Consider the following 113584-nt stretch of genomic DNA (forward strand, 5'->3'; position numbering starts at 1 on the left):
GAGGACTTCGCCCACTCGATCTCCCCGAGCAGGTCGGACAGGGTCGTCTTGTCGGTCGCCACACCGTTGGCCCGGCAGGCCCGGGCGACGAAGGGGAACTTCGAGTCCAGCAGCTGCCAGGGAGTGTCCCCGACGAACCGGGGCCAGAAGTAGTGCAGCTGGCCACGGGCGGCGGCGTGGAAGGTCTTGGCCTGCACCCGGGCGACACCCATCATCGTCAGCCGCTCGCGCAGTTCCGCGGCGGCACGGGTGGTGAAGGTGACCGCCAGGACATGGTCCGGGTTCACGAAACCACCGGCGACCAGGTGCGCGATCCGGTGGGTGATGGTGCGGGTCTTACCGGTGCCGGCACCGGCGATGATCGCCACCGGACCACGCGGTGCCGTCGCCGCACGCAGCTGTTCCGGGTCCAGGGCGTCCAGGTTGAGCTGTCCGAGCCGGGAGTGGGCGCCGTTCACTCCACTCACTTCCGTTCAGGTTCGGCGTCGTCGGTGATCCGCCGGATGTAGAGGATCCGGTCGCCGGGTTCCACGGTCTCCGCCTCCACCGAGTCGATGCGGTAGAGCTCACCGGAACGCACCACGCCCAGCACGATGTCCTCGAGGTTGCGCGGGCTGCCGCCGACCTCGTCCTCGGCGACGAGACGCTCGGCGATAGAGAAGCCCTCGTCGGGGCTGAGCAGGTCCTCCATCATGCCGGTGACCGACGGGCTGACGGTCGCCAGACCGAGCATCCGGCCGGCGGTCTCCGAGGAGATCACCACCGAATCCGCGCCGGACTGCCGCACCAGGTGGGAGTTCTCCGACTCGCGCACACTGGCCACGATCGTCGCCGAGGGGGCGATCTCCCGGACCGACAGGGTGATCAGCACGGCCGTGTCATCGAGGTTCGGGGCGACGACGACCGCCCGGGCACGGGTCACGCCGGCGAGTTTGAGCACGTCGGACTTCGTCGCCGTGCCCTGCACGGTCACCAGACCGCGGGAGGACGCATGGGCCAGTGCCTCCGGATCCGAGTCAACCACCACGATGCGGTCGGCGGGGACGCCGTCGGCGAGCAGCGCGGTGGTCGCCGCGCGGCCCTTCGTGCCGTAGCCGATGACGACGGTGTGGTTACGCATTCTTCTCCTCCAGCGGCGGATCTTCAGTGCCTTCCGTGACTCCTCGGTGAGCACGGAGAGCGTCGTGCCGACGAGGAGGACCAGGAAGATGACGCGCATCGGGGTGATGAGCAGCACGTTGAGCAGGCGGGCCTCCTGCGTCACCGGGGTGATGTCCCCGTAGCCCGTGGTCGACAGCGACACCGCCGAGTAGTACACGGCGTCCAGGAACGTGTGGACGCCCTTGTATCCGTCCCGGTCGAGGTAGACCACGGTCGATGACAGGATGATGAGGATCAGGGCGTATGCCATCCGACGCGCGATCAACCACCAGGGGCTGGCCTGTGCCGGCTCCGGGATGCTGATGACTTTTATCAGAGCATGCGGCGGGAGGGCGTCGATGTCCTTGTCCGCGCCGAGACGGTCACGCAACCTGTCACGCATCCTCTAGCCCTCCGTCCGGTCCGGCCAGCCATCCGGCCAGGTCTTCTGCAGACGGCAGTGTACCCGGTTCCCAGGTCTCGTTCGAGACCACGTAGTGGAAGGCGGCACGCACGTTCGCCGGGTCGACCGGTCGTCCGTGCCGGGCACTGAGCAGTTCCGCCCAGGCGAGCCGGTAGACGGCCAGTTGCAGGGACGCGTCGGCCAGGTCCCGACCGGTCGGCCTGCGCCCCGTCTTCCAGTCCACGACCGTCCAGCCGGTCAGCGGATCGTCGCCGTCATGGAAGACGGCGTCGATGCGCCCCTCGAAAAGGTGCCCGGCCAGGGTCACCGAGTAGGAGCCCTCCACGCTCACCGGGGTACGGTCCGCCCACTCACTGTCGAGGAACCTCTGCTTCAGGGTGGCGAGGACCGGGTCGGCGAGGGTGGCGTCCGCCGCACCCGGCAACTCGTCCTCGTCGAACAGGCCGACCGCACCGTAGTGCTGTTCGACCCAGTTGTGGAATGCCGTGCCGCGTTTGGTGTACGGCCGTGGTTCCAGCGGCACCGGGCGGCGCCGCCGACGGGCGAACTCCTCCGGGTCACGGGACAGGGCCACCGCCTCGGTCGCCGTCAGCCGGGAGCCCAGCGGAACAACGACCTCGGGCACAGTCTGCTCCCGGTGTTCGCGGGCCAGAAGTGCGGTCTCACGCGCCCACTCGTCGGCCAGGGTCCCGGCGTCCGGGGCCTTGTCTTCCTGGTCCGGGTCTGCCGCGTCACGCGCCGCCATCGCGGCGCGCACCAGGTCCGCCCCGTCGGCCACGCCGGGCAATCGCTCGGTGATGGTGGGACGCGGCCACTGTGCCGGTGGCGTCTCGGGTAGTTCACGGATGTAGGCCTCGACCAGGTCATTGCGGGCCGCCGGGTTCTCCGGCACCATCACCGCGTCCTCCCGGTGCTGCAGTGCGCCGTCCTCACGGGCCTTCGCCAGCCGTTTCAGTTCATCCTTCGAGTAGACCATGCCGAGGTCCGACCAGGTCGCCACGCATTCCGGGGCGGACGTGGCGAGCCGGTCACGGATGAGGGTGAGCGCGACAGACGGGTCCACCGGCTTCTTGTCGTCCTTGTTGAACGCCGCGCCGGATACCAGCAGGGTCTCCTCGGCGCGGGTCACGGCGACATAGAACAGCCGGTCGTCCTCCTTGGCGGCGTGGACACCGAGGGCGACCTTGAAGGCGTCCTCCGCCTCGACGACGCCCTTGCGGTCGACGACGTCGGAGAGGTCGAGCACCGGCATGCCGGTGATGTCGGCCGGGTCCTCGGTGGCGTCGCCGCGCAGACCGGAGGGCAGGATACGGGCGTTGGTGGTCCAGGACCCGACGGTCGGGCGTTTCACGGCATCCGCGTAGGTCTTGCGTGTCGCGTGCGGTACCGCGACGATCTCCCACTCCAGGCCTTTGGCCTTGTGCACGGTGAGTAGTTGGACACAGTCGCTGCGCTTCTCCACCTCACCGGCGTCGAGCCCCTTCTCGCGGGCCTCGGCGGCGCGCAGGTAGTCCACCAGCGCCCCTGGGGACGCGCCGGAGAGGTCGGCGAAGGACCGGACGACCTCGGCGAAGCGGTCGAGGTGGCTGGCACCGATGGAACGACGCCGGTCGCGGTGGTAGCGGGTGAGCACCTCGGTGCGCACCCCGAGCATCTGCTCGATGTCGGCGACGAGGTCGTTGAGCGGTTTGCCGAGCGACTGCAGGCGCAGGAAGCGGAGTTCCCGGCCCAGGTCGCTGAGACGTTGCTGGCCTTCCCCGGACATGCCGAACTCCTCCATGCCACGCAGATCGGCCAGCGCCTCCGCCAGGCCGACGGGGACGCGGGAGGAGTCGCGGTCGATGTCGGCGAGGCGCTCACGGACCGTGGCCATCGCCGGGGAGTCACCAGGATGCGGGGTCACCAGGGCGGTGAGACCCGTGGGTTCGTCGGCGTCATCGTCGTCGGCGGCTTCACCGTCAGTGCCCTCGGCTCCACCGTCGACCCGGCGGTCCCGCAGCGACAGCTGGTCGACCCGTCGCGCCAGAGCCTGCAGGTCAGCGGCACCGATGTTCCACCGCACGCCGGTTAGCAGGCGGAGCAGGGCGATGTCGTCGGAGGGGTCCACGAGGACGCGCAGCGTAGCGTACACGTCGGCGACCTCGGGTACCTCGAGCAGGCCGGGTCCGTCGGACATCTCCACCGGTACCTCCCGCTCGACGAGGAGGTCGTGGATCGGTGTCGCCTCGGCATTCTTGCGCAGCAGTACCGCCGCAGAGAACGGTCGGGAGGTGTCGCGTCCGTGGTATCGGGCGGCGAGTTCGTCGGCCAGCCAGACGAGTTCCTCCTCGCGGGTGTCGAACCACGCGGCCTTCACGTCACCGCTACCGGCACCGGGCCGGGAGACCAGCGGGGACACCGCGGCCGGTGACCCGGTGCCGGAGGCATCCAGTGACCACCGGGACACGGTGTTCGCCAGATCGAGGACGCGTGCCGGGTTGCGCCAGGAGGTGGTCAGTTCCCGCCTGCGGGCCGGGGTGGCATCCTGACCGGTCCCGGTCGGGAAATCGGTGCGGAAGTGGGTGAGGTTCGCCGCCGTCGCGCCTCGGAAACCGTAGATGGACTGCATGGGGTCGCCGACGGCGGTCACGGTGAGATCCGGGTCGACCCCACCGCCGAACAGTCCTCGCAGCAGGACGCGCTGGGCATGCCCGGTGTCCTGGTACTCGTCGAGCATGACGACGCGGAACCGGCGACGTTGTGCAGCCCCGATCACGGGGTGCGCGTCGACGAGCTGAGCCGCCTTCGACATCTGCGCGCCGAAGGTCATGAGGTTCCGCTCGGCGAGCCGTGCCCGGTAGTCCGTGACCACGTCGAGGAGTTCCTGCCGGTACACCAGGGCGTCCCCGATCTTCCGCAGGGTGGTGTCCACCCCTTTGAGCGCCTTGCCGTCGCGGTCGGGCAGGCCGTCGATCTCCGCGGCGGTCGCCCGGCACTCCTCCGCCACATCGGTGACGGTGGCGAGGTGGTTGTCCATGCCGTCGTTGAGTTCCAGCATGTCGTCGATGATGGTGGGCACCGAACGGTGGGTGGTGAACCCGGTGGGGCGTTCCAGCACCACGTCGCGGGCGATCATCCAGCGCTCGGTGTCGGTGATGACGCGGCCGGTGGGTTCGGTGGGCAGCAGCAGGCCGTACTCGCGGACGATATCGCCGGCGAAGGAGTCGTAGGTGGAGATGGTCGGGGTGATCGCCGGCATGGACTCCACCAGCCCGGAGGACGCCAGGGACTGCAGCCGGGCACGGATGCGCTCCCCGAGTTCGCGGGCCGCTTTCCGGGTGAAGGTGAGGCCGAGGACCTGTTCGGGCAGCACCAGACCGTTGGCGACGAGCCAGACGACACGGGCGGCCATCGTCTCGGTCTTTCCGGCTCCTGCTCCGGCGACGACCAGCATGGGTCCGGCGGGCGCACCGATGACGGCGGCCTGCTGGTCGGTGGGTGGGAAAGCCTGGCGCAGCCACTGCTGCGACAGTTCGACGGGGTCGACAGTATCGACGGGGGGTCTCGTGTCAGCCATCTAGATCACCTGCTCCCCGGCGCGGCAGGCGGGGCACAGGCACGCGTACTCTGTGCCGCCGCAGGCTTCGGTGGCACTGAATCCCGGACCTGCGACACGTGCCGCGGTGGCCAGGGCGAGGGCGCGGAACTCCGCCAGGTCCTCCTCGCTGAGCTGGCCCTGCTGCAGGACCTTGACCTTCGCGTTCTCCACCCGCGGGTAGACGAGCATCGCCCCGTCGGCGCGGCGGCCCTCCTCGAGGGAGACCAGGAGCTGGTAGGCCGACAGCTGCGGGCTCTCGGCTGCCTCCTTGACGGTCTTCGCGTTCTTCCCGGTCTTGAAGTCGATGACGGTGGACGCGCCGTCTGCGGTGGTCTCCAGCCGGTCGGTGCGGCCGGCGAGGATGACCGGCAGGCCGGTGTCGGTGTGTCCGATCATGTGCTCCAGTTTCTTCTCGACCTCGACAGTGCGGCCGCTCCCGGAACGCTGGATCAGCCAGCCGTGGAGCCGGTCGACGGCCTCGAGACAGCTCTCGGTCAGCGGTCGCGCGGTCCACGCGGGACCGTCGACGAGCCAGGGCACGACCTCGCGGACGATGTCGGCGGCGTCCTCCGGGGTGAGCCCGGCGGCGAAGCCCTCGGCGAGGGCGTGGATGAGCGTTCCGACCTTCATCGGTTCGGTGGTCGGGGTGCTGCGCAGGGTGTCGAGGAACGACGCCAGGTCGCAGGCCGGACCGGTGGCTCGCCCGAGGTTCTCCAGGGTGGTGGGGCTGATCCGCAGAGTCGGTTCACTGTCTCCGCGGCGGTGGGCGACGGCGGGGCCCGTGGAGGAGGGTCCGGCGGTCCCCCACCAGTCGGCGGGGTCGGCACCGTAGACGCCGGCCTCGGCGAGGGTCGCGAGATTCTCGGCGGCGGCGCGGCGCTCATGGCCTGGCCGGTCGGGATCGCAGACGGCGTCGCGCAGTTCGGCGACGAGGGGCTCCATCGCCAGGACCCGCGGCAGGGAGTCTGCCACGGTGTCGACGGGGTGGGGGCGGGGTTCGCTCTCCGGGTCGTCTCCCGCGGCAGCATCTCCGGCACCTCCACTGCCGTCGTCACCGGTGATGTCGTCGAGGAACCGCGACGGGACCGAGGCGTCGTCGCCGGTGGACTCCACGGCCGTGACCAGGGTGTACCTGCTGGCCCGGGACACGGCGAGAAGGAACAGTCGCCGCTCCTCGGCCAGTGCACTGCTGGCCCGGGAGACGATGGTGGACGGTTCAATACCCCGGTCCAGCAGGTCGACCAGTTCCTGCTGGCCGAACAATCCGCCGACGGTCGGGCCGGCCGGCCAGCTGTCCTCCTGCACCCCGGAGACGATGACGACCTCCCATTCCCTCCCGGCGGCGGCGTGGGCGGGCAGGATCTCCACGGCATCGGGGCGTACCCCACGGCGGTCACGGGCACCGGTGGGCAGTTCCTGGGCACGGACACCGTCGAGGAAGGTCTCGAGCGTGATCGCTGGGGTCCGTTCGACCAGGTCACCGGCCAGGTCGAAGAGGCTCATGACCGCGTCGAGGTCGCGGTCGGCCTGGGAGCCGAGGGTGCCGCCGCGCAGCGCCCGGGTCTGCAGCCGGGTCGACAGACCGGTCGCCTGCCACACCGCCCACAGCACGGCCTCGACCGAACCACCGTCCTCCGCCGCGTCCTGTCCGGCGCCGATGACGGCGCGGACCTGGTCGAGCAGACCGAGTTCGCGAGGGCCGAAGCGCCGACGCCACGCCTCGGCCGCCTGCTCGTCGGCACGGCCGGTGACCATGAGACCGACCGCCTCCATGGCGCGCAGTCCCGTCCCGACCAGGACCGGAGCGAGGGAGCGTTCCATCCGGCGCAGCATCACCGGATCCGCCCCACCGACCGGACTCTCGACGAGCTGCTGCAGTTCAACGACAGTCAGTGGTCGCACGAGGGCGTCGAGGGCAAGCAGCAGGGAGGAGACGAGGGGTTGCTCGGCCAGCACCACGCTCGTCGGGTCGACCTTCACCGGCACACCGTGACTGAGCAGGGTGCGGCGTAGCGGGTGGATTTCCCCGGCGGTACGCACGACCACGGCGATCCGGTCCCAGTCGACGCCGTCGGTGACATGGGCGCGACGCACCGCATCGGCGACACTGAGCCGTTCGGAGGTGACCGACGGTGCACGGCGGACCACGAGGTCAGCGGCGGGATCAGGCACTGACGCTGCGGCGGTACGCACCGGCACCCGCATCCGTGACGGCGGCAGCAGCCGCCCCAGCCGGTTCACCGCGGTGACCGCCGCGGTTCCCAGCCGGTACGACCGGGAGAGGACGACCCGGTGGTCGGCGTCCTCCGCCAGGCCGGTGAGGTAGTCCTCGTCGGCGCCACGGAAATGGAAGACGCACTGGTCGGCGTCCCCGGCGACGAGGACGCGGGCCCCGGGCGTGGTGAGCATCTCCAGGAAACGGGCGGACGCCGGGTCGAGGTTATGTGCGTCATCGACGAGCAGCAGTTTCACCGTGTCCCGCTGCCGGTCGAGGATCCGGCGACCTTCCGGTGTGTTCTCGAGTTCATCGAGGACACGGTGCAGCAGCTCGGAGACGTTGAGCGCATGGGAGCCGGAGAGTTTCACGACCCGGCGGCTCTCGCGCAGGAAGTCCCCGGCACCGACCCACATGTCGAAGTCGTGTTCCCGTCCGAGGTCGGCGAGGGCGTCGGGTCCTACCCCCCGCTCCTCGGCACGCAGCAGCAGGTCACGGAGCTGCCGGGCGAAACCGACGAGTGGCAGGGCCGGGCGGATGCGCTCGGGCCAGGACCCGGTGCCGTCCTCGGCGTTTCCCTGCAGCAGCGACCGGATGAGCAGGTCGTGGTCGGCACCGGTCATCAGCCGGGGCAGGGGTTCCTCCCGCAGTTGTGCGACGGCGCGCAGCAGAGCGAAGGCCCATGAGTGCACGGAACGCACAGGGGTACCGGTGGCGGCGTACCCGGAGGCACCGGCACCGCCGGGAAGACTGCAGAGCAGGTCGGTGAGCCGGCCACGCAGGTCCGCGGCCGCTTCCTTGGAGGGGGTGACGACCATGACGCCGGCCGGGTCTCCCCCGTTGCCCAGATAGGTCACCAGGGCATCGAGCAGCAGCGAGGTCTTGCCGGTACCCGGGCCGCCGAGCACGGCGTAGGGCAGGTCCCGGGGCGCGCGGTCGTCGTCCGCGACCAGAGCACCGGCCAGACCGCTCCACTGCCGCGAGTGCGTGGCGGAGGGTTCGGCTCCGACACCGGTGTCGAGGCGCACCCGGACGCTGTCCGCCGAGCCGATCCGTCGGCGCAGCCGGGCATCGGCGCGGGCGTTCTCACGGGCCCGCGCGGTACGCTCCTGTGCCGCCCGGTCCGCTGCGTCGTCCACCGCGTCCTGCGCAGCGCCGGGGTCAGTCCTGTCCGGCCTGCCTGTCCTGTCCACCACGGGTGTTCTCCGTCCCCTGCTCGCCTGTCGCGTCGTCCGAGAGATCGTCACCGATCATGTCATCCCGGCCGGTCCGGCCGGTGATCCGCACCCCTACAATATCGCTCACCCGTTCGAGTCCAGGCCAGGCCTCCAACTGACTGTCCGGCAGCACCGCATGGACGAACATCCGGTAGATCACCGCTCTGAGCAGCAACTGGTTGAAGTCCGGAAGATGGGACCACCGGTCGATGAGGTCATCCTCCGCGCTCGCCCACGCCACGGCGTCCACCACGAGCAACGCCACCGACCACACCGCCGGACGCCACGCCGGCACCAGGTCGACGACCGCCGGATCGGAGAGCCCGTCGAAAACGGTGCACCCCAGCATGTCACCGTGGACCAGCTGGTCAGGGGCGGTGACCTCGTCGCGCAACGGCAGCAGCTTCGCCGCCTTCGCCATCGCCGCGGCCACGTCCTCACGCGGCACGGCCCCGGGATCCATCACCGGGGCCAGCAGGTCGGTCGGATCATCCGCCCAGGCCGCAGCCTCGGCAGCAGCGAAGAGGTCGACGTCCCCGACGCTGTCCCGGGAGGACGCCGGGGCCCGACCGGAACCTCCCCCGGTCAGGAAGGACGGACGCCGCTCCCCGGCCAGTGCCCTGTTCAGGCTCAGTGCGGCGGCGGCCACCTCGTCGAACCGGGGTGCCCGGTGCCCGGACACGAACGCCCGGGCCGTCCAACCGCCGACCGAGTAGCGTCCGTCGGTGGACCGCAGCGGCCGGGGCACAGTCACACCCGAAGGGCGGATCCGGTCCATGACCTGAGCGGTCCAGGTGCCGCGTGCCGGATCGGAGACCGGGACGAGCACGACATGGTCACACCGCCACCCGTCGCCCCAGGCGTCCCCCAGCAGGGCCGGGGTGGCGTAGCCGATCTGGAAGGCGCCACGGACGCCCTCCGTCGGGGCGGTGTTGCGGGTCGAATCAGACATGGGTACCACTCTAACTACTCAGTCCCCCTCGGGATGTGGCCAGGCGTTCGCCCGGCACACCGCATTCCCGGCGTCCTTGTCGTCACCCATGTACTCCGCACCGGCGTCGAGCTCGATGAGGTCCTTGTTCGCGAGACTGAGGGTCTGCTGCATCATGACCGGCGCGAGCGTCCCGTCCTCCGGGCACGGCTGGTGGGCGGAATGGCCGATCCCGTGCCCGATCTCGTGGTTGAGCACGTACTGGCGGTAGGAACCGAGATCACCGGCGAAGGGCAGGGCACCGCGGACCCAGCGGGCCAGGTTGATGATGACGCGGCCGTCGCCGGCGGCGCCACTGCTGCTGCCGCTGTTGTCCCCGCCACTGACGAAACAGCTGGTCTCCAGCTCGATCTCGCCACCGCACAGCTTCCTGGTCGTCTCCGGACTGGTCAGCCGGATCCGGAGGTCCGGGGTGTCGGAACTGGTGACGCTGATATGCCGGAAGGCGATCCCGTCATCACCACCGCCCTTGTTCCCGATCCAGGACCGTGGGTCGGCCAGGGTGGCGTCCACCATCGAGGCGAAGCTGTCCCCGCCGCCGAAGGACGCCGTGTCGATCCCCTGCTCGGTCTCGACGACATAGGTTACCGTACGGGTGCCTGCGGCGTCCGGGTCGCCGGCGACCGCGCCGGCGGTACCGACACCACGCCAGGTACCACGCCCCGTGGTGGTCACCTCTCCCCCGGGCGGCAGCTCACCGACCTCGTCGGAGGTCGGCACACCGGGCACGGGGCCGGGTGTGGCCTCCCGGGAGCCGGTGACCGAGGCCGTCGCCGCGGCGTCATTGTCCGGGGACGCCGACACGTCCCCGGAATCGCCGGAGCCCCCGGCCACAGCGCGGACCAGCACCACAAGGGTCACGAGGATCACCACGAGGACGCCCACGGCGGCCCAGCGGCGACGGCGGTAGACCGCGGGTACGGGCTGTCGACCGTAGCTTCCCGCCCCACCACGGACCGGGCGGTCCCGGTAATGGTCGGGGACGTCGTCGAACGGGTCCGGGAATCTGTGGGTCACGGTCTAAGAGACTGTCACACCCGGTTCCCCGGAGGGGAGCCGGGTGTGGACAGCCGGATCAGCTGCAGATCAGATGAAGCCGACGGTGCGTGCGGCGGACGCGCCGACCTCGATGAAGGCGACCTGGTCGCGGACCAGGAGGGTCACGGCCCCCTTGGCGTCCTCCAGCTTGAGGGTGCCGGTGTCCGCGGCGAGGAACTCCTCGACACGGGCGAGCAGCGCGTCCCGGTCCTCCTTGGAGTTGATGACGATGTCACGGGGAGAGGCGACGAAACCGACCTTGATATCCATGTGGGAAGTCCACACACCTTTCAGACGAAAATACTGCTCAGTGGTTGGGTAACCGTTGAGCACTGTAACCTTGACCATCATAGCGACTTGAAGACGACATCAACGGACTCACAGATGAGGATGGTGGCAGTGGAGAGCAGCCGACCGACGTTCCGGAGCCTCGGCGTCGCCGCCGAAATCGTGGATGCCCTGACCGACCAGGGGATCGACCGGGCGTTCGCGATCCAGGAACGCACCCTCCCACTGGCGTTGACCGGCAAGGACCTCATCGGACAGGCCCGTACCGGCATGGGCAAGACCCTCGGTTTCGGCGTCCCGATGCTCGACCGGCTCTTCGACGACGCCGACGTCACCGAACTCGACGGGACCGTGCGCGGCCTCGTCGTCGTCCCGACCCGCGAGCTGTGCCTCCAGGTCGCCGAGGACCTCACTGGAGCGTCCACCCGGCTGACCGCACCCGATGACTCGGCCGCCGGGGGCAGCCGCCCGTTCCGCGTCACCGCGATCTACGGCGGCGTGCCTTTCGAGAAGCAGACCGCCGCGCTGGATGCCGGCACCGACGTCGTCGTGGGGACGCCCGGCCGCCTGCTCGACCTGTCACGGCAGAATCTCCTGGACCTGGCCCACGTCGAGGTCCTCGTCCTCGACGAGGCCGACGAGATGCTCGACCAGGGCTTCCTCGACGACGTCAAGGCGATCATGGCCCAGACCTCCCCGAACCGGCAGACCATGCTCTTCTCCGCGACGATGCCGGGGCCGATCGTCGCCCTGACCCGTAGTTTCATGCACCGGCCCGTGCGCGTGCGGGCAGACAACTCCTCCTCCCGGGCCACCCACGCCACCACCACGCAGATCGTCTTCCAGTCCCACCGCCTCGACCGGGTCAGTGTCCTCGCCCGGATCCTCCAGACCCCCGGCCGTGGCCGCACGATCGTCTTCGCCCGCACCAAGCGCTCCGCCGCCATGGTCGCCGAAGACCTGGCCGGGCTCGGTTTCCGGGTCGGCGCGGTGCACGGTGACATGCGGCAGAATGACCGTGAGAGGTCGCTGGACGCCTTCCGCGACGGCTCCGTGGACATCATGGTCGCCACCGACGTCGCCGCCCGTGGCATCGACGTCGAGGACGTCACCCACGTCATCAACTACCAGGTGCCGGAGGACGAGAAAACCTACGTCCACCGCATCGGACGTACCGGTCGGGCCGGGCACTCCGGCGTCGCGGTCACCCTCGTCGACTGGGACGACCTGACCCGGTGGCAGGCCATCGACGACACCCTCAACCTCGGTCACCCCGCCCCACCGCGCTGGTTCTCGACCTCCCCGGAGTTCCTCGCCGAGTTCGACCTGCCCGAGGACGTCACCGACCGGGTCGGACGCGCCGTGCGGGTCCAGGGCTCCGCCGCCGCCACCGCCCCGGCCCGCAGGGACCGCGACAACCGTGGTGGCCGGAGGGACCGGAAGGCTGCCCGCCGTTGACCCGACGGACCACCTCTCCCCGGCCGGAACGCCGTACCCGCACCGACCTGGCGGTCACCGCCGGACTCACCGTCGCAGCCCTGGCCTTTGTCGGCGGCGGCTGGCTGTTCTCCGACACCCGCGGCACCAACCACACCACCGCCGCACCGGGGGACGCCATCGCCCCCTCGACCGCCGATGACGTCCCGGTGCCGGATGCCCTGCGTGAGGCGTGGCGCACCACCACCGACCCGGACACCGCCCCCGAACCCCTGACCATGGACGGTGCCGTGGTCCGGACCGACGGGTCCACGGTCTCCGTGCTCGACGCGTCCGACGGCCACGAAGTGTGGTCCTACTCCCGTGACCGCGACCTGTGCGGTGTCACCGGCGGCTGGACCCGCCTGGTCACCGTCTACCGCGGGCCGAAAGGCTGCGGGGAGGCCACCAGCTTCAACATCGCCACCGGACAGTACGTCGACACCCGCTCCGCCCTCGCCTCCGACGACGTGAGCACCTTCCGTTCCCTCGACCACGTCGGGATCCTCGGTGAGGACCGGGTGGAACTGTGGCGCTCCGACCTGGTCCGCACCGTCGAGGTGGGCCACCAGGAAGTCACGGTCAACGCCGGGGCCCAGCCGACCGACGGTTGCCGGTTCAGCTCGGCGCTGACCCGCAAGAAGGTCCTGGCCGTGACCATGGAGTGTCCCGGGGACACCGACGGCGACCGCACCGTCAGCCTGCTCAACGCCGACCCGGATGATTCCGGTTCCCCGGAGGTCACCCACGACTTCACGGTGCCGGAAGGCTCCGAGCTCGTCGCCGTCGGCCAGGAGGCCGCACTGATCTACGTGCCCGGCAACGGCATCCGGGCAAAGGACCCCGAGGACGAGGAGGGATCCCGCTTCCAGGTGCTGCGTACCGACGGGAGTTTCGACCAGTATCCTGCGGACCCGGCCGACCCGGCGTTCGCCACCGCCGCGCAGACCGCCGACCTCCCCCACCACATGACCTGGTTCGACGGTCAGCGACTCGTCGCCTTCGGTCCGACGGACCTGGACCCGAGGTTCTCGGTGCCCGCCCTGGGCACCGGAGCAGCGATGGGGGAACGCCTCCTGCTGCCGGTCACCGGCGGAATCGCCGTCGTCGACTGGGCCGACGGGAAGACGGAGAAGGTCATCCCTGTCGACCGTGGTGACTGGACCGGGCCGGTGACCCTGCGAGTGCAGGGCAGCACCGTCATTGAACAGCGTGGTGACACGATCGTGGGACTGACGGCGTCCTGACGGCGTCCTGCCTCTCAGCTGTCGTAGCGGCGTGCGGCCCAGTCCACGGCGTCCGCGTTGAACAGCATGGCCAGCCCGGCGATGCCGACCAACGCGGTGGGCAGGCCGAGGTCGATACGTCCCGACGAGAACATGTAGACGGAGACCAGCACGAGGATCATGTTGGTCATCGCCACCGGGCCACGTCCCCACCGGCGCCCGTCCTTGAGGAACCAGCCGGCGAGGGCGACGATGCCGCCGAAGATGATGAACCAGGCCGCGGTGCCGTAGCCGCTCACAGCATCATTGTGGACGCCGCTGGCCTCCCGCACGATGAGAACCACTGCGATGACCAGGCCGATCCCGCCCTCGACCAGACCGAGCCAGCCGGCGAAGCGGACGCTCCGGGGAAGAACGAGGGAAAGGTCGCTGTCATCAGGGCGGGGGCTGGCAATCATGGCCACCGATCCTAGCGGCGTCCTGCGGCAGCTGTGAAACCGACGGTTACCGCAGAGACACGGGAGACCGAACTGTCTGTTAACCCACCCTTACCAGATCGACCAAATCGAAGTACTGTGATATGGCACACTCTTTTCCTTTCAGCCCTAGCGAAGGTCGGAGATCCGTGCCATGATCTAACACGTAACAGCGAGAGGGCCTGCAGGTTACACCCCGGTTAACCGGAGGATCTGCCCCCTATCCACACGGCGACGCACCCCGGCGCACAGCCCACCGCTGCCGGCACCGTCACACCACTGTTCACAACCCCCGACGACCCGGACCCCGGTCTCTGACGCCCGGACACGCTCCACGCGCCCGAAACCTGACCGCGTCCGCACCACACCTGCACTGCACCGCTAAGACCCGTAAGTCCTGTAGGACACTGACTAACCACATCCAAGGAGAAGATCATCATGGACTGGCGCCACGAAGCAATCTGCCGCAGCGAAGACCCCGAGCTGTTCTTCCCTGTCGGTAACTCCGGCCCGGCCCTGGCCCAGATCGCCAAGGCCAAGCTCGTCTGCAACAAGTGCCCCGTCACCCACGACTGCCTCGCCTGGGCCATCTCCTCCGGTCAGGACGCCGGCGTCTGGGGCGGCATGAGCGAGGACGAGCGCCGCGCCCTCAAGCGCCGCAACAACCGCGGCCGCACCCGCACCCGCACCACCGTCTAGAACCGGTTCCGGTTTAGGCCTTCGCAGGACTCACCGTTAGACTGGTGCAGTTGTAGACCCCGGGAGTGTTCTTTCGGGGACATCCCGTCAGAGCACATAAGGAGTGACCATGAGCAAGCGTGGCCGTAAGCGTAAGGACCGTCGCAAGAAGGGCGCGAACCACGGTAAGCGTCCGAACAGCTGATACGCGTTCGAACCTGACAGAGGCCCGGCCCGGAGATATTCTCCGGACCGGGCCTCTGTCATTCGCTGTGTCTGTACACCGGGTGTGTGCACGATCATGACGGATCCGGTCTCCCGGAACAACGGAAAGGACCGTTCCGTCACGATCATGTACGGCAACGGCGTCCTCGCAGGGAAGCTGTGAGGACGCCGCGAGGGGGATCATCAACCTCGTCGGATGCGCACCTGCATCGACGAGACCTCGGTAACGGTGCCGTCGGTGGTCCGCAGCACGGACGAGGTGTGCAGCGCGGTGACGATGCGTCCACGCAGGTCCGTCGGGGCGGAGTCGCAGCACCGCACCCGGAGAAGCTCCCGGACCTGCTGCTCGATGCCCAGCTGCTCGAGACACGAGGGGCAGTTCTCGGCATGCTCGGCCAGTCTGTCCCGGAGGTTCTCGTCACAGCCGCCGTCGACGTACTCGTAGAGAACGTCCACGAGATCATCGCAGTCGGACGGGAGGTTCGTCTGCTTGTCAGTCATCGTCATCACGCTTTCGTCGTTGCTGCGGTCGCCGAAGATGTCGCCGAGGATTTCGCAGTCTTCGCCGCCGCCGTGGCATCGAGTCCGATCCCCCGCTCGGCGGCGACATCCTTGAGTTTCGTGCGCAGCTGCTTGCGTCCGCGGTGCAGCCGGCTCATCACCGTGCCGATCGGCGTCCCCATGATCTCGGCGATCTCCTTGTACGGGAGGTCCTCGACGTCCGCGTAGTACACGACCATGCGGTAGTCGTCGGAGAGTTCCATGAGTGCGTCGCGGATCCGGGAGTCCGGGATCCGCTGCAGCGCCTCAATCTCGGCGGAGCGCAGCCCCGTCGAGTCGTGCGACGCCACATCCGCCAGCTGCCAGTCGGTGACCGCCTCATCGGAGGTCTCCTTGGGCCGGCGCTGCGCCTTGCGGTACTGGTTGATGTAGGTGTTGGTGAGGATGCGGTACATCCACGCCTTCAGGTTCGTCCCCGGCTTGTACGAGCCGAACGCCTGGTAGGCCTTCATGTACGCGTCCTGGACCAGGTCCTGGGCGTCCGCCGGATTCCGGGTCATCCCGAGGGCGGCGCCGTAGAGCTGGTCCAGCAGGGGCAGCGCGTCAGCCTCGAAGCGGGCGAGCAGTTGCTCGTCGCTGTCACTGGTGCGCTTCACGGTGTTGGTCATGGCTCCTCTGGGTCGGTCGGCGCTCTGCCGCTCCGTCCGGCACAACAGTCCGGACGTGCGACGTTATTCCCCCATCGTAGCCTCTGCATCCCCTGTGCCCCTGATGAGTTCAGGTCTGTTGACCGCGACGTTGCCCACCCGACGGTCGACCGGACAGGTGGTGAGTTCCTCGCGGACCTGCGCACCGGGGACGCGGGACGCCGTCTCGCGCAGCTCCTCTCCCCCGTCCAGCCAGACCGCCGCCTCATCATCGGCGAGCACCCGGGGCATCCGGTCGTGGAGCCACTCCACCGGGTCCGCCGAGGCCGTGGTCACCACGGTCGCCCGCAGTTCACCCTCCTCGTCTCGTGTGACCAGCCCGGCGACGACCAGTGGGCCGTCCCCGGTCACCAGGTAGGGCGTCTTCGTCCCGGACACCGCGTTCCACTCGTACCAGCCGTCCATGACGACCAGTGCGGGTTCAGCGTTCCGGAAGGACGCCTTGTCGAAGGCCGTCTCGCCACGCGCGTTGAACAGCACGGTCCCCGGTTTCCACGGGGCGGGGAAGCCCCAGACCGCCGGGCCGAGCACGAAGCGTCCTCCAAAACGACGCACCACGGCGACGCGATGGGTGGGCGCGATATTCCAGCTGGGCCGCAACCAGTCCCCGGGTAGTGCCGTGACCTGTTCACCGAGCCTCTCTGACAGGCCGGTGAGCAGGGTTTCCATGGCAGTGAACAGGATGTAGCGACCGCACATGGAATCCAGCCTAGGCCAAACTACACTGGAGCCCATGACCCCTACTCCATGGGCCGCGCCGGTCGCCCCGTCCCCCGTCACCGCCACCGTCTCTGTTCCGGGATCGAAGTCGATCACCAACCGGGCGCTGCTGTTGTCCGCACTCGCCGACGGCCCCTCCGAGATCACCGGAGCACTGCAGAGCCGCGACACGCAGCTGATGGCGGACGCCCTGCGGACCATGGGGACCACCGTCGTCACCGACGGAGACACCATCACCGTGACGCCGCGTGCACTGCACGGCGGTGAGGTCCAGTGCGGTCTCGCCGGAACGGTACTGCGCTTCCTGCCCGCCGTCGCCGCCCTGGCCGACGGTGACGTGTGGTTCCACGGCGACCGGGAGGCCCAGGCTCGTCCGATGGGCACCACCCTGGAGTCGCTCGAGGCCCTGGGCGCGACGGTCAAGGCCTCGGACGACCCGAGGAACCCGCTCCCCTTCGCTGTCACGGGCAACGGCGGGATCCGTGGTGGCGAGGTGCGCATCGACGCCTCGGCGTCCTCCCAGTTCGTCTCGGGACTACTGCTCGCCGGTGCGCGCTTCGACGAGGGTGTCACCGTCGTCCATGTCGGGGGCGCCGTGCCCAGCCAGCCGCACATCGAGATGACCGTGGAGATGCTGCGCGACGCCGGTGTCACCGTGGACGTCAGCTTCAACCGTTGGACGGTCCACCCCGGCCCGGTCCGCGGACGCCACTGGGCCGTCGAGCCCGACCTGTCGAATGCCACCCCGTTCCTCTCCGCGGCTGCTGTCACCGGCGGCGAGGTGCGGGTGCGTGACTGGCCGGCGCAGACCACCCAGCCCGGCGACCAGTTCCGCGCGGTGCTGGAGGACATGGGGGCGGCAGTCGACCTCGCCACGCACACCGGTGAGCTCATCGTCCGAGGCGCCGAGGGGGGTGCTATCACCGGCATCACCTGGGACATGCACGATATCGGCGAGCTGACCCCCACCGTGGCCGCGCTGTGCGCCCTGGCGAAGGGACGCAGCCACCTCTACGGCATCGCCCACCTGCGCGGTCACGAGACCGACCGGCTCGCCGCCCTGGAGGCGGAGCTGACCGGCCTGGGCTGCGGCGTCTCGCAGACCGCCGACGGTCTGGTGATCGACCCGGCTCCGTTGCACGGGGGGCTGTGGCGCACCTACGCCGACCACCGGATGGCGACCGCCGGGGCGATCCTCGGCCTGGTCGTCGAGGGGGTACAGGTCGAGGACATCACCACCACGACGAAGACGCTGCCCGGGTTCGAGACGCGCTGGGCACAGATGGTGGGAGCGTAGCGGATATGGGCCGGCGCCGTTACGACGAGTCCGATGTGAAGGTGCGTCCGGGGAAGGGGTCCCGACCGCGGACGAAGGACCGACCGTCCCACAAGGACGCCGAGACCGGCATGGTCGTGACGAAGGACCGGGGACGCTGGGGCGTCGTCATCGACGGTGCGTCCCCGGACACTCCCCCGGCGATCTGCATGCGTGCCCGGGAGATGGGACGCACCGCCGTCGTCGTCGGCGACCGGGTCGCCGTAGTCGGAGACACCTCCGGTGCCGACGGGACCCTGGCCCGCATCGTGCGGTTGGAGGACCGGAAGACCGTGCTGCGCCGCACCGCCGATGACACGGACTCCTATGAGCGCGTCGTGGTCGCCAACGCCGACCAGCTGCTCATCGTCACCGCGGTCGCTGATCCACCGCCGCGCTCCGGGTTCGTCGAACGGGCACTGATCGCCGCCTTCGCCGGGGGCCTGACCCCGGTGATCTGCCTGACGAAGTCTGACCTGGCGGATCCGTCGGAGTTCGCCGCCGAGTTCGCCGACCTGGACGTACAGGTCGTGGTCTGCGGCCGGGACGATCCTCTGACCCCGGTCACCGATCTGGTGCGCGGTCACCTCACCGCACTGATCGGACACTCCGGTGTGGGCAAGTCCACCCTGGTCAACCGGCTGGTGCCGGACGCCGACCGGGCGACCGGCGTGGTCTCCGGGGTCGGCAAGGGACGTCACACCTCGACGCAGTCCGTCGCATTGCGGCTGCCCGGCAGGGACGGTGCCGACGGCGAGGACGCAACGCACGCCGGCTGGATCGTCGACACGCCAGGCATCCGGAGCTTCGGGCTGGCACATGTCGATCCGGAGACGGTCATCGGAGTCTTCGAGGACCTCCGTGACGTGGTGGAGGACTGCCCACGCGGCTGTACCCACGCCGGCCCGCCGGCTGATCCGGAATGTGCCCTCGACCAGCTCACCGGTGCGAGCGCCCGGCGCGTCACAGCGGTGCGCGTCCTGCTGGAGGCACTGCGGTCCAACAACGAGTGGGAGGTGTAGCGGCGTCCTTCGTGATCAGCGGGAGAGCTGTCGGAACTGCCGCACCGACAGCGGAACGGAAATGACGATGGTCAGTGCGGGCCAGATCAGTGCACCGGCCATCGCATGGCCGTCGATCCGGTAACCGGACCCGAGGACCTCCGCCCCCCGGCGAGTGGAAGAGTTCCCGGATCGCCGTCGCGGTGGATGACACAGGATTCCAGGCGGCGATCGCTCCGAGCCGGCCCGGCATCATCTCCGGCGGAGTGAACACCGAGAAAATGAACACGAGCGGAAAAGCGACGGCGAAGAGCATTCCGGCGGTCTCCGTGTTGCTGATACACAGCCCCGGGAAGATTCCGACGAGGATCAGCGCCAGCCGGACCCAGAGCAGCAGAACGAACGCGAGAAGCGTCCCCCCACAGTTCACCGCCCGGTCGCCAACCGATGAGCGGGGCCACGATGGTGATGACCAGCAGATCCAGTGCCGCGCGGAGGATATCGGACATCGGCATGGACCGGAACCGGTCCATGAAACCGAGGGCCATGGTCATCGCGGACATTCCGGGCATCGCGAAATCGACGTATCCCTCCCCCGCGCCCTGTACCTGACCCACCCCTGGACCATCCGGACCAACTGGAACCGCCCTGTACTCGGCCCCTCACGCATGGATGACCTCGAACTGTTCATCGAGGGGCCCTGCACCTCCCCCCTGAGCGACCGGGAGATCATGAACCTGGCGACCTCCATCGACTCATATGTCCGACTCATATGTCCTGGGTGCGGTCCGTCAGCAACTCCAGTGGACCGGTGCCGCGGTCGAGTCCGGGATGCCCGACGAGGAGTTCCGGGAGACCCAGAGCGACTTCCTCGGGACGCAGCTGACGTCCGGACGGTTCCCCCACCAGGCATCACTGGATGCCGATGCCTTAGACGCCACATGGGACGCCGGTTTCGACTTCGGACTGCAACTCATCATCCAGCACGGCGTCGAGGGAATCATCTCCTCCCGAGCCGGAGCTCAGCAGCCTCCGGCGCCATGCCGCCCCACGGCATATCCCCAGCAGATCCGGTCCGCCACCATATTTGATTAGGTCAATATTGCAGAATCTCAAAAGTGAGTGCATAATGGGTCCCATGCGCACAGAACCGACTGACACCTGGGCCGACCGCGTGCGGAATGCGGGACTTCGGGCGACCCCGGGACGCCTCGCCGCCCTGGGCTACATCGACGCCCACCCGCACAGCTCCGCCGCCGAGGTGCACGCCGGTATCTGTACGGAGCTTCCGTCGATCTCCATGCAGTCCGTCCACAATGTCGTGAACGATCTGAGCGCACACGGCGTCCTCCGCCGTATCGACCTGCCCGGCGCCACCGGCGCACGCTACGAGACAGACACCGACGACAACCACCACCACATCCAGTGCGTGGTCTGCGGTCGTCTGGAGGATGTCGAGTGCGTCATCGGTGAGGCCCCGTGCCTCACCCCCAGTGACACGCACGGCATGAGCACCATCCTCTCCGCGGAAATCACGTTCCGGGCCGTCTGCGACGACTGTGCCGCCCGCGAAGGGATCCGACCGCCGGCCGACCACCGGCATTCAACACACCACGCAACACCCACTTCCCGTTGAACCACTCTGCGGTAACAGACCAGGAGAAACACCATGACTGACACGACCACCGGCTGCCCCGTCATCCACGGGGGCTCCGGCGAGCCCGCACCGGGCCCGACCAACGACCGCCTCGTCCTCCCCACCGAGGGAAACCCCAACCAACAGTGGTGGCCGAAGCGCCTCAACCTGCACCTGCTCGCGCACAACCCGCAGGAGATCCGGCCCACCGACCCTGACTTCGACTACGTCGCCGCCTTCGAGCAGCTCGATCTCCCCGAGGTCAAGAAGGACATCGAAGAGGTCCTCACCACCTCGAAGCCCTGGTGGCCCGCCGACTTCGGCAACTACGGTCCACTGATCATCCGTATGGCCTGGCACGCCGCCGGCACCTACCGCGCCTCCGACGGCCGCGGTGGCGCCGGCACCGGTCAGCAGCGCTTCGCCCCGCTCAACAGCTGGCCCGACAACGGCGGCCTCGACAAGGCCCGCCGCGTCCTCTGGCCCGTCAAGAAGAAGTACGGCAAGTCCCTGTCCTGGGGAGACCTCATGGTGCTCGCCGGCAACGTCGCCCTGGAGAACATGGGCTTCGAGACCTTCGGCTACAGCGGTGGCCGCGAGGATGTCTGGGAGCCGGAGAACGTGTTCTGGGGTACGGAGTCCGACTGGCTCGGCACGGACGCCCGCTACAGCGGCACCAACGAGACCACCCGTGAGCTGCAGAAGCCGTTCGGCGCGACCACCATGGGCCTGATCTACGTCAACCCGGAGGGCCCGGAGGGCAACCCGGACCCGGCCGCCGCCGCCCACGACATCCGTGAGACCTTCCACCGGATGAACATGGACGACGAAGAGACCGTCGCCCTGATCGCCGGTGGCCACACCTTCGGCAAGACCCACGGTGCCGCCCCCGACACCGAGGAGAACGTCGGCCCGGATCCCGAGGGCGCCCCGCTGCACCGCCAGGGTCTCGGCTGGCAGAACTTCCACGGTACCGGCAAGGGTGACGACCAGATCACCTCCGGCCTGGAGGTCACCTGGACCTACCACCCGACCCGTTGGGACAACGAGTTCTTCCACATCCTCTTCGCCTACGAGTGGGAGCCGGTCCGCGGCGAGGGCGGTCACTGGCACTACCGTCCGAAGGACAACGGCGGTGCCGACATGGTGCCGATGGCGCACTCCGACGGACGCCGTGAGCCCCGCATGCTCACCACCGACATCTCGCTGCGCGTCGACCCGGCCTACGAGAAGATCTCCCGGAAGTTCAAGGATGACCAGGCTGCCTTCAGCGCCGCCTTCGCCCGCGCATGGTTCAAGCTGACCCACCGCGACATGGGCCCGGTCTCCCGCTACGTCGGCCCCGAGGTCCCCTCGGAGACCTTCGTCTGGCAGGATCCGCTGCCCGAGGCCACCGGTGAACAGATCACCGCCACGGACGTCGCCGAGCTCAAACAGGCCGCTCTGGACTCCGGTCTGTCGGCCGCCCGCCTGGTGTCCACCGCGTGGTCCTCCGCCTCGAGCTTCCGCTCCACCGACAAGCGCGGTGGCGCCAACGGTGCACGTATCCGCCTGGAGCCGCAGCGCAGCTGGGAAGTCAATGAGCCTGCCGAGCTGGCGAAGGCGCTCGACATCCTCGAGTCCGTGCGCGCCGAGTTCAACGAGAACCACGCCCCGCGCGAGGTCTCGCTGGCCGACCTCATCATCATCGCCGGCAACGCCGCAGTCGAGAAAGCGGCCGCCGAGGCAGGGCGCACGGTCGAGGTGCCGTTCACCCCGGGGCGTGTCGACGCTAGCCAGGAACAGACCGACGTGGACTCCTTCGGCTTCCTCGAGCCCGAGGCCGACGGCTTCCGCAACTGGCAGAGCGCGTCCCTGGACTACCCGGCCGAGCACCTGCTGGTCGACAAGGCTGCGCTGCTGGGCCTCACCGCCCCGCAGATGACCGCCCTGGTCGGCGGCCTGCGTGTCCTCGGCGCGAACCACGGCGGTTCCACCGACGGTGTCCTCACCGACCGTCCCGGTGTGCTGAGCAACGACTTCTTCGTCAACCTGCTCACCCTGGGTAACGAGTGGACCCCGAAGGACACCGACCCCGGCCACTACACCTGCACCGACGGTGAGACCGGCGAGGAACTCTGGACCGGTACCCGTGCCGACCTGGTGTTCTCCTCGAACTCCGAGCTGCGTGCACTGGCCGAGGTCTACGCCTCCGACGACGCCGCCGACAAGTTCGTCGACGACTTCGTCACCGCCTGGGCGCAGGTCACTGAAGCTGACCGCTTCGACCTGCACCGCTAGAAGGGCTGACCGGGCCCGACCACCCGGTCACACTGAACCCCCGCCGGCAGGATCTTCTCCTGGACCGGCAGGGGTTCTGCTGTGTCGGCAGAGGACCCGGCGTCAAGCGACTAGAGCAGGTCCACCAGGACGCCGAGTTCCTTCGAGTCGTACCAGCTCATGAGGTTGTCCTCGCAGTCACCGAGCGTGATTTCGGCGTCCTCGTCCCCCAGATCGGCGGCGTCGACGACCTCGATGGCCGCAGCCGTCGCCGGCTCATTGCCCTCGTCGTCGACATGGATCGCCACGAGCTGTGAGGTCTCCAGCAGCGCCGGGAACACGTCCACGACCGCCTCCCCCTTCTCCGCGTTCGCCGTCACCGACTCCTCGGGCAGGTCAGCGGAGATCACCACACGTCGGTGCGGGAACTTCTCCTCCCCACCGGCAGTCAGCAGGCGCAGTGAGGCCCGCGACGCCTCCAGGAACGCGTGGTACTCGATCTCCTCGTCGTCACCGGCGGTGAAGAACTCCCGCAGCGCCGGGGTCAGGGAGAAGCCGACACCGGAGCGCACCGGCATCTTCCCCTCTTTGGCGAGGGTTCCGAGCATGTCGAAGGTGGCAGGCAGGTAGACGCGCACGCTCATGGTCAGAAGGTCCCTTCGAGACCGAGCAGGCCGGTGATCTCGACGATCGCCCGGTCGAACTGCTGGTAGTACACGCCGATGAGGCCGGACTCGACAGCACCCTTGATGTTGAGGATCGAGTCGTCGATGAGGATGCAGTCTTTGACTGCCACGTCCAGACGCTCGGCGGTGATCCGGAAGATCCGCGGGTCCGGCTTGTCCACCCCGACCTCGCCGGAGAGGACGACCGTGTCCACGTAACCGGCCTCCTGCCAGCTGCGGATCGGGTCGGCGGCGGGACCCCCCGGATCGTTGGAGAGGATGGCAGTGCCGTAGCCGGCGTCCTTGGCGGCGGTGAGGACCTTGCGCCAGCGTCGCCGGTCCTCCTCCGCCCCGTCGAGGACGCCACAGTAGTCCACAATCAGTGCTCGCATACCCGTCATTGTGCCACGTCCCCTCCCCCTGCCGCCCGTCACGGTCTAGGATGTGGCCATGGGGACCTCGGGGAAGACATCCACGGAAGTGACCGCCGCACACACCGCACCGTTGCCGGGTATGGTGTACCTGCGCCGCCCCGCCGGTGCCGCGACCGTCCGGACTGCCCGGGCCGACCGGGCCGACCGGGCCGACATGCCGGGTGCCGATGCCGCGACACCGTCGCGGGGCACCCGGCCGACCGAGGCTGACGGCGTGCTCTCAGGAACGGACGGGACCACTCCGGCGAGGGCCGCGGCGACCGCGGAGATCACCCGGCTGCTGCGCCTGTGGCTGGAGGCCTTCGACGGACGGCGTCCGGTCACCGCCCTGCGCCGTGGCCCCTTCTCCCCCGCTGTCCTGGACGACCTCCGGGCCCTGATCCGGGAGTCGCTGGACGCCACCAGGACAGATACAGCGCCAGGATCCACCCCGTCCCGGCTACTGCGTGTGCACCTTCCCCCGTCGCACCACCGCCGGCTGTCCTTCACCGCCAGTGTGGCGGTCAGTGGGCGGGTACGCGCTCTCGTCGGTCATCTGGGCCGCCACGACTCGCGTTGGCGGGTCGAGAGCGTCACCCTGGTCTGACCACCGGGGACTAGGCCCCGGCCTCGGCCTGCTTCTTCGCGGCCGACTCCTGGAACTGCTTACGGACCAGGAATAGCTGACGGATCGTCTCCTCCTTGATGCCGTCATTCATGCGGCGGAACATGTCGCCGCCCTCGCGCTGGTACTCGACCAGGGGATCACGCTGGGCCATGGCGCGCAGGCCGATGCCCTCCTTGAGGTAGTCCATCTCGTAGAGGTGCTCGCGCCACTTCTGGTCGACCACGTTGAGCAGGACGCCGCGTTCCATCTGCCGGATCTGCTCCTCACCACCGACGGCGGTGACGGCGGTCTCGAGCTCGTCGTACTGGGCGTGGGCGTCCTCCTGCAGTGCCTTGAGCAGCTGCGAGGCGGAGAGCTCACCGGAGCGGCCGAACTCGTCGCCGTCGATGAGGTCCTGCGCCTTCACGCCGGGGCCGTAGAGCGCATCGAGGGCGTTCCACAGCTCCTCGAGGTCCCAGTCCTCCACGTAGCCCTCGGCGGTGGCACCGTCGACGTAGGCGGCGATGGTGTCGTCCATCATGGCGCGGACCTGACCACCGACGTTCTCACCCTCGAGGATCTGCCGACGCTCGCTGTAGATCACCTTGCGCTGCTCATTGAGGACCTCGTCGTACTTCAGGACGTTCTTGCGCATCTCGAAGTTGGAGTTCTCGACCTGCGACTGGGCACCCTTGATGGCGTTGGAGACCATCTTCGAGTCGATCGGCATGTCGTCGGGGACATTGAGGCGGGTCATGAGCGCCTCCATCGTCTGTCCGACGAAGCGGGTCATCAGGTCGTCACGCATCGACAGGTAGAAGCGGGTCTCACCCGGGTCACCCTGACGCGCGGAGCGACCACGCAGCTGGTTGTCGATGCGACGGGACTCGTGCCGCTCGGTACCGAGGACGTACAGACCACCGACCTCGCGAACCTTCTCCGCCTCTTCCTCGGACTTGGCACGGGCCTTGACGATCTCCTCGTCCCAGGCCGTCTCGTAGGCCTCCGGGTTCTCGACCGGGTCGAAGCCGCGCTCACGCAGGGTGATATCGCAGATGATGTCAGGGTTGCCGCCGAGCACGATGTCGGTACCACGGCCGGCCATGTTCGTCGCGACGGTGACGGCCTTGAGGCGTCCTGCCTGGGCGATGATCTCCGCCTCCTGCGAGTGGTACTTCGCGTTGAGGACGCTGTGCCTGATGTGCTGCGCCTGCAGCAGCTTAGACAGGTACTCGGAGCGCTCGACCGAGGTGGTACCGACGAGGACCGGCTGCCCCTTCTCCACACGCTCGACGATGTCCTCGGCCACGGCCGCGAACTTCGCCTCCTGGGTCTTGTAGACCAGGTCGATGTCGTCGGTGCGTTGGTTGGCCTTGTTCGTCGGGATCTGGGCGACGTCGAGCTTGTAGATGGACTTCAGCTCGGCGGCCTCGGTCTCGGCGGTACCGGTCATACCCGCGAGCTTGTCGTAGAGGCGGAAGTAGTTCTGCAGCGTGACCGTGGCGAGAGTCTGGTTCTCGTTCTTGATCTCGACATTCTCCTTGGCCTCGATGGCCTGGTGCATGCCCTCGTTGTAGCGGCGGCCCTGGAGGATACGTCCGGTGAATTCGTCGACGATCATGACTTCGCCGTTGCGGACGATGTAGTCCTTGTCCTTGGTGAACAGCTCCTTTGCCTTGATGGCGTTGTTGAGGTAGCTGACGAGCTGGGAGTGCTCCGGGGAGTAGAGGTTGTCGATGCCGAGCTGGTCCTCGACGAACTCCACTCCCTCCTCACGCACACCGATGGTCTTCTTGCGACGGTCGACCTCGTAGTCGATGTCGAGGGTCATCTTCGGGACGATGCGGGAGAAGGCGGTGAACCACTCGGAGGAGCCGCCGACCGGACCGGAGATGATCAGCGGGGTGCGGGCCTCATCGATGAGGATCGAGTCGACCTCATCGACGATGGCGAAGTTGTGGCTGTGTTCCTTACGCTGCACCAGGTCGTCGAGGGAGTGCGCCATGTTGTCGCGCAGGTAGTCGAAGCCGAACTCGTTGTTCGTGCCGTAGGTGATGTCGGCATTGTAGGCGTCGCGGCGCTCCGCCGGCTTCTTGCCGGAGAGGATCACGTCGGTGCCCAGACCGAGGAAGCGGTGGACACGGCCCATCCACTCCGAGTCACGCTTGGCGAGGTAGTCGTTGACGGTGACTACGTGGACGCCCCTGCCCGACAGGGCGTTGAGGTAGGCGGGGAGCACACAGGTCAGGGTCTTTCCCTCACCGGTCTTCATCTCGGCGACATATCCCCAGTGCAGGGCGGCACCGCCCATGATCTGCACCTTGTAGTGCTTCTGGCCGAGGACGCGCCAGGACGCCTCACGGGCGGTGGCGAAGGCGTCGAGCAGGATGTCGTCGAGAGTCTCCCCGGCCTCGAGACGCTCCTTGAGTTCCTCCGTCTTCGCCTGCAGCTCAGCATCACTGAGAGCGGTGTACTCGTCATCCTTGGCGATGACCTGGTCTGCGACGGCGGACAGCCGCTTGACGGCCCGTCCCTCGCCGAGTCGGAGAATCTTCGAAAGTCCTAGCACGTGCTGCCTGTCCTTCTGTTGCCGGTTGAGCGGGATGAAGCGCTGTAGAGCGTAGTCAAACCGTCAGTATAGCGGCCACCGTCCCTCCCGCGCCCGTGCCGTGACAGTTTCACCCCGCCTCGTCCCCCTGACACACGGAAGTCCCGGCTGACGCGGGTGCGTCAACCGGGACAGTCAGGTCAGTGAGCTACTCGCCGGGGCCGGTGACAGGTGCCTTCAGGGCGATGAGACCGTAGTCGTAGCCGTGGCGGCGGTAGACCACGGAGGGCTTCCCGGTCTCCTCGTTGACGAAGAGGAAGAAGTCGTGCCCGACGAGCTCCATCTCGCTCAGCGCCTCGTCGACGCTGATCGGGGTGGCGGGGTGTTCCTTCTCACGGACGACCTGACCGGGGAGGAACTGGTCGGCGTAGGGGTCGACGTCGAAGGGCCCCGGGGTCTCCTGGGCCTTCTCCGCCTCCTGGACGAGCTCCGCGGTGGCTTCGCCGACGGACACCGGCGCACGGTGACCGGACAGCGAGATCTTGCGACGGGCCTTGACCTTGCGCAGGGAGCGCTCCATCTTCGCGACAGCGGCCTCGAGGGCGGCGTAGAAGGAGTCCTCCTTCGCCTCGGCGCGGGCGATGTGGCCCTTACCGCTGGCGGTGATCTGGATGCGGTCGGACTCGTCGGCACGACGCGGGTTGCGTTCGTGCTGGAGCTCGACGTGGAAGTAGGTGAGGGTCGGGTCGAGTCGCTCCACCTTGGCGAGCTTCTGGTTCACCCGTTCGGCGAAGTGCTCGGGAATCTCGACGTTCCGACCTGTGATCTCGACCTGGGTCTCCGGGGCGACAGTGCCCTCAGCTGCGGTGGTCTGCTCGTTGACAGCCATGCTCAACCTCCCGAATCCTGGCCACCCGGGGCCGGAACCTGGTGTCCCGCTTCCCGTGTACCGGTGACCTGTTCTGTGCCAGCCACAGTACCTGTGTAACGGACCGGGTGGGGGCCGCGCCCACCCCTGTTCATCACCCCGAAGCACCCCCGCTAGCAAACCAGATGCCCGTTTCCACCCGTCAGGCCCCCGCCACCACCACCCCCACGGTCGGCACCACCCCCCGCGCCGCCAGTGCTGTGGTGAGACCTCCCAGCGTCGCCCCGGTCGTGCACACGTCATCCACCACGCAGGCCACCGCTCCCGGCACCCGCAACAGCTGCCGTGCCCGGTGCAGTTCCGTCCGGTCCACCACCAGCCCCTGGGACAGGTTCACCGCCCGGGCGGCCCGCGACAGCCCCACCGAATCGGGTGTCCCCTCGGCCAGTGACGCCACCGCCGCCGCGTCCGCGTGTCCACCCAGACTGCGCGCCGCCACCCTTGCGGCCCGGGCCACGACACACCCGCCCCTCGCCCGTGCCGCAGAGGGACGCGTCGGAGCGGCGAGCAGCACCACCGGCGACAACCTGGGGTCGGGCAGCTCCCCGGCCTCCACCAGATGACGCACCACCCCGGCGATCACCTCACCCAGCACAGCCACCGCGTCCGGCCGGTGATGGTCCTTGGCGGCGAGGATGATCGCCCGGTGCACCCCGCCGTAGGGACCGGCGCAGTACACCCGGGGTGAAGCAGGACCGTCTACCGGTGACGGTGGATGCCGTAGCGCCACCGCGCAGTCCCGGCACAGCCCCACCCCCTGTCCCACCGGGACCGGTTCCACGCGTCCGCAGCCCGGACAGTCGTGCCGCCAGACCAGCTCGGCGGCGTCCGCGATACCGGAGAGGATCCCCATCGCCGGTCAGCGCACCGTCACCGGTACCGCACGGGCGCCCTGCAGGGCCGGCACCTCACGCCAGAAATCACTGCTGGTGTCGGTGTTCCCGGAGGTACCGGCACCGTAGCCGATCTCCAGCAGTGCCCGGCCGTCGAGGATGTACTCGGTCGTGCCGGTGGACGCCACAGCGACGACGGGCGCAGTGACGTTCCGCGAGGTCAGCTGGGTCTGGGTGGAGCCGTCGACCGCGACGACCCACACCGGCGTGTCATTGGCACGGGTGCCGACGAGTAGTTCCCCGTCCGGACGCCACCCCACCGACACCGCGGTGTCGCCGAGGTTCGTCGCGACCTGGACCGGGGTTCCCAGTCGCACCCCCGAGGAAGCCGAGGAAGCCGGGGAGGCCGAGGAGTCGTCGGTGCCGTCGGTGTCAGCGGTACCGGCGGTACCGGCGGTGCTCTCCAGGACGCTGACGAACAGCCGGCCGTTGATGATCATCGCCGCCCGTGTCCCGTCCCGCGACACCGAGAACTCACTGATCGTGGGGTTGTCGAGGCCGAGACTGTTCAGCGAAGGGAAGTCCACTGTGGCCTCCGACATCCGCCCGGACGCCGCCCTGGACCACCGGCGCACCTGCTCACCGTCGGTGACCGCGTACAGCCACTGGCCGTCGGAGGTCCAGGTGGGACGTGATATCTGGTCGGAGGTGTTCACGGTCACCGGGGATCCCGCCGGGTCACCGACCTTGAGACTGCGTGGGTCATCCCCGTGACCGGTCACCGCGGCGACGGAGCCGTCGGAGGAGTATGCGGCCGACTCCAGCTCCCCGGACGCGGTCCAGCCGTCGACCGTGGTGGCACCGTCGTCCGTGACATCGACGAGGGCGCCGTCGCGCAGTGCACGCAGCGACTCGTCCGGCACGGCATGGGGGTCGAAATCGCGGGCGCTGTCGATGCTCCAGGTGTCCCCTGCTCCCGACTGTCCGTTACCCACGGGGACGCCGTCGGCGAGGATCCGGTAGGGCCCACGCACATCGGAGTCAGCCAGCGTCCAGATGATCTGTGCGGCCAGGGTGCGGACGCCCTCGGCGTCCATTGCCGACAGCCCCTGCAGGTCCACGGTGAAACCACCGGACTCCCCCTCCCTGGCCTGCACGACGAGGTCGGAAGACAGGGACGAGACGACACCGTCGGCGAGACTGTCCCGGGGGCCCGCGGCGAGCAGGGAGACCAGTGAGGAGCCGATGTTCTCCTGCCGTGAGTACGTCCAGCGGCGGTCCGGGACGAGGAAACGGCGCGTCGGATCGAGGAAGTAGATGTCCCTGGCCTGGTAGGCGGAGGTGAAGTCGTTGCGGTCCATGATCACGCCCGACGGCAGACGGTCGATCCGCCAGTCGCCGTCGACGAGCACCATGTCGATGGTGTCCTCGTAGGAGCGGTAGCCCGCCTTGAATGCGCCACCGGTGCCGAGCGACCCGGTCACTGTGCCGCGGACGGTGTAGCTCATCCGGTTGCCGGATGCCGCGCCGTCGGCATTGAGGTCGATGCGCGACAGGATAAGTGTGCCCGTGGCGTCCTGCCAGCTGTCGGCGGCGTCGGAGGTGAGGAACTCGCGGGCCGCCTGGTGGTTGTTCAGCGGGTGGGCGGAGGCGGAGAAGAACGACCGCAGCAGAAGGTCGGGTGCCTGTCCAGGCTGCGGGACCGGCACATTGTCCAGGCTGGGGGACGCCGCATAAGAACTGATGACCTCCGGAGAGGAACTGCCCGGGATCGTGGCGCAGCCGGTGACGGAGGCCAGCGCGGCCACGGTGAGCAGAGCGCCGGCGGTGCGGATCTGACGGTCACTCATCGCGGTCCTCCCTGTTGTCGTCATCCGGATCGTAGGCCGTGTCGTAGTCGTCGACGTGGACGTCCGCCCCGACATCGGTGGGGTGGTACTCGTCCATGTCCGCCGCCTCCTCGAGAGCCTTGCGCACCTCTTCCTCGGTGAAACCCTCGAATCCGCCGAAGGCGTCCACCACGTTCATGGGGCCCATCGCCTCGAAGGCCTCGGCGGCTTCCTCAGCGTCCACGTGATCGGACACGTCGAAGGCACCGCTGTCCCCGGTGTCTCCGGTGTCCCCGGTGTCCCCGGTGTCTCCGGTGTCTCCGGCACCGGAAGATACCAGGTGCTGTGGCAGCTCCGGCACCACCGGGGCGTCCTCCACGGCGGGCACCGCCGACCCGGGGTGGACCTCCAGGGGCAGCGGCGAGGAGCGGACCTCTTCACCCGGTTCCAGCGGCAGAGTCAGCCGGAAGCAGGCGCCCACCCCGGGCTCGCCCGTGGCCTCCAGACGACCGCCGTGGAGCAGGGCGTCCTCCTTGGCGATCGCCAGGCCCAGACCGGTTCCGCCGGTGCGTCGCTCGCGGGACGGGTCGGCGCGCCAGAAACGGTTGAACACCAGCTCCGCCTCACCAGGGGTCAGACCCACACCGTGGTCCACCACTGTCACCGCCAGCGAACCGTCACCGGTGCGCATCGTGACGTCGACGGGGCGTCCCTCACTGTGGTCGATGGCGTTGGCCAGCAGGTTGCGCAGGATGCGCTCGACGCGTCGGGAATCGACCGGGACACTCACGGGCTCGTCCGGCAGGTCGAGGATGATCGGACACCCGACCTCCTCGGCGATCGCACGGACCTGTTCCAGTGTGGACTTCACCACGCCGCGCACGTCGATCGTCTCCAGCGACAGATTCGCCACACCCGCGTCGTGCCGTGAGATCTCGAGCAGGTCACCGAGCAGCATCTCGAAACGGTCGAGCTCGGAGAGCATCAGCTCCGAGGCACGGCGCGTCATCGGGTCGAGGTCCTCGGCGTTGTCGTGGATCAGATCGGCGGCCATGCGGACCGTGGTCAGCGGAGTGCGCAGCTCGTGGGAGACGTCCGAGGTGAACTGCTGCTGCAGCGAGCCGAAGTCCTCCAGCTGACGGATCTGGTGGGACAGGTTCTCCGCCAGATCGTTGAAGCTCATCGCCAGGCGGGCGACCTCGTCCTGCCCGTCGACGGCCATACGTTCACGCAGATGGCCGGCGGCGAAACGCTCCGCGATGCGGGACGCCGTGCGTACCGGCACCGTGAGCTGCTGGGAGAACACCCAGGCGATGACGACCAGGAGCACCAGCAGCGTCACACCACCGGCGAGGAGCAGACCCCGCATCAGGCCCAGGGTCGACTCCTCATTGTCCAGCGGCAGCACCAGGTAGAGCTCGAGTCCCTGGATATCCGAGGCCACCGGGGTACCGATGATCAGGGCCTTGTACTTCCCGGACGCACGTTCCACTGTCGCGTACTGGTCGGCGACCCTGCCCTGGCGGACGAAGGTGCGCAGACTCTCCGGGATCTGCTGCTGGTCCGGGCTCGAGACGTCCCGACCGTTGATGTCCGGGGCGATGACCACCGGTTCGAAGACCGTGCTGGACCCGCTGGTGGACTCGTCGTTGCCGCTGCTGCGTTCCGTCAACGACGCACGGGCGGCGTTGATCCGCAGCTGCAGGGAGTTCGAGTTGTCCGAGGATCTGAGCTGCTCCTCGACGGTGACGCGGGCCCGGTCGATGGAGGAGGCCGCGACATCGTGCTTCTCGTCGAGCAGCTGCTGGCTGACGAAACTGGTGAGCACGAATCCGAGCGCCATGATCACGACGAACGAGGACAGGAAGACACTGCCGATGACGCGGGTCTGGATCGAAGTCCGCCAGCGCTGCGAGAGCAGTACCCGGGACCGGTGCAGGAATGTCCGCGGCCGGCTCAGCAGCAGGCTCAGGGCGTCGCGGAAACCGACATCCTTGAGTTCACCGCGCGGCGCGCTGCGGGGATCCTCAGTGTCCCGGCCGTTCCCGTGGCCGTTCCCGTGACCGTTGCCGGGACGGTGCCCGCGGCCCCGGGAAAACGGCAGGATCGACCGGCCGAGGGCGCCACGCACATGGTGCGTGCCAGCGGACGGATCGGTCTCAGGATCCGTGGACGCGGCGGCGCCCACGGCGCTGTCAGGGCCGGTCGGTCCGGTGGCGTCCGAGGTTCCGGAGGTGCCGGACAGGGCGTCGTCCTCCTCCGGATCCGGAGCGGAGGCCGCTGATGCGGGTGTCTCGCTGTTCACGGGGAGACGCCCTTACTCGCCCGTCTTGTAGCCCACGCCACGGACGGTCTGGATGATCACCGGGTTGTCCGGGTCCTTCTCCACCTTGGAACGCAGACGCTGGATGTGCACGTTGACCAGGCGGGTATCGGAGTTCTTGCGGTAGCCCCAGACGCGCTCCAGCAGCTCCTCGCGGGAGAAGACCTGGCGGGGACGGGAGGCGAGGGTGGCCAGCAGCTCGAACTCGATGGGGGTGAGCTGGATGACAACGCCGTCACGGGTGACCTGGTGGCCGCCGAAATCGATGGTGACGTCGCCGATGGTGGCGGTGTCCGGGGTCTCCTCCGGGATACGGCGCAGCCGGGCGCGGACACGGGCCACGAGCTCCTTGGGCTTGAAGGGCTTCGGAACGTAGTCGTCCGCGCCGGACTCGAGGCCCAGGACGACGTCGACGGTGTCGGTCTTCGCGGTGAGCATGACGATCGGGACCGCGGAGAAGTCACGGACGGCCCGGCACACGTCGACGCCGTTCATCCCCGGGAGCATGAGGTCGAGGAGGATGAGGTCCGGGTGCTGGGTCCGGGCGGCCTCGACCGCCTCCGCACCGTCGCCGACAGTGACCGTACTGAACCCCTCTCCCTGCAGAACCATCGTCAGCATCTCGGAGATAGCGGGGTCGTCGTCGACGACGAGAATCTTGGCAGCCATGGTGAACAGTCTGTCACACGCTGCGGTTCCGGGGTGTCTCAGCCCTCGGAGACCGCCTCCGCCACGGCATCGGCGAGCTCGGCGAGCTGCTCATCCAGAGCCGACCGGTCGCCGCTGTTGTCCAGCACCAGCCACGGAGAGCTCCACTGCGCACCGGCCAGGGCCCGGTAGGCCGCCAGCGTCCGGGCCTGGAGCCCGCCGTCGGCCTCATAGGCGTCCACCCCGCGGTCGGAGTTCTCCTCGGCGCGGACGGCGACGCGTTCCGCCGACACCTCGTCCGGGACGTCGACAAGGACCTGCAGGTCGGGCACCGGGATGCCGAGCTGCGTGAACTCCAGGTCATCGACCCAGGCGACGACCTCGGAAGGCTCACTGCCCGGCCCCGCCCCGGACACGGCGTCCTGGGACAGCCGCGCCGCGGAGTACGCCGCATTCGAGGCGACCCAGCGGTCCAGCAGCACCACGTAGCCGTCCTCGTCGAAGCCGCTCAGCTCGGCGGCGACCTCCGCCCGGTCGAGGGCGAACAGGGTCGCCATGCCGTAGGCGGAGTCGACGAGGTCACCCATGTCACCGTGCAGCGCCGCCGAGGCGAGCTGCGCGTGGACCGAGGTCTCGTAGCGGGGGAAGGACAGCCGGGCGACCGGGATCTCCCGGGCGATGAGCTCGGCCTCCAGTGCGGTGACGACGGTGTTCTTACCGGCGCCGTCGATGCCTTCGAACGCGATGATCATCAGTAGCGGTAGTGCTCGGGCTTGAACGGGCCCTCGACGTCGACGCCGATGTACTCGGCCTGCTCCTTGGTCAGCTTCGTGAGCTTTCCACCAAGCGCCTCGACGTGGATACGGGCGACCTTCTCGTCGAGGATCTTCGGCAGGCGGTAGACCTCGTTGTCGTACTTGTCACCGTTGGTGAACAGCTCGATCTGGGCGATGGTCTGGTCGGCGAAGGAGTTCGACATGACGAAGCTCGGGTGGCCGGTGGCGTTGCCGAGGTTGAGCAGACGACCCTCGGACAGCACGACGATGCTCAGCGGGTCACCGTCGGCGTCCGGGAAGGTGAACTCGTCGACCTGCGGCTTGATGTTCACCCGGGTGACGTCGGTGCGGTGGTTCAGCGAGGCCATGTCGATCTCGTTGTCGAAGTGGCCGATGTTGCCCAGCACGGCGTGGTTCTTCATCTGCTGCATCTGCTCGAAGGAGATGATGCCCAGGTTGCCGGTGGAGGTGATGACGATGTCGGCCTCGCCGATGGCGTCGTCGATGGTGACGACCGGGAAGCCGTCCATGAGGGCCTGGAGGGCGTTGATCGGGTCGGCCTCGGTGACCTTGACCCGGGCACCCTGACCCTTGAGCGCCTCGGCGACACCCTTGCCCACGTCACCGTAGCCGGCGACCAGGGCGGCCTTGCCACCGATGAGCATGTCGGTACCGCGGTTGATGCCGTCGATGACGGAGTGGCGGGTGCCATAGCGGTTGTCGAACTTGGACTTGGTGACGGCGTCGTTGACGTTCATCGCCGGGAACGGCAGGGTGCCCTGCTCAGCGAAGTGGTAAAGGCGGTGGACGCCGGTGGTGGTCTCCTCGGTGACACCCTTGACGGCCTTGCCGGTCTCGGTCCAGCGGGTGGCGTCCTTACCGTGGACGCGGGCGAGCATCCGCAGGAAGGCCTGGTACTCGTCGACGTCCTCGACGGACGGCTCCGGGACGATGCCGTTGCCTTCGAACGTGGTGCCCTCGATGACCGCGTTGGTGGCGTCGCCACCGTCGTCGAGGATCATGTTCGGCTTGTCGTCGCCCCAGTCGAAGACCTGCTCCAGGCACCACCAGTACTCATCGAGGGTCTCGCCCTTCCACGCGAAGATCGGGACGCCGGTCGGGGCCTCGGGGGTGCCGTCGCCGACGACGACGGCCGCGGCGGCCTCGTCCTGGGTGGAGAAGATGTTGCATGACGCCCAGCGGACCTCGGCACCGAGGGCGGTGAGGGTCTCGATGAGGACCGCGGTCTGGACGGTCATGTGGATCGATCCGGCGATCTTCGCGCCGGCCAGCGGCTGCTCGTCGGCGTACTCGCGACGCAGCTCCATCAGGCCGGGCATCTCGTACTCAGCAAGGCGGATCTGGTGACGGCCGGACTCCGCGAGGGAAAGGTCCCGGACCTTGTACTGGAGGTCACCGGCGGCATCGACGGTGAGGTCGGCCAGCGGATCGAAGGTGAGGTCGGCGGAGGATCCTGCGGATTCAGCCATGGGTGGAGTGCTCCTTCATAGGGCGGGGTTTATCAGACAACTCCATCCACCCTAGCGCGGCCCGACCACGGTGTTGCCCGTAGGTCGCCGCCTGCGGCCGCCGCGACGTCAGCTCAGTGCCTCGACACAGGTCTCCAGGCCGTCCGGGGCGTCCTCCCCCAGACGTTCCAGGTGTCCGTCCAGGACCTGGAGGGCGACTTCCTGCAGACTCTCCGGGCAGTCACCGATCCGGGTACGGATCAAGGGGTGCTCGTCGACGATGTCGGACGCGGTGAACGGGGCACCTGCCCAGACAGCGGCCACGGTGGCGGCACAGAGCCCGGTGGTGTGGTCGGTGTCCCCGGGGGACGCGTGGTTGAGGGCGACGGTGCAGGCGTCCTGGAGCGCAAGGACAAGCTCGCGGTCGTCGTCGGCCACGTCATCGCACTCGGTGAGGAAATCGGTACTGCTGTCGTCGGCGAAGATGGTCTCATCCCAGCTGCTCATCGACGATGCCTTTCTCTGCGGGAAACATCGCTGGAGTACCGGTGACCGGTCGGTCACCGCGTACCGCTGTACCGGCCCAGAATAGCGACGGACCGGTGCGGACGGGTATCCCCTCGCGATCACGGTCCGGTAACGTTTTGCCCCCCGCAAGTGACAGAAGGTGTGGCGAAATTCACAAATGCGGACGGCGACCAGCCAAAAGTTCGTGATACGGTAGTCCATATCGTAACCTGTTCGTGACTTTTGAGAAGTGACGTAGCCGCCGTTCCCACCCCGGGGGGCGTACCCCGAGAGGAGAGTGACCGAGGATCATGTCGACCGATCCCCAGACACCCGACGGTGGTTACGCCCTTACACCGGACCAGTCAGGTACCGGGGCGGTGGACGCCATGGCCGACCCGTCCACCGCCCACCACGAAGAGCTGCTGCGGACCGAGGCGCTGGCCGCCCGTCGTGGCAACCGTGCGATCGCCCGCTTCGCGGTCGTCGGACTCGTCGCAGCCCTCGCCGTCGGCTTCGGCACCTGGCGTAATGCTGTCCCGGCAGACAACAATGCCGGAGACAGCGCGGTCGTCGACGCTTCGGTGGACACGTCGCTGCGTGCCACCCGGACCGACGAGTCCGGCACACCGGCACCACGCACCTCCACTCCGTCGGAGGTCACGCCTCCGCCGGTGACCATCGGTGGCGTCGCCCCGCTCAGCGAGGACCCGTACCTCCCGCCGAACGCGTGGAACGGCGGAGACAGTATCGACCCGGTCGTCCCGGCCCCGGAACCCGTGCCTCAGAACCCCGGCGACGAGACTGCTACGGACACCACCGACGAGAACCCCTCCCCGGAGGACCCGTCGCTTCCCGAGTTGCCGTCGCTGCCGGACCTCCCCGATTTCCCGGACCACAACGGTGGCTCCTCGACCGAGGAGAGCACCTCGGAGCCCACCGAAGACGAGAATTCCGGCCAGACCACGGAGAGCGCCGGCGCGGGGGGCACTGGCAATGCCGCCACCGGAGCAGCGGAGTCCACGAACTCCGTCGGCGCCGCCTCCGCCACCTCCACGTCCCGGCAGTCCGAGCCGACCGAGCCGACCGAGCTCACCGACGACAGCGACTAGAGACAACGACGGACAACGCCTCTCGGGCCGGTCCGCAGGAGCACCCGCGCGCCGGCCCGCTGTCGTACCGGGGGACACCGCCCCGACCGCAACGCCGGTCAGACCGGCAGTCAGCCTGCCGTTGCGATGAAGGTGCGGCCCAACGAGGTGACCTGCAGGTCACCTCCCGTCGCCGAAGGGACCCACACCGCCTCTCCCGGACGCAGCCGGGTCGGGGCCGAACCACTGGAATCGGAGCCTTCGGCGCCGGACAACTCAGCCCCACCGGCACCCACCAGCACGACCGCCGGGCCGGCAACCGGGGCGACCTGCCCGTCATCGACCTCGCGCAGGGCGAAGTCGGGCACCGGGACGTCGAACTGACCGTCCACGTCCCGCGGGCACACCGGGTCGACGACCGGCGCGAAGTCCATGACGCGCATCAGTTCCGGCACGTCGATGTGCTTGGTGGTGAGGCCGCCACGCAGCACGTTGTCGGAGTTCGCCATGATCTCCACGCCCGTACCGTGCAGGTAGGCGTGCAGCTTGCCGGCGGCGAGGAACAACGCCTGTCCGGGCTCCAGGACCACATGGTTGAGCAGCAGAGAGATCAGCACGCCGGAATCACCCGGGTACTGCTCAGCGAGCTCGGCGGCGATCCGGGTCGGACCGCGCATCCAGTCGGGTGCATCCCCGGCGTCCACCTGGGCCGCCAGCCGACGGCACTCGACGGCGGTCGCGGCGACGAGATCCCGCTTCGTCGCCGACGGAAGGGTGATCCAGGTCGTCACCAGGGCACGGAGGTCCTCGGCGTCGTCACCGGACCCCAGTAGTGACGTGGTGTGCGACAGATCGGGCACGTCCAGGGCACCGAGGAGTTCGCGGGTCCGGCCCAGTGGGCGGAAACCGGCGAGTGCCTCGAATCGGGTCAGTGCGACGAGCAGTTCAGGCTTGTGGTTGTCGTCCTTGTAGTTCCGGTGCGACGCCCCCAGGGGCACCCCCCCGGCGTTCTCGCGGGCGAAACCCTCTTCGGCCTGCTTCTTCGTCGGGTGCGCCTGCAGACTCAGCGCCTGATCGGCGGCGAGCAGTTTGATGAGGAACGGGAGCCGGTCGCTTGAGCGGTCAGCCCCCAACTGCCCCTCAGGGTCACCGGAGATGACGTCAAACAGCGTCCGGGTGTCCCCGGAGACGACGGACGGTGCAGCCGGGTGCGCCCCGAACCACATCTCCGCCTCCGGATGTTCGGTCGGCAGCGGACGGCCGGTGAGCTCGGCCAGGGCCGTCCGGGAACCCCAGGCGTAGTGCCGGACGGTGCCGTCGATGAGGAGCGGGTGCGCCTCGGTGTCTGGTGTCTGCGATGTCACAGGGATGGGTGTCTCCTACCTCACGCCCGGATGACCGAGAGCGCCTTGTCGACGATCTCGGTGATGCGCTCGCCGGTCGGCGCCTCGACATTGAGACGCAGCAGCGGCTCGGTGTTCGAGGCACGGATGTTGAACCAGGAGCCGTCACTGAGCTCGACGGTCACGCCGTCGAGGTCATTGGTGGACGCGGTCTCGTCGGTGAAGGCCTCGACGACCGCTGCGGTGCGTCCTGCCTGGTCCGCCACCTCGGAGTTGATCTCGCCGGAGGCTTCGTAGCGCGAGTAGGCCTGCTTCAGCTCCGACAGCGGCTTGTCCTGGGCACCGAGGGTGGCGAGGACGTGGAGGGCGGCGATCATTCCTGAATCCGCGTTGAAGAAATCGGAGAAATAGTAGTGGGCGGAGTGTTCGCCACCGAAGACGGCGTCCTCCTCGGCCATCTGTGCCTTGATGAAGGAATGGCCGACACGGGTCCGGACGGGCTTGCCTCCGAGCTCGGTGACCAGCTCCGGTACCGCCTTGGAGGTGATGAGGTTGTGGATGATCGTCGCGCCCGGGTGCTGCGCCAGGTAGCGCTCGGCGATCATGCAGCAGATGGCCGACGGGCTGACGGCGTCGCCCTTCTCGTCCACGATGAAGCAGCGGTCTGCGTCCCCGTCGAAGGCGACACCGATGTCCGCACCCTTCTCGACGGTGAACTTCTGCAGGTCCACGATGTTCTTCGGGTCCAGTGGGTTGGCCTCGTGGTTGGGGAAGGTTCCGTCGAGCTCGAAGAAGAGATCGTGGAGGGTAAGCGCGGACTCGGTGCCGAGAACGGCCGGAGCGGTCAGGCCGCCCATGCCGTTGCCGGCGTCCACGGTCACGGTCAGCGGACGGATGCCGTCGAGCGGCACCAGCGTCTTGAGGTAGTCCGCGTAGTCGGTGAGGACGTCGCGGCTGCCGACGGTGCCGGGTGTGCCGTCGTAGGCGGGAACACCCTCGACGAGCATGTCGACGATCTCTGACAGACCGGTGTCCTGGCCGACCGGGCGGGCCCCGGAACGGCACATCTTGATGCCGTTGTACTTAGCCGGGTTGTGGGACGCAGTGAACATCGCACCGGGGCAGTCCAGTGAACCGGCGGCGTAGTAGAGCTCATCGGTCGAGGTCAGCCCCAGCTCGACGGCGTCGAGGCCCTGGGAGATCACGCCGGCGGCGAAAGCGGCGGAGAGGTCCGGGGAGCTGGGACGCATGTCGTGGCCGATGACCACGGTCGTCGCACCTTCGCCACGCATGAGGTGGCCGAAGGCTGCTCCGGTGTCGCGGACGAGGTCGGCGTCGATACCCTCACCGACCACGCCGCGCACGTCGTAGGCCTTCACGACGCTGCTCAGCGACTCTCTGGTGCGGGAGGACGGGGTTGGTGACGTCATGGGAGGTAACTCCTTGGGTTCTGGGGATCAACGGTGAGGAAGAGGGGTGTCCGGGAAAACCCGGTGGAGTATCAGTCTGCGTCCCGGACCGCGTGGAGATGGCGGGCCGGGGTCCGACGCGGGAGATTTCCGCGCGACGGATGGTGACCACTGGGTCGGGGCAGGTCCTCCCGGCGGACAATGGTCCCGGCGGGGACCGGAGGGTCGATGACGCCGGGGACGGTAGCGGCCTCGGGGTCGGCGCCGGCCTCACCCACCGCCTCCATCGCCTCGGCGAGGACCTGCATCTCCTCGTCAGTGAAATCGCTCGAGTCAGTGACGTCGTCGCCGAAGGGGTCTGTCAGGCCTGCAGCGGCATGGTCCTCACGGACCAGGTCCCAGCCTTCAGGGACGGTGAGGCGGGAAACATGTCGGCTGCAGAGGTCCCAGCTGTGCGGGTCCCCGCCGGGGCCCAGCACAGTAACGGTCGCGCGGCTCGCCCGGTAGTTGTAGCGCAGGGTCGCCACGGCCGGGGTACTGCATCCTGGCCTGGAGCACTGTCGGTAGTCAGTCACGGAGGCTATTTTAGCCCCCTGCGCCGGTCCTGTGCCGGACCGGTGCCGGGGCGCGTGGCGTACACCGTGGTCCGGTGGCCCCAGGGTTAGGATCGGTGCCATGACAGGAGCAGGCACATCACCGGGTACGGGTGCGGGTACAGAGGCAGGGCGGCAGCGCGACGCCTCCGGGTTCGGCGCCGTGCCCGCCGCACACCGCGATCCGCGCGGACGGGGCCTGCGGGGCGTCCTCATGCCGGACCTGCCGAGGCACCGCACCCGTGCCGAGCAGTTCGACGGGGCGGTCCTCGACGTCTACGCCGACGTCCTCGACCGGTTCGGTGACCGGCTCGACGGGCTCGACATCGCCGTGGACATGATCCCCCGGATGAGGATGGACGCCTCGGTCTCGCAGTGGTCCGACGAAGTCGCCGCCGATGGTCCGGTGCCACTGGGACGCCTCGTCCCGGTAGGGGTCGACGAGGAGGGGACGCCGACACGTCCGCGGCTCATCGTGTTCCGACGTCCGGTCGAACAACGGTCCCGTGACCGGGTGGAGCTGGAGAACTGGCTGCGGTTCGTCATCGCCAGCCTGGTCGCGACGTACCTCAACGTGTCCCCGGAAACGGTGGACCCGCGCTTCGACTGGGAGTGACTCCCCGGTTCCCCCGACCGGGATGTCAGCCGAGCCGTTTCTTCAGGCGACGCCGCTCACGCTCGGACAGCCCGCCCCAGATTCCGAAGCGCTCGTCATGCTCGAGGGCGTACTCGAGGCACTCGTCACGCACACCGCAGGCGCGGCAGATACGCTTGGCCTCGCGGGTGGAGCCGCCCTTCTCGGGGAAGAAGGCCTCAGGGTCGGTCTGGGCGCACAGCGCCTGTTCCTGCCACTCCTGGATGACCTTGTCGTAGAACTCGTCGAAGTCCGACGTGAGGTCGGAACGTCCGGGATCCACCGCCGCAGAGCCGTCTGACAGCGAAGCAGGGAACTCTTCAGGATCAGCGTCGCGGTATCCGTCATGCCTGTCGTCCACGCCGCCTCCTTTCGGTTGCTCGTTCCCCGTCGGTACGGTCGCCGGATCGACAACGTCTGATTGTCGGGCGTCCGTATATCTGTACCCCCCAGAGATTACACATACGGAATTACATGCCTCAACCGCTTCCCCGTCGCACCGTCACCACACAAGTCACAACTGTCACAGCATTCACTGAAGGTGATGGGGTGTCAGAGATACATGCCACGACATAAGCACCGCTTCGTGCACCCTAACCACTACATGTGGGTTCCCGACCCTTGATTCTGCCCGGGCACCACAACATGTAGAAATTTTTCTAGATATCGCTGGAGAAGCGCAGACCACCGTCCGGGAGCTGCACCCCCGGCCACACCCTGGCCCCACCGACAAGCTCACAGCGCGCACCGATCACGGCACCCTCACCGATCACCGCGTCGCACAGATGGGCCCGGGCCCCGATCCGCGCCCCGGCGGCGATGACACACCGCTCCACCGTCGCGCCGGCCTCGATGACGACACCGTCGAGCACCACGGAGGTGTCTACCCGGGCACCACCGCCGATCTCCGCGCCACGGCCCACGACCGTGCCACCGAGCAGCAGTGCTCCCCCGGCCACCGCCGCCGACGGGTCCACCAGCGACTCACCGTGGCGTCCGTCGACCAGCGGCGAGGGAGCGATCCCGCGCACCAGGTCCGAGGAGCCGCGGACGAAGTCCGAGGGCGTCCCCAGGTCCCGCCAGTAAGCCTGGTCCACATGGCCGAACACCCGGGCGCCACGCTCCAGCAGCGACGGGAATACCTCCCGCTCGACGGAGACGGCCTTGCCAGCCGGGATCTCGCCGATGATGTCGCGCTGGAAGACGTAGCAGCCGGCGTTGATCTGGTCCGTCGGCGGGTCCTCGGTCTTCTCGAGGAACGCGGAGACCCGGCCCTCGGCGTCCGTCGGCACGCAACCGAAGGCCCGCGGATCGGCGACCTGCAGCAGGTGCAGCGTCACCTCGGCGTCATGGTCGACATGGGTCTGAAGGACCGCGTTGAGGTCGGTGCCGCCCAGCACGTCGCCGTTGAAGACCATCACACGCTCGTGGCGCAGGTGGTCGTAGACGTTGCGGATACCACCACCGGTGCCCAGCGGCTCATCCTCGACGACGTACTCGATCTCCAGTCCGAGCTCAGAGCCGTCACCGAAGAACTCCTCGAAGACCTCCGCCTTGAACGAGGTCCCCAGCACCACGTGCGTCATGCCGGCGGCACGGATCCGGGCCAGCAGGTGCTGGAGGAAGGGATAGCCCGCCACCGGCAACATCGGCTTGGGGATCGAGTTCGTCAGCGGACGCAGGCGTGTCCCCTTGCCGCCGACAAGGATGACGGCATCGGTGGACGCTGCGAGAGAGCTGGTGTCAGTCATGGAAAGGTCGGTTCCTTCGTCGTCTGGGGAGAGATAGCGGAAGAGCGCGTGAGGGCACTACGGCCATGAGATTACCCGGCGGCGCTGTCCCGGTGCCGCTGCCGTAGAGCCCGCGTCGCCAGGGCGAGGGTCACCGCACCGCGGACCTTCAGCCCGGCCCACAGCACCGCGCGCACCGGCGCCTGCCACCAGGCGGTGAGGCGGTCAGCCTGGAAACGGTAGGCCGAATCATGGTGGGCGGGCACCGTGATTTCCGGGTGGGAGGACGCTGAATGGCCCCGTGCGTGGGCGATCTCGGCGGTCGGGGTGAAGACGTTCTCCCATCCTGCCCGGCCCAGCCGGTCACCCAGGTCGACGTCCTCCATGTACATGAAGTAGCGCTCGTCGAAGCCGCCGACGGCGTCGAAGGCCTCCCACCGCAGCAGTTGACAGGAGCCCGACAGCCAGCCGGAGATGCGCTCCTGCGACATGTCGGCGTCGTCCCGGTAGCGACGACTGAAGGGATTGTCCTTCCAGACCGGGGCCAGCAGGGCGTGGCCGATGCCGGAACCCAGGGTCGGCACGGCACGCGCCGAGGGGTACACCGAGCCGTCGGTCTCCCGGATCAGCGGGCCGACCGCCCCGGCCCGCGGGTGTCGCTTCGCAGCCTCGATCATCCGGTCCACCGACCCCGGGGTGAAGACCACGTCCGGGTTGGAGATGAGGACGAACTCGTCGTCGATCTCACCGGCGTCCCGACGGGCACGGACCGCGTCGATCCCCTTGTTCATACCCGCGCCGTAGCCGACGTTTCCCCCGGTACGCAGCAGTTCGACGTAGTCACGGGAAGCGGCGGCGTCCTCCGGGGCACCGTCGGTGGAGCCGTTGTCGGCCATCACCACCACAGCACCCTGCGCCGTCGCCGCCGGGACGGAGTCCAGGAAACGCCCGAGGTACTCCCCGGGGGAATAGGTCACGGTGATGATCGCGAGTGGCTTGTTCACGACCGACCAGCCTAGTCCAGGCCCCGGGCCAGAGCCGTACGCCACGTCGGCGGTTCGCCCACCGTCTCCCGCCACGCGGCCAGGTCCATCACCGACCATGCCGGACGCGCCGCCGGCGCCGGCCACTCGTCCGAGCCGCACGGCGTGACCCGCTCCGGATCATGGCCGAGCAGGCGGAAGACCTCACGCGCGAGCCCGCACCAGGTGACCGGATCCCCGGAATTCGTGTAGTGCAGGACGCCCGGCAGCGCCCCCTCCTTCTGTGACAGTGACCACAGACCGTCGGCGAGATCGGCGGCGGACGTGGGACGCCCCGTCTGGTCGTCGACCACCTTCGGGTCCACCCCACGCGCCGCCAGACCAGCCATCGTCGCCACGAAATCACGGCCCGGGGCGTGCGGCCCCGACCACACCCAGGCGGTCCGCACGACGGTTCCGCCGTGGGCGAGAACCGCCTTCTCCCCTGCAGCCTTCGTCGCACCGTACACATTGAGGGGATCGGTGGGGTCGTCGGTCCTCCACTCACGTCCCTCCTCCGGAGGCGTACCGGGGAAGACATAGTCGGTGGAGACGTGGATGAAACGCACCCCGACCTGGGACGCGGCCTCAGCGAGGACGCCGGGTGCGGTGGCGTTGACTCTTTCGACCGCTGCCCGGTTGGCCGGATCCTCTGCCCCGTCGACGTCGGTCCACGCCGCGCAGTTGATCACCGCGTCCTTCCCGGCGAAGCAGCGCAGCGCCGCCTCCCGAAGCTCTTCCGGGGAGGACGCCAGATCGAGAGTCTCCCGGGTGAGCGGTGTGCCGCCGGGAGCGACAAGTTCCCGGCCGACCTGTCCGGCAGCGCCGGTGACCGCGATGTGGGGAGTCAGTGAATTCACAGATGGCCATGGTACTTGTGGCGCCTGCATGGACAACGCCGCGGCGGGTAGTAGACTCCCCCGCGAACTGTCACCCTGTTTTCCGCGGCACGTACTGATGAAAGGTCAAGCATGAGCGATTCCGACCGGACCGACGGCACTTCACGGTCCGATGACGGTCGCGGACGCCATGCCCGCCCGAACGAACGTCGCTCCCGACGTATCCGCGAGGCGCCGGGTGAGGCGGTAGGCCCCGGGCAGACGCGTCTGCCCCGCAGCTCACGACGGGCGGAGGGATCCTCAGGATCGACCTCCTCGTCGTCTTCGTCGGGCAGGCGGCGTGCCGCGGCGTCCTCCCGGGCGTCGCGTCGTTCCCGCTCGTCCGGCCCCAGCGACCACCGGCAGCTCGGCCCCACCCCGGTGAAGGTCGTGCTCGGCATCCTCGCCGTCCTGCTGCTGATCGGCGGCGGCTACGGCTACTCCACCGTCGGAAAGCTCGGCGACAACCTCGCCACCACCGGCGGACTCGACCTCGGCGACCAGGCCGACGGTGCAACCGACATCCTGCTGGTCGGTATCGACTCCCGCACGGACGCCAAAGGCAACCCGCTCTCCCAGGAAGAAATCGACATGCTCCGCGCCGGCGAGGAGGAGACCACCAGTACGGACACGATGATCCTCATCCGTATCCCCAACGACGGCTCCTCCGCCACCGCCGTCTCCCTGCCCCGTGACACCTACGTCGACGGTGGTGATGATCTGGGCAACGTCAAGCTGAACTCGGTCTACGGCAGCACCAAGTGGCAGTACGAGCAGGACGCCGCCGATGAAGCCGCGGCCAACGGTGAAGAATACGACGAGGACAAGGTCTCCAAGGAAGGTATCCAGAAGGGCCGCGAGGCGCTCATCGGAACCATCGGCAACCTCACCGGCATCAGTGTCGACCACTATGCCGAGGTCGGCCTGCTCGGCTTCGTGCTGCTCACCGATGCCGTCGGTGGTGTCGACGTCTGCCTCAACAACCCGGTCGACGAGCCGCTGTCCGGTGCCAACTTCCCCGCCGGTCAGCAGACCCTGGACGGTCCGAATGCCCTGAGCTTCGTGCGTCAGCGCCACGACCTGCCGCGCGGTGACCTGGACCGCATCACCCGCCAGCAGGCCTACCTCGCCAGCCTGGCGAACAAGATCCTCTCGGCGAAGACGCTGTCCAACCCCGGCCAGCTCAGCAAGCTCAATGACGCCGTCTCCCGGTCGCTGACCATCGACTCCGGATGGGACATCATGGGTCTGGCCACCCAGATGCAGAACCTCTCCGGCGGCAACGTCTCCTTCCAGACGATTCCGGTGACCAGCATCGACGGCACCAGCGAGGACGGCCAGTCCGTGGTCACGGTCGACCCGGGCCAGGTCCGCGGCTTCTTCGACGAGCTGCTCGGCGACGAGGACAAGGACAACTCCGACGAGTCAGACTCCGAGGAGACGACCGAGGAGTCCATCCCGGACTACGACGCTGCGGCATCCACTGTCTCCGTGCTCAACGCCGGCAATGTCGACGGCCTGGCCACCCGCGTCGGTGACCTGGTCGCCGGTGCAGGTTTCACCGTCGGTGAGGTCGGCAACCACGACGAGTCCGGCGTCTCGGAAAGCCAGGTGAACGTCGCCGACGTCAATGACCCTGCCGCCCGCGACCTGGCGAAGAAGCTCGGCGACCTGCAGGTCGTCGAGGATCCGACTCTGGAGGCAGGCCAGATCAGCGTCACCCTGTCCGGTACCTACTCCGGTCCCGGCGCCACCGAGGACGACACCCGCACTCTGGACAGCTCCGATTCCGACGATTCCTCCGACAGCGGGGACGACTACTCCGGTGAGACGATCGGGATCCCGGGCACCATGGACGCCGGTTCTGAGGAGGATCAGGCGCCGATCACCGCAAACGAGTCCGACACCATGTGCGTCAACTGACTCTGCCTCGCCTGCCGGTGCCCGGACTCCCGGTGCCCCGCAGGTCGGCGGTGCCGTGAGGGTGTGCGCTGCGTCATCGGAGAATTACGCAAAAGCGCACTGAACCGTAATTCTCCGATGACGCAGGACCGGGTCCGAGGACACCAACCCTCTGCCCCAGCGCCTCAGCCACCCGCTCACGGAGATCGCTGACTGCATGCGCATCCGCCACGTCCTCGGCAACCAGACGAAGCACCTTTCCACCGTCGCGCTGCAGTGCAGCCGGCACCTTCGAGTCATGGTTGCGCCGGATGCGCTGCAGATGGTGCGCGCCGTCGTAGAACAGGAACACCCGGCGATCCTCCCACCCCAGGTCACAGGACGTCAGGAGCCTTGACCCGTCGTCCTTCCACACCGGGATCTGACTGCGCAGCCCCGGCGCGAGGTCGCTGACCGCAAGTCGGAGCAGCGTCTCGGGAGAAGATTCGGCACCGACGTCGGTGTACCCGAGTACGCGGCCGGCGAAGATCGCGTCCACACCTCCAGGTGCGCGCAGGTCGCCTGTGTGCATAGGAGACTGACGTCCCAGTGCCCGGTGGAATGCGTCACTGACCTGGATAGCGCGGATGAACTCCCTGGTGAATCCCGGGCGGAACTCCGACAGGTCCGGTACCTGCCGTCGACGGTCGCGCGCAGAATCCGGCACGTCGACAGTACCGAGCATGTGGGACAGCGTTGTTCCCGGACCAGCACACCGGAGCTGATTGAGCCGTTCCAGCGTCCCCGTGAATCCCCGTGCACTGCTCCTGTGGACTTCCAGCAGCCGGGTGGGGGGTGAGCATGATGTACTCCGGAGCATTGTTCTTCGAGGTCCCAGCAGGGGCGAGGAACTCCAGCAACTCTTCGTCGACGAACGGCGTCATGCCGTACTCCACACGGACGTGGGACTTCGCGATCTTCCGGTGGGTCTTACCCGTGGCCCGAAGCTCTGCCGTGGTGGACGGCAGAACAGGCGGAAACGGGTCGGGTCGACGGGCATGGCGCGACGGTATCTCCCCGATGTACCAGTCAGCAGGTACACATTCCGGATCGAGCAGGAATGGATGGTCAGCGTGTGTGCGGTCGCGGCTCCCCGCCCCGCACTCTCCCCCAGAGTCCATGGTCCATGGGTCAAACACACCTTTGCGGAATGCGCCGGGTTTTCCCGTCACCGCCACAGGTGCAGTCGAATTGTGCGCGGCGCCAAGCTGCAGGACGCCTGGGGCCCAGAGCCGGAGTTCCCGGTCCCAGGGCGTCAGATCTCAGGACGGTAGCGGCGGCGCGTGGTGGAGGGGCCGGAGCGGGCCCAGGCCTGCGGCACGGCGTCCGCGATCCTCGACGCCGAGGTCGGGGCACAGCCGTCAGGGGTCTCTGCGGCAACAGCGGCGGCCAGAGCGTGCAGCGCCACCGCCTGGGTGGCCGCACCTGTCGACATGCCCACGGGGTACTTCGCCGCGAACTCCGCCATCAGCGCCCCGGTGATCCCGGCGAGCACGTCACCGGAGCCGGGCGTGGCTCCCCAGGACGTCCCGGCGTCGATACAGGTCACCCGGGTACCCGCCGCAGCTCCTCCCGGGCACAGGTCAGGACGCTGCGCGATGACGGTGTGCCGCCCCTTGAGCAGCACCGTGCAGTGCAGGGCCTCGGACAGTGCCACCACTGCGGCGATGCGGTCGGTGTCCGGGTCAGAGACAGGTTCGGCACCGTCCGACAGCGCAGCATTCACGGCGTCCGCCAGCCGACGGAACTCTCCGGCGTGCGGGGTGAGCAGTGTCGGACGGTCGTCACGCGCGGTTCCCCGGGCGTCCGGAGAGCGGGCGATCAGTGCCTCACGCAGGTCCGGGCGCTGTGAGAGCAGGGTCAGGGCGTCGGCGTCGATGAGCAGCGGCTCAGGTCGGGCCAGCAGCTCGGCGAGCTCCGAGGCGGCGTCCTCGTCCGTGCCGCGACCCGGGCCCACGACCCACGCCTGCACCCGGCCGGTCTCCGCCACCGTCGGCGACCAGATGACCTCCGGGGTGGCCCGCAGGACCTCCGGGGAGCCACTGCCGATGTAGCGCACCATGGCACTCGTCGCCCGCACGGCACCGGTGGTGGCCAGCACCGCCGCCCCCGGATACCGCGAAGATCCCGCACACACGCCGACCACGCCGCCGGTGTACTTGTCGTCGTAGGGTCCGGGTTCGGACGGCCCCTGGAGCTGGGAGGCATGCAGGCCGGGTGTCTCCAGACCGGCTCCTGAGGCGTCCCAGCGGCCGCCCAGGTCGCGGGACGGGAACTCCGCCCGTGGGTCGGCAGTAGGCGTGGCAGCCTCCGCGAACCCGACATGCACGCCCGGTTCAGGACGCCACCATGCGTCGATCTCCCCCAGCTCCCCACCGATGGAGCGGCCGTCATCCAGCGCAGGATCGGCCAGCAGCACCTGCCCGCAGAAGGCGTTCACCGCATGTGCCCGGCGCCACCCCCCGAAAGTCACGGTCACATCGGCGATGGCGTGGGACAGGAACGGCACCTCACGGGCCCCGAACGGGTCAGGGGCATCCACCGGCTCCGGCACGGCACCGGTGTCTGCGTCAATGCCGGAGGGCACGTCGACCGACAGGAGAGGGAACAGCCACCGGTTCGCCAGGTCCAGCACCGTCGCCGAGCGAGGGTCCACTCCCCCGGCCCCGCCCATACCGAGCACCCCGTCAATGAGCAGCCGGTAGGGCGCGGGTCGCTGCGTCCACAGGTCGTTGTAGTCCACGACCGAGCCGCCGGCTGCGGCGAAGGCGTCCAGCGCGTCCTGGTGGACCCGCACGTCGCCGGTGTCCCGGTCGCGGCCGAGCAGCACGGCGTCCACCGTCCACCCGTCGGCGAGGAGGTCGCGTCCGGCGTAGAGGGCATCTCCCCCGTTGCCCCCGCCGCCGACAGCGAGGAGGACGCAGGTCTGGGGGCCCGTGACAGGCTTGCGCTCCAGCATCATCCGTGCCGCGGCGGCGACCCCGGCAGCGGCGGACTGCATCAGCTCGTCGGTCCTGCTCTGGGCTGCCAGCAGGGGCTGTTCAGCCTGGCGGATCTGGTCGACGGTGAAGACTGTGGAAGTGTCCATGACATCCACGGTACTGACACAATTCGGCGCCAGCGCACTGCCAGGCTTCTGCCATCCCCCGGGGCTACTCTCCGGAGTCATGTCCGCCACTACACTGACCCGCATGCCCACGCCGCCTGCACCGAGGACGGTTCCGCCCTCCCAGGTGCGGACCCGCCCGTGGACCTGGGCGGCCCTGGTCGGATACCTGGCCGTGGTTGTGGCACTGACCTGTCTGAAGTCCTTCTACACCATCGGCCTGCTGTGGAAGCCGGAGAATCAGCGCGTCCGGGAGCTGCGACTTCAGCCCTTCGGGATTGTCGCGGACGCCTCGAATCCCTTCAACGCGGCCTTCGACATCCTCGGCAATGTCGCCTTCTTCATCCCGGTCGGCGTGCTGCTGGCGGTGGTCTTCCGGAAGGTATGGCCGGCGGTGTCGGTCTCCGCAGGGCTGAGTCTGGCCATCGAAGTCGCGCAGTACGTGTTCTCGCTGGGACGCACCGACGTCACAGACCTGATCTGCAACACCGTCGGCGCCCTGGTCGGTGTGCTGGTCACTGCAGTGTTCCTGCGGCGGTCAGCCACTGCGGCGGACCGCTGGACACGGACCGTGACCGTCGTGGTGCTGGTGACGGTGGTGGTCTTCGCGGTGCTGGTCATCCTCGGCCCCGCACTGTCCGGTGAAGCAGTACCGGTGGATGAGGGCCCTGTCCTGTGATGCCGTGAACTGACGCTAGTGTGACGGGCATGGATCTCATGGCCCCGTTTCTGGCGACCGACGCCGCCTCGCCCCGCATCACCACGTACACAGACCGGGGGCGTATGGAACTGTCCGCGGCGACATCAGCGAACTGGGCGGCCAAGGGTGGCAATCTCTTCGCCGGCGAGTTCGGGTTGGGCCGGGGGGATGTGGTCGTGGTGGACTGCCCGACCGACTGGCTGCCCGCGGCACTGGTGCTGGGCTGTTGGCAGGCCGGGGTGGCGGTGTGCTCCCCTTCCTCCCCCGCGGCCGCTGACGCCGCAGCGGTGATTACCACGGATGCCGACAGCGACCTCGCCGACGAGGTGCTCCTGGTCTCCACCGACCCCTTCGGACGCGGCGTGGCGGAGTCCGGCGGGGAGGTGCCCTTCGGGGTGACCGACCTGGCCCCGGAGCTGCGGGTGCAGGGTGACCGCTACGCGGGCCCGCCCTCCGGGGCGGACGCCGTGCTGCTCATCGACGCCGTCGGTGCGGAGATCACGGGTACTGAGCTGCAGGCCCGCGCGTCCTCCCGCGGTGAGAACGTGCGCGCGGTGACCTCCGGATGGGAGGACGCGGACAGTCTCGTCGACCGGCTCCTCCCCCTGTTCGCCGGTGGTTCGGTGGTGCTGTCCACCGACGGGGACGCCGACCGGCTGGCCCACCTCGCCGAGATCGAGAAGGGCGTGGTGGGTTAGCCCCGCCCGGGGTCACTCCACGGCGATAAGGGCGTCCAGCAGAAGCCTGGCCTGGGACAGGGGGTGCTCCGGGAAGCGGTCATCGTAGGCCCGGTCCTCTGCGAGGGTGGCCAGCAGACAGCCGTCGGCCGGGGTGAGGGCGGGATCGTAGGGGTCGACGTACCAACCCTCGAGACCGTCGGCGCCGATGCTGATCTCCCCGGCACGGCGCTTGAGGTCCATGACCGCCGCGTCGCGCATACCCGGGGTACCGGTCTCGGTGAAGAACCCCTGGAGCTGCCAGGGTTCCAGGTACTCGCCGTTCTCCACGGCGACGTGGAGGGTGAGGTTGTACTGCATGCCGGAGCCGGGCTCGGCGTCCTCCGGCGGGAGGGTCTTCACCACGGTGTAGACGATGAGGTCGCCGACCGGGGTCTCGCCGGCGTCCGCCTCGACGAGGCCGGCGTGGAACTCCCTGAGGTTGGGGCGGATTCCCTCGATGACCTCGTCGCGGTCGACGGGCATCATCTGGGAGTCGAGCGGGGCGAGAGTGACCACGGCGTTGCTCCCGGCGAGCTGGTAGCCGAAGGCGACGGTGCCCGGGGCGTCCTCCGGAAGGGTGTTGAGCACTTCCCAGTGCGAGGGCAGGTGGAGGGTGCGGCCGGTGTCTCCGAGGGTGATGTCCATGAGTTCCCAGGGTACCGGGACGGGGGTCGGGGGCCGGTATATGATCCTCCTACAGGGGATCAGGCCCCTGCCACGGACAGAGGACGCCATACCGACGAGCATCCCCTTCACCAGCAATTGCAGTGATCTGTCGAATACCGACGGGTACCGGTCCGAGTTCCACTGCGACCGGTGCGGCAACAGTTACCGCTCGGTGTACCGGAGAGATGTCGCGGCCACCGGACAGAAGGTCGCCCGGGGTCTGGGCAGTCTTTTCGGCGGCCGGTTCTACGGCGTCACGTCCGCGGTGGACCGCGTGCTCGACCGGTCGACGAACTCTGAGGCGAAGGACAAGACCCTGAGCCGCGCGGTGGTGGAGATCTCCCCGCACTTCCACCAGTGCCGTGGCTGCGACGACCGGGTGTGTGGCGACGTGTGCCGGAACGAGCTGGTGGGCCGGTGTGTCCGGCGCTCCCCCGTCACTTCCGAGGAGCTTGCGCAGTTGAAGGCCGTGGAGCCACGCGAGCAGGTACGCATCAAGCTGCAGGACGTGGACCTGACCGCCGGGATGACGCAGGGCGAGCAGTCCCACCCCCGCTGCGGGTCCTGCGGCGCGCAGTCGCACGGTGGGAAGTTCTGCTCCGCCTGCGGATCGCCCCTGTCGGTGGAGGTCACATGTTCTCCTGTTCCCACACGAATCCAGCAGGGGCACTCTTCAGCCCGCAGTGCGGGACGGGGCCGGCCTGAGGGTCAGCGCACGTCCACGCGGTGGTTGCGCCACAGGCCGAGCGCGGCGAGGGCGGCGAACCAGGCGATGATGATGAGGTAGCAGACCGCGGTGCTGAAGCCGAAGCCGAGCGGGTCCTCGCCACCGAGGAGCTGGGTCTGCCGTTGCATCGGGGCGATGGCGGCCAGGGGGCGGAAGATCCCGATGGACTCGGCGGCCATGCCGAGCATGCCGTCGATGACGAGCAGCCAGGCCACGGGGACAGCCACGGACGCGACCTGGCTGCGGATGACGCAGGCCAGTCCGACACTCATCGCGGCGAAGAGGACGTTGGTGACCAGGCCGACCACAGGGATGAAGCTGTCGGTGCCGAGGCTCAGTGTGCCGCCGAGGGCCGCTCCGACACCGATCGCCAGGACCGTGCCGAGGATATAGGTCACGGCGGTGAATACGGCGGTGACGGTGATCTTGGCTGCGACCCACTGCCAACGTCCGGCCTGGGTGAGGAAGGCCTGGGCGTGCATGTGGTTGCGGATGTCGCCGGCGGTGGTGGCGGCGGCGAAGATCACCGCGACGAGCATGAAGATCTGCAGGCCGAAGAGGATCGTCGACCAGTCGAGGGTGGCGTCGTCGCCGAAGAGGGCGATGAGGGTGACCGGGCCGAAGAGGGAGCCGGTGAGCAGGATCGCGTAGACGAGGCTTGAGCGCAGGCTGAACAGCTTGGTGGTCTCGGCGCGCAGGGCGTTGGTGAAGGACATGACGACTACTTCTTTCCGGCGGGGACGGCGGATGTGGTGGATGTGGCGGATTCGGTGCGGTACTCCTGGGCGTCCGCGGTCGCGGCGAGGAAGCGGGTCTCCAGGTTGGCGGTCTCGGCGCGAAGTCCGGTGACCGGGACTCTTGCGGTGAGGGCGATCTCGGCGACGGCGCGGCGAACCTCCGCGTCGGTGGATCCTTCGGGGATGTCGACGGTGAGTGGTGTGGTCCCGGCGTCTGTGCCGCCGGTATCGTCCGCCAGTCCGAAGGACGCGGTGAAGCCGGCGTCCCGCAGGCGGGTGGCGAGGGTGTCGGTGAGGCGGGCGTCCGGGGTTTCGACGAGGACGCGGGCTCCGCCGGCAAGGAACTCGTCCATGGAGTACTCGCCGATCATGCGGCCCTTGCCGATGACGACGAGTCGGTCGGCGGTGAGCTGCATCTCGGAGAGCAGGTGGGAGGAGACGAGGACGCTGCGACCCTGGGACGCCAGGGTGCGGATGGTGTGCCGCATCCAGCTGACCCCTTCGGGGTCTAGGCCGTTGACCGGCTCGTCGAGGATGAGGTGCTTCGGGTCGCCGAGGAGGGCGGCGGCGAGTCCGAGTCGCTGCTTCATGCCGAGCGAGTAGCCGCCGACCTTCTTCTTCGCGGCGTCGGTGAGACCGACGGTCTCGAGGCATTCCTCGACGCGGGAGTCAGGGATGCCGGCGCCCCGGGCGAGGACGCGGAGGTGGGAGCGGCCGCTACGGGCCGGAGTGAACCAGGTCGCGTCGAGGAGGGCGCCGGCGGTACCGGGCTTGTCGGCGAGGGCGGTGAAGTCGGCTCCGTCGAAGGTGACGGTGCCGGAGGTCGGCCGGTCGAGGCCGAGGATGCAACGCATGGTGGTCGACTTACCGGCGCCGTTCGGGCCGAGGAAGCCGGTGACGGTCGAGTCGGGGACAGTGAATGAGAGGTCTGCGACGGCGTGCTGCCTGCCGTAGCTCTTGTGCAGGTCGGTGACGGTGATCATGGACTACATGGTCGTCGCCTCCGCGCCTGCGATCATCGGTCTGCGGGCTGATTGTGCGGTGGTGGGTGGTGCGGGTCGGTCATACCTGGGTATGACGGCGATGAGGACGTCCATCGCCTGGGCATCCCTACTCCCCGTCGAGCACCTGGGCCGGGTCCACCAGCCCGTGCCGGAAGGCGAAGAGCACCGCATGGACCCGGTCGCGCGAGCCGGTCTTCGCCAGCACCCGTCCGACATGCGTCTTCACAGTCGGCAGGGACACGAACAGCCGCGCGGCGATCTCCTGGTTGGACGCCCCGGTAGCCATCAGCACCAGGATCTCCCGCTCACGTGGGGTCAGGGGATCCACGAGACCCAGATCGTCGTCCGGGCCCGGCGCCGGGACATCCGATGAGGTCGCGATACCGCGGCCTGCATCGGCACCGCCGAGGCCACCCGCTCCGGCATCTGTCCCACCTGCCCGCACCTGACGCAGCAGCCGCGCCGTCGCCTTCGGGGAGATCACGGCAGAGGCCTCCCCGACCGTCCGCACCGCGTCGATGAGGTCCTCTGGGTCGGCGTCCTTCAGCAGGAAACCACTCGCCCCGGCGGTGATGGAGCTCATCACGTACTCGTCATTGTCGAAGGTCGTCAGCACCACCACCCGGGTCGGTTCGCCGCCGGGACCGCGCACACCGGTATCCACGATCTGCCGGGTCGCCGAGATGCCGTCGAGGTTCGGCATCTGTACGTCCATGAGCACGATGTCCACGGGCTGCTGTTCCGCGAGCCGCACCGCCTCCACCCCGTCGACGGCCTGCCACACCACCTCGATGTCGTCCTGGGAGTCCAGCACCATGGCGAACCCGGCGCAGACGAGCTGCTGGTCATCGGCGAGGGCCACTGTAGTTTTCCCGGTCATGCGGCCAGCTTAACGGCCACGCGCCACCCACCGGGGAAGACTGCCGAGGCACCCCAGGACGCCGTCCCCTCATGTACCCGGGCCCGCTCCTTCAGCCCGATCAGCCCCTGGCCGCCGGCACCACCGGCGGCGGACGTGGCGTCCACCAGACCCTGTCCTGGCGCGTTGTCCACGCTGACCAGCAGTGCCCCCGGTTCAGTCCAGTCCATCACCACCTGCGTGCGGACCTTCCCGGCGTGTTTGAGCACATTCGTCAGTGACTCCTGCACGGTGCGGTAGACGGTGAGGCCCAGTGTCGCCGGCACTTCCCTGGCGTCCCCCCTGATGTCGAGGGAGATCTCCAGACCGGACCGCCGGGCGTCGTCCACCAGACCGGGGACGCCGTCTACACCCGGCGCGGACCCGGTGTCGCGGGTCTCGCCCTCGCGCAGGACGCTGAGGAGCTGCCGCATCTGTGCCAGTGCCTCACGACCGGTCGCCGCGATCGTGTCGAGAGCTTCGATCGCCAGCTCCGGCTTCTTCTTCCCCGCATAGCGTCCGCCGTCGGCCTGGGCGATGACCGCGGTAAGGGAGTGGGCGACGATGTCGTGCATCTCCCGGGCGATGCGGTTGCGCTCGGTGACGGCGGCCAGCTCGGCGCGGGCCGCAAGATTCTCCATCTGCTGATGCTGACGGCGTACCCCCAGACCCAGCTGCCAGCACAGCGCGACAGAGACGACAATGAGGACGAGAAGAATGGTGAGGACGCCGACGAATTCCCGCGGCGAAGAGCCTTCGCCGTACACCTCCTCCCGGGAAGGACCTGCGACCCAGCTGAGTTCGACATACGGAGCGAGAACAGCGAGCGTTGCCCCGGCCAGTGCCCCGACCAGTAGGGCGCCGAGCCATGCCCGACGCCGCCGCCGGATGTACCCGGAGATGAACCACGCCTCGTACCCCACGATGCCCGCGGCCAGGACGTACACCTCAGACAGCGCGACAGCAGCGACCAGAAGCCCGACGGCGACAGTGGTCAGGCCGAGCTCCGGCCGGCGACGCTGCACCAGCAGGCCGACGAAGACGATGGTGTAGCCGACGGACAGGATGACCGCGGAAACCGGATCCGAGGAATCGACCAGGGTATTGAAGGCGCCAGCCAGGTCAAGACTACCGACGACCAGGAACAGCGCGGACTGGACGGCGAACTGCACCCAGAATCCGCGGTCGCGCCAGAACGGCCCCGGCGTCGCCTGCAGGGCGAAGGAGGTTGTCGTGGAGTTCGTGCCGTTCAGGTCGCTCACAACCGTCGACTCTACGGAATGCCGCCCAGCACACGGATCAGCCTGCGGTATGATCCGTCACCATGGCTGACGTCGTCTTCGATCACGTGAATATCCGGTACCCGGGCGCCGACGCCCCCACGGTCAAGGACCTGAACCTGGAGATCGCCGACGGCGAGTTCCTCGTCCTCGTCGGACCGTCCGGCTGCGGTAAGTCCACCACCCTGCGTGCCCTGGCCGGCCTGGAGCCCACCGACTCCGGCACCGTCTCCATCGGCGGGAAGGACGTCACCGACGAAGAACCAGGCGACCGCGACATCGCGATGGTCTTCCAGGACTACGCCCTCTACCCGCACATGTCCGTACGGGAGAACATGGGCTTCGCACTGACCATCAAGAAGCGTCCCAAGGCCGAGATCGCCGAGCGGGTCGAACGCGCCGCCGAGATCCTCGACCTCACCGAGTTCCTCGACCGTAAGCCGAAGGACCTTTCCGGCGGTCAGCGTCAGCGTGTGGCGATGGGCCGGGCGATCGTCCGCGAGCCGCAGGTCTTCCTCATGGACGAGCCGCTGTCCAACCTGGACGCCAAGCTGCGCGTCCAGACCCGCGCGCAGATCGTGAAACTGCAGCAGAACCTCGACGTCACCACTGTCTACGTCACCCACGACCAGGTCGAGGCGATGACGATGGGGCACCGTGTCGCCGTACTCAAGGACGGCACCCTGCAGCAAGTCGACACCCCGCAGAACCTCTACCGCGACCCGGTGAACGCCTTCGTCGCCGGGTTCATCGGCTCGCCGTCGATGAACCTGCTCACCGTCGACGGCTCCGCGCTGACCGAACTGGGGATCGATCTGCCTGCCGGTGCGGCCCAGGTCGGCGTCCGCCCGGAGCATCTCACCGTGCAGGACGCCGGTACCCCCGGTCTTGTCGGCACCGTCTCCCTCGTCGAGGAGCTCGGGTCGGACGCCAACGTCTACGCCGAAACCTCCTACGGCCAGGTCACGGCCCGTACCGAGGACGCCCCGGGGACGCTGCCCCCGCTGGGCGGCTCCGTGGTCTTCGCCCTGGCCGAAGGCGCCGCGGTGTACTTCTTCGACGCCGAGGGCGAGCGGGTGCGCTGAAGGGTTCACCCCCGGGGAGGTGGGGCAACTCCCCCTCCCCACCCCCGAATCAGAGGGACACGCGGGAGGCAATGTCGGTCAGTGCCCCCGTACGGGCTGCGCGGGTACTACACTCGTTCGAAGCACCCGGCGGTGCGGTAGCGGATACCGCGGTCGCCGAGGCGTTTCACTGAGGACCCCTACTGAAAGGTCAGGCCCATGGCTCACCTTCCGAAGCTTCCCAAGAAGCTGATCGCTACCCTCGCCGCCGCCGGCCTCACCGCCGGACTGGTCGCCTGTTCCTCCGATGACGACAGCTCGGGCGGTGATTCCGAATCCAACACCTCCCGCGGTCCGATCAGTTTCGCGATGGGCAAGAACGACACGGACAAGCTCCGTCCCGTCATCGACAAGTGGAACGAAGAGCACCCGGACGAGAAGGTCACGCTCAAGGAGCTCGCCGGTGAGGCCGACGCCCAGCGTGAGACCCTCGTCCAGTCGCTGCAGGCCGGCTCGACCGACTACGACGTCATGGCCCTCGACGTGGTCTGGACCGCCCAGTTCGCCGCCAACGGCTGGCTCGCTCCGCTGACCGGCGACCTGGAGGCGTCCACCGACGACATCCTGGACGCCCCGGTGGAGTCCGCGACCTACAACGACACCCTCTACGCCCTGCCGCAGAACACCAACGGCCAGCTGCTCTACCGCAACACCGACCTGGTGCCGGAGGCCCCCGAGAAGTGGGATGACGTCGTCGAGGCCTGCAAGGCCGTCGTCGAGCAGAACAAGGACTGCCTGACCACCCAGCTCAAGCAGTACGAGGGCATCACCATCGCCACCGGCAACTTCATGGACGGCTGGGGCGGCGGCATCCTCGATGACGAGGGCCAGCCCTCCGTCACCTCGGACGAGTCGAAGGAGGGCCTGCAGGCCCTGGTCGACGGCTACGCGGACAAGACGATCTCCCCGGCGTCCACCGCCGCCACCGAGGAGGAGACCAACCTGGCCTTCACCGAGGGCAAGACCGCCATGGCGATCAACTGGCCCTACATGTGGACCAACGCCAACGACTCCGAGGCCACCACCGGAAAGTTCGACGTCCAGCCGCTGGTCGGCAAGGACGGCACCGGTGTCTCCACCCTCGGCGGTTACAACAACGGCATCAACGTGAACTCCGAGAACAAGGCCACCGCGCTGGACTTCATGAACTTCATCATCGACCCGGAGAACCAGAAGTCCTTCGCCGAGGCGTCCTTCCCGCCGGTGCTGTCCTCCATCTACGACGATGAGGCGCTCATCGACGAGTTCCCGTACCTGCCCGCTCTGAAGGAGTCCCTGGAGAACGCGAAGCCTCGTCCGGTCTCCCCGAGCTACGACCAGCTCTCCAAGGCCGTCCAGGACAACGCCTACGCCGCCGTCAACGGTAACGCGGACGTCGACAAGGCCACCGCGGACATGGAGTCCGCGATCAGCAACGTCACCGGCTAGCTCCACCAGCTTCCGCTGGTCCCCTCCGGCCCGGCCCGCCTCCGACACTGTCGTCGGCGGCGGGCCATCGCCGTTCCCTCCACTCTTTTGTAAGGTTGCTTCCCGTGAGAACCAAGAAGCGCGACTTCAGGGCCGTCTGGCTCGTCGGCCCCAGCCTGGCGCTGCTGGCCGTCGTCATCGGCTACCCGATCATCCGGGCGATCTGGCTGTCCTTCCAGGCGGACAAGCACCTCAACCCCTCCACCGGAATGTTCGTCGAGGGCGGCTTCGCCGGTTTCGACCACTACCTCTACTGGCTGACGCAACGCTGCATGTCGCCCAACGGCACGGTCTCCACCTGTGCCCCGGGTAACCTCGCCGTCGATTTCTGGCCGGCGCTGAAGATCACCCTCTTCTTCGTGGTCGTGACGGTCTTCCTCGAGACGCTGCTGGGCCTGTGGATGGCGACGGTGATGAACCGGAGCTTCCTGGGCCGTGGCCTGCTGCGTGCCGCGGTGCTGATCCCGTGGGCGATCCCGACCGCCGTCACCGCGAAGCTGTGGCAGTTCATCTTCGCCCCTGACGGCATCATCAACTCGGTGACCGGGCTGGACATCGCCTGGACGACAGATCCCTGGGCCGCGAGATTCGCGGTCATCGTCGCCGACGTGTGGAAGACCGCACCGTTCATGGCGCTGCTCATCCTCGCCGGTCTCCAGATGGTTCCCCAGGGCGTCTACGAGGCCGCGCGCGTCGACGGGGCGTCCCGCTGGCAGCAGTTCACGAAGATCACCCTGCCGCTGATCCGGCCGGCGCTGATGGTCGCGATCCTGTTCCGCACACTCGATGCACTGCGCATGTACGACCTGCCGGTCATCATGATCAGCTCCTCCTCGAACTCCCCCACCGCGGTGCTCAGCCAGCTGGTGATCGCCGACATGCAGGGCGGCAACTTCAACTCCGCCTCGGCGATCTCGACACTGATCTTCCTGCTCATCTTCGCCGTCGCCTTCATCATGGTGAAGTTCCTCGGTGCCGATGTCGCCGGCACGCAGAACATGCCGAAGACTGCAGGGAAAGAGAAGTGGTGGTCGCTGCGGAGGCAGGAGGACGCCACGGGTGATCCGGACGGCCAGGATGCCGGACAGGACGGCCCGGCGGACGCCGCCTCCTCCCCTGATGCCGGCACGGAGAAGGAGGTCACCCGATGAAACGCTCAGTCAGGCGCACTGTCGCCAGCTACCTCGGCGTCATCGTCATCGTCGTGTGGGCGCTCGCACCCTTCTACTGGATGCTGGTCACCGCGTTCCGCGACAAGACGCACACCTTCGACACCAACCCGCTGCCCAGCCACTTCACCCTCGACAACTTCGTCGAGGCACTGGCCACAGACAAGGGCAACAACTTCCTGCGTGCCATCGGCAACTCGCTGCTCATCGGTGCCGGGACGACCGCCATCGCCCTGGCCGTCGGCGTGTTCACCGCCTACGCCCTGGCACGGGTGGAGTTCCGGGGCAAGGGCTTCGTCACCGGCATCATCCTCGCCGCGTCGATGTTCCCGGGCATCGCCCTGGTCACCCCGCTGTTCCAGCTCTTCACCGACCTCGGCTGGATCGGCTCCTACCAGGCACTGATCATCCCGAACATCTCCTTCGTGCTGCCGTTGACGGTGTATACGCTGACCTCCTTCTTCCAGGAACTGCCGTGGAAACTGGAGGAGGCGGCCCGGGTCGACGGTGCGTCCCGCTCCCTGGCGTTCCGCAAGGTGATTCTGCCGCTGGCCGCGCCGGCGATGTTCACCACCGCGATCCTGGCCTTCATCAACACATGGAACGAGTTCATGCTGGCCAAGCAGCTGTCCTCGACGAAGACGGAGCCGGTGACCGTGGCCATCGCCCGCTTCTCCGGGGCGAACGCCTACGAGTACCCGTATGCGGCGGTGATGGCCGCCGGTGCACTGGTGACCGTCCCGCTGGTGATCATGGTGCTCATCTTCCAGCGCAGGATCGTCGCCGGCCTGACCGCCGGTGGTGTGAAGTAGTGGCGGACACACCCGGCCGGCCCGCCGGGCTACCCGCCTCGGAGTACCGGCGTCGGCGCATGATGTGGGAGTCCGTGCTGGGCTTCCTCGCCCTGTTCGACCTGCTGGCGCTGATCCAGGCGGTGTGGAACCTTTTCGGCGATGCCGAGGTCTGGCCTTCCCTGCTGCTGCTCTGCCTCCTGGTGCTCACCTGGGCGGCCTGGCGGCAGTGGCGCAAGTACGGGGACTGAGCGCCCCTGTGCCTCACCACGATCATCACCGGTAGGAAGAGCTGGTGGGTTCCGTTGGTTCCGGGATTGACGTCCCACACCGTGCGTGCGGTCCAGTTCCTCGACGCATTCTTCCAGTGCACCCGGCTGACCCCCGTCGAGGTCCTCACTGCCGGGCAGCGATGCATCGCCCGTCGGACGCTCCGGCAGATCGTCGCGCTGACTGATCCGGGATACGGGGCCCAGTCCCCTATGGAGACAGTGCTGCGGCTCGTGGTTCGTGACGTGCTCCCGACCGGTTACCGGTGGCAGTCCCCACTGCAGATCTCAATGATGGACGGTGCGGCGCTCCCCGAGGACTACCGCGGCCGGTGTGCCACACCGGACCTCGCCTGTCCGGAACTGAAGGTCGCTCTGTTCTATGACGGTCAGCACCACGACGGCGCCGACCAGACCGACATCGATGTCGACATGTTCCAGGAGTTAAGGGACGCCGACTGGGAGGTCATCCGGATCAACAGAGTGCAGTTGAAGAACCGGACGAAGACGATGAAACAGATCGCCGGTGGGTGGCCCGTGGGATGACGGCGTAGAGGACAGGGTGAAGCCCGGCTGTTCACGCCCGGCCGATGAGCCGGTGGATCGTCAGCGCGACGTACTCCCGCAGGTAGGACGCCGGGATCGCGGGCTTCGGTGTCGGTGCCCCCAGCACGACCGCCGAGAAGGGCACACCGTTGTCCCCCCGCTCAGCCTCCAGGGCGGCGACGATCCGCTCGGTGCGCAGCACGTGGAAGTCCGAGGTGCACACCACCACATGTGGGTCACGCACCCCACGCTCCTTGAGCAGGTCCAGGCTGAAGTGCAGGTTCTCGGTGGTGTCCGTGGCGTAGCGCTCCTCCAGCACCGCACCCCGTGGGAATCCCCGTGAGGCCAGGTACCGGTGCATCGCCTCCGCCTCGCTGCAGGGCTCGTCGTCCCCACGGCCACCGGTGACGATCAGCGGAGTACTCCGGGCCGGGCGATGCTCGGTCACCGAGCGCCAGGCCGCCGCGCCCCGGTCACAACGGCATGCCAGTAGATCACTGACCCGGTCGTTGACCAGTCCGGCGCCGAGCACGATCACCGCATCCGCCCGTTCCGGTGCACGACGCCGACGACCACGCCCCACGTCACGCAGGTAGCGGATCATCGAGACAACGGCACAGACCCAGAGGACCAGGGCCGCGACACCGATAATGACCAGGGAGAAGCGGATGTCGTCGCCACCGTCGCCGATACCCTTGATCGAACGCAGCACCATGGACAGGGCACCGGCCCCCAGGCTCAGCAGTTCGGCGGCGGCCACGACCGTCGACAGGTGGAACCAACCACGACCGTCGACCCCGGGCAGGGCGTCCCCCATCCACCGTGCAGTCAACCAGCCGACCAGGGCGACGACCACATGAGAGAGCCCGAAGACGATCCACATCGTCCGGGCGAATCCTGCGCCGGTCGCCGCGACCAGCAGCCAGACCCACAGCAGCAGACCGACGGTGAACACGAGCGCACCGTTGCCGGCCCAAAGGGACCGGGCCTTCACACTCCAGCCGGTGCCCGCCAGAAGCACGATCAGCACCAGGCTGACCAGCATCAGCAGTGACATTGCGGAGGACTACTCCCCCATGAGCTTCTGCTTGAGCCGCTGATCCTTGACCAGCACCTCGTCACGCATCGTCTCCTGGTAGGCGACCATCCGCTCGGTGAGCTCCGGGTAGGCCGCGCCGAGGATCCGCACGGCCAGCAGGCCGGCGTTCTTCGCGCCGTCGATGGAGACGGTCGCGGTCGGCACACCGGCGGGCATCTGCACGATGGAGAGCAGGGAATCCATGCCGTCGAGGTTCTTCAGGGACCTCGGGATGCCGATGACCGGCAGCGGCGTGGCGGCGGCGACCATGCCGGGCAGGTGCGCGGCACCGCCGGCGCAGGCGATGATCACCTTGAGGCCGCGGGTGTGTGCCTCACGGGCGTAGTCGAGCATCCGGTCGGGGGTACGGTGGGCGGAGACCACACCGATCTCCATGGGGACGCCGAACTCGGCGAGGACCTCGGCAGCGGGCTCGACGGTGGGCCAGTCGGAGTCCGACCCCATGACGATGCCGACGAGCGGGGTGTTCTGGTCAGTCATTCACTGGTCCTTCCAGGTGGCGGTGACGAGGAAATCGGAGGCGAGACGGGCGGAGGTACGGAGCTTCTCCACGTTCTCCGCGGTCGCGGCGGCGCCGCAGGGCAGCGACATGTTGACGTGCCCGATTTTGCGGCGTGGACGCCACTCCTTGCCGTAGAGGTGGATCTTCGCGGTCGGGAACCGGCGCCACACCTCGTCCATCCGCTCGGACATCGGCATCTCCGGATCGGCGTCCGGGTCACCGAGCACATTGGCCATCACGGTGGTGGTGGAGCTCAGCGCGGTCGAGCCCAGCGGACGGTCGAGAACCGCACGCAGGTGCTGCTCGAACTGGCCGGTGACGCAGCCGTCCTGCGTCCAGTGGCCGGTGTTGTGCGGACGCATCGCCAGTTCGTTGACGATGATCTCGGGCTGCCCGGCCTCATCGACGGCCTCGAAGAGTTCCACGGCGAGGACGCCGGTCACACCGAGTTCCTCGGCGACCTCACGGGCCAGGGAGTGGGCCTGTGCGACGACGCGCGCCTGACCGGCGGTCTCCGCAGGGGCGGGGGCCACGGCCAGGTAACAGATGCCGTCGGCCTGCACGGATTCCACGACCGGCCAGGAGGCGGTCTCACCGGAGGGGGTACGGGCGACCATGGCGGACAGTTCGCGGACCAGGCGGACCTTCTTCTCCGCCATCAGCGGCACGCCCTGCTCCAGCAGTTCGGCGACGAGGGAGGCGGTCTGCTCCCGCGACTCCGGGAACCAGACGCCCTTGCCGTCGTAGCCGCCACGGCGGGCCTTGAGACACACCGCGCCGTCGGTGGCGTCCCAGAATCCTTCGCCGTCGGAGACCGAGAGGATCTCGGCGAAGGGCGGCACGGGCGCGCCAATCTCCCGCATACGCCGCCGCATGACCAGCTTGTCCTGCGCGTTGATGAGTGCGGACGGCTGGGGCTGGACGTTCACACCTTCGGCGATGAGCCCCTCGAGGTACTCGTTGGGCACGTGCTCGTGGTCGAAGGTGACGGCGTCCGCCCCCTCACTGACCGTGCGGACGACACCCTCGTCGGTGTACTCGCCCAGCCACACGTCGGCGGTGGCCTGGGCGGCGGAGGCTGCCCCGGAACCGGCCAGCAGCCGGACGGTCAGTCCGAGTTCGATACCCGCCTGCTGCATCATCCGGGCCAGCTGGCCGTCGCCGATGACGGTGACCAGCGGCATTCCGGGTGCGTGGGCTTCAGGGCGGGCGAGGTGCAGATCAGGTTCGCTACTCACCCGCGTCAGTATACCGGCCGCACGTAGCGGACAATCCGCTCGTCGACCATCGCGGCCACATCGGCGGCGTAGGGCACGTCCGCCAGGCGCACCGGGACGCGGTACCCACGGGTCCACACATTGACCGTGCTGCCCCGCTGGCGCACCTCGACAATCTGGTCGAGCGGGATCTCCACGACCCGTGAGCGCCAGTCGCCGGAGGCGGTGACCAGCCGACGGTCGGTGAGGATGATCCGGCTGCGCTGCCGGAACAGCAGGTGCCGGATACACCGCCGCCAGGCGATCCACACCCACACGATGAGCAGGACGCGGCGTCCCCACAGGGCGGCCGTCGCAGTACCCGCCGCACCGGGGAGGCCGGGGACCTCGGCGAGATTGTCGGGCACGTATCCGGCCACGCGTACCGCCTCATCGGCGAGGTGGGCGTCCAGCAGTCCGATGAGCAGCCAGACGACTCCGGTGGCGAGAATGAGTTCGAGCACCGGGAAGATGACGCTACGTCGCGACGGACTGAGCTCGGCGAGGATCACCTCCCCGCGCTCGAAGCGGACCTTGGGCATGGACTCAGCGCTCCCGCTCGTCGGGACGCAGGTGCACCACATCCCCGGCGGTGACCGCGTGACGGGTCCCGTCGACGGACTCCAGCACGAGTTCACCGTGGGTGCCGAGGTCCACGGCGGTGCCGTAGAGGTTCTCCCCGCCCGGCAGTTCTGCCCGCACCCGGGTGCCCAGGGTCGAGGACAGCTCGCGGTAACGGGTGCGGACGTCGGCGGCGGCGTCCCCGCCGGCACGCCAGGCGTCGTCGGCGGCCAGGAGATGACGCAGAAATACCGCCGTGACCCGGTCGCGTACCTCCGCGTCCGGGATCTCCAGGCCTTCGAGGGTCAGCGAGGTGGCGGTGGGCAGCCCGGCGTCCTCGAAGTCGTCCGCGGTCATCGACAGGTTCAGGCCGATGCCCGGGACGATGGCCGGCGGATCGACGGACGCGGCCTCGACGAGGATGCCGGCGAGCTTGTGGGGCACACCGTCCCGGACGACCTGGACATCGTTCGGCCACTTCAGGACCGCGGGGACGCCGAGTTCCCGGGCGGCGCCGGCGATGGCGACCCCGATGAACAGCGGAAGCTCGCCGAGCCGTTCGATGTCGAGCTGTTCCGGGGCGAGCAGCAAAGAGCAGATGAACTGGGAACCGGCGGGGGCGGACCAGGGCCGGCCCATGCGGCCCCGCGCGGAGACCTGCTCCTCGGCCAGCAGCACGGTGCGGTCGGTGCCGGTGCCGGAGTTCGCACGTGCCGCGAGGTCGGCGTTCGTCGAGCCGGTGGAGCCGACATGGTCCACGCTGAACCGCCGGACACCGGCGGCGTGCAGGACCGCCGCCACCCGGTCAGCGTCGACCGGGTGGCGGGAAGCGGCGGATGGTTCGGGAGTACCGTTCATGCCTCCCGAGGATAACGCTTAGACTGTCCTCCATGACTGTTCCCACCTCCGCCACGCCCGAGGCCGACCTGTCGACCACCGTCGGCAAGCTGCAGGACCTGCGCAACCGGCTCGCCGAGACACTGGCCCCCACCGGAGAGGACGCCGTCGCCGCCGTCCACGACACCGACCGGCTCACCGCCCGCGAACGGGTGAACGCACTGCTCGACGAGGGTTCCTTCGTCGAGATCGACGCCCTTGCACGCCACCGTGCGACCTCCTTCAACCTCGACCGGTCCCGCCCGGTCACCGACGGTGTGGTTACCGGTTACGGCACCGTCGACGGTCGCCAGGTATGCGTCTTCTCCCAGGACGCCACGGTCTTCGACGGCACTGTCGGCGAAACCCACGGCGAAAAGCTCATCAAGGTGATGGAGCTCGCCGAGCGTGCCGGCGTGCCGCTCGTCGGCATCCACGACTCCACCGGTGCCCGCGTCAAGGAAGGTGTCGTCTCCCTCGGCACCGCCGCGAAGCTCTACCGGCTGCGCTCACGCCTGTCCGGTGTCATCCCGCAGATCTCCGTCATCGCCGGTCCGACCGCCGGCACCGAGGCCCACCAGCCGGTCCTGGCCGATGTCGTCGTCGCCGTCGAGGGTGCGCACCTCTACCTCACCGACCCGGAGCTGACCCGCAGCGTCCTCGGCGAGGAGGTAAGCGCCGATGAGCTCGGTGGTGTGGAGGTCCTCGCCTCGAACGGCACCTCGCACCTCACCGCCGCCACCGATGAGGCGGCTCTCGGCCTGGTCAAGGACGTGCTGGCCCAGCTGCCGTCGAACAACCGGGCACTGACCCCGCCGACCGAGCCGGGCGCCCCGGACACCGGGGCGCTCGATGCGCTGATCCCGGACTCCCCGCTCGCCGGCTACGACATGCTCGACGCCTTGGCCGGCGTCGTCGACCCCGACAGTCTGCTGGAGCTCTCGGCCGACCACGCCGGCAACATCATCACCGCCTTCGCCCGGATCGAGGGACGCAACGTCGGTGTGGTCGCCAGCCAGCCGCTGGTCCTCGCCGGTGCACTGGACGCCGCCGCCGCGGCCAAGGCCGCCCGCTTCGTGCGGATGTGCGACGCCTTCAACATCCCCCTGGTCTTCGCCGTCGACTCCCCCGGCTTCATGCCGGGCACCGCGGAAGAGCGCAACGGCCTGCTGCGCCGCTCCGCCCCGCTGTTCTCCGCTGTGGCGGACGCCTCCGTCGGAGTGCTCACCGTGGTGGTGCGCAAGGCCTTCGGTTCGGCCTACATCGCCATGGGGGCGAAGAACATGGGTGCCGACCTGGTGCTCGCCTGGCCCAGTGCGCAGATCTCCCACGCGGACGCCGCGAACACGGTCACCGTGGTCCACGCGGACACGCTGGCAAAGGCCGCCCGGAAGCGCAAGGACGTCGACGCGCTGCGCGTCCAGCTCACCGAGGAGATCGAGGATTCCCTGATCACCCCGTACGCCGCGGCGTCCCGTGGTTACGTCGACGCGGTCATCGCCCCGTCTGAGACCCGCGCCCGCCTGTCCGACGGGCTGGCACTGCTGGAGCGCAAGGTCGTTCCCGCCCCGGTCCGCAAGCACGACAACCTGCCGCTGTGACCGGCACCGGAAAGGACGCCATGACAGACACGTCACAGAACACCACGCAGATCCCGGTGACCGTGCTGCGCGGTCTGCCCGCCGATGCCTCCGACGGGGACACCCCCGACGCCGACCTGCTCACCGCTGCGGTGGCTGAGGCACTGGGCACCGTGGTCGCGGAATCCGCGACCATCTACTCCGATCCACGCGAGCTGGTGCGCCGGCACCCGCGCGGCGCCTGGGGACTGCCCGGGGCGGGCACCCGCTGGCAGACCGTCTTCAGTCCGGCGGGATTCCGTGGCTGATCTCGTCCTCGCGTCCTCCTCCCCCTCACGACTGTCGGTGCTGCGCTCCGGCGGGATCGAACCGCTGGTACTCGTGCCCGGGGTCGACGAGGACGCCGCCGTCGCCGACCTGCGGACCCGGATTCACGACCCCTCCCCGGCGGAGGTGGTCAGCTGTCTCGCCGCCGCGAAGGCGACTGCAGTCATCGACCGGTACGCCGACCGGGTGCCGGACGGTGCCGTGGTCGTCGCCGGCGACTCGATGCTGCTGCTCGACGGCGAACTGCAGGGCAAGCCGCACACCGTGGAGCGCACGGTGGAGCGCTGGCGTGCCCAGCGGGGACGCTCGGCGACGCTGATCACCGGCCACGCCTTCACCCGGGCAAGCCCGGTGGACCTGTTCTCGGGCGTCTTCGCCCCGGTCACCACCGCCGTCAGTGAGACGGTGGTGCATTTCGCGGAAGCCTCGGACCGCGACATCGAGGCTTACGCGGCCACGGGTGAGCCGCTGGGCTGTGCGGGTGCGTTCACCCTGGAGGCCCTGGGCGGCTGGTTCATCGACCGGATCGAGGGAGATCCGTCGAGTGTGATCGGGCTGTCGCTGCCGCTGGTGCGCCGCGCGGTCGAGAGCTACGGACTGGCGGTCTCCGACCTCTGGAACCGGTAGTCTGCAGCTCCGGCATTCCCCGCCATCCCCGCCCCTCCGATACTCCACGGGAATCCACCACCTTTCAGATCCCTTTCCACCCGGGAAAACGACCTGAGCGGTGGCAGATTTCCTGCTCTTCGCGTGTGAGTGCGGCGGATGCGGTGTATCTACCACTCCCCCGGTAAATCTCAGTCACCTGCACCACAGCCCACTCCTTCCCGCCCCACAGGTCACATCTGCCCACCACCACCGTTACACTGTCCACCAGACATGAAAGGCGGTACCCGCACCCATGGGAATCGAGTATGACCCCACCCCCTCGTTGCAGCAGTACGCCCATCCGGAACGGCTCGTGACGAGTTCCTGGCTGGGCGCGAAGCTGGGCGGGTCCGGACTCAAGGTCGTCGAGTCAGACTCTGACAGCATCCTCTACAACATCGGCCACCTGCCGACCGCCATCCGTATCGACCTCCACGGTGACCTCGGCGACCCGGTGTGCCGCGACTTCCTCGACGGCGAGGCCTTCGCCCGCCTCATGGACGACAAGGGCATCACCCGCGACGACACCGTGGTGATCTACGGCGACGAGTCCAATCTGTGGGCGTCCTACGCCTTCTGGGTCTTCGAACTTTTCGGTCACCCCGATGTCCGTCTGCTCGACGGTGGCCGGGAGGCATGGATGCAGGAGGAACGCGAAACCTCCTACGACGCCCCTCCCGGACCGACCCGGGGTTACCCGGTGGTCGAACGCGATGACCTGAGCCACCGTATCTTCGTCGACGAGATGCTCACCGACCTCAGGGACAACGGGGATCTGCAGCTCCTCGACCTGCGGGATGCACCGGAGTTCGCCGCGGGCCACATCCCCGGTGCCGCGAACATCGCCCCGTCGGCCTCGATCCGACCCAACGGCCGCTTCCACTCCCGGGACGACCTGGAGGACGCCTTCGCCGACCTCGACGCTAACTCCCCGGTCGCGACCTACTGCCAGACCGGTGAACGTGCCGCTCACCTGTGGTTCGTGCTGCACCATCTGCTCGGCCGGGACGCCGTGCGCTGCTACGACGGGTCCTGGTCCGAGTGGGGCAACATGGTCCGCATGCCGGTCACCGCGGATCAGTAGGAAATTCGCGGCTGTAACAGCGGGGGTGGCTACTACGGTGGATTCCGTAGTAGCGTCGAACGGTTGCCACCGCAACCTTTGAGCGGCGACGAATGAAGTACAAGAAAGAGGAGAACACGTGCCGGCAGAACACCGGAAGATCAGCAAGGTCCTGATCGCCAACCGAGGCGAGATCGCGGTCCGGGTCATCCGGGCCGCGCGCGACGAGGGCATCGCCTCCGTCGTCGTCTACGCCACGCCGGACGCCGACTCCCCCTTCGTGCGCATGGCCGACGAGGCCTTCAACCTGGGTGGCGAGACTTCTGCCGAGACCTACCTCGACATCGTCAAGATCGTCGACGCCGCGACCCGCTCCGGTGCGGACGCCGTCCACCCGGGCTACGGGTTCCTCTCCGAGAACGCCGACTTCGCCCAGGCAGTGGAGGATGCCGGGCTGACGTGGATCGGCCCCTCCCCGCGCGCCATCCGTGAGCTCGGGGACAAGGTCACCGCCCGGCACTACGCCGAGAAGGTCGACGCCCCGATGGCTCCCGGCACCCCTGAGCCGGTAGCGGACGCGCAGGAGATCGTCGACTTCGCGGCCGAGCACGGCCTGCCGGTCGCCATCAAGGCCGCCTTCGGCGGCGGTGGGCGCGGCATGAAGGTCGCCCACACCGTCGAAGAGATCCCGGAACTCTTCGGGTCCGCGACCCGTGAGGCCGAGAAGGCCTTCGGCCGCGGAGAGTGCTTCGTCGAGCGGTACCTCGACCGGGCCCGGCACGTCGAGTGCCAGGTGCTCGCCGACACCCACGGCAACGTCGTCGTGGCGTCCACCCGTGACTGCTCGCTGCAGCGCCGTTTCCAGAAGCTCGTGGAGGAGGCCCCGGCCCCCTTCCTCACCGAGGAGCAGGACACCCGGCTACGGGAGTCCGCCAAGGCGATCATGCGGGAGGCCGGCTACCACGGTGCCGGCACCGTCGAGTACCTCGTCGGCGCCGACGGTCTGATCTCCTTCCTGGAGGTCAACACCCGACTGCAGGTCGAGCACCCGGTCACCGAGCAGGTCACCGGCTGGGACCTGGTCCGCGAGCAGTTCCGCATCGCCGAGGGCCGCGAACTGTCCCGCACCACCGATCCGGAGATCCGCGGCCACGCCATCGAGTTCCGGATCAACGGGGAGGACGCCGCCGCGAACTTCATGCCCGCCCCCGGTGCCCTCACCACCTACCGCGAGCCTGCCGGCCCCGGCGTTCGCATGGACTCCGGTGTGGAGCAGGGTTCCGTTGTCGGCGGCCAGTTCGACTCGATGCTGGCCAAGCTCATCATCACCGGTGAGACCCGCGCCGAGGCACTGCAGCGCGCCGCCCGCGCACTCGACGAGTACACGGTCGAGGGGCTGCCGACGGTCATCCCGTTCCACCGCGCCGTGGTCGCCGATCCGGCGTTCGCCCCGGAGCTTTCTGACCCGGAGGCGACATCCTTCACCGTGTACACCCGCTGGATCGAGGAGGAGTGGGACAACCGCGTCCCCGCCTTCGACGGCGATCCGGCCGAGGCGGATGCCGTCCCGCCGCGCACCATCGCGGTCGAGGTCGACGGTCGTCGGCTGGAGGTCTCCGTGCCCGGCGATCTCGTCGGTAACGGTGGCACGGCACGTCGTGCGCCTCGCAAGTCCTCCGGTGGCGCGTCCGCCGCTGCCTCCGGTGACGACGTGCTCGCCCCGATGCAGGGCACCGTGGTGACCGTCCTCGTCGAGGACGGTGCGCAGGTCGCCAAGGGTGATCCGGTGCTGGTGCTCGAAGCCATGAAGATGGAGAACGCGGTGAAGGCGCACAAGGCCGGCACCGTGGCAGGGCTGGCGGTCGCCGCCGGTGACGGTGTGAAGAAGTCCCAGCTTATGCTGCAGCTGGTGTGACCCGGGGGACCACTGATGGCCGACCTGTTCTCGCGTTTCCGTCACCCGGGGTCCGGCAGCGACTCCGACAAGGGGTTCATCCTCGCCCTCGACCAGGGCACCACCTCCACCCGCGCGATCGTCTTCGACGCCCGCGGTGCTGTCGTCTCGGTGAGCCAGCTGGAGCACCGGCAGATCTTCCCGCACCCGGGGTGGGTGGAGCATGACCCCGAGGAGATCCGGCTGAATGCCCGCCGCGTCATCGCGGACGCCGTGGCCCGGGCGGACATCGGCACCGAGGACATCGCCGCACTGGGGATCACCAACCAACGCGAGACGACGGTCATCTGGGACCGGGAGACCGGCGAGCCGGTGTACAACGCCATCGTCTGGCAGGACACCCGCACCACCCCCATCTGCGAGGACCTGGAATCAGCCGGGGACGGGGACATGTTCCGGGAGCGGACCGGGCTGCCGGTCTCCACGTACTTCGCGGGCCCGAAGATCCGCTGGATCCTCGACAATGTGCCGGGTGTACGTGAGCGTGCCGAGCGCGGCGAGCTCGCCGTGGGCACCATGGACACCTGGATCATCTGGGAACTGACCCGCTCGACACGCCGGTCCGGGCGTCCTACCCGGGGACGCCAGCCGCGCGCCCGTCATGTCACCGACGTGACCAATGCCTCGCGCACCATGCTCATGGACATCCGAACCCGGCAGTGGGATCCTGAACTGTGTGAGCGACTGGGGATCCCGATGTCCCTGCTACCGGAGATCATCAGTTCCTCCGAGGTCATCGACAAGGTGCAGCGCTCGGGCCCGGTGCACGGCGTCCCCATCGCGGGCATCCTCGGCGACCAGCAGGCGGCGACCTTCGGCCAGGCGTGCACTGAGCCCGGTGAGGCGAAGTGCACCTACGGCACCGGCAACTTCCTGCTGCTCAACACGGGCACGGAACCGAAGACCTCGGAGCACGGGCTGATCACCACGGTCGCCTACCAGCTCGGGGACGCCCCGGCGGTCTATGCCCTGGAGGGATCGGTGGCGGTCACCGGTTCGCTGGTGCAGTGGCTGCGCGACAATCTGGGCTTCTTCGCCGACTCCTCGCAGATCGAGGGGCTGGCCCGCAGTGTCGACGACAACGGCGGTTGTGTGGTCGTGCCGGCCTTCTCCGGCCTGCTGGCCCCGCGCTGGGTGCCGGACGCCAGGGGCGTGATCGTCGGCCTGACCAGGTACGTCACCAAGGCGCACATCTCACGGGCCGCGCTGGAGGCCACGGCCTTCCAGACCCGCGAGGTTGTGGCCGCGATGAACGCGGACGCAGGTGTGCCGCTGACCCGGCTGCGGGCCGACGGTGGCATGGTGGTGAATTCGCTGCTCATGCAGTTCCAGGCTGATCAGCTGGGGGTCCCGGTGACGGTGCCGGAGGTCGCCGAGACCACGGCACTGGGCGCAGCCTATGCCGCGGGACTGGCGGTCGGGTTCTTCGCCGATGTCGCCGAGATCCGGTCGCTGTGGCAGGAGAAGGAGACCTACATGCCCAATGACTCCGAGGAGGAGCGGGACGCCGCCTTCGCCCTGTGGAACAAGGCCGTGGAGCGCTCCGTCGGTTGGGCGTGAGACGCTCCCCGGCTGTCTGCGCCTCCCCCAGTCGGCTCTTGGTCACCGTGCACAACAGCTGCGCAGAAGATTGTCGGCACAGGACGATGTGACCCTCCTCACATACTTCCTATGGTGGTGGAAAAGATCGAGAGGCCCCGGGACAGTCCCGTCGACCCCGGTCTCCACCGTCGTCAACAAGGAGGCACCCCGTTGTTCACATATCTGCCGTGGAACGTCCCCGATGACAGGCAGGACCGTCCCTGCATCCGGGACAACCACCACTGCCTGACCTACCGAGAGACCGCCGACCGGTCCCGGGCGGTCGCCGATCTCCTCCGGGAGCAGGGGGTGTCCCCCGGTGACGTGGTCGCCGTGATGCTCCCGAACTGCTGCGAGTTCGTCGTGACCATGTTCGGCGCCTGGTATCTCGGTGCCACCGTCACCCCGATCAACCCGGTGTTCACGGACAGCGAGGCCATGCGCCAGCTGGAGGATTCCGGGGCACGCACGGTCGTCTGTGCCGACCCGGCGCGCTTCGCGCGTCAGGTACGCACCGTCGACGTCACCACCGTCACCACCCTCATCGAGGACGGCAACGAGGTCGCACCGGAGGCAGCGTCCGGGGCCGATACCCCCTACGTGATCACCGGTAACGACACCGCCCTGGTGGTCTACACCAGCGGATCCACCGGCCGCCCGAAGGGTGCGATGCTCGGCCACACCCAGCTGGACGCCATGTCGGCGGCGATGGAGGAGCGGATGAGGACCGACTCCACCGACCACTGCATTCTCGTTCTACCGCTGTTCCACGTCAATGCGATCCTTGTCAGCATCCTCACCCCGCTGCGGTGCGGTGCACAGGTCACCCTCGTCGAGAGGTTCGCACCGAGGCCGTTCCTGGAGCTGATCGAGCAGCACCGTCCAACCTACTTCTCGAGCGTACCGACGATCCTCTCCCGTCTCACAGACCTTCCCCCGGAAGGACGCCCCGCCACGGACTCCCTGCAGTTCATCATCTGCGGCGCTGCTCCGGCATCCCCTGAACTACTGACCAGGGTCAGCGAGCAGTTCGGGGCCACTGTCGCCGAAGGCTACGGACTGACCGAGGGCACCTGCTGCAGCGCCTGCAACCCGGTCCACGGGAAGCAGAAGGTGGGGACAGTCTGCCCCGCCATGCCGGGCCAGACCATCCGCGTCGTGGATGAGGCCGGCGACGATGTCCCGACCGGTACCGCCGGTGAGGTCATCGTCTCCGGTCCGACCGTCATGCAGGGCTATCTCAACCTTCCGGAAGCGACCGCCGGAACCGTGGTCGACGGATGGTTGCACACCGGCGATATCGGCCACCTCGACGAGGATGGGTACCTGACCCTCATCGACCGGGTCAAGGACATGATCATCCGCGGCGGGGAGAACATCTACCCCAGGGAGATCGAGGCCGTGCTCCACGGTGCCGACGGTGTCCTGGAAGCCGCGGTCGTTGCCCGGCCCCACCGGGTCCTCGGCGAGGAGCCGGTCGCCGTGGTGTCGCTGATGCAGGGAAGTCCACTCACCGCAGCAGACCTGCTGGCGCACTGTCGGACGCATCTCACGAAGGTCAAGGTCCCTGTCGACCTGCAGATCGTGGCCGAGATCCCGAAGAACCCGGTGGGAAAGATCGACAAGCCCACCCTGCGCGCACAGTTCCTCGCCCCCGCCTGACCTCAACTCCCCCACTACAGGCAGCCCGCACATGTCACCGGCGCCTTCGTCCATCCAACTCCTAAGTTTCGTGAACATAAAGGAAGTACCATGGGTTTCACAACACCTGACCTGCCGCCCTGTGGCGCAGAGGCGGTCGTACGCCTCCCGTTCAAGGAGCGGATCCGTGTCCTCGACAAGCACTGGGTCGACTACGGCTTCGGCGTCCCGAAGGTCCTGACGCTGTTCTACGTCGCCAAGATTGCCGCCTACATCGGCCTCGGTATCCTCCTCGTCGGCCTGACGACCCCTGACCTCGGCGGATGGGGAGAGTTCACCTCCTGGTGGACCGAACCGATCGTCTACCTCAAACTGATGGTCTGGTCGATTCTCTGCGAGATCCTGGGACTGTCCGCGTCCTCCGGCCCGCTGTCCTTCAATATCAAGCCGTTGTTCGGCGGCGTCTTCTACTGGCTGCGTCCGAATTCCCTGCGCCAACCTCCGTGGGAGAGGATCCCCTTCACCCGCGGTGACCGACGCACTGTCTTCGATGTCGCGCTCTATGTCATCATCCTCGCCAACCTGGTCTACCTCCTGGTGGCCCCGGGACAGCGCCACGACCTCGTCCCCGACGGAAAGGCGGGTCTGCTGCCCTCCTGGGCGATCCTCAGCTACCTCGTGCTGATCTGCGTGATGGGTCTACGCGACAAGACCGTCTTCCTCGCTGCCCGATCCGAGCAGTACCCCCTGATTCTCCTGGCCTTCGCCGTGCTCACCAACTACACCGACATGATCCTGGCTGCGAAGATCACCATCGTCATCGTCTGGTGCGGCGCAGCCTTCTCCAAGATCGGCCACCACTTCTCCCCCACCGTCGCCGTGATGATGTCCAACACCCCCTGGGTTCCCGGCACATGGATCAAGCGGAAGCTGTACAAGAACTTCCCGAACGACCTGCGTCCCTCCGGATTCACCCACTTCATGGCCCACGGCCCGGGCACGATCCTGGAGTGTGCCGCCCCGCTGGTGCTCCTGTTCTCCACCAACCGGACAGTCACCCTGCTCGCCCTGCTCGCGGTCCTGTCCTTCCACCTGTTCATCATCTCGACCATTCCACTGGCTGTGCCCCTGGAATGGAATCTCTTCTTCATGTTCTCCGCCGTGTTCCTCTTCTGGGGCCACAACGCCGGCGCAGGCTTCGCAGTGACGGACTTCAGCAACCCGTGGATCGCCCTCGTGGTCGTGGCCTCCATCCTGATCTGGCCGATCCTCGGCAACCTGAAGCCGGAGTGGATCTCCTTCCTCGTCTCCTACCGTCAGTACGCCGGAAACTGGGCTGCCACCTGCTGGGCCTGGAAGGACGCCGCCGCCGAGCGGAAGATCGACGAGTGCATCGTCAAGGGCGGGGCACAGCACTCCGCCCAGATCGTGGACGCCTTCGGCGAGGATCTCGGTGAGATGTTCACCCAGAAGGCCAACGCCTGGCGCTCGCTGCACACGTCCGGGCGAGCCATGCACAGCATCATGCCCCGGTTCGTGGACATAGACACCTACCGCATCCGTGAAGGCGAGACGGTGGTCTCCGGGATAATGGGCTGGAACTTCGGCGAAGGCCACCTCCACGATGAACGGCTCCTCGCCTCTGTCCAGAAGCGCTGTGACTATGCACCCGGCGATCTGGTCGTCGTCTACACCGAGTCCCAGCCGATCCAGCGCAACTACGTCGAGTACCGCGTCATCGACGCCGCGCTGGGCGTCGTCGAACGGGGAACCTTCATCGTCACCGACGCGAGCGAGGCCTGCCCGTGGCTGGCCGACGGCCCGATCCCCCACACGGTGACCTGGCAGCTGCCCGGCTACAGCTTCCCTGGCAGGGCATCCACCTCCGTTGGCGGCACTGACGCCGCCCCGGTCACCGCACCGGAACCCGCGTAGAGAAACCCCGCTCCGCCCCTGCGGACGAACAGAAAGTGACAGACTGCTTACCATGGACAAAGCAACTGTTGTCGGAAGCGGCCCGAACGGACTGGCCGCCGCCGTGACCCTCGCCCGTGCCGGCCTGAATGTCACAGTGCTCGAAGCCGCCGACGAAGTCGGGGGTGGAACCAGGTCAGGGGAAGTCACGCTTCCGGGTCTGATCCACGACCACTGCTCCGGGATCCACCCACTGGCGGTGGACAATGCCTTCTCCCGTTCCGTGGATCTCGCCGGACACGGCCTGTCCTGGACCTGGCCGGAGGTGCAGTACTCCCATCCACTGGAAGCGGGGGCAGGTGCGGCGGTCTACCGGGACGTCAACCACACCGCTGGGGCGCTGGGGAAGGATGCCGCAGTCTGGCGGTCCGTCTTCGGCCCGCTCTCCCGGAGTTTCGCCGATGTCACCGAAGACTTCCTCCGCCCGATGATCCATGTTCCCGACCACCCGGTGAAACTGGCCCGTTTCAGTGCCGTCGCCGGGATGCCGGTCTCCGTGACCGCCCGACTGTTGCGCACCCCCGAGGGCCGGGCTTTGTTCGGCGGTGTGGCGGCACATGCCTTCCGACCGTTCCACACTCTGGCGTCGTCTGCTGTGGGTGCAGCGCTGGGCACTGCAGCACACACCTTCGGGTGGCCGGCGGCGGTCGGTGGTTCGGCGGCGATCTCCGACGCCATGGTCGGCGTCCTCGAATCCCGCGGTGGCAGAGTTGAGACCGGGGTACGGGTACGGTCACTGTCCGATATCCCCGATCCGGGGATCGTGATGCTGGACACCTCCCCCAGAGCCGCCGTCGACATCGTCGGAGATCTCATTCCCCGGGCGGTGTCCCGGGCGCTGTCCCGTTTCCGGCACGGTCCGGGCGCCTTCGCCGTGCACTTCGCCGTCGAGGGCGGTATACCGTGGTCGCATCTGCCGTCCCGCGAGGCCGGAACGGTCCATGTCGGCGGCAGTTTCGACGAGACGGCTCTGGCGGAACGGGAAGTCCACCGGGGCGCCATGCCGGAGAGGCCCTTCGTGCTGGTGACCCAGCAGTCGGTGGCGGACCATACCCGTGCCCGCGACGGCATCCAGCCGGTGGACACCTACGCCCATGTCCCCGCCGGTTTCACCGGGGACGCCACCGCCGCGATCATCGACCGGATCGAGGAATACGCCCCAGGATTCCGCGACCGCATCGTGGCCAGGACGGTGTGGAATGTCCGGCATATCGAGGACGCCAACCCGAACTACATCGAGGGGGACATCGTCACCGGCGCAAATTCGGTGCGCCAGCTGCTGTTCCGCCCACGGATCGCCCTCGACCCGTACAGCACGGGAACGCGCGGCATCTACCTGTGCTCCGCAGCCACCCCGCCGGGCGCCGGTGCCCACGGCATGTGCGGCTACAACGCGGCGCTGTCCGCGCTCAAGGAGCACGGTGTCGACCTCCCTGCCGGTATGGGGGCGGCGGTGTGACAGTGGAGAATCTCGTCGTCCGTATCGGGACACTCATGCGCGACAGGTTCGACCGGATCAGTGACGCGATGACCGAACTCATCGTCGACAATGAGACGCCCCTGGCCTCGGATGAACTTGCCCGCATGCTGGCGTCCAGTGTGTCCGGCAATCTGGAGACCGTGATCCAGCTGATGTGCAACCGGATCCCGGTGGAGGAGGCCCGCCCCAGTACGGTGGCTATCCGGTACGCACAGCAACTGGCCGAGCGCGGGATCTCGGCCGATCAGCTACGCCGTGCCTATCATCTCGGTGCGGAGGGCGGTCGTCGCGAGATCTTCGAGATCGTCAGGAACCTGGACTGCTCCGCGGATGAGAAGCTCAAGGCTCTCCACTACATCGACGGCTTCCTGCACTCCTACATCGACTGGATGAGTACGGAAGTCCTCACCGCATACGAGCAGGAAGCCCGTCGTCTCACCGACTACAGCGCGACAGCAACCGCGAGGATGATCCGCGACGTGCTGGCAGGCGCCCAGGTTCCGACCGAGCGTTTCGAGAGTGTCGCCCGGTACCGGATCGACCAGCAGCACCGGGCTGCGGTGATCTGGGTAAATCAGGAGAGTGCAGCTGTCGATCACACCACTGACCTGCTCTCGCAGGTCCAACGGATCTCCCGACGACCCGGATTCACCGGATCGACGCTGTTCACTGCCGTGGATCGTGGCACCGCCTGGGTCTGGTTCGGCGTGGAGGACGCTGACCCGGTCGCTGGACTGACGGAACTGGCTGAAGAACTCCGGAGCCGGTTGCCGCAGGCCCAGATCTGCTTCGGTGCCGCGCAATCCGGGATCTCCGGGTTCTGCGGTTCCCACCGCCAGGCACAGGCCGCCGAACGGGTCGCCCACATCGCCGGGCCGGCGCACCTCACTCCGGTGAGCTACGACGATCCGGGAGTGGCACTGGCGTCCCTGCTCAGCGCCGATATGCCGGCCCTGAGACAGTGGGTCACCGAGCAACTCGGTGGGTTGGCGGCACAGACCGAAGGGGCCGCCAGACTCCGGGAGACGTACGCGGTGTTCCTGGACTCCGGAGCAAGCTACACCCGGACCGGAGAGTTGATGATGCTGCACAGGAACAGCGTGAAGTACCGGATCGTGCAGGCCCGCGCCCTGATGGACGTCGGGGGACGGGAAACCCCTGCGGAGGCCTCGGTGGCACTGCACATGTGCCGGTTGTTCGGGGAGTCTGTGCTGAACGTCGACCCCCGGGAGGAGTGACCGGGCGACTAGACTGACGAAACATGAATGACCCCCGCCGAGGTGCAGCGTCCCGGGGCAGCCACGTCCGGATCGGGGACGCCGACCGTGATCACGCCATCAACCTGCTCGGCGTGCACTTCGCCGACGGCCGGCTCAGCATCACCGAGTACGACGAGCGGTGCCGGGTGCTTGCGGGGGCGATGACCCGGGGTGAGATCGACGAGCAGTTCAGCGACCTGCCGGTGCTGCCCGGGTCACAGTCGGGCCCGGCGTCCTCCCCCGGAACGGATATCGCGGTGTACTCCGCCGGGGAGATCGCCGAGCAGCACCGGCGTGGGGCGAATCCGCGGGCCGGGATCATGGCGCTGACCGGTATCTCGCTCGGCGCGGTGGCGGCGGTCATCAACGGGCCACTGTCGGTGATCCCGGCGGCGCTGATCGCCGTCGTGGCGATTCTCCTCTACGTAATGAAGGTCGGGCCTGCGTCCTGGTACGTCCCCTCCCCGGAGGCGCTGGAACGGGCCCGGGTGAAGAAGATGCGCCAGGCGCACCAGCTGCAGCTCGAGGAGAAGAAGGCCCAGCGCAAGATCAAGCAGACAGAGATGACCACCGACGCCCTCGACTTCGCGCACCGGGCAATGGGCAGGGCCGGCCGCACCGTCAACAACGGCTGGGACCAGTGGCGGAAGCGGAAGTGAAACCCGCCGCGACCGAGCCGACCTCATCGCCCAGGGGCGTCTCGTACCCGGGATCGGACTCGACGACGGTGTCGCCGTGCGCTTCGCCACCGGGAGGCTGACCGAGGTGTTCAGCGTCGCCGAGGAACGCGGCGTCCACCACATCGGGTGAACCGGTCCCCTACCCCAGGTTCCGGAACTCCTCGAGCACGCCGGCGAACAGGCGCACGCCGACCGGCAGGCAGGCCTCGTCGAAGATGATGTCCGCCTGGTGCAGGTCGGCCTTCTCCCCCCGGCCGTTCCACGCACCCAGTCGGGCCATCGACCCCGGCACATGCTCCAGATACCAGCTGAAGTCCTCGCCGCCGGAGGACTGCGGCGCCTCCTGCAGCGCATGCGGGTCCATGTCCTTGACAGCCTGGGCCATCAGGGCGGTGCAGGCGTCGTCGTTGGTGACCGGCGGAACACCCTTGGTGTGCCGGATCTCCGCGGTCGTCCCGGTCGGCGCCAGCAGCTGGTCGACCAGTTCAGGGAACAGGTCCCCGAGCTGACGCCACACCAGCGGGCTGCCGGTGCGCAGCGTCCCCAGCAGGGAGACCTCCTGCGGCATGGCGTTGAACGCCGCTCCACCGTTGACCGCACCGAAGGTCAGCACGGTGCCGGTGCGTGGATCGACCCGGCGCGACAGCAGCCCGGGCAGACCGGTGATGAGCAGGCCGGCGGCGTAGATGGCGTCCGCGGTGAGATGGGGACGCGAGGTGTGCCCGCCCGGGCCCTTGACGATGATCTCGACGACATCGGTCGCCGAGGTGATGGCTCCGGCACGCACCCCGACCTGCCCCGCGCGCAGTTTCGGCTCGGCGTGGACGGCGAAGATGTGGCTCACGCCCTGCAGCGCCCCGGCGCGGATGACGTCGGTCGCACCACCGTCGAGGACCTCCTCGGCAGGCTGGAAGATGCAACGCACCCGCTGGTCCAGGCCCTCGGTCCGGTCGTATTCCGCCAGGGCGCACGCCAGGGAGAGCACCACGGTGGTGTGGATGTCGTGGCCGCAGGCGTGCATGACGCCCGGGTTCTTCGATGCGAACTCCAGTCCGGTGACCTCGGTGACCGGCAGGGCGTCGATGTCGGCGCGGAAGGCCACGGCCGGCTGGTCGGGCGTCCCTCCGATGTCGACGATAAGGCCGGTGCCGGGCAGCAGCACCGGCTCCAGGCCGACGCCACGCAGTGTGGCATCAAGGAACGCGGTGGTCTGCACCTCGTCATGGGACAGCTCGGGGTGGGAGTGGAGGTGGCGGCGCCAGCCGATGACGTCGTCGTGGTGGTCGACCAACCAGGTGTTGACAGCCGATTGAACGGCGCCGGGGGTACTCACGGGTCGTAGGGCTCCTCCACGAGACAGACAGTGACCTCCCCACTCTAGTCGTCCCTGACCTCCCCACCACATCCCCTCCCTCTCCCCTCCCGCTCCTGACTCGCTCCCCGTGCCGTCCGGTCCTCGACCTATGCTTGACCTCATGACTGCCTCTCCCCTCGAAACTCCGCCGGAACTCGCCTCCCGGGCAGCCGCCGCCCTCGCCGAACGCACCGGGCGCGACGCCCATGACATCGCCGTGGTGCTCGGTTCAGGCTGGCGTCCCGCCGCCGACGTGCTCTGCGGGGACGCCGAGGTCGTCGAGTTCCCGATGTCCGATCTCCCCGGCTTCCTGCCGCCGACCGCCGAGGGCCACGGTGGCACGGTCCGCAGCCTGGAGCTGGGAGGACGCCGCGTCCTCGTTCTCCTGGGACGCACCCACGCCTACGAGGGCCACGAGCTGTGGCGCATCGTCCACGCCGTGCGCACCGCCGCGGCGGCCGGGGTGGGCACCGTGGTGCTGACCAACGCCGCCGGTGGGCTGACCGAGGGCATGAGCGTCGGCGAGCCTGTGCTCATCAGCGACCACCTCAATATGACGATGCGGTCCCCGCTCGTCGGCGCGGAGTTCGTCAACATGGTGGACGCCTACGCGCCGCGCCTGCGGAAGATCGTGCAGGAGCTGCGTCCGGGGATGCGTGAGGCGGTGTACGCGATGATGCCGGGCCCGCAGTACGAGACGCCGGCCGAAATCCACATGCTGCGGACCTGCGGTGCGGGCCTGGTGGGCATGTCGACGGTCTACGAGACCATCGCCGCGCGTGCCGCCGACGTGGAGGTCCTGGGCATCTCCCTGGTCACGAACCTGGCCGCCGGGGTGACCGGTGAGCCGCTGAACCATGAGGAGGTGCTGGCCGCCGGTGCGGCCGCCGCCGAGGACATGGGTGGGCTGCTGGCGGAGCTCGTCGCCTCCGAGGCGGTGACCTCGCTGTGATCACCTTCGGAACCGCGGGCCTGCGCGCCCCTGTCGGCCCCGGTGAGGACCGGATGAATGTCTCCACCGTCACCCGGGCAACCGCCGGTGTCGCCGCCTGGCTCAAGAAGCAGGGCATCGGAAGCCCCCGCGTCGCCGTGGGTTTCGACGCCCGCTACGGCTCCAATGCCATGGCCCGGGCCGCCGCGGAGACCTTCGCCGGTGCCGGCTGTCAGGTCGTGGTGCTGCCGCTGCCCGCCCCGACACCGGTGCTCGCCTGGCTGGTCCGCGACCGTGACCTGGACGCCGGAGTGCAGATCACCGCCAGCCACAACCCCAAGGCCGACAACGGCTACAAGCTCTACCTCGCCGGCGGGTCCCAGCTGGTGAGCCCGGCGGACCGGGAGATCGAGGCGTGTATCGCCGCGACCCCGCCCGCCACGGAAATCCCCCGCTCCCCGGATGTGCACCTGGACATCCACGCCGTCGACGGTTACGTCACCGCGGTGACCGGCCTCGTCGGCTCGGGCGACAGCGCGGTACTGGCCGCCCGACGCAACCTGCGCGTCCTGTTCACTCCGCTGCACGGGGTGGGCGGCACGGTACTCACCGAGGTCTTCCGTGGCGCCGGGTTCACCGCCCCCGCGGCAGTCGCCTCGCAGCGCTGGCCGGACCCGGAGTTTCCCACGGTCTCCTTCCCCAACCCGGAGGAGCCGGGCACCTGCGATGCGCTGCTGGAGACCGCAGCGGCGTCCGGCCCGTCGAAGCGTCCTGACCTGCTCATCGCCCTGGATCCGGACGCCGACCGCTGCATGCTCGGCATCCCCGACCCCGATGACCCGCGCGGCTACCGCATGCTGCGCGGCGACGAGACCGGCCCGCTGCTGGCACGACACCTCGTCCCGGCGCATGACGGCGGTGACGACAAGGCCGGTCCTGCCCCGGTCGTCGCGACGACAGTCGTCTCCTCCGGGCTGCTGGAGCGCATCGCCGCGGCGTCCGGCTGGGAGTTCCGGGAGACGCTCACCGGATTCAAGCACCTGGCCCGCGCCGCCGACGACACCGACGGCGAGCTGGCCTTCGCATACGAGGAGGCCATCGGTTCCTGCCCCGCCCCCTCACTGGTCGCGGACAAGGACGGGGTCGCCACGGCACTCGTCGCCGCGGTATGGGCCGCCGCACTCAAGGCACAGGGACGCACCCTGCGTGATGAACTCGTCACACTCGACGAGCTCTACGGTCCGGTGCGCACCGCCCAGGTGTCGGTGCGTCTCAGCGGACCCCAGGCCGCGTCCACACTGGTCGCGCGGTGGGCGACGGAACCGCCGGAAGGTCTCAGCGGGGACGCGTCGACCGCGGTCACCGCGCTGGATCCGACCGCGGGGAAGGATGCCGGCTTCCGCATCGTCTGGAATGACGGGCGGGGACTGGACTACCGTGTGGTGGTCCGCCCGTCCGGGACCGAACCGAAGGCGAAGTTCTACCTCCAGGTCGCCGGTCCCGTGCCGGACACTACCCAGGGTGCCGTGTCCGGCACCGTTGTGGAATCCGCACTCGCGGAGCTGACGGCCACCGTCCGACGCCTCGCCGGACAGTGACCCGCGCACGAATCTGATCCGCCCCGCCCCAGAGACAGGAGACCCCCGGTGAACGGAGAGTCCGCGTCGTCGACCAGCACCACCCACGAGGACCGGGGCGAGGGCTCAGGACGTCCCCTGCCGCGGTGGCCGTGGATCCCCTGGATGCCGCTGGCCCTGTCCGTCCTCGCCGCTGTCCTGCTGTGGATCATCGACCCGCCGATGCGGGACCTGCAGGCCGCGCTGGCCCGCGAGTCCGCGCACCGGGCCGGGGTGGGCGTCAGCTACTGGTTCGACTGGTTCGGTGGTGTCTCCCCGGGCAGCTACTCGCTCATCGTTCCGACGCTGACCTCCTGGTTCGGTTCCCTGTTCCTGCTGTGCCTGTGCACCGTCATCATCTCCGCGCTGGCGTACCCGGTATCCCGCAATGCGACGCACCCCACCCTGCTGACCTGGGCCGTGGCCCTGTCTGCGGTGCTGAACATGTTCTCCGGCCGGGTCACCTTCGCCACCGGCGCGGCGATCGCGATGCTCGCGGTGTGGGTGTTCCAGAGAAAGCGGCCGGTGACCGGTGCGCTGCTCCTGGTGGTCTCGGGCCTGGCCAGTGCCCTGGTCCCCGCGTTCGTCGGGATGGTCCTGCTGCCGTTCTTCCTCGTCCGCCGGTACCGCAACGCACGGCTGTGGTGGGCCATCGGTGGCGCCGCACTGGGCGTCGCGCTGCCCTACCTGCTCTTCGGTGCACCCGGCCAGCAGCCCTACCCGGTGACCAGCTTCCTCTGGTACCTGGTCATAGGCATCGGCGCAATCCTCGCACTGGACAGCCCCGTGGCGACCAACCACGTCCCCGCACAGTGGATCGCCCCACTGGGGATCGTCGTCGCCACTGTCCTGTTCATCATCCCGACCGGGGTGGGGTCGAACCTGGGCCGGTTCTTCCTGTTCGTCCTGCCCTGCGTGGTGCTGTTCTTCTCCCTGAAGTCGCCGAAGGTGCTGGCACTGCTGCTGTCCCCGGCACTGGTCTACGGGCTGTTCTACGCCCTCTACGACCAGGTGTCGGTCACGGACGGCGAGAACCCTGAGACCCTGTACGCGCCACTGACCTCGCAGCTCGACGAGCTCGCCGACGACGGCCGGATCGAGAACCACCGCGTCGAACTGGTGGACACGGACACCCATGCCGGCGCCTACCTGCTCACCGACTCCGCCCCGCTGGCACGTGGCTGGGAGAACCAGTCCGACATGCGCTACAACTCCGTCTTCTTCGACAAGGACGCCCTGCACGAGGAGTCCTACCAGGACTGGCTGACGGACAACGCGGTGGCGTTCGTGGCGGTGGCCGACAAGCCGATCCTGCAGCAGCGTCCCGAGGCCGAGCTCATCAATGAGGGCCTGCCGTACCTGAACCGGGTCTGGGGCAATGACGACTGGACCCTCTACGAGGTCGACGAGCCGACCCCGATCGTCCCCTCCCCGCTGCGCCTGCTGGAGACCACCCCGTCGGAGATGACGGTGGAGGTTCCCGAGAACGCCGTGGGCGAGGAGCACCTGATCCGTATCCGCCCGAACCGGTACCTCACCGCCACGCAGGTGCCGGGGAGTACGCCGGCCACGGCTTCTGCGTCGGCTTCTGCGTCGACTTCTGCGTCGGCCACGACCTCCCCGTCGCCGGACGCCGATCCGGTCACCGCCTGCCTGGTCCCGACCGAGGACGAGGACTGGACCACGGTTCGCTTCGACGAGCCGGGACGCTACATCCTCACCGGTCAATTCAGTGTGTCGAGCATCCTCGAGCCACTGTCCCCCTCGTGCGAGGACGAAAAGGCTGAGCAGTCTGAGCCGTCAGACCAGTCAGAGCCGTCGGAGTCAGCGGACCGGGACTGACCGTCCCTACAGCTCGTCGAGGTCGATGTTGCGCGGCCCGTAGAGCCGGTCGCCTGCGTCGCCCAGACCCGGGACGATGTAGGCGTCCTCGTTGAGGCCCGGGTCGATCGTCGCCGTGATCAGGCGACCGACCGGCAGCCCCGAATCGCGGACCGTCTCCACGCCCGGCACCGCCGAGACCATGCACACCACGGTGATGTCCGTGGCGCCACGACCCGCGAGCAGCCGCAGCGCGTGGATCAGCGAGCCACCGGTCGCCAGCATCGGGTCCACCAGGAACACCGTGCGTCCGGTGAGATCCTCCGGCAGTGCCTCCAGGTACGGCACCGGCTCGTGGGTCTTCTCGTCACGCGCCATGCCGATGAAACCGACCTGGGCGTCCGGGATCATCGACAGTGCGGGATCGACCATGCCGAGCCCGGCGCGGATGATCGGCACGATGATCGGCGGATCCTGCAGGCGGCGTCCTTCCGCGACGGCCACCGGGGTCGTCACGTTGAACGTCTCGACCGGAAGGTCCCGGGACGCCTCGTAGATGAGCATCATCCCCAGGTCAGCGAGCGCCGCGCGGAAGGCGGCGTTGTCGGTCCGGGCGTCCCGCATGATCGTCAGCCGTGAGGCGACGAGCGGATGGTTTACCTCGACAATCTCCATGCGTTCCAAAATACTTGGCCACGCGGGGAACCACCGCACCGCAACCGGAGTCAAACAATGACATGACCGGAATCACAGCTGAACCCGCCGCACTGACCGCCGTCGCCGACCGGGCGGCGCTGACCGCCGGACGCCTCGCCGCCGGGACCGACCCGGGTGAGGGGCCGCCGGTGTTCGCGCTCCCCCAGGCGTCGCGCTTCCTCACCGCGCTCACCGCCGCCCGGACTCGGCAGGCCGCCGCCGCAAACGACTTCGCCCGCTTCTACGCGGACGCCGGGGCCTCCCTCACCACGCTTGCCGGAGCACTGACCCGCCAGGAGGACGCGGCAGCCGACAGTTTCAGTACGTTCACCGGAGGTCCGTCATGATCCCGGACCTCACCGCCCTGGTCACCCCGGTCGCCCAGCTCATCCCCGCTGCGCCGGCCCCCGGTATCCATCCACTCACGTCCCTGCTGGAGGACGCCGGTCTTGGTGATGCACTGTCGGGCCTTCCCTCTCTGGCGGAGTCCGCGGTCGCCGGTGCCGCCGGAACAGCGGTGGTCTCCACCCTGGCGGACGCCGGACAGCGGGCGGTGGAGCTGCTCCGGTTGTCCGGCGACCTGGAGGTGCTGGCCGAGGAGGCGGTCGCGGCGGTGACCCGGGCAGCCGACGACATCACCCTCATCGCCGGGCAGTGCGCCCGCGAGATCGTCGCACTGCTCATGGTCTCCCCGCTGAATCCGACGACCGGGGCTGCCGCCGCACAGATCGGCTGGGAGCACCTGGGCCGGGCCGCGGAGCGGCTCACCGTGCTGGAGTCCGAGTTGGATGGTCTGGCATCTCAGGTGGAGACGGTGGACGCCGCATCCCCGGTTGCCCCGGCCTCACCCTCGGCACTGTCGGGGGTGCCGGAGGACTCAGGGGCACAGACGCCCACAGCGTCCCCGGTATCCGGTACGGCGTCCGGCACCGGGTCAACGGAGCCTACGGACAGTTCCGGCGACGTAGTCGGCGCGCCCACCCCGGAAGCCGCCGCGGCGGTCGAAGCGGCGACGACGGCGCTGGGCACCCCGTACTCCTGGGGCGGAACAGTGCCCGGCCAGGGACTCGACTGCTCCGGGCTGACCCAGTGGGCCTACGGCCAGGCGGGTGTCGACATCCCCCGGACCGCCAGTGCCCAGGCCGTCGGGCCGCAGGTGCCGATGGACCAGCTCGCACCCGGTGACCTGGCAGTGTGGGACGGCCATGTCGCCATGGTCACCGGCGACGGCATGATGATCGAGGCCGGTGACCCGGTGCAGATGTCGCCGGTACGTACCGAGAACATCGGTATGGCCTTCCACGGCTTCTACCGACCCACCGGATAGGAGAACACGATGCAGAACCGCTCCGGACTCGCCCGGATCACCTCCACCCCGCCCGACCCCGGCTACCACGCCAGTCAGTTCCTCGGTACTCCCCCTCCGACGGTGCCCGCGGTCCTGGACCGGAGTCTCTTCGGTGCCGCTCCCGGTGCTGCTCACCGGAGCGCCGCCGGGGGTTCCCCCGGAGCCACCGACACGTCGGGGGCACAGACCGTCGCACCACCACGCTCCGCCCGCTAGAATTGCCGTCCATGGCAGAACGCTCGGCAGACCACGGAATCGTCCCCCTCGAACTCGAGACCACCAACGGAACCTTCTTCACTCTCTGGGCTCCGGGATGGACCGCCCGGGGCGAACAGTGGCAGGCATTCCTCGGTGACGATTCCGGGGTGTTCGGCTTCGAGTCCCCTGCTGCACTGCTCGCCTGGATCCGGGACCACAAGGGTGCTGACGCCCACGATCTCACCGACCATCCGAAGTGGGCCTCGTTCACCGAGAACGCCGCCGCGAAGGTCACCCCCCGCAAGTCCGGGAAGATCAGCTTCATCGAGGTCCCGAACAACCTCGCCGGCCGCCCCTCCTTCGACAACGTCAAGGCCGTCGCCTCCGCATTCGACGTCATGAAGTCCTTCGGCGCGGTCTGCGGCATCGAGAAGATCAACTCCTGGTTCCGCTCCTACTCCATCCTCGGCAACACCTCCCGCGGCGCCGACCACTACAACGGTGAGAACGGTCTCGGCGAGTGGTCCAACGTCGGTTACACGGTGCTGGGCAACTGGAAGGACATCCTGGAGCTCGTCGACGAGCAGATCGTCTCCCCCGACGTCGACGAGAAGTCGCTGGCCACCGCCGAGGACGACATCACCGCCGCCGAGGACGCGAAGAAGGAGGCGGACGCCGCTGCTGCCGTCGCCGAGCAGGACGCCTCCGAGGCCGCCGAGACCGCCGAGACCGCCGAGACCACAGCCCAGGACGCCGACCCCTACGACTCGACCCCCTGGGCCGCCGCCGGTATCGACCCGGTACGTATCACCGTCGACGGCACGACCGTCTACACCCTGCGCTGCTACGTCGGCGACCGCGAGCCGGTCTTCCTCGGCGAGAACGGCCAGATCCACACCTTCACTTCGGGCCGGTCCCTGGTCCGGTGGATCGTGGACGCCAAGGACCACGACCTCTCCCACTTCGAGACCTGGGACGACCTGGTCACCTTGGCCAATGCCGGTGAGCTGGAGGTCAGCGTCCACCCGTCGAACGAGTACGGTTTCACCGGCCTGCGTGAGGACATCGCCAAGGGCACCGATGCCGTCGACACCGACCAGCTGAGCCGCGCCTACGAGCTCGTCGCCGACGCCGCCGACTGGGCCGACGATGACTCCGTGAACAAGGTGCTGCTGGCCTACCCGCGGCTGCAGGATTACGTGGCCTACATGCTCGGCTCCCCGTCCTCCGGCACCCCGACCGCCCCCTTCGACGAGGAGGCTGAGGGCTGGGGCGAGATGGAGCGTCGTCTCACCGAGCGTTTCACGAAGTTCTGAGCCTGCCCACCGCGCGGGATCCGGTAGCTCGTGGTCCTATAGTTGACCGGTGACCAGCCCGACTCCCCCGTCCCCGACATCCGGAACTCCGGCCCCCGACGCTATCCCCACCTCCCCGGGATGGTGGGCCCTGCTCACCGCGATCCACAACCCGCGTCCGACCTGGCCAGGTGCCCTGCGGGCCGCCCTGGCTGTGGCGATCCCCGCCGGTACCGCGCTGCTGCTGGGCTACGAACAGCAGATGCTGCTCATCACCGGTGGCTCCTTCGCCGTCATCTACGGTGAGGGCCACCCGTTCCGATCCCGGTTGAAGATCATGGTCACCGCCGGGCTGCTTCTCTCCCTGGGACAGATGGCGGGTGCTTTCGTGGGCTCGGTGGTCTGGCCCGCGATCGACGCCGGTGGGTCCGACTGGTGGATGCTGCTCATCGCGCTCTACGCCACCGCCGTCTCCGCTCTGGTGGTGTTCATGCAGAACGCCCTGCGTCTTCCCCCGCCGGGCGGCTTCTTCATCATCATGGTCTCCGGTGGCGCGACGATGGTCGCCAAGCAGGGCATGAACCCGGTCGAAGTCGGCGGCTGGGCCCTCCTCGGCGCCGTAACTGCCATCCTCATCGGCATGGTTCCTGCCCTGTGGGGTCTGCACCGCCCGGAGATCACCGCGGTGGAACGCCTGGAGAAGGCGGTGGCGTCCTACGCCACGGATCCCGCCCCCACCGTCGCCCGCACCCACCAGGTCGAGACGCTGCTCGTAACTACCTGGTACACCCTCTTCGACGCCGGTCACGCCCGCGGCGGAGAGAGCACATCCCATGCCTGCCCCGACCAACCCGGAACTCTCAGTGAAGAGCTGGTGCAGCGCACCCTCACCGCCCATGTGCGGCTGGCCCGGAGCAACCCCTCGGTCGGACGCCGCGACGGTTCCGCCGCCGAGGAGCTCACCGACACCCCGAACTACATCGACCTCTCCCGGCACAACGTGCCGTTGGCCCGGCCGTCGATACGCTACCGCGTGTACCGCTCACTGCACTGGTATTCACGGGCGACGATGGCGTCGATCAAGGTCACCGTGGCCTGCCTGGGTGCCGGTGTGCTGGGCATCGCCTGCGGTTTCGACCGGCCGGACTGGGCGGTGCTCTCGGCGATGCTGGTGCTGCAGTGGGGTCCGGAGCGTCGCTCGGGAACAATCCGTGGTCTGCACCGCGTCATCGGTTCGGTGGTGGGTGTGGGTATCTTCGCAATCCTTCACCTGCTGGGTGTCCACGACTGGACGCTGCTGCTGGCCCTGGCGGTCTGCCAGTTTTTCGCCGAGGTCTTCGTCGTGAAGAACTACGCGCTCACGGTGGTGTCCTCGACCTCCCTGGCCCTGCTCATGGGCGGCACGATCCACCTGCCGCTCGGCGAGGTGATCAGCGCCCGCTGGGCGGAGATCGGGCTGGCGACGGTGTGTTCCCTCGGCGTGCTGTGGCTGTACCCGCGCGCTGCCACGGTCCGTCATGCGCAACGGCTGGTCAACCGTTCCTTCGAGGCGATGGGTGCGCTGCTCGGTGAGTTGATGACCGCCCCCTCGGTGCAGGACGCCCTGTCCCAGCGCCGCGACCTGCAGTACGAGCTGCTCAGCGAGCGTCGTGCCGCGCAGTCCGTCGCCCTGGACGCCGCCGGTTTCGCTGACCGGCACTGGCCGCGTCACCTGGTGATCCAGCGCTCCGGCTACGGACTGCTGGACTTCTGCACCGCCGTCGGTGACCGCCCGGCGACCCCGGAGGAGATCACGCGGCTGGCGGCGACGGTGAAGGACGCCCGGCAGGCAGCGACGTCCTGATCCCCCGCTACCTGCCGGAGTCGGCGGAGGAGGAGGAGACAACGTCGTCGTCCTCCTTCTCCTCCTCCGGGGCGACGATGCGACGCACGCCCCAGATGATCTCGGCGATGCCGACCCAGGCGGCAGTGTGGGCGATGGCGAACAGGATGCCCTTGAAGATGCTGAGGTCACCGTCGTCGGCGGTGAACATGAGGATCAGCGGGTAGATCATGCCGATAACCATGATGCCCAGGCAGGCCAGGTAGACCTTCGACTGCGACCGGTCGCGACCGGCAACGGACAGCTGCGCGGTGTTGAACTGCGCCTTGGCCGGGGCCGGCTGCACCGGGGCACCGAAGTTGCCGGAGCTGAACTGCTGCTGGCCGTACTGACCCTGCTGCCCGGACTGCGCGAACTGGGACTGGCCGTAGGGCGACTGGCCCTGCTCGCTGTAGCCGCTGTACTGACCGTAGGGGCTCTGCGCGGAGCCGGCGGCGTGGGCCGGGGCGGCGTCCTCCGGGAAAGAGGAAGACCCTGCATCGCCGGAGGCGTTGATCACACCGGTCGACGCGGCGTCGTAGGACGGGACCGCGGAGGAGCCCGACGAAGAGGACTCCGAGGACACCGAGGACGCAGAGGACGCAGAGGGCACCGAGGACGCAGCAGGGCTGTCGGCGAGCTGGTGCAGCCAGGAGACGTCGATGACGCCGTCGGGACCGGCCAGCGCAGCCTCGTAGGTGTTGCGCTTGGAGGGGTCGGAGAGGATTGCCCGTGCCGTCGCGAGCTGGTCGACCTCCGGGGAGTTCGTCGGATAACCCTGGCCGACGAGTCCGTTGATCCGTCCGTCGAGCAGCGTCCCGATTTCCGCGGGCGGCATGTCCTTGTCCAGCCCCAGCTCGGTGTACAGGTCGTAGTTGGGCATTGCTCTGGTCACGTCCGTTCTGGTTCTCGGTGAGTGAACCCTACTCATTATTGACAGAGTGAAACACTAATACATCAACCTGAAAATTCGTCGGGAATCTCACGGGAATGTCATGAACAGACCGGAATGCCTCTGAGATCGTCCTCTGCGTTCTCCGCCGACAGCAGCAGCGAATACCTGGCCTTCCCTGCCGCCTGCGACAGCGCGACCTGTGCATCACCCACCGGACCGATCTTGATGACGCACTCCCCGTCGGACCACACCTGGAGCTGCTGACTCGATCCGAGCCGGTCGCGGGTCGCGGCGGCCTCCGCCTGCGCCCTGACCTGGTCCGGGCCGGCCAGTGCGTGGGCGGGCACCTCGGGGAACCGCCGGACGAAATGCCAGGCTTCCTGGCTCATGGTATCGCGCAGTGACCGGAGGGTGAGCATCTCGAAGACGATGAGGCGAAGGCGTAGAGGTCCACGGACTCCCCGGCACCGGTCCGACCTGGACCGACCGGAACTGCTCCGGGGCCATGTACCGGTCGGTGCCGATGAGGAATCCTGCGGAGGTCAGGCGGGTCCCGTCCTGGGTGAGGCTGATGCCGAAGTCGGTGAGCAGCGGGACACTCCATGCACTGTCGCGGTGGGCGCGGTCCGGCACGAGGATATTCGCCGGCGTCATATCACAGTGGATGACCTGCGCCGTGAGGCGATGAGTGCCCCGAGGTCACCGCCTTCGACATAGTCCATGGCGGAATACGCCACCCCCTCCGGCGAGGTCCGTGCCGAGTGCACGCTGACGATCGCAGGATGACGCAGCTGCCCGAGGATCCGACTCTCCTGCCGGAAACGCTGCAGGCTGTCGGGGGGGGCACCGGCACTCTCCAGTACCTTCACCGCGACCCACCGGTTGAGATCCCGGTCGCGGGCCCGGTAGACCCGCCCCATGCCGCCCTTGCCGGTCTGGGTGAGGTCGGTGAGGCTGTGCCGTTCCTCCAGGCAGGCCAGGAACCTTGTCTGTCCCGGCGCCGGGGTTCGCGGTAAGCGAGGCGGCGAGGGCCTGCAGGAGCAATTTCTGCTCCTCGCCCGCCTCGAAGCGTCCCACCGTCATCGTGCCGAGGTCGATGCCGTCGTCGAGGACGGGAGGAACCTCCGGTCCATGAACTCGGCGCCCTCCCCGACCGGGAAGGACGCCGAGCGCCCGGTCATCAGGGTCTGCCCGGGTCGAGGGCGACGCGGTGCCCGATGAGATCGTCCACGACCATCTGGCCGGGGGTGTACCGCGTCCTGCGCCACTGTTCCTCCGTGCGTTCCGTGCGCTGCGCCCGGAAGGCCCGCGTGTCGACCAGCCCATCCTATCCGACGAGGTCGGAGCCGGGAATGTCAGTACTCGTCCTCGGCGCGCTCCAGTCGGCGGGTGCGGACATTGGTCAGGACGGTGAACAGTACCGAGGCGACGACGATGCCGAGAGTCCCCCAGCCCACGGCCGCCTTGGATATGTAGGCCCCGCCGTCGTTGCTGTTGTTCGAGGCAGCCTGGTTCATCGACATCAGGCGCAGCTGGTCCGCCAGCGCCTGGTCGACCTGAGACGAGTCGGCTGCGTTATCGGTGTTCCCGGTGTCGTCCTTGTTCTCCTTGTCGTCCCCGGCCGCGTCCGCGTCCTGGGCGGCGGCGATACGGTTCGCGCCGCCTGTCGCCGCACCACCGGCAGCCGTACCGGCGGTACCGGTGGCACCGGACGTCACTGCGGGAGCTCCCCCACCGGTACCTGCTGCGGCCCCGGACACCGGGACAGAACCGATCGGGGCGGACTCGCCCGACGCGGACTTGCAGGAGACGCGGTCGGTGCCCTTGTCATAGCCGGGCACCAGACCACCTTCGGCGAACAGCGTCGCGGTGAAGGCGGCCATACCCTCCTCGTTGAGCGACGGGACGCTGTCATTGCGCGGCATACCGAAGGCCACCTCACCCCGGGCGTCCGCCGGGACGGTGATCTGGTCGGTGCTGAAGCTGCTGTTGAAGACGACCGGCAGGTTGCGGGTGTCCACCCGCCCGCTGTCGATGCGGGACGCGGCGACCAGCTGGTCCTCGCCGGCGACATTGACCGGCAGCGTCAGCGCATCCGAGGTGACCTGGGCGAACGGGAAGTAGCCGGCGAACAGTGCGCCGATCTCGCCGGGCAGCTGCACCTGGAAGGTGCCGTCGACGGAGAAGGTGTCACCCGCGGCGACCTGGTCGGGCAGGTTCAGGGTGATGCTGGCGGTGAGGTCCATGTAGCTGGGCTCGGTGGGGTTCTCGTCGACGGTGACCGCGCAGTTGTAGGTCTGCTGGGCGGTGGCGGGGGCGGCGAGCGCCTGCGGGAGAACGGACACCGGGGCGAGCCCGAGTCCGAGAGCGGCGACGGAGCCGCAGGCCGCGGTCCGGACGATGGTGGAGTTTTTCGGCATGGGGCTAACCCTCCAGATCTCTGCGGGTGGTGGCGAAACGAAGATAGGACTGGGTGGCCACCGAGACGGCGGCGGCGACGACGAGACCGGCTATGACCAGAAGCATCCAGTCCGGTACCCAGATGTCGTTCTTGTGCGGGTCGTCCTGCGGGGCGGCCTCCTCATCGGCGGGGCCGGCCTCCCCGGTCGCAGGAGTCGCTTCCTGCATGGCGGACGCCGGGACAGACACGGAGCCTGACGCCGGCGGTTCCGTGGACTGCGCGACGGCCGTCCCGGTTCCGGTGGCGCCCACGGTCAGGGCGAGGGCGGCGGTGGCGACGCAGGCCTTCCACCGCCCGGTTCGTGAATGGGTCACTGGTTTCCTCCCAGGTTGGCGTCCCGCAGCGCATCGGCCGGAGGGACGAGTGAAATCTTGTCGACCGGGCCGGTGACCGCAGCGCGCAGCGCGACGACGGTCACCACACCCATGACGGCCAGGGCGATGAGGGGGACGGCGATATGCGTCCCCACCCCCAGTGCCCCGGCGACGGCGCCGGCGGTCACGCATCCCAGCAGGACGCCGGCCGCCAGTCCGATGAGCACGCTCACCGCACCGACGACAACGGTCTCCGAGCCCACCAGGCGGCGCAACTGGGCGCCTTCCATGCCCAGCAGCCGCAGGACCGCGAACTCGCCGGACCGGTCCCGCAGGCTCGTCGTCAGGGTGACGACGGCACCGAGGACCGCGATGACCACGGCGACCGCGAGCATCGCCGTGGCGATGACCCGCGCCGTGTCTACCATGGTGTCGACCTTCGCGTCGGTGACGGCGGTGCCGGTGACCGGCAGATCACCACCGATGGTGGCCACGGTGCGCACCGATGTCAGCACGTCGCCACGGTCGGCGTCGCCGTCGACCCGGACCCACATCGCCGAGGGGGCGGTCGTGATGCCGACCGCCGAGGTCACCGAGGGGTCGATGAGGCCGGACAGCGGCAGGTCGGCGACGTAGTGCACGGTCAGTGCACGTTCCCCGGTGGGGCCGGTGAGAGTGACCGTCGATCCGTCACGGAACGGTGCCTGCTCGGAGGCGGGAAGGTACACCGCATCCGGGTCGGACTCCGCCAGGGGGAACCGGCCGTCGGTGACCTTCCCGAAGTCCTCGGCGTGACCGGCGACCATGTCGGTGATCAGCCGGGTCTCGCTGCGGGCCTGCCCCGGGGAGGACGCCGACTCCGGCGAGGGTTCCCCGGTCAACCGCATCTGGCCCATGGTGACCGGTACGGTACCGTCGGTCCCTTCGACCTGGTCAAGTGCCTCCAGCACGACGGTGTCGAGCGGGGCGGATCCTGAGTAGGCGCCGACCATGATCTCCGGGCCGGGGTCGTCGCTGGAGCGGGCGTCCGCGATCGCGGAGACCGACGCCAGACTGACCCAGCTGACCGCCATGACCGCCGCGGCGAGCACCACGGCCATCCCGGTGGCGGCGGTCCGCCCCGGGAAGCTGCGGATCTCCGCCGCACCGATCTCCCCGAGCGGATGCCGGTCACCGATGAGCCGTCCTGCGAGACCCGCCGCCGCCCAGCACAGTGCCGGAACGGCGAGGGCGAGCGCGAGGGCGAAGAGCACCCCGACCACGACCGTCGCACCGGACCCGGCGAACCGGGACATGAGCAGGGCGAGGGCGGCGAGCACGACGACGGCCGCCAGCCGGGCGGTGACGGCCTTCGGCCGTGCCTGGCCGGCACCGGTGGACCGGCGCAGTGAATCCGCCGGGGAGACACGACCACCGGCGACCGCGGGTCCTGCCACGGCCACCAGGGCACCGAGGACGGCGACGACCGGGACCGCGATGAGCGGGGCCACCGGGACGACCACCTGGGACCAGGGGATCTCCGGGACGCCGGGGACCATGCCGAGCAGTGGGGTGGCCAGGTAGGCCAGGCCGATGCCGACCGGGACCGCCAGCAGTCCGCCGACCAGGGCGATGAGCGCGGACTCGAGGAAGAGGACCGCACTGATCTGGGTCCGGGAGGCGCCGATGAGCCGCATCAGCGCGAGCTGGCGCCGGCGTCCCGGCAGGGACGCCCAGATCACGGTGCCCAGCACCGTCAGAGCGACGAAGGCGGTGATCAGTGCGAACCCGTTGACGGTGAACGACAGGATGGACAGGCCGGTGTCGTAGAGGGTCTTGGTAGACGTCACGAGTGCGGCGGTGGTCTCCGGCCAGTTGCCCGGGACCGTGGCGTTGATCTCGTCGGTGACCGCCCGGACGTCGGCATCCGGTTCCAGGGCGATGCGCACTTCATTGGACCCGTCGGTGCCGGCGAAGGCCTGCGCGAGTTCCGGGGTGACGACCGCGTAGTCGGTGCCCGTGTAGTCCAGGGCACCACGGGTGTCGACCTCACCGACGACCGTGAAGTCGCCGGTGCCGGATTCATCGGTGCCCATCGTGACCTCGTCACCGAGACTGAGCCCGGTGGATTCCATGGTCTCCCTGCTCAGCGCGACCTCGGTGCCGGTCTGCGGGTAGGCGCCGTCGGTGAGGTCCTGCCAGCGGAAGTTCTCCGCGGGCAGTGACTCGATAACGGTCGGGGTGACCTTCCCACCGGCCCACAGGGCGGCCCGGGCGCGGGTGAGTCCGTCCGCCGAGGCCACGCCGTCGAGAGCACCGAGACTGTCCACGTCCCCCGGGGACATGCCGGCCCCGCCACCGGCGGCAGTCGGGTCGGCGTCCTCTCCTCCGACGCCGGTCCCGGCGCCGGTCTGGGCGCGCACCACGAGGTCAGCGCCCTCGTAGCTGATCCCGGCGCCGGCGTCGACGCGGTTGTCGAGGGTGGTTCCCAGGACGCTGCCGACGACGACGAGGATGCCACCGAGCAGCACGGCGACGAGCAGTGCGCGGGTGCGGCGGAATGCCGCGAGCTCATGCCCGACGAGGGACAGGGTGGTGGGGACACGCATCAGGCGCCCGCTCCGACGTCGGAGGTGAGCCGCCCGTCGGCCATCCGGTGGACCGAGTCCGCGCGTGCGGCGATGCGGTCGTCGTGGGTGACGATGACGAAACTCTGCTGCCGGTTCCGGGCCGCCCAGGTGAACAGATCCACCAGGTCCCCGGCGGTGGCGGAGTCCAGTGCCCCGGTCGGTTCATCGGCGAAGATGATGTCGGGCTGGCTCAGCAGGGCCCGGGCGACAGCGACGCGCTGCTGCTGGCCTCCGGAGAGCTCACTGGGCCGGTGGTCGAGACGGTGCGAGATGCCGAGCGACTCCGCCAGCGAGTCGACCTCGGCGTCATCCACGGAATGTCCGGCGAGACGGACCGGCAGGGTGATGTTCTGACGGGCGGTCATCCGGGGCAGCAGCTGGAAGTCCTGGAAGATGAAGCCGACCCGGTCGCGGCGCAGCCGGGTCAGGGCCTTGTCCCGCAGGCCGCCGAGGTTGACGCCGCCGATGGCGACACTGCCGGCGTCCGGGCGGTCGAGTCCGGCGAGCAGTTGCAGGAGGGTGGACTTCCCCGAGCCCGAGGGGCCGATGACGACGGCGATCTCCCCGGGTTCGACCGTCAGCGAGACATCGTCGACGGCGGTGACGGTCTCGTCACCGGAACGGAAGTACCGGGACAGGCCGGCGGCGCGGACCGGCGATGAGGCGTGTGACACGTGCGGAGGCTCCTCGGATCAGTCAGTGCGGATGCAACTGAATGTAGCCTACCTTTAGCGGGCGCGCCTCACCTATTCGGAAGTTTTCCGGAAACCTGTCCCTGCCAGGTACTTTTCTTTCCCCAACCGCTGTAGCGGGTTCCGTTCACCGCTCCAGTTCGTGCGCCAGGGAGGACAGTTCCCCACCGCCGGCCATCTCGAGGGTCAGCTCGTCGAGGGTGACCTCGTCGCGGGTGGCGTCCATCTTCTGGCGTCCCAGGTTCAGCAGGACGAACCGGTCACCGACCAGGTGCGCGTGGTGCGGGTTGTGGGTGATGAAGATGACGCCGAGCCCCTCGTCACGGGCTGCGGCGACGAACCGCAGCACCATGCCGGACTGCTTCACACCGAGGGCCGCGGTCGGCTCGTCGAGGATGAGCAGGCGGGCGCCGAAGTACATGGCGCGGGCGATGGCGACGACCTGGCGCTGACCACCGGACAGTGAGGCGATCGGGACCGCCACATCCGGCAGGTCGATGCCCATATGGTGGAGCCGCTCACGGGTGATCTCCCGCATCTCGGCCTCACGCATCTTCCCGAACCGGCCGGTGAGTTCCTGGCCGAGGAAGAAGTTGCGCCACACCGGCATGTCACCGACAACGGCGAGGTCCTGGTAGACGGTCGCGATGCCGTGGTCGAGGGAGTCACGCGGGGAGCCGAAGCTCACCTCTTCCCCGTCGACGAGGATCTCGCCCTCGGTGGGCTTGTGCAGCCCGGCGAGGATCTTGATCAGCGTCGACTTACCGGCACCGTTGTCACCGAGGACGCAGGTCACGGTGCCGGCGTCGACGGAGAGGTTGATGTCGCTCAGCGCACGGAAGGCGCCGTATGCTTTGCCGACGCCACGGAGTTCGATGATGTGCTCTTCACTCATTTGCGGGCCTCCGTGAACTTCGAGAAGGAACGGTTGGACAGGACGGCCAGCAGCAGGACGCCGCCGACGAAGAACTTCAGCCAGTCCGGGTTCCAGCCGGCGTAGACGATGCCCTGGGTGGTCATGCCGTAGATCAGGGCACCGATCGCGGTGCCGATCGCCGTTCCCTTGCCACCGGTCATCGCCACACCGCCGACGACGGCGGCGATGATGTAGAAGAACTCGTTGCCGACACCCTGTCCGGCCTGGATCGAGTCGAACTCGTAGAGATTGTGCTGACCGACGAACCAGCAGGACGCAGCGACGACCATGAACAGGGTGATCTTCACCCGGTCGACCGGCACACCGACGGCACGGGCGGCCTCCGGGTTGCCTCCGACAGCGAAGATCCAGTTGCCGAACTTCGTCTTGAACAGGACGAAGTGTGCCACGAGGACGAAGAGGATCCACCAGAAGACCGTGACCTTCAGGGTGACGCCGAAGATGTCCCACTGGCCGGCGAAGAGCTTCCGGCAGAACTCGAAGCCCTGCATGTCCGCGATGGACTTGGTGGAGACCGCGTCCATGATCCGCTTGGTCAGCGCCAGGTTGAGCCCCTGGAGCATGAGGAAGGTCGCCAGCGTGATGAGGAAGCTGGGCACACCGGTCTTGGTGACCATCCAGCCGTTGAAGAAGCCGATGGCCAGGGCGAGCACCAGGGCGAGCAGCGAGCCGACCCAGGACTGCAGGTGCCACTGGTAGTTCATCATCGTGGCGGCCAGGGCCGTGGTCGTCACGCCCACACCGGTGGACAGGTCGAACTCGTCGGCGATCATCAGCAGGCCGACGGCCAGGGCGACGATACCGAGGGTGGAGGAGACGTAGAGGACCGTCGCGAAGGAGTCGAAGGAGCGGAAGCTCGGCGCGACGATCATGAACAGCACGAAGACGCCGACCGCGCCGATGACACTGGCGAGCTCAGGGCGGTGCATGAGCTTGTCGAGGCCCCGGCGGGTGCGCGGGGTGGTGGTCTCCGCGGAGATCTCCGCGGTCACCTGGGTGGAGGGGACGCTCATCGCAGGCCTTCCTTGGCCGCCTCGGAGATGGTGTCGATGTTGTCGGCGTCGACGAAGCTCGGGCCGGTGTAGACGGGGCGTCCACCGCCGACGGTGGTGCCGTTGCGCTTGGCGAGCCACAGCGAGTCGACCGCCATGTAGCCCTGCAGGTAGGGCTGCTGGTCGACGGCGAAGGAGATGTCGCCGCTCTCGATCGCAGGGACGAGCTCGGCGTTCGTGTCGAAGGTGCCGATCTGCACGTCCTCACCGGGGTTGCGGCCGGCCTCTTCGGCGGCCTGGGCGGCGACGAGGCCGACCGGGGTGACCAGGGACATGATCCAGTCGATGGAGCTGTCCTGGGCGAGCTTGGCCTTGATGGTCGACTGGACCGAGGTGAGTTCCTGGCCGTTGACGTAGAGCGTCTCGACGGTGCCGGTACCGCCGAGGCCCTTCTTCACACCGGCGCAGCGGTCCTCCTGTGACTGGTTGCCCTGCTCGTGGATGACGCAGAGGACCTTCTTGGCCCCCTCGTCGTTGAGGCGTTCACCGGCCCGCTGACCGGCGACGCCCTCCTCCTGCCCGAAGAATCCGGTGAGCCCGTACTTCTCGTACTGCTCCATGCCGGCATTGAGGCCGACGACCGGGATACCGGCGTTGACGGCCTTCTTGGCGACCGGGCCGATGGCGGAGGCGTTCGGCATGGTCACGGCGATGCCGTCGACGTTGGAGTCGATGGCGTTCTGCACGAGGGCGGCCTGGTTGGGAGCCTGCGGGTCGGAGCTGTAGCGCAGCTCGATGTTGTCCTTCTGCGCGGCGTCCTCGGCACCCTTGCGGACGAGGTCCCAGAAGGTGTCACCCGGCGCGCCGTGGCTGACCATGCTGACGACGTAGCGGGGGGTGTCGACGGTGCCACCGCCGGAGCCGTCGCCGTTGTCACGCGGCGCACCGCCGGTGGAGGAGCAGGCGGCGAGGGACACTGCGAGGGCTGCCGTCATGGCGGCAGCAACGGTCCTGAGGGTCTTCTTGAACATCACAACCGCTCAGTCAAGGCTTCTGAAGCGGTTAAGTCAAGCCGCCTGACCTGCTCATTTATCGATTAACTTGATCGGTTAAGTGGTGTTTACCTGCAGTAGGACGCCGACCCCGGGTACGACATCTCGCCCCGCCTGCCGCCCCTCCCCATCCTGGGGCTTCAATTCTGCGTCAGGCACGGAATCGCGATTCTGTGGCAGCGGAGTCCGGACCTGTGCCTGACGCAGAACTGCTGCAATGGCGACACGAAGCCCGAAGGTATCCTCGACCATATGACGTCCTCTGAACCGACTGACCCGCTGCCCGCACGCATCACCGATGAGCGACGCCAGGCGCTCAATGAGAAGCTCACCCTCGCCGTCGGCCAGGGGCGGATCGACCTCAGCGAGTTCTCCACGATCAGCGACGCCGTCTGGTCGGTCACCGACGCCGACCGGTTCACCCGCATCGAGCAGCTCGTCGCGGGGAAGACCTCCCCGCCCGATGACGCCGAGATCGACCGGCTCGCGGAGAAGGCGGCCCCCTCCCCCGAGGACGCCGGGAACCCCGCCCCGGCGGCGAAGCCCAAGGGCAGTATCAGTTCCTTCTCCACCACCATCAACCATTACCAGTCCACCACGGTCGTCCCCGAGAACCACGTCCCCACCCAGTCGACCTGGTTCGGCGACATCGCTCTCAGAGGCACCATGCAGCTGCGCGAACGCGAGGGCTACAGCCTCGTCTTCGGTGACCTCGACCTGGATATCCGGGATATGACGCTCACGGCGTCCACCACGGTGCTGCAGGTCAACCAGATCTTCGGCGACGTGAAACTCACCGTGCCACCGGGGGTGCAGGTCGTCAACCAGATGAAGCTCACCTTCGGCGATGTGAAGGTCTCGCAGCGCGAGGGCGGTGCGACGCCGAACTACCCGGGTGCGCCGACGGTCGTCCTCACCGGCCGGTCGATGTTCGGCGATCTGCGGGTACGGGTCGCCGAGCCGGGCGAGAAGCAGGGCTTCTGGAGCTGGCTCACCGGAGGTTAGACGTGGCCTCCCCAGACACCGCCACCAGGTCGGCCACCAGACGGTCCATGTCGGCGTCCGACAGTTCATGCACCGTGAGACGCAGATGCGTGTCCGCATCAGCACCGGCTGCACCGTCGAGCCGGAACAGCCCGCCGTCACGCACGATCCAGCCGCATCCCCGCAGATCGGCGGCCGCCGCGGCCGAGGGAACACCCAGGTCGACCCAGATATTCAGTCCGTCGACGCTGGGGGACGCCAGCCCCGCCCCCGCCAGCTTGGCCAGGAACACCGCGTTGCGTCCGGCGTAATGGGTCGCCGCCGTATCGAGCCTGGAGCGGATGTCGGCGTCCGACAGCAGGGCGGCGACCGTGCGCTGCAGCAGATGACTCACCCAGGTCGTGCCGCCGTTGATCCGCCGGGACAGTTTCTCCGCGGTCTCCGGGTCGGACGCCACCAGCGCGGTCCGCAAATCCGGGCCCAGGGACTTCGACATCGAGCGCACCAGCGCCCACCGCGTCTGACCTGCCGGGATCGCGGTCTCGTAGGGTGACTGCGACAGTCCCGCGAACTGGTCGTCCTCGATGACGAGGACGCCCGGGTAGTCCGCCAGCACCTCCTGCAGCGCCTGCGCCCGCGCGTGCGTCAGGCTCACCCCGGTCGGGTTGTGTGCCCGCGGCGTGCAGACCACGGCCCGTGCGCCGTCATCCAGGGCGGCGCGTAGTGCGGCAGCGTCCATCCCCTCGGCGTCCACCGGAACGGGCAGGATGCGGTAACCGGCCAGGCGCGTGGAGTTGCCGGAACTGAGGAAACAGGGGTCCTCGAGAGCGACGGCGTCGCCGGTGGTGGCGACGGTGGCCAGGAGGCGTTCGAGGGCGTCGACGGCGCCGGCGGTCACACTGATCACGGCGTCCTCGGCCCGGTCAGCGAGGTCGGGGCCGAGCAACCGCAGGGCGACGCGTCCCAGCTCAGGATGGGTGGCAGCGGTGCCGTAGAGCGGTGGTGGTGCCGGAGCGAGGCGGACCGAGGAGGCGTCCGGCAGCAGGGTGGCGTCCGGGTTGCCGTGGCCGATGTCGCGCACGGTGGAGGAGTTACCGGACGCAGCCCCCTCTGTCGCGGTTTCCTCGACTCCCACCACGGTCGTGCCCGCACCCCGACGGCTGACGGCGATTCCGGCGTGGACGAGGTTCCGGTAGGCCGCCTGTACGGTGTTCCGGTTCACGCCGAGGGTGTCCGCCAGGCTGCGGACCGGCGGCAGTCGGTCACCCGGGACGAGGACGCCACGGTCGACGAGTCCCCGCACACTGTCGGCGATGCCGGCGGCGGTCGATCCGGTGATGGGGAGGTGCCCTTTTTCCTGCTCAGTCACGTGAGCCACTATGCCACAGGCAGGTCACTCCACCGGGTCAGCCGCAGCGACCTTCTCCAGGGTGGGACGCAGTTCGTCGACCGCCCAGGTACGGACCAGAGAACTCGGCTGTGCCAGGCCGATGACCACCGCATAGTTGTCGCTGATCATGGTCCCGTTCTTCACCTGCGGCAGGGCAGCGAAGGTCGGGCGGCTCTCGAGCGATGCGATCCCGGCAGAGGTGTAGATCACCGAGAAGTCGGCGGCGAACTCGTCATAGCTCTCCGGACTGACGACGTACGCGCCACCTGCCGCATTGGGTTCCTTCCCCTCGATGGTCGCCGGCAGGGTCATGCCGAGGTCGTAGAGGAAGGAGTTGGACGCCTCGGAGGGGTCCGGTGACGTACCGATCTTCCCGTCGCCCTGGTCACGTCCCACCCAGCCGGTCTTCCCCGACAGACCAGGCAGATCCTCCTTCAACTGCGTGAAGAGGTCCGCGTCCTCGTCAATGATCTGCTGCGCCTCGTCCTCCCTGTCGTAGAGGTCACCGAGCTGACTGAGCCGTTCCTTCCAGGTGGCCTCCGTCGGGTCCGCGGAAGGACCGTTGAGTGTGGGCGCGATTCCGGTGAGCTGGTCGTATTCGTCCTGCGAGTCGATCCAGTAGATGTCACCGATGATGACGTCGGGGTCAGCGGCGGCGATCGCCTCGGCATCGGTGTCTCCGTAGGCGGCGACGGTGATCCGCTCCACCCCGTCGAGCCTGCCTTCCCGCCACGGGGCGTCCTCGTCCTGTTCGGTCATCACGACGGCGGCCGGGGTGATCCCGAGGGCGAGGACATTGTCGAGGGCGGACGCGGTGACGACCGCACGTTCCGGGGCGACCGGGTAGTCGGCGTCCTCGAAGGCATTGGTGAGGGTGATGGTGTCAGCACCACCTTCGGAGGAGGCGTCGTCGGAGCCGCAGGCGGTGAAGCCGGCGGCGAGCCCGAGTGTGAGGATGGCGGCGGTGGCCCGTGACAGGGCGGATGTGTACGTCATATTCACAGAAGTTAGGCAGCGCTCACCCAACTGTCAACAGTATTCACAGTAATGGGGGTGAACACCGGACACACCCTCACATCTCCGGCCAGTGCCGCCCCAGACCGTCGATGATGAACTCCACCTTCACATCAGTGGCCCCGCGGTCAGCCCAGGTTTCGTCCGGCTGGAACGGATGGTCGGGAACCTCCTTCCCTACCCTCGCCTTCGCCCGGGACAGACCGGATTCCCCCGACCCGTCGGTGGCGCGCATGGACTCCACGCCGAGCCGGCACGCAAAGACCGTGTCCCCCAGGAAGTCCAGCGCGAACCCCGCCTGTCCCCGGGTGTACCCGTGAGACTCCAGCGCCGCCGCATACGCCCCGGCGACCTGCCCCACATGGGTGAAGGCCGGCGCATAGGAGTACACGGCACGAGCCAGGCCGGGGAAGTTCTCGCAGACCTGCCAGCACTCGTCGGCCCACAGCCGGCAGACCTCCTGCCAGCTCGCCCCCGGCGCAGGGACCGCGATGGAGGACGCCGCCTTCGCCAGGCAGGCGTCCAACAGGTCATCGCGGGAATCGAACCGCCGGTACACCGCCGAGGTCACCACGCCGATACGCTTCGCCACCTGGGCGAGCGTGAACGTGTCGACGCCGATCGCCAGTGCGGCGTCCACCACGTCCCCCCTGGTGAACGACGGCTTCGGCCCGGTCTTCTTTCCGACACCCATGATGACCAGCCTACCGGTCGACGAGTGTCCATCCCTGCGCATGGTGCAGATGGTTCCAGAACCTCGTGTACGTGCCCTCAGCCGCGAGCAGTTCCTCATGCGTGCCCTGCGCCTCGATCTGCCCGTCGGCGGTGAACAGCACAATCGAGTCCGCCTTCGCGATGGTGTCCAGCCGGTGTGCGACGACCAGCAGTGTCGCGTCCTTCCGGAGCTGTTCGACGGATGCGACGATATGTGCCTCGTTCTCCACGTCCAGCGCGCTCGTCGCCTCGTCCAGCAGCACGACCGGAGCCTGCTTGAGCAGTGCCCGGGCGATCGCCACCCGCTGCCGCTCACCGCCGGACAGTGCCTTACCACCCTCCCCGACCTGTGTCGCCCAGCCCTCCGGGAGTCGCGCGGCGATCTCCGTGACACCCGCCAGCTCCGCGGCGTGCCGGATCTCGGCGGTGGACGCCCCCTCCCGGCCCACCGCGATATTCGCCTCCAGCGTGTCGTCGAAGAGGTACACGTCCTGAAAGACCATCGACAGCTGCGCCATGAGCTGCTCCGTGGTCTGCCGCGTCACCGGGACGCCACCGACGAACACCTCACCGGAATCGACATCGTGGAACCGGGAGATGAGTTTCTCCACCGTCGTCTTACCCGAGCCGGACGGCCCGACCAGCGCGACCATCGACCCGGTGGGCACCTCGAAGGACAGGTCCCGGACCACCGGAGCGTCCGGCGTGTAGCCGAAGGTCACGCCGCGCAGCTCCACCGAGCCCGGCGCGGTGAGCCGCGCGGGGGTGTCCGGTTCGGCCAACGGCTCGGCGGTGAGGACGCCGTCGATGCTGTCCAGCAGTGGACGCCTGGTCTCCAGACCCATCGCCCCCTCGGTGATCGCCGACAGTGTGGAGGTGAACTGCAGTGCCAGTCCGATGAAGGCGAGTGCCGGGACCGGCTCCAGCGTCCCGTCGACGGCCAATGTGCCGGTCACCGCGATCAGCGCGACAATCACCCCCTGAGTCACTGCGCCGGACAGCAGCAGTCCCAGTGTCTCGATCCACAGTGACTTCTTCTTTGACGCGACCGCATTGTCCAGAGCCGCAGTCAGCGGGGCGAAGTCCTCACTGTGCCCGCAGGAACGCAGCGCACCCTGACACTGGGCGTACTCCACGATGCGGTCGGCGAGTTCCTCCTCGTCCGGCTCATGGATGCGTCCACCCTTCCTGGCGAGCGCCGTGGAACACAGCGTGATCACCAGGAACACCGGGACGGCGAGGGTGAGGACGAGCCCGAGCCACGGGCTCCAGAACCAGGCGGCGACGATGACGACCGTCGCCGTGACAATGCGGGACACCAGCGGGCCGATCATGTGGGCGAAGATCTCGCCGGTGGTCATGAGTTCGGAGGAGACCATCCGGGACAGACGTCCGGCGAGTGGACGCGCGAACCAGCCCAGCGGCTGACGCGACACCTGATCACCACACCAGGCGGTGGATACTGCGCAGGAAGTCCATCGCCACGCGGTAGTTGCGCTGGTCCTTGACGAAGTTCAGGGCGACACTGACCAGCGCCAGGACGGCAAAGACCACCAGCCAGCCGGGTGTGGTCAGCCCCCACCAGGCCTCGTCGGCGGCCAGTGACGAGATCGCCGGCAGAAGGGCCGCCAGGGCCAGACCTTCGACCAGCCCCGCGACGGCACTGGTGAGCAGGGCGGGAGTCATGGCCTCCGGATGGGAGATCATCCGGCGCATCCGGGGAACGATGTCGATCAGGGGGAGCTTCATGCCCGTGCCTCCTCGGCGGTGACCTGTCCGTTGTTGACGTGGATGACCCGGTCCACCCCGGCGATCGCCTCGGGGCGGTGGGCGATGACCAGCACGGTGCGTCCTTCCGCGAGGGTGGAGAGGGCCTGCTGGATCTCGTGCTGCGACTCGGGGTCGGTCAGCGCGGTCGCTTCATCGAGGACGAGCACCGGGGCGTCCATCAGCAGCGCGCGGGCGATGGCGATGCGCTGGGCCTGTCCGCCGGACAGTCCGGTGTCCGAGCCGTAGACGGTGTCGAAGCCGTCGGGCAGGGCCTCGATCTCGTCGAGGACATGGGCGGCCCGGGCGGCATCCCGGACCTCGGCATCGGTGGCGTCCGGCCGACCCAGCGCAATGTTGTCGCGGATGCTCACGGCGACCAGCTGCGGATCCTGCAGCACGAACCCGACATGGGAGTACAGATCGGCGATGTCCCTCACAGGGACGCCGCCGATAGCCACCGTGCCCGACTGCGGATCATCGAAACGGGCGAGCAGGGTGGCGATGGTGGACTTACCGGACCCTGACGGGCCGACGAGAGCGGTGACAGTGCCGGCGGGCAGGGTGAAGCTCACGTCGTCGACCGCCGGGGTGTCTGCCCCGGCGTAACGGTAGGTGACGTGGTCGAAGGTGACCTCGTGGGAGACGGGGGCGGTCTTCGCACTGGCGGCGTCCTGCAGCACGGGGGTCTCGAGCAGACCTGTGAGGCGCAGCGCGGCGGCCCCGGCGATCTGGCTGGACCAGGTGTTGTTCTGCATGGTCTCCAGGGAGTACGGCACCAGCAGTGCGATCAGCGACGTGGCCAGGACATCTGCCACACCGACGTAACCGTTGTGGACCAGCAGCATGCCGCCGCCGAGGTTGACCAGCAGGATCAGCGGCACCGCCAGGATGGACTGGCCGAGGGAGGAGACGGCCATCAGCGGCTTCACCCAGGCGAGATAGAAGTCGTAGAACTCATCGGCGGAACGCTGGTAGCTGCGGTGCGCGCGTCCGACCCGGCCGAAGGCCTTGACCACGGAGATGCCGGTGACGAACTCGACCATGCGGGCCGAGACATCGCCGAGCCGCCGGTCCATCTCCACAGTCTTCTCCCCCATGTTCCTCATGGTCATCATCATGGCCAGCAGGTACACGGGGACGACGGCGACGGAGAGCAGTCCGAGCCGCCAGTCCACGATGAAGGCGTAGACCATCAGCGCCAGCGGCATGACCACCGCGCCGGTGCCTTCGACCGGCTGGTGGGCAATGAGGTAGTGGACGGTGGTGATGTCGTCCTGCAGGCCCTTGCGGACGCGGCCGGAGTTCGTCGCGGTGAACCAGCTCAGCGGGACCTTCGCGAAGCGTGTCACCATCCGCAGCCGGATACCGTGCCCCAGGGCCACATCGGCGAAGTGGGTGACCGACAGGGCGATGAAGTAGATGACGAGCCGAGCCATGAAGGCGCCGAGCAGAATCGTGAGCCAACGGTTGACCTCGTCGCCGTCGATGCCGGTGCCGGTGCCGGAACCGTCGCCGGAGGACGCCCCGTCGATGAGCAGTGCACCGATCTTGACCAGGGCGATGTACGGGACGACAGCCAGGACGGCGGAGAGAGCGGAAAGAATCCGTCCGAGCATGAGACGCCCTGAGACCGGACGGAGCAGATTCTTCAGCGCGCCCGCGCCGGCTTTCTGTTCGGCCCTGTTGTCCGGTGCATCAGGGACAACCGGTGGAGACTGTGCGGGTGGCCCCTGCGGGCTATGCGGGCTATGCGGACTCTGCGACTGCGCAGACATGGTCCTCCTTGAGGCTTGCACTACCTAACTGTGAATGCTCATCACACTAGGTTGCGTGGAACCACGCACGCAAGGGTCACACCCGTCCACCCCTCCCCCATCCCTCGGCCCCTGCACCTGCCGGCCGGTCACCGCCCCGCACCGCCCCGGAGTAGTCGCCGTCGGCCCTGGGGCGGCACTGCGAGGCATTGCTACGTGCACAGTGGCATCTCTTCCAGTCGCCTCAGCTGGTCCAGGCGACAGGAAGAGCTGCCACCCTGCAGGGAGGGATGCCACCGGCGTCACCCCGCAGATACCCGGTGGGGACCCCTGCCCGGACATCCGCTCTCCCGGCATCCCCCCCACATCCCGGGCCCTACTTCCCGGCGTCGTCCCCTGCGTCCCCGTCAGCGTCCTCTGCCTCATCCTCACCGTCGTCGAGGCTCAGGCCGAGCTGCTCCAGCTCCGCCTTGAGGTTCTCCATCGACAGCTCGACCTCCTCGGAACCCACGCCGTGGGAGTGGACGTGCTCACCGTGCAGCGCATCGATGCCGGCAGCGGCGGCACGACCCTCGACCTCGTCAACGGCCAGGTCCATGGCGTCCCCCAGTTCGGAGTACGCGGGGTAGATGACCTCGCGCTCCAACTCGTCGCGCAGCGGCTGGTCGCAGAACGCGGTCTCCAGCGCATTGGTGGTCAGCTCGAGGAACTGCCAGTACTCCAGGTCGAAAGCCTCGGCGAGCTTCACCATCTCACCGCTCATGGTGCAGCCGGAGACCAGACGGTTGTCGGTGTTCACGGTGCAGGTGAAACCGAGCTCGTAGAGCAGGTTGAAGGGGTGCTCCTCCACCGTCTCGCAGATGCCGGTCTGGGTGTTGGAGGTCGGGCAGATCTCCAGCGGGATCCGGCGGTCGCGGACGAACCTGGCGACCTTCCCGAGCTCGAGCCCGCCCATGGTGGCCTCGATGTCCTCGTAGATCCGGACGCCGTGGCCGATGCGCACCGCTCCCTGGCGCAGCCCGTCGGCGATGGACTCCACACCCGCGGCCTCACCGGCGTGGACAGTCACTGGAATGAGGTTCTCGCGCAGCAGGCTGAAAGCGGCGACGTGGTTGGACGGCGGGAACCCGTCCTCGGCACCGGCGATGTCGAAGCCGACGACGTAGCCCTCGCCCGGGCTGTGCTCGCCGTAGTTGTCGACGAGCAGCTGGGCGATCTCCAGGGCACGGTCGGCGTGGCGCATCGCACACAGCAGCAGGCGGGCGTGGATGCGGTGGCCCGCGGCAGCGGCGGCGCGCTCACCTTCCTTGACACCCTGCACGGTCGCGTCGACGACCTCCTGCAGGCTCAGTCCCCTGGCCTGGTGCTGCTCGGGGGCGTAGCGCAGTTCGGCGTAGCACGCACCGTCGGCGGCGAGGTCCTCGACGGCCTCCTTCGTGACGCGGACCAGGGCGTCCTTCGTCTGCATGACGGCGGTGGTGTGGTCGAAGGTGGTGAGGTAGGTCGGCAGGTCACCGGAGTTCGCGGCGTCGAAGAACCACTTCTCCAGCTCGCCGGCGTCGGTGGTGGGCAGTCCGTCGTAGCCGGTCTCGGCGGCGATGTCGATGATGGTCTGGGGACGCAGCCCGCCGTCCAGGTGGTCGTGGAGGACGACCTTGGGCAGGGTGCGGACGATCTCGGGATCGACGGTGGAGTACGCGGGTTCAGTCATGGTGCACCACGATACCGCCGGTAGAGTTCCTCCACGATGCGTACTCTCCTTTCCGCCGGACTTGCCGTGCTCATGGCGGCCGCCACCGTCTCCCCCGCCGCCGCGCAGGAGGGGCTCAACGGCATGCCGCGGGACCAGTGGCTGCCGTTGACCGCCCCGGTGGGGACGCCGCTGCCACGCGACCATGCGTTGTGGACCGACGACTGCCGCTACGATGAGCGCCTGCCACGGGCCTTCGACAAGGACGCCGTGCGCGGTGCGGACGTGGACCCGGTGATCACCGTGGAGCGTCCGGGTCCGGGCGGAGAAGACCTGGACACCTGCGGGAATGTCGCGGCGGACGGGGTGGACATGCCGGAGCGGCTGAGCCTGGGCAGCTACGTACTCTACGATGTGGACTCCGGCGACGTGCTCGCCGCGAAGGACCCCTACGGGCTGTACCGTCCGGCCTCGGTCATCAAGATCCTGCTCGTCATGATCGCGCTGGACGAACTGGACATGGACCAGAAGGTCAAGGTCACTGAGGAGATGGCCGATGTCGACGGCTCGAAGGTGGGGGTCGGGGCCGGTGGAAAGTACACCGCGGAGCAGCTGCTGCAGGGGCTCGTGATGAACTCCGGCAATGACGCAGCCCTCGCCCTGGCCGGAGCGCTCGGCGGTACGGACGCCACGGTGGCGAGGATGCAGGCACTCGCCGATGACCTCGGCGTGCAGGCGACGAAGGTGACCACGGTCAACGGCCTGGACACCCCCGAGCTCCAGACCACCGCCTACGACCTGGCGCTGATGTACCGTGCGGCGTTCCAGCGGGAGGACGTCCGGACACTCCTCGGCACGGAGCAGGCGACATTCCCCGGCTTCGGGGACAACCCGGAGTTCCAGATCGCCAGCGACAACGGGCTGCTCTACGACTACCCCGGCACGATCGGCGGGAAGACAGGCTTCACCGACAATGCCCGGCACACCTACGCCGCCGCGGTCTCCCGTGAGGGGCGGACGCTGGGCGTGGTGATGCTCAATTCGACCGTCGCGGCGGGGCGTCCGTGGCAGCAGGCGGAGGGGATCTTCGACGCCGCTTTCGATGCTCCGGAGGACGCCTCGGTCGGGCAGCTGTTGGATACGGCGTCCCCGGTGGAGAACGAAGCCGTCCCGGCTGCGGACCCCGACCGGTCGGAGAACTCCCTGACCACCACCGGGGTGTCCCTCATCGTCGCCGGTATGGTGTGCGTCCTCGCCGCCGGGGCGTGGATCCTCATCCGCCGACGGCGCTGAACCGGTGGCGGGCAGGCCCTACTTCCTGCTGAACAGCCCGCCGATTGCGCCGCCCGCCTTCATGACAACCCCGCCGAGCAGGACGCCCATCGCGGCTCCCGCCCCGACCAGACCTGCCTGCCGGACATTCTGTTCGGTCCTGGCCGGCGGATGGGAGTCGCGTCGGATCTGGATGACGGCCGGGGCCGGGGCGTCCGGAATGACCTCGGCGAGCGCCTCGGGGGACGTGGCGACCCAGGAGGAACAGTAGAGGGTGATGCGCCACAGCAGGTAGAGCAGCACCATCACACCGATGATCGGACCGAATGCCGCGCCGGCCGGGTTGGACATGGTGTTGTTGAAGAAGACGGTGGCGAACTGCTTCATGAACTCCAGTCCGACTGCACCGATGATCGCGCCGCGCACCGCGGCCTTACGGGGCACGTGGGTGCGGGGGAAGAACATCAGCATCCAGTACATGACCACCCAGTTGGCGACCAGGGCGATCACCAGCGCGACGATCCAGACGAACACACGGATTCCCGCGATGTTGTCCAGGTTCAGTGATTCGATGATCGTCCAGGTGAATCCGCCGGAGCCGACCGCTGTGACGGCGAAGGCGACGATCAGGGCCAGCAGCAGACCGATCAGGGCGATGAGATCGCTCAGCTTTCCCTTGATGAAATTATCCGCTGTCAGGTCGGCCTTCCACATCGCGGAGATACCGGCGCGCAGATTCCCGATCCAGCCGAGACCGGTCCAGAGAGTCAACACAAGACCGATACCGAAGATACTTCCGCGCTGTCCGATCGCCGTATTCAGAATGTCGGTGAGAGTGTCACCGAGATCGCCGGACGCAGAGTCCTTGATGTCGTCGATGATGTCGTTGAGCAGATCCTCGTTACCCGCCAGGATCATGGCCACCACGGCCACTACCAGCATG

At 68.4% G+C, this 113584-nt stretch carries 104 protein-coding genes (2 of these 104 running past the window's edge); 43 read left to right on the forward strand and 61 right to left on the reverse strand.

Annotation, left to right across the window (positions count from 1 at the left end):
• The 7 genes from ACZ9GM_RS08110 to ACZ9GM_RS08140 form a co-directional block, all read right to left on the reverse strand.
• On the reverse strand, positions 1-458 hold the 5' portion of the coding sequence (locus ACZ9GM_RS08110) for an ATP-dependent DNA helicase UvrD2 (protein WP_291473124.1). It extends 1675 nt beyond the left edge of the window; the window shows 458 of its 2133 coding nt (coding positions 1-458); the start codon lies at positions 456-458; the stop codon falls past the left edge of the window.
• 5 nt (positions 459-463) lie between these two features.
• Positions 464-1543, reverse strand: a complete 1080-nt coding sequence (locus ACZ9GM_RS08115; RefSeq protein ID WP_291473102.1) for a potassium channel family protein — start codon at positions 1541-1543, stop codon at positions 464-466.
• The gene (locus ACZ9GM_RS08120) at positions 1536-5120 is read right to left on the reverse strand and encodes a UvrD-helicase domain-containing protein (protein WP_476037593.1); all 3585 of its coding nucleotides are present in this window, start codon (positions 5118-5120) and stop codon (positions 1536-1538) included. The genes ACZ9GM_RS08115 and ACZ9GM_RS08120 overlap by 8 nt, the downstream gene beginning before the upstream one ends.
• Positions 5121-8495 carry an ATP-dependent DNA helicase gene (locus ACZ9GM_RS08125; protein WP_291473104.1) on the reverse strand — a complete coding sequence of 1125 codons (3375 nt, stop codon included), beginning with the start codon at positions 8493-8495 and terminating at the stop codon, positions 5121-5123. It lies immediately after the preceding gene.
• A 22-nt stretch (positions 8496-8517) separates the two neighbouring features.
• A complete protein-coding gene (locus ACZ9GM_RS08130) occupies positions 8518-9525 on the reverse strand; it encodes a TIGR02569 family protein (RefSeq protein WP_476037594.1) in 1008 nt (335 codons plus the stop codon).
• Positions 9526-9543: 18 nt separating this feature from the next.
• Positions 9544-10581 carry a DUF3152 domain-containing protein gene (locus tag ACZ9GM_RS08135; RefSeq protein ID WP_476037595.1) on the reverse strand — a complete coding sequence of 346 codons (1038 nt, stop codon included), beginning with the start codon at positions 10579-10581 and terminating at the stop codon, positions 9544-9546.
• Between the two features lie 69 nt (positions 10582-10650).
• Positions 10651-10872 (reverse strand): DUF3107 domain-containing protein, encoded by a 222-nt coding sequence (locus ACZ9GM_RS08140; protein WP_291473107.1) that lies wholly within the window; start codon positions 10870-10872, stop codon positions 10651-10653.
• A 120-nt stretch (positions 10873-10992) separates the two neighbouring features.
• On the opposite strand from ACZ9GM_RS08140, the gene ACZ9GM_RS08145 reads away from it, so the two are divergent.
• Positions 10993-12348 (forward strand): DEAD/DEAH box helicase, encoded by a 1356-nt coding sequence (locus ACZ9GM_RS08145; protein ID WP_476038331.1) that lies wholly within the window; start codon positions 10993-10995, stop codon positions 12346-12348.
• On the forward strand, positions 12345-13613 hold the full coding sequence (locus ACZ9GM_RS08150) for an Rv3212 family protein (RefSeq protein ID WP_291473108.1): 1269 nt from the start codon (positions 12345-12347) through the stop codon (positions 13611-13613). The genes ACZ9GM_RS08145 and ACZ9GM_RS08150 overlap by 4 nt, the downstream gene beginning before the upstream one ends.
• Positions 13614-13627: 14 nt before the next feature.
• Here the strand turns inward: ACZ9GM_RS08150 and ACZ9GM_RS08155 are convergent, their stop codons facing one another.
• The gene (locus ACZ9GM_RS08155; RefSeq protein ID WP_291473109.1) at positions 13628-14050 is read right to left on the reverse strand and encodes a hypothetical protein; all 423 of its coding nucleotides are present in this window, start codon (positions 14048-14050) and stop codon (positions 13628-13630) included.
• A 456-nt stretch (positions 14051-14506) separates the two neighbouring features.
• Between ACZ9GM_RS08155 and ACZ9GM_RS08160 the strand changes: the two genes are divergently transcribed.
• Positions 14507-14767: a WhiB family transcriptional regulator gene (locus ACZ9GM_RS08160; RefSeq protein WP_291473110.1), complete on the forward strand. Its 261-nt coding sequence runs from the start codon at positions 14507-14509 to the stop codon at positions 14765-14767.
• A 109-nt stretch (positions 14768-14876) separates the two neighbouring features.
• The gene (locus ACZ9GM_RS08165; protein WP_096877815.1) at positions 14877-14951 is read left to right on the forward strand and encodes a 50S ribosomal protein bL37; all 75 of its coding nucleotides are present in this window, start codon (positions 14877-14879) and stop codon (positions 14949-14951) included.
• Between the two features lie 203 nt (positions 14952-15154).
• Here ACZ9GM_RS08165 and rsrA read toward each other — a convergent pair whose 3' ends face one another.
• The 3 genes from rsrA to ACZ9GM_RS08180 all read right to left on the reverse strand — a co-directional run bounded on the left by rsrA (position 15155) and on the right by ACZ9GM_RS08180 (position 16878).
• The gene (gene rsrA, locus ACZ9GM_RS08170; RefSeq protein WP_291473111.1) at positions 15155-15472 is read right to left on the reverse strand and encodes a mycothiol system anti-sigma-R factor; all 318 of its coding nucleotides are present in this window, start codon (positions 15470-15472) and stop codon (positions 15155-15157) included.
• A gap of 5 nt (positions 15473-15477) precedes the next feature.
• Positions 15478-16140 carry a sigma-70 family RNA polymerase sigma factor gene (locus ACZ9GM_RS08175; protein WP_291473112.1) on the reverse strand — a complete coding sequence of 221 codons (663 nt, stop codon included), beginning with the start codon at positions 16138-16140 and terminating at the stop codon, positions 15478-15480.
• A 63-nt stretch (positions 16141-16203) separates the two neighbouring features.
• Positions 16204-16878: an SOS response-associated peptidase gene (locus ACZ9GM_RS08180; RefSeq protein WP_476037596.1), complete on the reverse strand. Its 675-nt coding sequence runs from the start codon at positions 16876-16878 to the stop codon at positions 16204-16206.
• Positions 16879-16912: 34 nt separating this feature from the next.
• Between ACZ9GM_RS08180 and aroA the strand changes: the two genes are divergently transcribed.
• From aroA to katG, 5 genes are all read left to right on the forward strand, one after another.
• Positions 16913-18196, forward strand: coding sequence for a 3-phosphoshikimate 1-carboxyvinyltransferase (gene aroA / locus ACZ9GM_RS08185; RefSeq protein ID WP_476037597.1), 1284 nt, complete (start codon positions 16913-16915; stop codon positions 18194-18196).
• Between the two features lie 5 nt (positions 18197-18201).
• Positions 18202-19236 (forward strand): ribosome small subunit-dependent GTPase A, encoded by a 1035-nt coding sequence (gene rsgA / locus ACZ9GM_RS08190; RefSeq protein ID WP_291473115.1) that lies wholly within the window; start codon positions 18202-18204, stop codon positions 19234-19236.
• A 738-nt stretch (positions 19237-19974) separates the two neighbouring features.
• Positions 19975-20310 (forward strand): TetR/AcrR family transcriptional regulator C-terminal domain-containing protein, encoded by a 336-nt coding sequence (locus ACZ9GM_RS08195; RefSeq protein ID WP_476037598.1) that lies wholly within the window; start codon positions 19975-19977, stop codon positions 20308-20310.
• 43 nt (positions 20311-20353) lie between these two features.
• Positions 20354-20851: a Fur family transcriptional regulator gene (locus ACZ9GM_RS08200; protein ID WP_291473118.1), complete on the forward strand. Its 498-nt coding sequence runs from the start codon at positions 20354-20356 to the stop codon at positions 20849-20851.
• 33 nt (positions 20852-20884) lie between these two features.
• Positions 20885-23131, forward strand: a complete 2247-nt coding sequence (gene katG / locus ACZ9GM_RS08205; protein ID WP_476037599.1) for a catalase/peroxidase HPI — start codon at positions 20885-20887, stop codon at positions 23129-23131.
• Positions 23132-23241: 110 nt separating this feature from the next.
• Here the strand turns inward: katG and ACZ9GM_RS08210 are convergent, their stop codons facing one another.
• The gene (locus ACZ9GM_RS08210) at positions 23242-23748 is read right to left on the reverse strand and encodes a DUF6912 family protein (RefSeq protein ID WP_291473126.1); all 507 of its coding nucleotides are present in this window, start codon (positions 23746-23748) and stop codon (positions 23242-23244) included.
• 8 nt (positions 23749-23756) lie between these two features.
• On the reverse strand, positions 23757-24167 hold the full coding sequence (locus tag ACZ9GM_RS08215; protein WP_476037600.1) for an HAD family hydrolase: 411 nt from the start codon (positions 24165-24167) through the stop codon (positions 23757-23759).
• A gap of 58 nt (positions 24168-24225) precedes the next feature.
• Here ACZ9GM_RS08215 and ACZ9GM_RS08220 point away from each other — a divergent pair, with 58 nt between their 5' ends.
• Positions 24226-24795, forward strand: coding sequence for an Rv3235 family protein (locus ACZ9GM_RS08220; RefSeq protein WP_476037601.1), 570 nt, complete (start codon positions 24226-24228; stop codon positions 24793-24795).
• Positions 24796-24805: 10 nt separating this feature from the next.
• Here the strand turns inward: ACZ9GM_RS08220 and secA are convergent, their stop codons facing one another.
• From secA to ACZ9GM_RS08265, 9 genes are all read right to left on the reverse strand, one after another.
• Positions 24806-27364, reverse strand: coding sequence for a preprotein translocase subunit SecA (secA, locus tag ACZ9GM_RS08225; RefSeq protein ID WP_476037602.1), 2559 nt, complete (start codon positions 27362-27364; stop codon positions 24806-24808).
• A 187-nt stretch (positions 27365-27551) separates the two neighbouring features.
• A complete protein-coding gene (gene hpf, locus ACZ9GM_RS08230; protein WP_291473123.1) occupies positions 27552-28232 on the reverse strand; it encodes a ribosome hibernation-promoting factor, HPF/YfiA family in 681 nt (226 codons plus the stop codon).
• A gap of 181 nt (positions 28233-28413) precedes the next feature.
• A complete protein-coding gene (locus ACZ9GM_RS08235) occupies positions 28414-29124 on the reverse strand; it encodes a ComF family protein (protein ID WP_476037603.1) in 711 nt (236 codons plus the stop codon).
• A gap of 6 nt (positions 29125-29130) precedes the next feature.
• On the reverse strand, positions 29131-30954 hold the full coding sequence (locus tag ACZ9GM_RS08240; protein ID WP_291473401.1) for an LpqB family beta-propeller domain-containing protein: 1824 nt from the start codon (positions 30952-30954) through the stop codon (positions 29131-29133).
• A complete protein-coding gene (gene mtrB / locus ACZ9GM_RS08245; RefSeq protein ID WP_476038332.1) occupies positions 30947-33064 on the reverse strand; it encodes an MtrAB system histidine kinase MtrB in 2118 nt (705 codons plus the stop codon). Before mtrB ends, ACZ9GM_RS08240 begins: the two co-directional genes overlap by 8 nt.
• 186 nt (positions 33065-33250) lie before the next feature.
• Complete coding sequence (gene mtrA / locus ACZ9GM_RS08250) at positions 33251-33925, reverse strand: MtrAB system response regulator MtrA (RefSeq protein WP_291473400.1); 675 nt, start codon at positions 33923-33925, stop codon at positions 33251-33253.
• A 38-nt stretch (positions 33926-33963) separates the two neighbouring features.
• The gene (locus tag ACZ9GM_RS08255) at positions 33964-34656 is read right to left on the reverse strand and encodes a dTMP kinase (RefSeq protein ID WP_476037604.1); all 693 of its coding nucleotides are present in this window, start codon (positions 34654-34656) and stop codon (positions 33964-33966) included.
• A complete protein-coding gene (gene ahcY / locus ACZ9GM_RS08260) occupies positions 34656-36170 on the reverse strand; it encodes an adenosylhomocysteinase (RefSeq protein WP_291473398.1) in 1515 nt (504 codons plus the stop codon). The genes ACZ9GM_RS08255 and ahcY overlap by 1 nt, the downstream gene beginning before the upstream one ends.
• Positions 36171-36278: 108 nt before the next feature.
• On the reverse strand, positions 36279-36656 hold the full coding sequence (locus tag ACZ9GM_RS08265; protein WP_291473397.1) for a DUF4259 domain-containing protein: 378 nt from the start codon (positions 36654-36656) through the stop codon (positions 36279-36281).
• Positions 36657-36967: 311 nt separating this feature from the next.
• On the opposite strand from ACZ9GM_RS08265, the gene ACZ9GM_RS08270 reads away from it, so the two are divergent.
• A complete protein-coding gene (locus ACZ9GM_RS08270; RefSeq protein WP_476037605.1) occupies positions 36968-37768 on the forward strand; it encodes a hypothetical protein in 801 nt (266 codons plus the stop codon).
• A 110-nt stretch (positions 37769-37878) separates the two neighbouring features.
• Here the strand turns inward: ACZ9GM_RS08270 and manA are convergent, their stop codons facing one another.
• The 3 genes from manA to ACZ9GM_RS08285 form a co-directional block, all read right to left on the reverse strand.
• Complete coding sequence (manA, locus tag ACZ9GM_RS08275) at positions 37879-39111, reverse strand: mannose-6-phosphate isomerase, class I (protein WP_291473395.1); 1233 nt, start codon at positions 39109-39111, stop codon at positions 37879-37881.
• Between the two features lie 20 nt (positions 39112-39131).
• The gene (locus ACZ9GM_RS08280; RefSeq protein WP_291473394.1) at positions 39132-40520 is read right to left on the reverse strand and encodes a phosphomannomutase/phosphoglucomutase; all 1389 of its coding nucleotides are present in this window, start codon (positions 40518-40520) and stop codon (positions 39132-39134) included.
• A gap of 71 nt (positions 40521-40591) precedes the next feature.
• Positions 40592-41074, reverse strand: coding sequence for a DUF3499 family protein (locus ACZ9GM_RS08285; RefSeq protein ID WP_291473393.1), 483 nt, complete (start codon positions 41072-41074; stop codon positions 40592-40594).
• 100 nt (positions 41075-41174) lie between these two features.
• On the opposite strand from ACZ9GM_RS08285, the gene ACZ9GM_RS08290 reads away from it, so the two are divergent.
• Positions 41175-41708, forward strand: a complete 534-nt coding sequence (locus ACZ9GM_RS08290; RefSeq protein ID WP_476037606.1) for a metallopeptidase family protein — start codon at positions 41175-41177, stop codon at positions 41706-41708.
• 25 nt (positions 41709-41733) lie between these two features.
• Here the strand turns inward: ACZ9GM_RS08290 and ACZ9GM_RS08295 are convergent, their stop codons facing one another.
• The 4 genes from ACZ9GM_RS08295 to rfbD form a co-directional block, all read right to left on the reverse strand.
• Positions 41734-41952, reverse strand: coding sequence for a WhiB family transcriptional regulator (locus ACZ9GM_RS08295; protein ID WP_174775638.1), 219 nt, complete (start codon positions 41950-41952; stop codon positions 41734-41736).
• A 433-nt stretch (positions 41953-42385) separates the two neighbouring features.
• Positions 42386-43477: a mannose-1-phosphate guanylyltransferase gene (manB, locus tag ACZ9GM_RS08300; RefSeq protein ID WP_476037607.1), complete on the reverse strand. Its 1092-nt coding sequence runs from the start codon at positions 43475-43477 to the stop codon at positions 42386-42388.
• Positions 43478-43548: 71 nt separating this feature from the next.
• The gene (locus ACZ9GM_RS08305; RefSeq protein WP_291473391.1) at positions 43549-44460 is read right to left on the reverse strand and encodes a glycosyltransferase family 2 protein; all 912 of its coding nucleotides are present in this window, start codon (positions 44458-44460) and stop codon (positions 43549-43551) included.
• 11 nt (positions 44461-44471) lie between these two features.
• Positions 44472-45338, reverse strand: coding sequence for a dTDP-4-dehydrorhamnose reductase (gene rfbD, locus ACZ9GM_RS08310; protein ID WP_476037608.1), 867 nt, complete (start codon positions 45336-45338; stop codon positions 44472-44474).
• A gap of 111 nt (positions 45339-45449) precedes the next feature.
• Between rfbD and ACZ9GM_RS08315 the strand changes: the two genes are divergently transcribed.
• Positions 45450-47279, forward strand: coding sequence for an LCP family protein (locus tag ACZ9GM_RS08315; protein ID WP_476037609.1), 1830 nt, complete (start codon positions 45450-45452; stop codon positions 47277-47279).
• Positions 47280-47352: 73 nt separating this feature from the next.
• On the opposite strand, the gene ACZ9GM_RS08320 is transcribed toward ACZ9GM_RS08315, so the two are convergent.
• Both ACZ9GM_RS08320 and ACZ9GM_RS08325 read right to left on the reverse strand, forming a co-directional pair.
• On the reverse strand, positions 47353-47982 hold the full coding sequence (locus ACZ9GM_RS08320) for a hypothetical protein (protein ID WP_291473388.1): 630 nt from the start codon (positions 47980-47982) through the stop codon (positions 47353-47355).
• Positions 47983-48552: 570 nt separating this feature from the next.
• Positions 48553-50385 carry a bifunctional ADP-dependent NAD(P)H-hydrate dehydratase/NAD(P)H-hydrate epimerase gene (locus ACZ9GM_RS08325; protein ID WP_476037610.1) on the reverse strand — a complete coding sequence of 611 codons (1833 nt, stop codon included), beginning with the start codon at positions 50383-50385 and terminating at the stop codon, positions 48553-48555.
• A 103-nt stretch (positions 50386-50488) separates the two neighbouring features.
• Between ACZ9GM_RS08325 and ACZ9GM_RS08330 the strand changes: the two genes are divergently transcribed.
• Both ACZ9GM_RS08330 and ACZ9GM_RS08335 read left to right on the forward strand, forming a co-directional pair.
• The gene (locus ACZ9GM_RS08330; protein WP_476037611.1) at positions 50489-51082 is read left to right on the forward strand and encodes a VanZ family protein; all 594 of its coding nucleotides are present in this window, start codon (positions 50489-50491) and stop codon (positions 51080-51082) included.
• Between the two features lie 29 nt (positions 51083-51111).
• The gene (locus tag ACZ9GM_RS08335; protein ID WP_291473385.1) at positions 51112-51801 is read left to right on the forward strand and encodes a TIGR03089 family protein; all 690 of its coding nucleotides are present in this window, start codon (positions 51112-51114) and stop codon (positions 51799-51801) included.
• Positions 51802-51813: 12 nt separating this feature from the next.
• On the opposite strand, the gene ACZ9GM_RS08340 is transcribed toward ACZ9GM_RS08335, so the two are convergent.
• Positions 51814-52467 carry a hypothetical protein gene (locus ACZ9GM_RS08340; RefSeq protein WP_291473384.1) on the reverse strand — a complete coding sequence of 218 codons (654 nt, stop codon included), beginning with the start codon at positions 52465-52467 and terminating at the stop codon, positions 51814-51816.
• Positions 52468-52507: 40 nt separating this feature from the next.
• On the opposite strand from ACZ9GM_RS08340, the gene ACZ9GM_RS08345 reads away from it, so the two are divergent.
• Positions 52508-53275 carry a zinc ribbon domain-containing protein gene (locus ACZ9GM_RS08345; protein WP_476037612.1) on the forward strand — a complete coding sequence of 256 codons (768 nt, stop codon included), beginning with the start codon at positions 52508-52510 and terminating at the stop codon, positions 53273-53275.
• On the opposite strand, the gene ACZ9GM_RS08350 is transcribed toward ACZ9GM_RS08345, so the two are convergent.
• The 4 genes from ACZ9GM_RS08350 to ACZ9GM_RS08365 form a co-directional block, all read right to left on the reverse strand.
• Positions 53197-53931: an ABC transporter permease gene (locus ACZ9GM_RS08350; protein WP_476037613.1), complete on the reverse strand. Its 735-nt coding sequence runs from the start codon at positions 53929-53931 to the stop codon at positions 53197-53199. The genes ACZ9GM_RS08345 and ACZ9GM_RS08350 overlap by 79 nt on opposite strands.
• 5 nt (positions 53932-53936) lie before the next feature.
• Entirely contained in the window at positions 53937-54935 is a 999-nt protein-coding gene (locus tag ACZ9GM_RS08355) for an ABC transporter ATP-binding protein (RefSeq protein ID WP_476037614.1), read from the reverse strand.
• 127 nt (positions 54936-55062) lie between these two features.
• Positions 55063-55836, reverse strand: a complete 774-nt coding sequence (locus ACZ9GM_RS08360; protein WP_476037615.1) for a response regulator — start codon at positions 55834-55836, stop codon at positions 55063-55065.
• Positions 55833-57116 (reverse strand): sensor histidine kinase, encoded by a 1284-nt coding sequence (locus ACZ9GM_RS08365; RefSeq protein ID WP_291473379.1) that lies wholly within the window; start codon positions 57114-57116, stop codon positions 55833-55835. Before ACZ9GM_RS08365 ends, ACZ9GM_RS08360 begins: the two co-directional genes overlap by 4 nt.
• A gap of 62 nt (positions 57117-57178) precedes the next feature.
• Here ACZ9GM_RS08365 and ACZ9GM_RS08370 point away from each other — a divergent pair, with 62 nt between their 5' ends.
• The 6 genes from ACZ9GM_RS08370 to ACZ9GM_RS08395 all read left to right on the forward strand — a co-directional run bounded on the left by ACZ9GM_RS08370 (position 57179) and on the right by ACZ9GM_RS08395 (position 62500).
• On the forward strand, positions 57179-58219 hold the full coding sequence (locus ACZ9GM_RS08370) for an ABC transporter ATP-binding protein (protein WP_291473378.1): 1041 nt from the start codon (positions 57179-57181) through the stop codon (positions 58217-58219).
• 198 nt (positions 58220-58417) lie between these two features.
• A complete protein-coding gene (locus tag ACZ9GM_RS08375) occupies positions 58418-59686 on the forward strand; it encodes an ABC transporter substrate-binding protein (RefSeq protein ID WP_291473377.1) in 1269 nt (422 codons plus the stop codon).
• A gap of 104 nt (positions 59687-59790) precedes the next feature.
• Positions 59791-60876 (forward strand): carbohydrate ABC transporter permease, encoded by a 1086-nt coding sequence (locus tag ACZ9GM_RS08380; protein WP_291473376.1) that lies wholly within the window; start codon positions 59791-59793, stop codon positions 60874-60876.
• Positions 60873-61706 (forward strand): carbohydrate ABC transporter permease, encoded by an 834-nt coding sequence (locus ACZ9GM_RS08385; protein WP_476037616.1) that lies wholly within the window; start codon positions 60873-60875, stop codon positions 61704-61706. Before ACZ9GM_RS08380 ends, ACZ9GM_RS08385 begins: the two co-directional genes overlap by 4 nt.
• On the forward strand, positions 61706-61936 hold the full coding sequence (locus ACZ9GM_RS08390; protein WP_291473374.1) for a hypothetical protein: 231 nt from the start codon (positions 61706-61708) through the stop codon (positions 61934-61936). The genes ACZ9GM_RS08385 and ACZ9GM_RS08390 overlap by 1 nt, the downstream gene beginning before the upstream one ends.
• 66 nt (positions 61937-62002) lie before the next feature.
• Positions 62003-62500, forward strand: a complete 498-nt coding sequence (locus ACZ9GM_RS08395) for a hypothetical protein (protein ID WP_291473373.1) — start codon at positions 62003-62005, stop codon at positions 62498-62500.
• A 31-nt stretch (positions 62501-62531) separates the two neighbouring features.
• Here ACZ9GM_RS08395 and ACZ9GM_RS08400 read toward each other — a convergent pair whose 3' ends face one another.
• Genes ACZ9GM_RS08400 through ACZ9GM_RS08420 form a run of 5 tightly spaced genes read right to left on the reverse strand, consistent with a single transcriptional unit; the run spans position 62532 to position 66776 of the window.
• Entirely contained in the window at positions 62532-63557 is a 1026-nt protein-coding gene (locus tag ACZ9GM_RS08400) for a YdcF family protein (RefSeq protein WP_476037617.1), read from the reverse strand.
• Positions 63558-63566: 9 nt separating this feature from the next.
• On the reverse strand, positions 63567-64079 hold the full coding sequence (gene purE, locus ACZ9GM_RS08405; protein WP_291473371.1) for a 5-(carboxyamino)imidazole ribonucleotide mutase: 513 nt from the start codon (positions 64077-64079) through the stop codon (positions 63567-63569).
• Entirely contained in the window at positions 64080-65339 is a 1260-nt protein-coding gene (locus ACZ9GM_RS08410; protein ID WP_291473370.1) for a 5-(carboxyamino)imidazole ribonucleotide synthase, read from the reverse strand. It abuts the gene before it with no gap.
• 5 nt (positions 65340-65344) lie between these two features.
• On the reverse strand, positions 65345-65899 hold the full coding sequence (locus ACZ9GM_RS08415; protein WP_291473369.1) for a PH domain-containing protein: 555 nt from the start codon (positions 65897-65899) through the stop codon (positions 65345-65347).
• 4 nt (positions 65900-65903) lie between these two features.
• A complete protein-coding gene (locus ACZ9GM_RS08420; RefSeq protein WP_291473368.1) occupies positions 65904-66776 on the reverse strand; it encodes a biotin--[acetyl-CoA-carboxylase] ligase in 873 nt (290 codons plus the stop codon).
• A 32-nt stretch (positions 66777-66808) separates the two neighbouring features.
• Here ACZ9GM_RS08420 and ACZ9GM_RS08425 point away from each other — a divergent pair, with 32 nt between their 5' ends.
• The 11 genes from ACZ9GM_RS08425 (at position 66809) to ACZ9GM_RS08475 (ending at position 80960) form a co-directional block, all read left to right on the forward strand.
• Entirely contained in the window at positions 66809-68395 is a 1587-nt protein-coding gene (locus ACZ9GM_RS08425) for an acyl-CoA carboxylase subunit beta (RefSeq protein ID WP_476037618.1), read from the forward strand.
• A gap of 20 nt (positions 68396-68415) precedes the next feature.
• Positions 68416-68682 (forward strand): acetyl-CoA carboxylase subunit, encoded by a 267-nt coding sequence (locus ACZ9GM_RS08430; protein ID WP_476037620.1) that lies wholly within the window; start codon positions 68416-68418, stop codon positions 68680-68682.
• The gene (locus ACZ9GM_RS08435) at positions 68675-69328 is read left to right on the forward strand and encodes a nucleoside triphosphate pyrophosphatase (RefSeq protein ID WP_476037621.1); all 654 of its coding nucleotides are present in this window, start codon (positions 68675-68677) and stop codon (positions 69326-69328) included. Before ACZ9GM_RS08430 ends, ACZ9GM_RS08435 begins: the two co-directional genes overlap by 8 nt.
• Positions 69329-69602: 274 nt before the next feature.
• A complete protein-coding gene (locus ACZ9GM_RS08440; protein WP_291473364.1) occupies positions 69603-70433 on the forward strand; it encodes a sulfurtransferase in 831 nt (276 codons plus the stop codon).
• A 118-nt stretch (positions 70434-70551) separates the two neighbouring features.
• Complete coding sequence (locus tag ACZ9GM_RS08445) at positions 70552-72327, forward strand: acetyl/propionyl/methylcrotonyl-CoA carboxylase subunit alpha (protein WP_476037622.1); 1776 nt, start codon at positions 70552-70554, stop codon at positions 72325-72327.
• Positions 72328-72342: 15 nt separating this feature from the next.
• Complete coding sequence (gene glpK, locus ACZ9GM_RS08450) at positions 72343-73926, forward strand: glycerol kinase GlpK (protein ID WP_476037623.1); 1584 nt, start codon at positions 72343-72345, stop codon at positions 73924-73926.
• A 192-nt stretch (positions 73927-74118) separates the two neighbouring features.
• Positions 74119-75609 carry a class I adenylate-forming enzyme family protein gene (locus tag ACZ9GM_RS08455; protein ID WP_476037624.1) on the forward strand — a complete coding sequence of 497 codons (1491 nt, stop codon included), beginning with the start codon at positions 74119-74121 and terminating at the stop codon, positions 75607-75609.
• A 90-nt stretch (positions 75610-75699) separates the two neighbouring features.
• A complete protein-coding gene (locus ACZ9GM_RS08460) occupies positions 75700-77523 on the forward strand; it encodes a DUF3556 domain-containing protein (protein WP_291473360.1) in 1824 nt (607 codons plus the stop codon).
• 52 nt (positions 77524-77575) lie between these two features.
• Positions 77576-79021: a phytoene desaturase family protein gene (locus tag ACZ9GM_RS08465; protein WP_476037625.1), complete on the forward strand. Its 1446-nt coding sequence runs from the start codon at positions 77576-77578 to the stop codon at positions 79019-79021.
• The gene (locus tag ACZ9GM_RS08470) at positions 79018-80280 is read left to right on the forward strand and encodes a PucR family transcriptional regulator (RefSeq protein ID WP_291473358.1); all 1263 of its coding nucleotides are present in this window, start codon (positions 79018-79020) and stop codon (positions 80278-80280) included. The genes ACZ9GM_RS08465 and ACZ9GM_RS08470 overlap by 4 nt, the downstream gene beginning before the upstream one ends.
• Positions 80281-80303: 23 nt before the next feature.
• Complete coding sequence (locus ACZ9GM_RS08475; protein ID WP_476037626.1) at positions 80304-80960, forward strand: DUF1707 SHOCT-like domain-containing protein; 657 nt, start codon at positions 80304-80306, stop codon at positions 80958-80960.
• Positions 80961-81120: 160 nt separating this feature from the next.
• On the opposite strand, the gene ACZ9GM_RS08480 is transcribed toward ACZ9GM_RS08475, so the two are convergent.
• Complete coding sequence (locus ACZ9GM_RS08480; protein WP_291473356.1) at positions 81121-82314, reverse strand: amidohydrolase; 1194 nt, start codon at positions 82312-82314, stop codon at positions 81121-81123.
• Between the two features lie 142 nt (positions 82315-82456).
• Between ACZ9GM_RS08480 and ACZ9GM_RS08485 the strand changes: the two genes are divergently transcribed.
• Genes ACZ9GM_RS08485 through ACZ9GM_RS08495 form a run of 3 tightly spaced genes read left to right on the forward strand, consistent with a single transcriptional unit; the run spans position 82457 to position 86724 of the window.
• Positions 82457-83287, forward strand: coding sequence for a purine-nucleoside phosphorylase (locus ACZ9GM_RS08485; protein WP_291473355.1), 831 nt, complete (start codon positions 82457-82459; stop codon positions 83285-83287).
• Positions 83284-84864 carry a phospho-sugar mutase gene (locus ACZ9GM_RS08490; RefSeq protein WP_291473354.1) on the forward strand — a complete coding sequence of 527 codons (1581 nt, stop codon included), beginning with the start codon at positions 83284-83286 and terminating at the stop codon, positions 84862-84864. Before ACZ9GM_RS08485 ends, ACZ9GM_RS08490 begins: the two co-directional genes overlap by 4 nt.
• 48 nt (positions 84865-84912) lie before the next feature.
• Complete coding sequence (locus ACZ9GM_RS08495) at positions 84913-86724, forward strand: hypothetical protein (protein WP_476037628.1); 1812 nt, start codon at positions 84913-84915, stop codon at positions 86722-86724.
• A gap of 6 nt (positions 86725-86730) precedes the next feature.
• Here ACZ9GM_RS08495 and upp read toward each other — a convergent pair whose 3' ends face one another.
• Entirely contained in the window at positions 86731-87378 is a 648-nt protein-coding gene (upp, locus tag ACZ9GM_RS08500; RefSeq protein WP_291473352.1) for a uracil phosphoribosyltransferase, read from the reverse strand.
• A 62-nt stretch (positions 87379-87440) separates the two neighbouring features.
• On the opposite strand from upp, the gene ACZ9GM_RS08505 reads away from it, so the two are divergent.
• The 5 genes from ACZ9GM_RS08505 to ACZ9GM_RS08525 are packed head-to-tail and all read left to right on the forward strand — an operon-like array spanning position 87441 to position 92083.
• Complete coding sequence (locus tag ACZ9GM_RS08505; protein ID WP_476037629.1) at positions 87441-87746, forward strand: hypothetical protein; 306 nt, start codon at positions 87441-87443, stop codon at positions 87744-87746.
• Complete coding sequence (locus ACZ9GM_RS08510; RefSeq protein WP_476037630.1) at positions 87743-88726, forward strand: C40 family peptidase; 984 nt, start codon at positions 87743-87745, stop codon at positions 88724-88726. Before ACZ9GM_RS08505 ends, ACZ9GM_RS08510 begins: the two co-directional genes overlap by 4 nt.
• Positions 88727-88735: 9 nt before the next feature.
• Complete coding sequence (locus ACZ9GM_RS08515; protein WP_291473349.1) at positions 88736-88963, forward strand: hypothetical protein; 228 nt, start codon at positions 88736-88738, stop codon at positions 88961-88963.
• Positions 88964-88974: 11 nt separating this feature from the next.
• Entirely contained in the window at positions 88975-90261 is a 1287-nt protein-coding gene (locus tag ACZ9GM_RS08520) for a hypothetical protein (RefSeq protein ID WP_476037631.1), read from the forward strand.
• 49 nt (positions 90262-90310) lie between these two features.
• Positions 90311-92083 (forward strand): FUSC family protein, encoded by a 1773-nt coding sequence (locus ACZ9GM_RS08525; RefSeq protein ID WP_476037632.1) that lies wholly within the window; start codon positions 90311-90313, stop codon positions 92081-92083.
• A gap of 7 nt (positions 92084-92090) precedes the next feature.
• Here ACZ9GM_RS08525 and ACZ9GM_RS08530 read toward each other — a convergent pair whose 3' ends face one another.
• The 10 genes from ACZ9GM_RS08530 to ACZ9GM_RS08575 all read right to left on the reverse strand — a co-directional run bounded on the left by ACZ9GM_RS08530 (position 92091) and on the right by ACZ9GM_RS08575 (position 102032).
• On the reverse strand, positions 92091-92996 hold the full coding sequence (locus ACZ9GM_RS08530; protein WP_476037633.1) for a hypothetical protein: 906 nt from the start codon (positions 92994-92996) through the stop codon (positions 92091-92093).
• Between the two features lie 98 nt (positions 92997-93094).
• Entirely contained in the window at positions 93095-93415 is a 321-nt protein-coding gene (locus ACZ9GM_RS08535) for a hypothetical protein (RefSeq protein ID WP_476037634.1), read from the reverse strand.
• Positions 93416-93646: 231 nt separating this feature from the next.
• Complete coding sequence (locus ACZ9GM_RS08540; protein ID WP_476038333.1) at positions 93647-93976, reverse strand: protein kinase domain-containing protein; 330 nt, start codon at positions 93974-93976, stop codon at positions 93647-93649.
• Positions 93977-94351: 375 nt separating this feature from the next.
• Positions 94352-95416: a hypothetical protein gene (locus ACZ9GM_RS08545; RefSeq protein ID WP_476037635.1), complete on the reverse strand. Its 1065-nt coding sequence runs from the start codon at positions 95414-95416 to the stop codon at positions 94352-94354.
• A gap of 4 nt (positions 95417-95420) precedes the next feature.
• A complete protein-coding gene (locus tag ACZ9GM_RS08550; protein ID WP_291473343.1) occupies positions 95421-95771 on the reverse strand; it encodes a hypothetical protein in 351 nt (116 codons plus the stop codon).
• Entirely contained in the window at positions 95768-98359 is a 2592-nt protein-coding gene (locus ACZ9GM_RS08555; RefSeq protein ID WP_476037636.1) for an ABC transporter permease, read from the reverse strand. The genes ACZ9GM_RS08550 and ACZ9GM_RS08555 overlap by 4 nt, the downstream gene beginning before the upstream one ends.
• A complete protein-coding gene (locus tag ACZ9GM_RS08560) occupies positions 98359-99054 on the reverse strand; it encodes an ABC transporter ATP-binding protein (RefSeq protein ID WP_476037637.1) in 696 nt (231 codons plus the stop codon). The genes ACZ9GM_RS08555 and ACZ9GM_RS08560 overlap by 1 nt, the downstream gene beginning before the upstream one ends.
• 145 nt (positions 99055-99199) lie before the next feature.
• Positions 99200-99967: an ATP-binding cassette domain-containing protein gene (locus ACZ9GM_RS08565; RefSeq protein WP_291473340.1), complete on the reverse strand. Its 768-nt coding sequence runs from the start codon at positions 99965-99967 to the stop codon at positions 99200-99202.
• Positions 99964-101022 carry an ABC transporter permease gene (locus ACZ9GM_RS08570; RefSeq protein ID WP_476037638.1) on the reverse strand — a complete coding sequence of 353 codons (1059 nt, stop codon included), beginning with the start codon at positions 101020-101022 and terminating at the stop codon, positions 99964-99966. The genes ACZ9GM_RS08565 and ACZ9GM_RS08570 overlap by 4 nt, the downstream gene beginning before the upstream one ends.
• The gene (locus ACZ9GM_RS08575; protein ID WP_476037639.1) at positions 101019-102032 is read right to left on the reverse strand and encodes a sugar ABC transporter substrate-binding protein; all 1014 of its coding nucleotides are present in this window, start codon (positions 102030-102032) and stop codon (positions 101019-101021) included. The genes ACZ9GM_RS08570 and ACZ9GM_RS08575 overlap by 4 nt, the downstream gene beginning before the upstream one ends.
• 273 nt (positions 102033-102305) lie before the next feature.
• Here ACZ9GM_RS08575 and ACZ9GM_RS08580 point away from each other — a divergent pair, with 273 nt between their 5' ends.
• Positions 102306-103058 carry a LiaF domain-containing protein gene (locus ACZ9GM_RS08580; RefSeq protein WP_476037640.1) on the forward strand — a complete coding sequence of 251 codons (753 nt, stop codon included), beginning with the start codon at positions 102306-102308 and terminating at the stop codon, positions 103056-103058.
• Here ACZ9GM_RS08580 and ACZ9GM_RS08585 read toward each other — a convergent pair.
• The 7 genes from ACZ9GM_RS08585 to ACZ9GM_RS08615 form a co-directional block, all read right to left on the reverse strand.
• Entirely contained in the window at positions 103045-104406 is a 1362-nt protein-coding gene (locus tag ACZ9GM_RS08585) for an aminotransferase class I/II-fold pyridoxal phosphate-dependent enzyme (RefSeq protein WP_476037641.1), read from the reverse strand. The genes ACZ9GM_RS08580 and ACZ9GM_RS08585 overlap by 14 nt on opposite strands.
• A 24-nt stretch (positions 104407-104430) precedes the next feature.
• Positions 104431-105423, reverse strand: a complete 993-nt coding sequence (locus tag ACZ9GM_RS08590; RefSeq protein WP_476037642.1) for an ABC transporter substrate-binding protein — start codon at positions 105421-105423, stop codon at positions 104431-104433.
• A gap of 76 nt (positions 105424-105499) precedes the next feature.
• On the reverse strand, positions 105500-106135 hold the full coding sequence (locus ACZ9GM_RS08595) for a TetR/AcrR family transcriptional regulator (RefSeq protein WP_291473335.1): 636 nt from the start codon (positions 106133-106135) through the stop codon (positions 105500-105502).
• 10 nt (positions 106136-106145) lie between these two features.
• Positions 106146-107591 (reverse strand): ABC transporter ATP-binding protein, encoded by a 1446-nt coding sequence (locus tag ACZ9GM_RS08600; protein WP_476037643.1) that lies wholly within the window; start codon positions 107589-107591, stop codon positions 106146-106148.
• A gap of 4 nt (positions 107592-107595) precedes the next feature.
• Positions 107596-107904, reverse strand: a complete 309-nt coding sequence (locus ACZ9GM_RS08605) for a hypothetical protein (protein ID WP_476037644.1) — start codon at positions 107902-107904, stop codon at positions 107596-107598.
• Entirely contained in the window at positions 107901-109700 is a 1800-nt protein-coding gene (locus tag ACZ9GM_RS08610; RefSeq protein ID WP_476037645.1) for an ABC transporter ATP-binding protein, read from the reverse strand. Before ACZ9GM_RS08610 ends, ACZ9GM_RS08605 begins: the two co-directional genes overlap by 4 nt.
• 355 nt (positions 109701-110055) lie before the next feature.
• Positions 110056-111390: an adenosine deaminase gene (locus ACZ9GM_RS08615; RefSeq protein ID WP_291474006.1), complete on the reverse strand. Its 1335-nt coding sequence runs from the start codon at positions 111388-111390 to the stop codon at positions 110056-110058.
• 36 nt (positions 111391-111426) lie between these two features.
• Here ACZ9GM_RS08615 and ACZ9GM_RS08620 point away from each other — a divergent pair, with 36 nt between their 5' ends.
• On the forward strand, positions 111427-112662 hold the full coding sequence (locus ACZ9GM_RS08620) for a D-alanyl-D-alanine carboxypeptidase family protein (protein ID WP_476037646.1): 1236 nt from the start codon (positions 111427-111429) through the stop codon (positions 112660-112662).
• A gap of 18 nt (positions 112663-112680) precedes the next feature.
• Here the strand turns inward: ACZ9GM_RS08620 and ACZ9GM_RS08625 are convergent, their stop codons facing one another.
• A protein-coding gene (locus tag ACZ9GM_RS08625) for a YhjD/YihY/BrkB family envelope integrity protein (protein WP_476037647.1) crosses the window boundary here: on the reverse strand, positions 112681-113584 show its 3' portion. It continues 212 nt past the right edge of the window; only the last 904 of its 1116 coding nucleotides appear in the window; its start codon lies beyond the right edge, outside the window; it ends in the stop codon at positions 112681-112683.

Source organism: Corynebacterium sp. UD i78 (assembly GCF_056280545.1).

What these genes read in the sequence shown, in the direction of transcription:
- ACZ9GM_RS08195 (WP_476037598.1), top strand. Translation starts at nt 19,975, where the DNA reads ATGTCCGACTCATATGTCCTGGGTGCGGTCCGTCAGCAACTCCAGTGG.
- ACZ9GM_RS08255 (WP_476037604.1), bottom strand. Translation starts at nt 34,656, where the DNA reads ATGATCATCGCGTTCGAAGGCATCGACGGCGCCGGTAAGAACACCGTC.
- ACZ9GM_RS08590 (WP_476037642.1), bottom strand. Translation starts at nt 105,423, where the DNA reads ATGACGTACACATCCGCCCTGTCACGGGCCACCGCCGCCATCCTCACA.
- ACZ9GM_RS08360 (WP_476037615.1), bottom strand. Translation starts at nt 55,836, where the DNA reads ATGACCGGGAAAACTACAGTGGCCCTCGCCGATGACCAGCAGCTCGTC.
- ACZ9GM_RS08160 (WP_291473110.1), top strand. Translation starts at nt 14,507, where the DNA reads ATGGACTGGCGCCACGAAGCAATCTGCCGCAGCGAAGACCCCGAGCTG.
- ACZ9GM_RS08415 (WP_291473369.1), bottom strand. Translation starts at nt 65,899, where the DNA reads ATGCCCAAGGTCCGCTTCGAGCGCGGGGAGGTGATCCTCGCCGAGCTC.
- mtrA (WP_291473400.1), bottom strand. Translation starts at nt 33,925, where the DNA reads ATGGCTGCCAAGATTCTCGTCGTCGACGACGACCCCGCTATCTCCGAG.
- ACZ9GM_RS08130 (WP_476037594.1), bottom strand. Translation starts at nt 9,525, where the DNA reads ATGTCTGATTCGACCCGCAACACCGCCCCGACGGAGGGCGTCCGTGGC.
- ACZ9GM_RS08575 (WP_476037639.1), bottom strand. Translation starts at nt 102,032, where the DNA reads ATGTTCAAGAAGACCCTCAGGACCGTTGCTGCCGCCATGACGGCAGCC.
- ACZ9GM_RS08605 (WP_476037644.1), bottom strand. Translation starts at nt 107,904, where the DNA reads ATGAAGCTCCCCCTGATCGACATCGTTCCCCGGATGCGCCGGATGATC.
- ACZ9GM_RS08515 (WP_291473349.1), top strand. Translation starts at nt 88,736, where the DNA reads ATGCAGAACCGCTCCGGACTCGCCCGGATCACCTCCACCCCGCCCGAC.
- ACZ9GM_RS08485 (WP_291473355.1), top strand. Translation starts at nt 82,457, where the DNA reads ATGACTGCCTCTCCCCTCGAAACTCCGCCGGAACTCGCCTCCCGGGCA.
- hpf (WP_291473123.1), bottom strand. Translation starts at nt 28,232, where the DNA reads ATGGCTGTCAACGAGCAGACCACCGCAGCTGAGGGCACTGTCGCCCCG.
- ACZ9GM_RS08620 (WP_476037646.1), top strand. Translation starts at nt 111,427, where the DNA reads ATGCGTACTCTCCTTTCCGCCGGACTTGCCGTGCTCATGGCGGCCGCC.
- ACZ9GM_RS08180 (WP_476037596.1), bottom strand. Translation starts at nt 16,878, where the DNA reads ATGTGCGGTCGCTACATCCTGTTCACTGCCATGGAAACCCTGCTCACC.
- ACZ9GM_RS08595 (WP_291473335.1), bottom strand. Translation starts at nt 106,135, where the DNA reads ATGGGTGTCGGAAAGAAGACCGGGCCGAAGCCGTCGTTCACCAGGGGG.
- ACZ9GM_RS08350 (WP_476037613.1), bottom strand. Translation starts at nt 53,931, where the DNA reads ATGTCCTTCACCAACGCCCTGCGCGCCGAGACCACCAAGCTGTTCAGC.
- ACZ9GM_RS08375 (WP_291473377.1), top strand. Translation starts at nt 58,418, where the DNA reads ATGGCTCACCTTCCGAAGCTTCCCAAGAAGCTGATCGCTACCCTCGCC.
- ACZ9GM_RS08145 (WP_476038331.1), top strand. Translation starts at nt 10,993, where the DNA reads ATGGTGGCAGTGGAGAGCAGCCGACCGACGTTCCGGAGCCTCGGCGTC.
- ACZ9GM_RS08475 (WP_476037626.1), top strand. Translation starts at nt 80,304, where the DNA reads ATGAATGACCCCCGCCGAGGTGCAGCGTCCCGGGGCAGCCACGTCCGG.
- purE (WP_291473371.1), bottom strand. Translation starts at nt 64,079, where the DNA reads ATGACTGACCAGAACACCCCGCTCGTCGGCATCGTCATGGGGTCGGAC.
- manB (WP_476037607.1), bottom strand. Translation starts at nt 43,477, where the DNA reads ATGACTGACACCAGCTCTCTCGCAGCGTCCACCGATGCCGTCATCCTT.
- ACZ9GM_RS08240 (WP_291473401.1), bottom strand. Translation starts at nt 30,954, where the DNA reads ATGAGTGACCGTCAGATCCGCACCGCCGGCGCTCTGCTCACCGTGGCC.
- ACZ9GM_RS08420 (WP_291473368.1), bottom strand. Translation starts at nt 66,776, where the DNA reads ATGAACGGTACTCCCGAACCATCCGCCGCTTCCCGCCACCCGGTCGAC.
- ACZ9GM_RS08270 (WP_476037605.1), top strand. Translation starts at nt 36,968, where the DNA reads ATGTCGACCGATCCCCAGACACCCGACGGTGGTTACGCCCTTACACCG.
- ACZ9GM_RS08330 (WP_476037611.1), top strand. Translation starts at nt 50,489, where the DNA reads ATGCCCACGCCGCCTGCACCGAGGACGGTTCCGCCCTCCCAGGTGCGG.
- upp (WP_291473352.1), bottom strand. Translation starts at nt 87,378, where the DNA reads ATGGAGATTGTCGAGGTAAACCATCCGCTCGTCGCCTCACGGCTGACG.
- rsgA (WP_291473115.1), top strand. Translation starts at nt 18,202, where the DNA reads ATGGGCCGGCGCCGTTACGACGAGTCCGATGTGAAGGTGCGTCCGGGG.
- ahcY (WP_291473398.1), bottom strand. Translation starts at nt 36,170, where the DNA reads ATGGCTGAATCCGCAGGATCCTCCGCCGACCTCACCTTCGATCCGCTG.
- ACZ9GM_RS08220 (WP_476037601.1), top strand. Translation starts at nt 24,226, where the DNA reads ATGGGGACCTCGGGGAAGACATCCACGGAAGTGACCGCCGCACACACC.
- ACZ9GM_RS08115 (WP_291473102.1), bottom strand. Translation starts at nt 1,543, where the DNA reads ATGCGTGACAGGTTGCGTGACCGTCTCGGCGCGGACAAGGACATCGAC.
- ACZ9GM_RS08510 (WP_476037630.1), top strand. Translation starts at nt 87,743, where the DNA reads ATGATCCCGGACCTCACCGCCCTGGTCACCCCGGTCGCCCAGCTCATC.
- ACZ9GM_RS08200 (WP_291473118.1), top strand. Translation starts at nt 20,354, where the DNA reads ATGCGCACAGAACCGACTGACACCTGGGCCGACCGCGTGCGGAATGCG.
- aroA (WP_476037597.1), top strand. Translation starts at nt 16,913, where the DNA reads ATGACCCCTACTCCATGGGCCGCGCCGGTCGCCCCGTCCCCCGTCACC.
- ACZ9GM_RS08400 (WP_476037617.1), bottom strand. Translation starts at nt 63,557, where the DNA reads ATGTCACTGCTGATGCTGGTCAGCCTGGTGCTGATCGTGCTTCTGGCG.
- ACZ9GM_RS08320 (WP_291473388.1), bottom strand. Translation starts at nt 47,982, where the DNA reads ATGCTCGGTACTGTCGACGTGCCGGATTCTGCGCGCGACCGTCGACGG.
- ACZ9GM_RS08535 (WP_476037634.1), bottom strand. Translation starts at nt 93,415, where the DNA reads ATGCTCACCCTCCGGTCACTGCGCGATACCATGAGCCAGGAAGCCTGG.
- ACZ9GM_RS08570 (WP_476037638.1), bottom strand. Translation starts at nt 101,022, where the DNA reads ATGAGCGTCCCCTCCACCCAGGTGACCGCGGAGATCTCCGCGGAGACC.
- ACZ9GM_RS08460 (WP_291473360.1), top strand. Translation starts at nt 75,700, where the DNA reads ATGGGTTTCACAACACCTGACCTGCCGCCCTGTGGCGCAGAGGCGGTC.
- ACZ9GM_RS08235 (WP_476037603.1), bottom strand. Translation starts at nt 29,124, where the DNA reads ATGGGGATCCTCTCCGGTATCGCGGACGCCGCCGAGCTGGTCTGGCGG.
- ACZ9GM_RS08280 (WP_291473394.1), bottom strand. Translation starts at nt 40,520, where the DNA reads ATGACGTCACCAACCCCGTCCTCCCGCACCAGAGAGTCGCTGAGCAGC.
- ACZ9GM_RS08520 (WP_476037631.1), top strand. Translation starts at nt 88,975, where the DNA reads ATGGCAGAACGCTCGGCAGACCACGGAATCGTCCCCCTCGAACTCGAG.
- ACZ9GM_RS08555 (WP_476037636.1), bottom strand. Translation starts at nt 98,359, where the DNA reads ATGCGTGTCCCCACCACCCTGTCCCTCGTCGGGCATGAGCTCGCGGCA.
- ACZ9GM_RS08565 (WP_291473340.1), bottom strand. Translation starts at nt 99,967, where the DNA reads ATGAGTGAAGAGCACATCATCGAACTCCGTGGCGTCGGCAAAGCATAC.
- katG (WP_476037599.1), top strand. Translation starts at nt 20,885, where the DNA reads ATGACTGACACGACCACCGGCTGCCCCGTCATCCACGGGGGCTCCGGC.
- ACZ9GM_RS08615 (WP_291474006.1), bottom strand. Translation starts at nt 111,390, where the DNA reads ATGACTGAACCCGCGTACTCCACCGTCGATCCCGAGATCGTCCGCACC.
- ACZ9GM_RS08140 (WP_291473107.1), bottom strand. Translation starts at nt 10,872, where the DNA reads ATGGATATCAAGGTCGGTTTCGTCGCCTCTCCCCGTGACATCGTCATC.
- ACZ9GM_RS08215 (WP_476037600.1), bottom strand. Translation starts at nt 24,167, where the DNA reads ATGCGAGCACTGATTGTGGACTACTGTGGCGTCCTCGACGGGGCGGAG.
- ACZ9GM_RS08610 (WP_476037645.1), bottom strand. Translation starts at nt 109,700, where the DNA reads ATGTCTGCGCAGTCGCAGAGTCCGCATAGCCCGCATAGCCCGCAGGGG.
- ACZ9GM_RS08155 (WP_291473109.1), bottom strand. Translation starts at nt 14,050, where the DNA reads ATGATTGCCAGCCCCCGCCCTGATGACAGCGACCTTTCCCTCGTTCTT.
- ACZ9GM_RS08290 (WP_476037606.1), top strand. Translation starts at nt 41,175, where the DNA reads ATGACAGGAGCAGGCACATCACCGGGTACGGGTGCGGGTACAGAGGCA.
- ACZ9GM_RS08355 (WP_476037614.1), bottom strand. Translation starts at nt 54,935, where the DNA reads ATGATCACCGTCACCGACCTGCACAAGAGCTACGGCAGGCAGCACGCC.
- ACZ9GM_RS08430 (WP_476037620.1), top strand. Translation starts at nt 68,416, where the DNA reads ATGACAGACACGTCACAGAACACCACGCAGATCCCGGTGACCGTGCTG.
- ACZ9GM_RS08580 (WP_476037640.1), top strand. Translation starts at nt 102,306, where the DNA reads ATGACGTCCTCTGAACCGACTGACCCGCTGCCCGCACGCATCACCGAT.
- ACZ9GM_RS08505 (WP_476037629.1), top strand. Translation starts at nt 87,441, where the DNA reads ATGACCGGAATCACAGCTGAACCCGCCGCACTGACCGCCGTCGCCGAC.
- ACZ9GM_RS08325 (WP_476037610.1), bottom strand. Translation starts at nt 50,385, where the DNA reads ATGGACACTTCCACAGTCTTCACCGTCGACCAGATCCGCCAGGCTGAA.
- ACZ9GM_RS08465 (WP_476037625.1), top strand. Translation starts at nt 77,576, where the DNA reads ATGGACAAAGCAACTGTTGTCGGAAGCGGCCCGAACGGACTGGCCGCC.
- ACZ9GM_RS08545 (WP_476037635.1), bottom strand. Translation starts at nt 95,416, where the DNA reads ATGCCGAAAAACTCCACCATCGTCCGGACCGCGGCCTGCGGCTCCGTC.
- ACZ9GM_RS08175 (WP_291473112.1), bottom strand. Translation starts at nt 16,140, where the DNA reads ATGACCAACACCGTGAAGCGCACCAGTGACAGCGACGAGCAACTGCTC.
- ACZ9GM_RS08340 (WP_291473384.1), bottom strand. Translation starts at nt 52,467, where the DNA reads ATGGACATCACCCTCGGAGACACCGGCCGCACCCTCCACCTGCCCTCG.
- ACZ9GM_RS08370 (WP_291473378.1), top strand. Translation starts at nt 57,179, where the DNA reads ATGGCTGACGTCGTCTTCGATCACGTGAATATCCGGTACCCGGGCGCC.
- rsrA (WP_291473111.1), bottom strand. Translation starts at nt 15,472, where the DNA reads ATGACTGACAAGCAGACGAACCTCCCGTCCGACTGCGATGATCTCGTG.
- ACZ9GM_RS08120 (WP_476037593.1), bottom strand. Translation starts at nt 5,120, where the DNA reads ATGGCTGACACGAGACCCCCCGTCGATACTGTCGACCCCGTCGAACTG.
- ACZ9GM_RS08345 (WP_476037612.1), top strand. Translation starts at nt 52,508, where the DNA reads ATGATCCTCCTACAGGGGATCAGGCCCCTGCCACGGACAGAGGACGCC.
- glpK (WP_476037623.1), top strand. Translation starts at nt 72,343, where the DNA reads ATGGCCGACCTGTTCTCGCGTTTCCGTCACCCGGGGTCCGGCAGCGAC.
- ACZ9GM_RS08265 (WP_291473397.1), bottom strand. Translation starts at nt 36,656, where the DNA reads ATGAGCAGCTGGGATGAGACCATCTTCGCCGACGACAGCAGTACCGAT.
- ACZ9GM_RS08385 (WP_476037616.1), top strand. Translation starts at nt 60,873, where the DNA reads ATGAAACGCTCAGTCAGGCGCACTGTCGCCAGCTACCTCGGCGTCATC.
- ACZ9GM_RS08335 (WP_291473385.1), top strand. Translation starts at nt 51,112, where the DNA reads ATGGATCTCATGGCCCCGTTTCTGGCGACCGACGCCGCCTCGCCCCGC.
- ACZ9GM_RS08315 (WP_476037609.1), top strand. Translation starts at nt 45,450, where the DNA reads ATGAGCGATTCCGACCGGACCGACGGCACTTCACGGTCCGATGACGGT.
- ACZ9GM_RS08425 (WP_476037618.1), top strand. Translation starts at nt 66,809, where the DNA reads ATGACTGTTCCCACCTCCGCCACGCCCGAGGCCGACCTGTCGACCACC.
- ACZ9GM_RS08440 (WP_291473364.1), top strand. Translation starts at nt 69,603, where the DNA reads ATGGGAATCGAGTATGACCCCACCCCCTCGTTGCAGCAGTACGCCCAT.